At 71.4% G+C, this 112,372-nt stretch carries 109 protein-coding genes, 1 pseudogene and 2 riboswitches (2 of these 112 cut by a window edge); of the genes and pseudogenes, 62 read left to right on the forward strand and 48 right to left on the reverse strand.

Annotated features, from left to right (window positions below; genetic code table 11):
* The 4 genes in view from ctaE to qcrB are tightly spaced (at most 14 nt apart) and all read left to right on the forward strand, a layout consistent with a single transcriptional unit that may run on beyond the window.
* Positions 1 to 583, forward strand: partial view of an aa3-type cytochrome oxidase subunit III gene (gene ctaE / locus ABT294_RS16185; protein ID WP_350806423.1) — the 3' portion only. 68 nt of this gene lie to the left of the window's left edge; 583 of the gene's 651 nt are visible here — the last part of the coding sequence; its start codon lies off the left edge, out of view; it ends in the stop codon at positions 581 to 583.
* 14 nt (positions 584 to 597) lie between these two features.
* Positions 598 to 1,407, forward strand: coding sequence for a cytochrome bc1 complex diheme cytochrome c subunit (gene qcrC, locus ABT294_RS16190; RefSeq protein ID WP_350806424.1), 810 nt, complete (start codon positions 598 to 600; stop codon positions 1,405 to 1,407).
* Positions 1,404 to 2,513, forward strand: coding sequence for a cytochrome bc1 complex Rieske iron-sulfur subunit (gene qcrA / locus ABT294_RS16195; protein ID WP_350806425.1), 1,110 nt, complete (start codon positions 1,404 to 1,406; stop codon positions 2,511 to 2,513). The genes qcrC and qcrA overlap by 4 nt, the downstream gene beginning before the upstream one ends.
* Complete coding sequence (gene qcrB / locus ABT294_RS16200; protein ID WP_350806426.1) at positions 2,510 to 4,159, forward strand: cytochrome bc1 complex cytochrome b subunit; 1,650 nt, start codon at positions 2,510 to 2,512, stop codon at positions 4,157 to 4,159. The genes qcrA and qcrB overlap by 4 nt, the downstream gene beginning before the upstream one ends.
* Positions 4,160 to 4,233: 74 nt before the next feature.
* Here the strand turns inward: qcrB and ABT294_RS16205 are convergent, their stop codons facing one another.
* Positions 4,234 to 4,521 carry an Lrp/AsnC family transcriptional regulator gene (locus ABT294_RS16205; RefSeq protein WP_350806427.1) on the reverse strand — a complete coding sequence of 96 codons (288 nt, stop codon included), beginning with the start codon at positions 4,519 to 4,521 and terminating at the stop codon, positions 4,234 to 4,236.
* Between the two features lie 9 nt (positions 4,522 to 4,530).
* Positions 4,531 to 6,231, reverse strand: a complete 1,701-nt coding sequence (locus ABT294_RS16210) for a DEDD exonuclease domain-containing protein (RefSeq protein ID WP_350806428.1) — start codon at positions 6,229 to 6,231, stop codon at positions 4,531 to 4,533.
* 322 nt (positions 6,232 to 6,553) lie between these two features.
* Here ABT294_RS16210 and ABT294_RS16215 point away from each other — a divergent pair, with 322 nt between their 5' ends.
* From ABT294_RS16215 to ABT294_RS16225, 3 genes are all read left to right on the forward strand, one after another.
* Positions 6,554 to 8,056, forward strand: coding sequence for a serine/threonine-protein kinase (locus tag ABT294_RS16215; protein WP_350806429.1), 1,503 nt, complete (start codon positions 6,554 to 6,556; stop codon positions 8,054 to 8,056).
* Complete coding sequence (locus tag ABT294_RS16220) at positions 8,046 to 9,515, forward strand: serine/threonine-protein kinase (RefSeq protein WP_350806430.1); 1,470 nt, start codon at positions 8,046 to 8,048, stop codon at positions 9,513 to 9,515. Before ABT294_RS16215 ends, ABT294_RS16220 begins: the two co-directional genes overlap by 11 nt.
* 74 nt (positions 9,516 to 9,589) lie before the next feature.
* Positions 9,590 to 11,110: a hypothetical protein gene (locus ABT294_RS16225; protein ID WP_350806432.1), complete on the forward strand. Its 1,521-nt coding sequence runs from the start codon at positions 9,590 to 9,592 to the stop codon at positions 11,108 to 11,110.
* Between the two features lie 4 nt (positions 11,111 to 11,114).
* Here ABT294_RS16225 and ABT294_RS16230 read toward each other — a convergent pair whose 3' ends face one another.
* A complete protein-coding gene (locus ABT294_RS16230) occupies positions 11,115 to 11,423 on the reverse strand; it encodes a LysR substrate-binding domain-containing protein (protein WP_350806664.1) in 309 nt (102 codons plus the stop codon).
* Positions 11,423 to 11,716 carry a type 2 periplasmic-binding domain-containing protein gene (locus tag ABT294_RS16235; RefSeq protein WP_350806434.1) on the reverse strand — a complete coding sequence of 98 codons (294 nt, stop codon included), beginning with the start codon at positions 11,714 to 11,716 and terminating at the stop codon, positions 11,423 to 11,425. Before ABT294_RS16235 ends, ABT294_RS16230 begins: the two co-directional genes overlap by 1 nt.
* Before the next feature lie 55 nt (positions 11,717 to 11,771).
* Between ABT294_RS16235 and ABT294_RS16240 the strand changes: the two genes are divergently transcribed.
* A complete protein-coding gene (locus tag ABT294_RS16240; protein WP_350806435.1) occupies positions 11,772 to 13,037 on the forward strand; it encodes a pyridoxal-phosphate dependent enzyme in 1,266 nt (421 codons plus the stop codon).
* Between the two features lie 31 nt (positions 13,038 to 13,068).
* On the forward strand, positions 13,069 to 14,037 hold the full coding sequence (locus ABT294_RS16245; RefSeq protein ID WP_350806437.1) for a M20/M25/M40 family metallo-hydrolase: 969 nt from the start codon (positions 13,069 to 13,071) through the stop codon (positions 14,035 to 14,037).
* 147 nt (positions 14,038 to 14,184) lie between these two features.
* Here ABT294_RS16245 and ABT294_RS16250 read toward each other — a convergent pair whose 3' ends face one another.
* From ABT294_RS16250 to ABT294_RS16260, 3 genes are read right to left on the reverse strand one after another with little or no spacing between them, the layout of a single operon-like run.
* The gene (locus tag ABT294_RS16250) at positions 14,185 to 15,738 is read right to left on the reverse strand and encodes a PH domain-containing protein (RefSeq protein WP_350806438.1); all 1,554 of its coding nucleotides are present in this window, start codon (positions 15,736 to 15,738) and stop codon (positions 14,185 to 14,187) included.
* Positions 15,735 to 16,226, reverse strand: coding sequence for a PH domain-containing protein (locus tag ABT294_RS16255; protein WP_350806439.1), 492 nt, complete (start codon positions 16,224 to 16,226; stop codon positions 15,735 to 15,737). Before ABT294_RS16255 ends, ABT294_RS16250 begins: the two co-directional genes overlap by 4 nt.
* Positions 16,223 to 16,450, reverse strand: coding sequence for a hypothetical protein (locus tag ABT294_RS16260; RefSeq protein WP_350806440.1), 228 nt, complete (start codon positions 16,448 to 16,450; stop codon positions 16,223 to 16,225). Before ABT294_RS16260 ends, ABT294_RS16255 begins: the two co-directional genes overlap by 4 nt.
* Before the next feature lie 109 nt (positions 16,451 to 16,559).
* On the opposite strand from ABT294_RS16260, the gene ABT294_RS16265 reads away from it, so the two are divergent.
* Complete coding sequence (locus ABT294_RS16265; RefSeq protein ID WP_350806441.1) at positions 16,560 to 17,789, forward strand: sensor histidine kinase; 1,230 nt, start codon at positions 16,560 to 16,562, stop codon at positions 17,787 to 17,789.
* Positions 17,786 to 18,436 (forward strand): response regulator, encoded by a 651-nt coding sequence (locus ABT294_RS16270; RefSeq protein WP_350806442.1) that lies wholly within the window; start codon positions 17,786 to 17,788, stop codon positions 18,434 to 18,436. Before ABT294_RS16265 ends, ABT294_RS16270 begins: the two co-directional genes overlap by 4 nt.
* On the opposite strand, the gene ABT294_RS16275 is transcribed toward ABT294_RS16270, so the two are convergent.
* Positions 18,426 to 19,526 (reverse strand): phosphotransferase family protein, encoded by a 1,101-nt coding sequence (locus ABT294_RS16275; RefSeq protein ID WP_350806445.1) that lies wholly within the window; start codon positions 19,524 to 19,526, stop codon positions 18,426 to 18,428. The genes ABT294_RS16270 and ABT294_RS16275 overlap by 11 nt on opposite strands.
* A gap of 143 nt (positions 19,527 to 19,669) precedes the next feature.
* Here ABT294_RS16275 and ABT294_RS16280 point away from each other — a divergent pair, with 143 nt between their 5' ends.
* Positions 19,670 to 20,992 carry an NYN domain-containing protein gene (locus tag ABT294_RS16280; protein ID WP_350806446.1) on the forward strand — a complete coding sequence of 441 codons (1,323 nt, stop codon included), beginning with the start codon at positions 19,670 to 19,672 and terminating at the stop codon, positions 20,990 to 20,992.
* Between the two features lie 132 nt (positions 20,993 to 21,124).
* Positions 21,125 to 22,045, forward strand: coding sequence for a C40 family peptidase (locus ABT294_RS16285; protein ID WP_350806447.1), 921 nt, complete (start codon positions 21,125 to 21,127; stop codon positions 22,043 to 22,045).
* Positions 22,046 to 22,061: 16 nt separating this feature from the next.
* On the opposite strand, the gene ABT294_RS16290 is transcribed toward ABT294_RS16285, so the two are convergent.
* Complete coding sequence (locus tag ABT294_RS16290; protein ID WP_350806449.1) at positions 22,062 to 23,270, reverse strand: cytochrome P450; 1,209 nt, start codon at positions 23,268 to 23,270, stop codon at positions 22,062 to 22,064.
* A 257-nt stretch (positions 23,271 to 23,527) separates the two neighbouring features.
* Here ABT294_RS16290 and ABT294_RS16295 point away from each other — a divergent pair, with 257 nt between their 5' ends.
* The 5 genes from ABT294_RS16295 to ABT294_RS16315 all read left to right on the forward strand — a co-directional run bounded on the left by ABT294_RS16295 (position 23,528) and on the right by ABT294_RS16315 (position 29,110).
* A complete protein-coding gene (locus ABT294_RS16295) occupies positions 23,528 to 24,316 on the forward strand; it encodes a GbsR/MarR family transcriptional regulator (protein WP_350806451.1) in 789 nt (262 codons plus the stop codon).
* Positions 24,317 to 24,578: 262 nt separating this feature from the next.
* Positions 24,579 to 24,739: riboswitch (cyclic di-AMP (ydaO/yuaA leader) on the forward strand.
* Between the two features lie 52 nt (positions 24,740 to 24,791).
* Positions 24,792 to 25,313: a C40 family peptidase gene (locus ABT294_RS16300; RefSeq protein WP_350806452.1), complete on the forward strand. Its 522-nt coding sequence runs from the start codon at positions 24,792 to 24,794 to the stop codon at positions 25,311 to 25,313.
* Between the two features lie 356 nt (positions 25,314 to 25,669).
* A complete protein-coding gene (locus tag ABT294_RS16305) occupies positions 25,670 to 26,476 on the forward strand; it encodes a gluzincin family metallopeptidase (protein WP_350806454.1) in 807 nt (268 codons plus the stop codon).
* Between the two features lie 10 nt (positions 26,477 to 26,486).
* Positions 26,487 to 28,028 carry a M48 family metallopeptidase gene (locus ABT294_RS16310; protein WP_350806455.1) on the forward strand — a complete coding sequence of 514 codons (1,542 nt, stop codon included), beginning with the start codon at positions 26,487 to 26,489 and terminating at the stop codon, positions 28,026 to 28,028.
* The gene (locus ABT294_RS16315) at positions 28,025 to 29,110 is read left to right on the forward strand and encodes a glycosyltransferase family 4 protein (RefSeq protein ID WP_350806456.1); all 1,086 of its coding nucleotides are present in this window, start codon (positions 28,025 to 28,027) and stop codon (positions 29,108 to 29,110) included. The genes ABT294_RS16310 and ABT294_RS16315 overlap by 4 nt, the downstream gene beginning before the upstream one ends.
* 20 nt (positions 29,111 to 29,130) lie before the next feature.
* On the opposite strand, the gene ABT294_RS16320 is transcribed toward ABT294_RS16315, so the two are convergent.
* Genes ABT294_RS16320 through ABT294_RS16330 form a run of 3 tightly spaced genes read right to left on the reverse strand, consistent with a single transcriptional unit; the run spans position 29,131 to position 32,197 of the window.
* Positions 29,131 to 30,048, reverse strand: a complete 918-nt coding sequence (locus tag ABT294_RS16320; protein ID WP_350806457.1) for a carbohydrate ABC transporter permease — start codon at positions 30,046 to 30,048, stop codon at positions 29,131 to 29,133.
* Complete coding sequence (locus tag ABT294_RS16325; protein ID WP_350806459.1) at positions 30,045 to 30,917, reverse strand: carbohydrate ABC transporter permease; 873 nt, start codon at positions 30,915 to 30,917, stop codon at positions 30,045 to 30,047. Before ABT294_RS16325 ends, ABT294_RS16320 begins: the two co-directional genes overlap by 4 nt.
* Complete coding sequence (locus ABT294_RS16330) at positions 30,917 to 32,197, reverse strand: ABC transporter substrate-binding protein (RefSeq protein ID WP_350806460.1); 1,281 nt, start codon at positions 32,195 to 32,197, stop codon at positions 30,917 to 30,919. The genes ABT294_RS16325 and ABT294_RS16330 overlap by 1 nt, the downstream gene beginning before the upstream one ends.
* A gap of 308 nt (positions 32,198 to 32,505) precedes the next feature.
* Here ABT294_RS16330 and ABT294_RS16335 point away from each other — a divergent pair, with 308 nt between their 5' ends.
* The 4 genes from ABT294_RS16335 (at position 32,506) to ABT294_RS16350 (ending at position 36,611) form a co-directional block, all read left to right on the forward strand.
* A complete protein-coding gene (locus ABT294_RS16335) occupies positions 32,506 to 33,282 on the forward strand; it encodes a DeoR/GlpR family DNA-binding transcription regulator (RefSeq protein WP_350806461.1) in 777 nt (258 codons plus the stop codon).
* Between the two features lie 217 nt (positions 33,283 to 33,499).
* Positions 33,500 to 34,783, forward strand: a complete 1,284-nt coding sequence (locus ABT294_RS16340; RefSeq protein WP_350806463.1) for an ABC transporter substrate-binding protein — start codon at positions 33,500 to 33,502, stop codon at positions 34,781 to 34,783.
* Positions 34,784 to 34,911: 128 nt separating this feature from the next.
* Positions 34,912 to 35,784 carry a carbohydrate ABC transporter permease gene (locus ABT294_RS16345; RefSeq protein ID WP_350806464.1) on the forward strand — a complete coding sequence of 291 codons (873 nt, stop codon included), beginning with the start codon at positions 34,912 to 34,914 and terminating at the stop codon, positions 35,782 to 35,784.
* On the forward strand, positions 35,781 to 36,611 hold the full coding sequence (locus ABT294_RS16350) for a carbohydrate ABC transporter permease (RefSeq protein WP_350806465.1): 831 nt from the start codon (positions 35,781 to 35,783) through the stop codon (positions 36,609 to 36,611). The genes ABT294_RS16345 and ABT294_RS16350 overlap by 4 nt, the downstream gene beginning before the upstream one ends.
* An 81-nt stretch (positions 36,612 to 36,692) precedes the next feature.
* On the opposite strand, the gene ABT294_RS16355 is transcribed toward ABT294_RS16350, so the two are convergent.
* The gene (locus tag ABT294_RS16355) at positions 36,693 to 37,043 is read right to left on the reverse strand and encodes a hypothetical protein (protein WP_350806466.1); all 351 of its coding nucleotides are present in this window, start codon (positions 37,041 to 37,043) and stop codon (positions 36,693 to 36,695) included.
* 241 nt (positions 37,044 to 37,284) lie between these two features.
* Positions 37,285 to 39,078, reverse strand: a complete 1,794-nt coding sequence (locus ABT294_RS16360) for an AMP-dependent synthetase/ligase (protein WP_350806467.1) — start codon at positions 39,076 to 39,078, stop codon at positions 37,285 to 37,287.
* A gap of 125 nt (positions 39,079 to 39,203) precedes the next feature.
* Between ABT294_RS16360 and ABT294_RS16365 the strand changes: the two genes are divergently transcribed.
* From ABT294_RS16365 to ABT294_RS16395, 7 genes are all read left to right on the forward strand, one after another.
* Positions 39,204 to 39,971 carry a metallophosphoesterase family protein gene (locus tag ABT294_RS16365; protein ID WP_350806468.1) on the forward strand — a complete coding sequence of 256 codons (768 nt, stop codon included), beginning with the start codon at positions 39,204 to 39,206 and terminating at the stop codon, positions 39,969 to 39,971.
* A 68-nt stretch (positions 39,972 to 40,039) separates the two neighbouring features.
* Positions 40,040 to 40,477, forward strand: coding sequence for an SRPBCC family protein (locus ABT294_RS16370; RefSeq protein WP_350806469.1), 438 nt, complete (start codon positions 40,040 to 40,042; stop codon positions 40,475 to 40,477).
* 1 nt (position 40,478) lies between these two features.
* On the forward strand, positions 40,479 to 41,636 hold the full coding sequence (locus ABT294_RS16375; RefSeq protein WP_350806470.1) for an ArsA family ATPase: 1,158 nt from the start codon (positions 40,479 to 40,481) through the stop codon (positions 41,634 to 41,636).
* Entirely contained in the window at positions 41,629 to 42,027 is a 399-nt protein-coding gene (locus ABT294_RS16380; RefSeq protein WP_350806471.1) for a hypothetical protein, read from the forward strand. The genes ABT294_RS16375 and ABT294_RS16380 overlap by 8 nt, the downstream gene beginning before the upstream one ends.
* Before the next feature lie 14 nt (positions 42,028 to 42,041).
* Positions 42,042 to 42,974: an ROK family glucokinase gene (locus ABT294_RS16385; RefSeq protein WP_350806472.1), complete on the forward strand. Its 933-nt coding sequence runs from the start codon at positions 42,042 to 42,044 to the stop codon at positions 42,972 to 42,974.
* 134 nt (positions 42,975 to 43,108) lie between these two features.
* The gene (locus ABT294_RS16390) at positions 43,109 to 43,777 is read left to right on the forward strand and encodes an endonuclease/exonuclease/phosphatase family protein (protein WP_350806666.1); all 669 of its coding nucleotides are present in this window, start codon (positions 43,109 to 43,111) and stop codon (positions 43,775 to 43,777) included.
* Positions 43,778 to 43,814: 37 nt separating this feature from the next.
* The gene (locus ABT294_RS16395) at positions 43,815 to 44,927 is read left to right on the forward strand and encodes a hypothetical protein (RefSeq protein WP_350806473.1); all 1,113 of its coding nucleotides are present in this window, start codon (positions 43,815 to 43,817) and stop codon (positions 44,925 to 44,927) included.
* Here the strand turns inward: ABT294_RS16395 and ABT294_RS16400 are convergent.
* Both ABT294_RS16400 and ABT294_RS16405 read right to left on the reverse strand, forming a co-directional pair.
* A complete protein-coding gene (locus ABT294_RS16400; protein ID WP_350806474.1) occupies positions 44,924 to 45,400 on the reverse strand; it encodes a hypothetical protein in 477 nt (158 codons plus the stop codon). The two genes, ABT294_RS16395 and ABT294_RS16400, sit on opposite strands and share 4 nt — an antisense overlap.
* 46 nt (positions 45,401 to 45,446) lie before the next feature.
* The gene (locus ABT294_RS16405) at positions 45,447 to 46,205 is read right to left on the reverse strand and encodes an alpha/beta hydrolase (protein WP_350806476.1); all 759 of its coding nucleotides are present in this window, start codon (positions 46,203 to 46,205) and stop codon (positions 45,447 to 45,449) included.
* A 148-nt stretch (positions 46,206 to 46,353) separates the two neighbouring features.
* Here ABT294_RS16405 and ABT294_RS16410 point away from each other — a divergent pair, with 148 nt between their 5' ends.
* Entirely contained in the window at positions 46,354 to 47,058 is a 705-nt protein-coding gene (locus ABT294_RS16410) for a lysophospholipid acyltransferase family protein (protein WP_350806478.1), read from the forward strand.
* Here ABT294_RS16410 and ABT294_RS16415 read toward each other — a convergent pair whose 3' ends face one another.
* Positions 47,059 to 47,514: a MarR family winged helix-turn-helix transcriptional regulator gene (locus tag ABT294_RS16415; protein WP_350806480.1), complete on the reverse strand. Its 456-nt coding sequence runs from the start codon at positions 47,512 to 47,514 to the stop codon at positions 47,059 to 47,061.
* 81 nt (positions 47,515 to 47,595) lie between these two features.
* Here ABT294_RS16415 and ABT294_RS16420 point away from each other — a divergent pair, with 81 nt between their 5' ends.
* On the forward strand, positions 47,596 to 48,021 hold the full coding sequence (locus ABT294_RS16420) for a DoxX family protein (RefSeq protein ID WP_350806482.1): 426 nt from the start codon (positions 47,596 to 47,598) through the stop codon (positions 48,019 to 48,021).
* A gap of 10 nt (positions 48,022 to 48,031) precedes the next feature.
* On the opposite strand, the gene ABT294_RS16425 is transcribed toward ABT294_RS16420, so the two are convergent.
* A complete protein-coding gene (locus ABT294_RS16425; protein ID WP_350806483.1) occupies positions 48,032 to 48,724 on the reverse strand; it encodes a LysR substrate-binding domain-containing protein in 693 nt (230 codons plus the stop codon).
* Between ABT294_RS16425 and ABT294_RS16430 the strand changes: the two genes are divergently transcribed.
* Entirely contained in the window at positions 48,680 to 49,048 is a 369-nt protein-coding gene (locus ABT294_RS16430) for a hypothetical protein (RefSeq protein ID WP_350806484.1), read from the forward strand. The genes ABT294_RS16425 and ABT294_RS16430 overlap by 45 nt on opposite strands.
* On the opposite strand, the gene mmuM is transcribed toward ABT294_RS16430, so the two are convergent.
* The 3 genes from mmuM to ABT294_RS16445 form a co-directional block, all read right to left on the reverse strand.
* The gene (gene mmuM / locus ABT294_RS16435; protein ID WP_502912058.1) at positions 49,020 to 49,871 is read right to left on the reverse strand and encodes a homocysteine S-methyltransferase; all 852 of its coding nucleotides are present in this window, start codon (positions 49,869 to 49,871) and stop codon (positions 49,020 to 49,022) included. The two genes, ABT294_RS16430 and mmuM, sit on opposite strands and share 29 nt — an antisense overlap.
* Positions 49,872 to 50,279: 408 nt before the next feature.
* Entirely contained in the window at positions 50,280 to 52,598 is a 2,319-nt protein-coding gene (locus ABT294_RS16440; protein WP_350806487.1) for a VIT domain-containing protein, read from the reverse strand.
* The gene (locus ABT294_RS16445; protein WP_350806488.1) at positions 52,595 to 53,284 is read right to left on the reverse strand and encodes a helix-turn-helix domain-containing protein; all 690 of its coding nucleotides are present in this window, start codon (positions 53,282 to 53,284) and stop codon (positions 52,595 to 52,597) included. Before ABT294_RS16445 ends, ABT294_RS16440 begins: the two co-directional genes overlap by 4 nt.
* Positions 53,285 to 53,395: 111 nt before the next feature.
* Between ABT294_RS16445 and ABT294_RS16450 the strand changes: the two genes are divergently transcribed.
* The 4 genes from ABT294_RS16450 to ABT294_RS16465 all read left to right on the forward strand — a co-directional run bounded on the left by ABT294_RS16450 (position 53,396) and on the right by ABT294_RS16465 (position 56,487).
* On the forward strand, positions 53,396 to 53,863 hold the full coding sequence (locus tag ABT294_RS16450) for a Dps family protein (protein ID WP_350806489.1): 468 nt from the start codon (positions 53,396 to 53,398) through the stop codon (positions 53,861 to 53,863).
* A gap of 92 nt (positions 53,864 to 53,955) precedes the next feature.
* On the forward strand, positions 53,956 to 54,612 hold the full coding sequence (locus tag ABT294_RS16455) for a TIGR04282 family arsenosugar biosynthesis glycosyltransferase (RefSeq protein ID WP_350806490.1): 657 nt from the start codon (positions 53,956 to 53,958) through the stop codon (positions 54,610 to 54,612).
* Entirely contained in the window at positions 54,609 to 55,220 is a 612-nt protein-coding gene (locus ABT294_RS16460) for a class I SAM-dependent methyltransferase (protein ID WP_350806492.1), read from the forward strand. Before ABT294_RS16455 ends, ABT294_RS16460 begins: the two co-directional genes overlap by 4 nt.
* 244 nt (positions 55,221 to 55,464) lie before the next feature.
* Positions 55,465 to 56,487: an alkaline phosphatase PhoX gene (locus tag ABT294_RS16465; protein ID WP_350806493.1), complete on the forward strand. Its 1,023-nt coding sequence runs from the start codon at positions 55,465 to 55,467 to the stop codon at positions 56,485 to 56,487.
* An 18-nt stretch (positions 56,488 to 56,505) separates the two neighbouring features.
* Here the strand turns inward: ABT294_RS16465 and ABT294_RS16470 are convergent, their stop codons facing one another.
* Positions 56,506 to 57,099, reverse strand: a complete 594-nt coding sequence (locus ABT294_RS16470) for a TetR/AcrR family transcriptional regulator (RefSeq protein ID WP_350806495.1) — start codon at positions 57,097 to 57,099, stop codon at positions 56,506 to 56,508.
* 94 nt (positions 57,100 to 57,193) lie between these two features.
* On the opposite strand from ABT294_RS16470, the gene ABT294_RS16475 reads away from it, so the two are divergent.
* Complete coding sequence (locus ABT294_RS16475) at positions 57,194 to 59,368, forward strand: MMPL family transporter (RefSeq protein WP_350806497.1); 2,175 nt, start codon at positions 57,194 to 57,196, stop codon at positions 59,366 to 59,368.
* On the opposite strand, the gene ABT294_RS16480 is transcribed toward ABT294_RS16475, so the two are convergent.
* A complete protein-coding gene (locus tag ABT294_RS16480) occupies positions 59,337 to 60,248 on the reverse strand; it encodes a bifunctional helix-turn-helix transcriptional regulator/GNAT family N-acetyltransferase (RefSeq protein ID WP_350806498.1) in 912 nt (303 codons plus the stop codon). The two genes, ABT294_RS16475 and ABT294_RS16480, sit on opposite strands and share 32 nt — an antisense overlap.
* 31 nt (positions 60,249 to 60,279) lie before the next feature.
* Between ABT294_RS16480 and ABT294_RS16485 the strand changes: the two genes are divergently transcribed.
* Together ABT294_RS16485 and ABT294_RS16490 are read left to right on the forward strand one after the other, a co-directional pair.
* On the forward strand, positions 60,280 to 61,185 hold the full coding sequence (locus ABT294_RS16485) for a lactonase family protein (RefSeq protein ID WP_350806500.1): 906 nt from the start codon (positions 60,280 to 60,282) through the stop codon (positions 61,183 to 61,185).
* Between the two features lie 53 nt (positions 61,186 to 61,238).
* A complete protein-coding gene (locus ABT294_RS16490; protein WP_350806502.1) occupies positions 61,239 to 62,684 on the forward strand; it encodes a N,N-dimethylformamidase beta subunit family domain-containing protein in 1,446 nt (481 codons plus the stop codon).
* On the opposite strand, the gene ABT294_RS16495 is transcribed toward ABT294_RS16490, so the two are convergent.
* The gene (locus ABT294_RS16495; RefSeq protein WP_350806503.1) at positions 62,635 to 63,363 is read right to left on the reverse strand and encodes a Clp protease N-terminal domain-containing protein; all 729 of its coding nucleotides are present in this window, start codon (positions 63,361 to 63,363) and stop codon (positions 62,635 to 62,637) included. The genes ABT294_RS16490 and ABT294_RS16495 overlap by 50 nt on opposite strands.
* A gap of 368 nt (positions 63,364 to 63,731) precedes the next feature.
* Between ABT294_RS16495 and ABT294_RS16500 the strand changes: the two genes are divergently transcribed.
* Positions 63,732 to 65,015: an FAD-dependent monooxygenase gene (locus ABT294_RS16500; protein ID WP_350806506.1), complete on the forward strand. Its 1,284-nt coding sequence runs from the start codon at positions 63,732 to 63,734 to the stop codon at positions 65,013 to 65,015.
* Positions 65,016 to 65,432: 417 nt separating this feature from the next.
* Positions 65,433 to 65,756, forward strand: a pseudogene (locus ABT294_RS16505) (undecaprenyl diphosphate synthase family protein); the annotation flags it as partial.
* A gap of 208 nt (positions 65,757 to 65,964) precedes the next feature.
* On the opposite strand, the gene hemE reads toward ABT294_RS16505, so the two are convergent.
* Together hemE and ABT294_RS16515 are read right to left on the reverse strand one after the other, a co-directional pair.
* Positions 65,965 to 67,197, reverse strand: coding sequence for a uroporphyrinogen decarboxylase (gene hemE, locus ABT294_RS16510; RefSeq protein ID WP_350806507.1), 1,233 nt, complete (start codon positions 67,195 to 67,197; stop codon positions 65,965 to 65,967).
* A gap of 639 nt (positions 67,198 to 67,836) precedes the next feature.
* Complete coding sequence (locus ABT294_RS16515) at positions 67,837 to 69,294, reverse strand: FGGY family carbohydrate kinase (protein WP_350806508.1); 1,458 nt, start codon at positions 69,292 to 69,294, stop codon at positions 67,837 to 67,839.
* Between the two features lie 100 nt (positions 69,295 to 69,394).
* Here ABT294_RS16515 and ABT294_RS16520 point away from each other — a divergent pair, with 100 nt between their 5' ends.
* On the forward strand, positions 69,395 to 70,420 hold the full coding sequence (locus ABT294_RS16520) for a 6-phosphofructokinase (RefSeq protein ID WP_350806509.1): 1,026 nt from the start codon (positions 69,395 to 69,397) through the stop codon (positions 70,418 to 70,420).
* 137 nt (positions 70,421 to 70,557) lie between these two features.
* Here ABT294_RS16520 and ABT294_RS16525 read toward each other — a convergent pair whose 3' ends face one another.
* Positions 70,558 to 71,412 (reverse strand): MHYT domain-containing protein, encoded by an 855-nt coding sequence (locus ABT294_RS16525; RefSeq protein WP_350806510.1) that lies wholly within the window; start codon positions 71,410 to 71,412, stop codon positions 70,558 to 70,560.
* A gap of 275 nt (positions 71,413 to 71,687) precedes the next feature.
* Between ABT294_RS16525 and thiI the strand changes: the two genes are divergently transcribed.
* Positions 71,688 to 72,884 (forward strand): tRNA uracil 4-sulfurtransferase ThiI, encoded by a 1,197-nt coding sequence (gene thiI, locus ABT294_RS16530; RefSeq protein WP_350806511.1) that lies wholly within the window; start codon positions 71,688 to 71,690, stop codon positions 72,882 to 72,884.
* A 79-nt stretch (positions 72,885 to 72,963) separates the two neighbouring features.
* Here thiI and aroF read toward each other — a convergent pair whose 3' ends face one another.
* A complete protein-coding gene (gene aroF / locus ABT294_RS16535) occupies positions 72,964 to 73,995 on the reverse strand; it encodes a 3-deoxy-7-phosphoheptulonate synthase (RefSeq protein WP_350806512.1) in 1,032 nt (343 codons plus the stop codon).
* A 235-nt stretch (positions 73,996 to 74,230) separates the two neighbouring features.
* On the opposite strand from aroF, the gene ABT294_RS16540 reads away from it, so the two are divergent.
* The 4 genes from ABT294_RS16540 (at position 74,231) to ABT294_RS16555 (ending at position 77,030) form a co-directional block, all read left to right on the forward strand.
* The gene (locus ABT294_RS16540; RefSeq protein ID WP_350806513.1) at positions 74,231 to 74,827 is read left to right on the forward strand and encodes a sulfite oxidase-like oxidoreductase; all 597 of its coding nucleotides are present in this window, start codon (positions 74,231 to 74,233) and stop codon (positions 74,825 to 74,827) included.
* Between the two features lie 123 nt (positions 74,828 to 74,950).
* A complete protein-coding gene (locus ABT294_RS16545; protein WP_350806514.1) occupies positions 74,951 to 75,070 on the forward strand; it encodes a helix-turn-helix domain-containing protein in 120 nt (39 codons plus the stop codon).
* Positions 75,064 to 76,224, forward strand: a complete 1,161-nt coding sequence (locus tag ABT294_RS16550) for a sensor histidine kinase (RefSeq protein ID WP_350806515.1) — start codon at positions 75,064 to 75,066, stop codon at positions 76,222 to 76,224. The genes ABT294_RS16545 and ABT294_RS16550 overlap by 7 nt, the downstream gene beginning before the upstream one ends.
* A 65-nt stretch (positions 76,225 to 76,289) precedes the next feature.
* Positions 76,290 to 77,030 carry a LytR/AlgR family response regulator transcription factor gene (locus ABT294_RS16555; protein ID WP_350806517.1) on the forward strand — a complete coding sequence of 247 codons (741 nt, stop codon included), beginning with the start codon at positions 76,290 to 76,292 and terminating at the stop codon, positions 77,028 to 77,030.
* 606 nt (positions 77,031 to 77,636) lie between these two features.
* Here the strand turns inward: ABT294_RS16555 and ABT294_RS16560 are convergent.
* Genes ABT294_RS16560 through ureA form a run of 4 tightly spaced genes read right to left on the reverse strand, consistent with a single transcriptional unit; the run spans position 77,637 to position 82,745 of the window.
* The gene (locus ABT294_RS16560; protein WP_350806518.1) at positions 77,637 to 79,259 is read right to left on the reverse strand and encodes an amidohydrolase; all 1,623 of its coding nucleotides are present in this window, start codon (positions 79,257 to 79,259) and stop codon (positions 77,637 to 77,639) included.
* Positions 79,259 to 80,542: an MFS transporter gene (locus ABT294_RS16565; RefSeq protein WP_350806520.1), complete on the reverse strand. Its 1,284-nt coding sequence runs from the start codon at positions 80,540 to 80,542 to the stop codon at positions 79,259 to 79,261. Before ABT294_RS16565 ends, ABT294_RS16560 begins: the two co-directional genes overlap by 1 nt.
* Before the next feature lie 8 nt (positions 80,543 to 80,550).
* On the reverse strand, positions 80,551 to 82,185 hold the full coding sequence (locus ABT294_RS16570; RefSeq protein ID WP_350806522.1) for an urease subunit alpha: 1,635 nt from the start codon (positions 82,183 to 82,185) through the stop codon (positions 80,551 to 80,553).
* A complete protein-coding gene (ureA, locus tag ABT294_RS16575; RefSeq protein WP_350806523.1) occupies positions 82,182 to 82,745 on the reverse strand; it encodes an urease subunit gamma in 564 nt (187 codons plus the stop codon). The genes ABT294_RS16570 and ureA overlap by 4 nt, the downstream gene beginning before the upstream one ends.
* Positions 82,746 to 82,833: 88 nt before the next feature.
* On the opposite strand from ureA, the gene ABT294_RS16580 reads away from it, so the two are divergent.
* Positions 82,834 to 84,177: a PucR family transcriptional regulator gene (locus ABT294_RS16580; RefSeq protein ID WP_350806524.1), complete on the forward strand. Its 1,344-nt coding sequence runs from the start codon at positions 82,834 to 82,836 to the stop codon at positions 84,175 to 84,177.
* Positions 84,178 to 84,338: 161 nt separating this feature from the next.
* On the opposite strand, the gene ABT294_RS16585 is transcribed toward ABT294_RS16580, so the two are convergent.
* A complete protein-coding gene (locus ABT294_RS16585) occupies positions 84,339 to 85,184 on the reverse strand; it encodes a deoxyribonuclease IV (RefSeq protein ID WP_350806526.1) in 846 nt (281 codons plus the stop codon).
* Positions 85,185 to 85,431: 247 nt separating this feature from the next.
* Between ABT294_RS16585 and uraD the strand changes: the two genes are divergently transcribed.
* The 6 genes from uraD (at position 85,432) to ABT294_RS16615 (ending at position 89,946) form a co-directional block, all read left to right on the forward strand.
* Positions 85,432 to 85,935, forward strand: a complete 504-nt coding sequence (gene uraD / locus ABT294_RS16590; protein ID WP_350806527.1) for a 2-oxo-4-hydroxy-4-carboxy-5-ureidoimidazoline decarboxylase — start codon at positions 85,432 to 85,434, stop codon at positions 85,933 to 85,935.
* A complete protein-coding gene (gene uraH, locus ABT294_RS16595) occupies positions 85,932 to 86,231 on the forward strand; it encodes a hydroxyisourate hydrolase (RefSeq protein WP_350806528.1) in 300 nt (99 codons plus the stop codon). Before uraD ends, uraH begins: the two co-directional genes overlap by 4 nt.
* A gap of 2 nt (positions 86,232 to 86,233) precedes the next feature.
* The gene (pucL, locus tag ABT294_RS16600; RefSeq protein ID WP_350806529.1) at positions 86,234 to 87,109 is read left to right on the forward strand and encodes a factor-independent urate hydroxylase; all 876 of its coding nucleotides are present in this window, start codon (positions 86,234 to 86,236) and stop codon (positions 87,107 to 87,109) included.
* A 4-nt stretch (positions 87,110 to 87,113) separates the two neighbouring features.
* A complete protein-coding gene (locus ABT294_RS16605) occupies positions 87,114 to 87,974 on the forward strand; it encodes an FAD binding domain-containing protein (protein ID WP_350806530.1) in 861 nt (286 codons plus the stop codon).
* Complete coding sequence (locus tag ABT294_RS16610) at positions 87,974 to 88,447, forward strand: (2Fe-2S)-binding protein (RefSeq protein WP_350806531.1); 474 nt, start codon at positions 87,974 to 87,976, stop codon at positions 88,445 to 88,447. The genes ABT294_RS16605 and ABT294_RS16610 overlap by 1 nt, the downstream gene beginning before the upstream one ends.
* 101 nt (positions 88,448 to 88,548) lie before the next feature.
* Positions 88,549 to 89,946, forward strand: coding sequence for an 8-oxoguanine deaminase (locus tag ABT294_RS16615; RefSeq protein WP_502912059.1), 1,398 nt, complete (start codon positions 88,549 to 88,551; stop codon positions 89,944 to 89,946).
* 127 nt (positions 89,947 to 90,073) lie between these two features.
* Here the strand turns inward: ABT294_RS16615 and ABT294_RS16620 are convergent, their stop codons facing one another.
* Entirely contained in the window at positions 90,074 to 91,222 is a 1,149-nt protein-coding gene (locus tag ABT294_RS16620; RefSeq protein ID WP_350806532.1) for a winged helix DNA-binding domain-containing protein, read from the reverse strand.
* Between the two features lie 223 nt (positions 91,223 to 91,445).
* Between ABT294_RS16620 and ABT294_RS16625 the strand changes: the two genes are divergently transcribed.
* The 3 genes from ABT294_RS16625 (at position 91,446) to alc (ending at position 95,024) form a co-directional block, all read left to right on the forward strand.
* Positions 91,446 to 92,645 carry a glycerate kinase gene (locus ABT294_RS16625; RefSeq protein WP_350806534.1) on the forward strand — a complete coding sequence of 400 codons (1,200 nt, stop codon included), beginning with the start codon at positions 91,446 to 91,448 and terminating at the stop codon, positions 92,643 to 92,645.
* A gap of 65 nt (positions 92,646 to 92,710) precedes the next feature.
* A complete protein-coding gene (gene allB / locus ABT294_RS16630; protein WP_350806535.1) occupies positions 92,711 to 94,033 on the forward strand; it encodes an allantoinase AllB in 1,323 nt (440 codons plus the stop codon).
* Between the two features lie 46 nt (positions 94,034 to 94,079).
* The gene (alc, locus tag ABT294_RS16635; protein ID WP_350806536.1) at positions 94,080 to 95,024 is read left to right on the forward strand and encodes an allantoicase; all 945 of its coding nucleotides are present in this window, start codon (positions 94,080 to 94,082) and stop codon (positions 95,022 to 95,024) included.
* A gap of 45 nt (positions 95,025 to 95,069) precedes the next feature.
* Here alc and pknB read toward each other — a convergent pair whose 3' ends face one another.
* From pknB to ABT294_RS16655, 4 genes are all read right to left on the reverse strand, one after another.
* A complete protein-coding gene (gene pknB / locus ABT294_RS16640; RefSeq protein WP_350806537.1) occupies positions 95,070 to 96,986 on the reverse strand; it encodes a Stk1 family PASTA domain-containing Ser/Thr kinase in 1,917 nt (638 codons plus the stop codon).
* Between the two features lie 247 nt (positions 96,987 to 97,233).
* Positions 97,234 to 97,989 carry a thiazole synthase gene (locus ABT294_RS16645; protein WP_350806538.1) on the reverse strand — a complete coding sequence of 252 codons (756 nt, stop codon included), beginning with the start codon at positions 97,987 to 97,989 and terminating at the stop codon, positions 97,234 to 97,236.
* Entirely contained in the window at positions 97,982 to 98,182 is a 201-nt protein-coding gene (thiS, locus tag ABT294_RS16650; RefSeq protein ID WP_350806539.1) for a sulfur carrier protein ThiS, read from the reverse strand. The genes ABT294_RS16645 and thiS overlap by 8 nt, the downstream gene beginning before the upstream one ends.
* Positions 98,179 to 99,420 carry an FAD-dependent oxidoreductase gene (locus ABT294_RS16655; protein ID WP_350806540.1) on the reverse strand — a complete coding sequence of 414 codons (1,242 nt, stop codon included), beginning with the start codon at positions 99,418 to 99,420 and terminating at the stop codon, positions 98,179 to 98,181. The genes thiS and ABT294_RS16655 overlap by 4 nt, the downstream gene beginning before the upstream one ends.
* Positions 99,410 to 99,526, reverse strand: a riboswitch (TPP riboswitch). Its footprint overlaps the gene before it by 11 nt.
* Positions 99,527 to 99,578: 52 nt before the next feature.
* Here ABT294_RS16655 and ABT294_RS16660 point away from each other — a divergent pair.
* From ABT294_RS16660 to thiE, 3 genes are read left to right on the forward strand one after another with little or no spacing between them, the layout of a single operon-like run.
* Entirely contained in the window at positions 99,579 to 100,748 is a 1,170-nt protein-coding gene (locus ABT294_RS16660; protein ID WP_350806542.1) for an NAD(P)/FAD-dependent oxidoreductase, read from the forward strand.
* 30 nt (positions 100,749 to 100,778) lie between these two features.
* Positions 100,779 to 101,153: an Rv2175c family DNA-binding protein gene (locus ABT294_RS16665; RefSeq protein WP_350806543.1), complete on the forward strand. Its 375-nt coding sequence runs from the start codon at positions 100,779 to 100,781 to the stop codon at positions 101,151 to 101,153.
* Positions 101,131 to 101,766, forward strand: coding sequence for a thiamine phosphate synthase (gene thiE / locus ABT294_RS16670; protein WP_350806544.1), 636 nt, complete (start codon positions 101,131 to 101,133; stop codon positions 101,764 to 101,766). The genes ABT294_RS16665 and thiE overlap by 23 nt, the downstream gene beginning before the upstream one ends.
* A 175-nt stretch (positions 101,767 to 101,941) precedes the next feature.
* Here thiE and ABT294_RS16675 read toward each other — a convergent pair whose 3' ends face one another.
* On the reverse strand, positions 101,942 to 103,009 hold the full coding sequence (locus tag ABT294_RS16675; protein WP_350806545.1) for a polyprenyl synthetase family protein: 1,068 nt from the start codon (positions 103,007 to 103,009) through the stop codon (positions 101,942 to 101,944).
* Between the two features lie 90 nt (positions 103,010 to 103,099).
* Between ABT294_RS16675 and metF the strand changes: the two genes are divergently transcribed.
* The gene (gene metF, locus ABT294_RS16680) at positions 103,100 to 104,020 is read left to right on the forward strand and encodes a methylenetetrahydrofolate reductase [NAD(P)H] (RefSeq protein WP_350806546.1); all 921 of its coding nucleotides are present in this window, start codon (positions 103,100 to 103,102) and stop codon (positions 104,018 to 104,020) included.
* A gap of 304 nt (positions 104,021 to 104,324) precedes the next feature.
* Here the strand turns inward: metF and ABT294_RS16685 are convergent, their stop codons facing one another.
* Together ABT294_RS16685 and ABT294_RS16690 are read right to left on the reverse strand one after the other, a co-directional pair.
* A complete protein-coding gene (locus tag ABT294_RS16685; RefSeq protein ID WP_350806548.1) occupies positions 104,325 to 104,888 on the reverse strand; it encodes a GNAT family N-acetyltransferase in 564 nt (187 codons plus the stop codon).
* A gap of 10 nt (positions 104,889 to 104,898) precedes the next feature.
* Positions 104,899 to 105,375, reverse strand: coding sequence for a YbaK/EbsC family protein (locus ABT294_RS16690; RefSeq protein WP_350806549.1), 477 nt, complete (start codon positions 105,373 to 105,375; stop codon positions 104,899 to 104,901).
* Between the two features lie 98 nt (positions 105,376 to 105,473).
* Here ABT294_RS16690 and ABT294_RS16695 point away from each other — a divergent pair, with 98 nt between their 5' ends.
* Positions 105,474 to 106,292 carry a L,D-transpeptidase family protein gene (locus ABT294_RS16695; protein WP_350806550.1) on the forward strand — a complete coding sequence of 273 codons (819 nt, stop codon included), beginning with the start codon at positions 105,474 to 105,476 and terminating at the stop codon, positions 106,290 to 106,292.
* Here the strand turns inward: ABT294_RS16695 and ABT294_RS16700 are convergent.
* The 7 genes in view from ABT294_RS16700 to ABT294_RS16730 are tightly spaced (at most 16 nt apart) and all read right to left on the reverse strand, a layout consistent with a single transcriptional unit that may run on beyond the window.
* Positions 106,289 to 107,164, reverse strand: a complete 876-nt coding sequence (locus ABT294_RS16700; RefSeq protein WP_350806551.1) for an aldo/keto reductase — start codon at positions 107,162 to 107,164, stop codon at positions 106,289 to 106,291. The genes ABT294_RS16695 and ABT294_RS16700 overlap by 4 nt on opposite strands.
* Positions 107,161 to 107,460, reverse strand: a complete 300-nt coding sequence (locus tag ABT294_RS16705; RefSeq protein WP_350806552.1) for a cupin domain-containing protein — start codon at positions 107,458 to 107,460, stop codon at positions 107,161 to 107,163. Before ABT294_RS16705 ends, ABT294_RS16700 begins: the two co-directional genes overlap by 4 nt.
* On the reverse strand, positions 107,453 to 108,445 hold the full coding sequence (locus tag ABT294_RS16710; RefSeq protein ID WP_350806553.1) for an aldo/keto reductase: 993 nt from the start codon (positions 108,443 to 108,445) through the stop codon (positions 107,453 to 107,455). The genes ABT294_RS16705 and ABT294_RS16710 overlap by 8 nt, the downstream gene beginning before the upstream one ends.
* 3 nt (positions 108,446 to 108,448) lie before the next feature.
* Positions 108,449 to 109,342, reverse strand: coding sequence for a carbohydrate ABC transporter permease (locus ABT294_RS16715; RefSeq protein WP_350806554.1), 894 nt, complete (start codon positions 109,340 to 109,342; stop codon positions 108,449 to 108,451).
* Positions 109,343 to 109,352: 10 nt separating this feature from the next.
* Positions 109,353 to 110,267, reverse strand: a complete 915-nt coding sequence (locus ABT294_RS16720) for a carbohydrate ABC transporter permease (protein ID WP_350806555.1) — start codon at positions 110,265 to 110,267, stop codon at positions 109,353 to 109,355.
* Complete coding sequence (locus tag ABT294_RS16725; RefSeq protein WP_350806556.1) at positions 110,264 to 111,691, reverse strand: ABC transporter substrate-binding protein; 1,428 nt, start codon at positions 111,689 to 111,691, stop codon at positions 110,264 to 110,266. The genes ABT294_RS16720 and ABT294_RS16725 overlap by 4 nt, the downstream gene beginning before the upstream one ends.
* A gap of 16 nt (positions 111,692 to 111,707) precedes the next feature.
* Positions 111,708 to 112,372: the 3' portion of an alpha-L-fucosidase gene (locus ABT294_RS16730; RefSeq protein WP_350806557.1), read on the reverse strand. Its footprint extends 643 nt past the window's final position; only the last 665 of its 1,308 coding nucleotides appear in the window; its start codon lies beyond the right edge, outside the window — the gene reads right to left on this strand; it ends in the stop codon at positions 111,708 to 111,710.

Raw genomic sequence — 112,372 nt, forward strand, 5'->3', positions numbered from 1 at the left:
GGTCAGTGTCGGGACGATCGTCTGGCTGTCCTCCGAGCTCATGTTCTTCGCGGCGCTGTTCGCGATGTACTTCACCATCCGGTCGGTGAGCGAGGGTCAGGGCCTCGAGTGGGGTCCCTCGCTCCTTCCCGCGGGCGTCAACGCCGAGGAAGGCGCTCACCTGAACATCCCGTTCGCGACGGTCAACACGACCATCCTGGTTCTGTCCAGTGTGACGTGCCAGATGGGCGTGTGGGCCGCGGAGAAGGGGCAGGTCGGCAAGCTCCGCTTCTGGTACTTCGTCAGCTTCCTGATGGGCGCGATCTTCGTCGCCGGTCAGCTGTACGAGTACGGCGAGCTGGCGTCGGAGGGCGCGACCCTGTCCGCTAACGCCTACACCTCGGTGTTCTACCTGACGACGGGCTTCCACGGCCTGCACGTGACCGGTGGCCTGATCGCGTTCCTGTTCATGCTGGGACGCACGTACGCCGCGAAGCGCTTCACGCATGAGCAGGCCACCAGCGCGATCGTCGTGTCCTACTACTGGCACTTCGTCGACGTCGTCTGGATCGGTCTTTTCGCGACCATCTACATCATTCGTTAAGGAACGGGATCTCTGTGACTAGGATCACCGCTTGGCGGCGGCATCCCCTCGCGAGATATGCCGTCCTGATTTTGGCGCTGGCGCTGGTCGGGATGGTATATGCCGCCTTTGTCCAGGCGAGTAGGCCTGCCGACGCGGCGCTCGCGTCTGGCAAGCTCGACGACGTCGCACAGGGAAAGAGTCTGTTCGAGGTCCACTGCGCGAGCTGCCACGGCCTCAACGCGCAGGGCACCACGACGGCCCCCACACTCGTGGGCGTCGGCGCCGCGGCCGTCGACTTCCAGGTGAGCACCGGCCGCATGCCGGCGGCCGACCCGGGCGCGCAGGCTCCCCGCAAGCCGGTTCCCCACTGGGTCAACGAGGACACCATCCGCCAGCTCGGCGCGTACGTGCAGTCGCTCGGCGGCGGCCCGCAGCGGCCGTCCAAGGAGCAGGTCGACCCCGCCCTCGGCGACGCCGGCAAGGGCGGCGAGCTGTTCCGCGCGAACTGCATCCAGTGCCACAACTGGGCGGGCTCGGGCGGCGCGCTGACGCGCGGCAAGTACGCCCCCAACCTGAACCAGGCCTCCCCCGAGCAGATCTACGAGGCGATGGTCACCGGCCCGCAGGCGATGCCGGTCTTCAACGACTCGACGATCACGCCCGAAGAGAAGCGCAGCATGATCGCCTACATCACCCAGGTCCGTGAGCAGAAGGACCCCGGAGGCTTCGGCCTGGGCCGCATCGGCCCCGTCACCGAAGGTCTCGTAGCTTGGGTCGTCGGCATCTCCGCACTGGCCCTGGCCGCCATCTGGATCACCGCGAAGAAGCGACAGAAGTCATGACAGACAACGAGCACGAGATCGAGCAGCCGGACGAACGCGTCCCCAAGCGCGTCATCGGCACCCCCGCGCCGGGCACCTCGATGGTCGGCGCCGACGAACGGGTAGTCGAGACCGAGGTACCCGGCGTCACGCCGCAGGACGAGCAGAAGGCGCGCAAGGCCGAGAAGATCGTGGCGCTCTGCTTCACGATCACGTTCCTCGCCGCCATCGCGTTCATCATCTCGTACGTGGTGTTCCAGGTCGGCAGCCCGGAGGCGACGGGAGTCTCCACTCTCGCGCTGGGCGGCACGCTGACCCTGGCGCTGCTGGGGCTGGCCGTCGGCATCGTGATCTGGGTCCGCCAGATCATGCCGAAGTACTCCCTCATCCAGGAGCGCCACGTCATGGCCTCCGACGAGGAGAGCCGCAAGGTCGTCGCCGAGACCTTCCTGCAGGGCGCCAACGAGAGCGGCTTCGTCAAGCGCAAGCTGCTGCGCCGCACCCTGCTGCTGGCGGCGGCGCCGCTGGGCCTGGTGCCGCTGGTGCTGCTGCGCGACCTCGACAACAGCAAGATGCCCGGCGCCGCCTTCAACAAGACGCTGCGCCACACCGTCTGGGGTGAGAAGACCAAGGACGGCAAGCCACGCCGGCTCGTCGTCGAGGGAACCGGCCAGCCGATCCGCGCGGCCGACTTCAACTCGCCCGGCGGCATCCTGTCGGTCGTGCCCGACGGTTACCAGCACGACATGAACGCCCTCGCCAAGGCCACGCTGATCCTGATCAAGTTCCGTCCGGAAGACCTCAAGTCCGGTGTGAACAAGAACTGGACGCACGACGGAATCGTGGCCTACTCCAAGATCTGCACGCACGTGGGCTGCCCCGCGGCCCTGTACGAGCAGACCACCCACCACATCCTCTGCCCGTGCCACCAGTCGACGTTCGACGCCGCCGACGGCGCGAAGGTGATCTTCGGCCCGGCCGCCCGGCCGCTGCCGCAGCTGCCGATCACCGTCGACCAGGATGGGTACCTCGTCGCCCAGCGCGACTTCAACGTCCCGGTCGGCCCCAGCTACTGGGAGCGCGGCGACGCCGAGGCCGAGGCCAGGTCCAAGGGAGGCAACGCATGAGCGACCTGAGAACGGTCCCCAACGCGGTCGCCGGCCCGTCCAGCTTCCTTGACGAGCGCATCGGGGCGGCCAACTTCCTCAAGCGGAACATGAGGAAGATCTTCCCCGACCACTGGTCGTTCCTGCTGGGCGAGATCGCCCTCTACTCGTTCATCCTCCTGCTGCTGACCGGTACGTTCCTGACGTTCTGGTTCAAGCCGAGCATGGCCGAGATCGCCTACGACGGCTCCTACGCGCCGCTCAAGGGCGTCATGATGTCCCAGGCGTACGCGTCGTCGCTGGAGATCAGCTTCGACGTCCGCGGTGGTCTGCTGATCAGGCAGATGCACCACTGGGCGGCCCTGCTGTTCGTGTCGGGCATGATGGTGCACATGCTCCGGGTGTTCTTCACCGGTGCCTACCGCAAGCCGCGCGAGCTCAACTGGATCATCGGTGTCCTGCTGCTGACGCTGGCGCTGGCCGAGGGCCTGACCGGCTACTCCCTCCCCGACGACCTGCTCTCCGGCGCGGGTCTGCGGATCACCGAGGGTGTCGCGATCTCGTTGCCGCTGGTCGGTACCTACATCACCTTCTTCCTGTTCGGCGGGGAGTATCCGGGTGAGGATGTCATCTCCCGGTTCTATTCGCTGCACATCCTGCTCATCCCGGGCATCCTGCTGGCGTTGATCTCCGCCCACATGGTGCTCATGTGGGTGCAGAAGCACACCCAGATGCCCGGCAAGAACCGGAGCAACCAGAACGTGGTGGGCGCGCCGTTCTATCCGGCCTTCATGGCCAAGGCGGGCGCGTACACGCTGTTCACGTTCGCGGTGGTCGCCGGGCTCGCGACGTTCGCTCAGATCAACCCGATCTGGTTGTTCGGCCCGTACACACCGGCCGACATCTCCGCAGGTTCGCAGCCCGACTTCTACATGGGCTTCCTCGAAGGCTCGCTGCGGATCATGCCGTCGTGGGAGATCAACCTGTTCGGCACGTCCCACGCGGGCACGCTGCCGTTGAGCGTGATCATCCCGGCGCTGGTGCCGATGGGCATCATCATGACGGGCCTGGCGTTGTACCCGTTCCTGGAACGCTGGATCACCGGCGACCATCGCGAGCACCACGTCGCCGACCGTCCGCGCAACAACCCGCACCGCACCGCGATCGGCATGTCGGCCATCACGTTCTACGGTGTGCTCTGGGTGCTGGGCGCCAACGACGAGATCTCGGCGAACTTCCACATCAGCCTCAACGTGACCACCTACGCGGGTCGCGTGCTGATCTTCGTCGCGCCGGCGCTCGCGTACGTGATCACCTACCGGATGTGCCTGGGGCTGCAGCGGTCCGACTCCGCGATGGTCTCGCACGGCGTGGAGTCCGGTGTGATCAAGCGGTTGCCGCACGGCGAGTTCATCGAGGTGCACACGCCGGCGTCGGAGGACGTCGAGGCGCACATGCGGGGCAAGGAGCCGGTGCTGATGCTGCCGGTCTCCGAAGACCGCGCGGGTATCCCGCCCAAGGGGATGCGCGGCCCGCTGGGCAGGCTGCGCGCCCGCATGTCCAAGACGTACGGCGGGGAGAAGATCCCCCTCGACGAGCCGCACGGCCACGAGGAGGAGCACGCCGCGATCGGTTCGGGCGGCGACGACCGCTCGCTGTCGCACTAGGCACGCAACCAGAAGGGGCCCGGACGAACGTCCGGGCCCCTTCTGCGTGACCGTGGCAACCGCGGCGCAGGGCGTCAGTCGGATTCGGCGAAGCCGATCGAGAAGGCGGCGTCGAGATCGTGCTTGGAGTAGGTGCGGAAGGCGATGTGCGTCTCGGTGTGCAGCACGCCCGGGACCTTGTTGAGGCGCCCGGGTATGACCTCGGCGACCTGCTCGTAGGCGGCGACCCGCACCATCGCCAGCAGGTCGTACTCGCCGGTGATGGAGTAGACCTCGCTGACCCCGTCGATCTCGGCGATCGTCTCAGCGACCTCCGGGATGCGGTCAACCTCGGCGTTGATGTGAACGATAGCCGTGACCATGCCCCAACTCTATCGGGGCTGCTCGAGGCCCCGGTAGGCAAGGTCGATGCGGGCCTTGTGCCGGGCCGCGCCGCGGGCGGGCAGGCTCCACTCGCCGTCGACCTCCACCAGCCGCACCCCCGGCGACTCCAGCCAGCGCAGGATGCACTCGGTCTCTTCCGCGCTGGCCGCGTGGACGGGCCCCGGGCCCGGGATGACGGTCTCGGCCAGGGAGACCAGCGACTCGACGAACGGGGTGGGATGCGCGCCGCGCGGCATCACGCCCGCCGCGCTCAGCCTGCCGTAGCGGATGACGTGGATGTCCCAGCCGCCGTCGAAGGCGGGGCTGGCGGCGACGAGCTGGGGGATGCGGGTGATGGCGGTCAGGCGCTGCATGCGCGCGGCGGCCCGGACGAAGGCCGCGAGCCGGTCGCGATCGACGGACGCCTCCTCGTAACGCTGCTCGACCGACAGCCGCTCCATGCGCGCCGACACGGCCGAGAAGACGAGCGAGGCGTCGAGGGTCATCGCCCGGCGGGCACTCTCGACGTGCAGGGAGTAGTCGGCCGGGGACTCACGGCCCTCGCACGGGGCGCCGCAGCGGCCCATCTCATGCAGGACGCAGGCCGAGCGGCGGGTGCGGAGCGTGACCGGCTGGGTGCACTGCCGCAGCGGCACCGCCTCGTGCAGGGCGGTGCGGGCGTCGTCAGCCGAGCGGGCGCTGGAGAACGGCCCCAGGTAGGACGCGCCGTCGTCCTTCAGCTCGCGCACGATCGACAGGCGCGGGAACGCCTCGTTGGTGAGCTTGAGCCAGACGACCTTCTCGGGAAAGCGGGACCTGCGGTTGTAACGGGGTTTGGCGCCGCCGATCAGGCGCAGCTCCCTGACCTCGGCCTCCAGCGCGGTGGAGCAGACGATGTGCCGGACCCGCTCGGCGATGCCGATCATCTCGCGGATGCGCGGCCTGGTCTCGCTGGCGGTGAAGTAGGAGCGGACGCGGTTGCGCAGGTTGGTGCTCTTGCCGATGTAGAGGACCTCGCCGCGTTCGTCCTCGAACAGGTAGACGCCGGGGGAGTGCGGGACGTGCTCGGCCAGGTGGCGCTTGGCCTGCTGCTCGGGCGTGGGGGCGCGGACGAACGACTTGAGCTCCTCCAGCGTGTGGACCTGGAACGAGCCCGCCCGCTCGATCAGCCCGTGGAGCACGTGCACCGTGGCCCTGGCGTCCTGAAGGGCGCGGTGGCACGGCTCGGCCGGGCTGCGGAAGAACCGGGCCAGCGTGGCGAGCTTGCTGTTCGGTGTCTCGTCGCGGGTCAGCACCCGGCGTGCCAGATCGACGGTGTCGACGACCGGGTTGCCGGGCGGCGGGTAGCCGTTGGCGGCGCAGGCGGCCTTGATGAAGCGGGTGTCGAAACCGGCGTTGTGCGCGACCAGCGTGGTGCCGCGGATGAACTCCAGGAAGCTCGGCAGCACCGACTCGATGCGCGGCGCGGCCACCACCATCGCGTCGGTGATGCCGGTCAGCACGGAGATGAACGGCGGGATCGGCCCCCCGGGGTCGACCAGGGTGGAGAACTCGCCCAGGACCTCGCCCGCGCGCACCTTCACCGCGCCGATCTCGGTGATCATGTGCTCGGCGGGCGAGCCGCCCGTCGTCTCGAGGTCGAACACGACGAACGTGACCTCGCTCAGCGGGGTGCCGAGCTCGTCGAGAGTTCCTTGAACGGGATCCACGAACCAAGACCATAGAAGGGGCGACCGACAGTTATCCGGTGGGGGCTCCCCGGGAGCCGGCGGCGGCGATTCTGCGGCTCTCGTCCCCGCCGTGCCCGCGGGAGCCGGGGAGCCGCGCACAGTGCGGATCATGCGGCCCTCCTCAGGAGTGCCGGGCGAACGCGGGTGGCGATCATGCGGCCCTCCTCAGGAGCGCCCGGTGAACGCGGGTGGCGATCTCGCCGCCCTCCTCCTCGCCGTCCCCGCAGGCGACGGTCAAAGAGGTTGGCTTACCCCGCGAGCGAATAACTACTCGTCTAGATCCTTAGTTAGTCTTCCCTTTATGTCCGGGGGAAGACTTGCCAACCGCTACGTTCTGCTGCGCCCGCTCGGCAGCGGCGGGATGGGAAGAGTGTGGCTGGCCAAGGACGAGATGCTTGACCGCGAGGTCGCGGTCAAGGAGCTGACGCTGCCCGAGGGCGTCCCTCCCCGGGAGCGGGCCGAGCTGGTCACCAGGGCCGTGCGCGAGGCGCAGGCGACCGCCGGGCTGCGTCACCCCGGCATCGTGGCGCTGCACGACGTCGTCGTCGAGTACGACCGGCCCTGGCTGGTCATGGAGCTGCTGCGGGGCCGCACGCTCGCCGACGCGGTGCGCGCGCAGGGGCCGATGCCGCAGCAGCAGGTCGCCCGCGTCGGCGCGGACGTCCTCGACGCGCTGGCCGCCGCGCACGCCCAGGGCCTGCAGCACCGGGACGTCAAGCCGGGCAACGTGTTCCTCACCGACACGGGCCGGGTGGTGCTGACCGACTTCGGCATCGCCAGGCAGGAGGGCCAGGCGACGCTGACCCAGCAGGGCCTGATGATCGGCTCTCCCGGCTACATCGCGCCCGAACGGCTCGAAGGCGACCCCGGCGGCCCGGCCAGCGACCTGTGGTCCCTGGGCGCGACCCTGTTCTCCGCCGCCGAGGGGCGTCCCGCCTACGACGGCTCGCCCGGCGACCGGATCACGGCCACGCTGACACGGCCGCTGCCCGTCGGGCGTGGCCCGCTCGGCCCGCTGGTGGCCGCCATGATGGCCCGTCACCCGGCCGCCCGTCCCACCGTCCAGGCCGCCGCGCAGGCGCTCAGGCAGGTCGCGGAGGGCCGGCCCGCCCAGCTCCCGGTCGACCAGGACCTCACCGCGCCCGGCAGGGTGCCGCGGCGCGGCAGGGCCGCCGTCTGGATCGCCTCCGCCTCGGCGCTCGCGGTGGCACTCGCCGCGACCGCCTTCTTCCTGCTGAGAACCCCGGGCGACGCGACGCCGACCGCCTTCACCGTCCCGATGGACGTGTGCAAGCTGCTCACCCAGCAGGAGGTCGGCCAGTTGCTGCGCACCCAGCAGCCGCCCAAGCCCCAGCCCAGCTCCGACGAGCTCGGCCCCAAGTGCAGCTGGCCGATCCAGAACACGGGCGTCGGCGTGCAACTGCAGAAGGACTCCGACACGCCCGACCCGTGGTCGATGACGTCCCAGGGCGCCCACACCCTCTTCGACAACCAGAAGCGCTACTGGGCCAAGTACGACACGATCGACTGGACCTGGCCGGAGATCGGCGCGAAGGGCCGGAACAAGGCGAGCCGCACCCCGGTCCGGGCGCTCGGCGGCCTCGGGGAGGAGGCGTTCGCGTTCGAGCTCTCGGCGTCGCAGGGCGGCCGGATCCACTCGGCCTACGTCTACTACCGGCTGGCCAACCTGGTGGTGAGCGTCGAGTACACCACGCTCGCCAACAAGCCGACCGACGAGGACGTCAAGCAGTCGGTGCTGGCGGCCGCGCGGGCGGCGGAACAGGCGCTGCGCCGTGCGGGATGACCACCAGTACCTGCTGGCAGGCCGTTACCGGCTGGTGGAACCGCTCGGCCAGGGCGGCGCCGGCACGGTGTGGCGAGCCCTGGACGAGACGCTGAACCGGGAGGTGGCGGTCAAGCAGGTGCGGGTGCCGTCCGGGCTGACGCCGCACGAGCGCGCCGAGTTCGCCGGCCGGGCCATCCACGAGGCCAGGTCGGCGGGGCGGCTGCGCGACCCCGCCATCGTGCTGGTCCACGACGTGGTGCTCGACGGCGACCAGCCGTGGATCATCATGGACCTCGTCACCGGCCGCTCCCTCGACAAGGTCATCAAGGAGCACGGCCCGCTCCCGCCCGACTTCGTCGCGCGCGTCGGCCTGCGGGTGCTGTCGGCGCTGGACGTGGCGCACGCGCACGGCATCCTGCACCAGGACGTCAAACCGGCCAACATCCTGCTCGACGCCGACGGCTCGGCCATGCTCACCGACTTCGGCATCGCGGCCCCGATGGACGGCCAGGGCGACCGGTACGGCGGCGCGGGCTCGCCCGGCTACATGGCCCCCGAGCGGCTCAACGGGCAGGCCACGGGCCCCGCCTCCGACCTGTGGTCGCTGGGCGCGAGCCTCTACACGGCGGTCGAGGGACGTCCCCCGTTCGAGCGCGAGCTGGCCGCGGCGGTGGCGGCGGCGGTGCTGCTGCACGAGCCGCCGTTCCCCGCCAGAGCGGGCCGCGACCTCGGCGGCCTGCTGATGGCGATGCTGGCCAAGAACCCGGCGTCCCGTCCCACGGCCGCGCAGGTCCGCGAGGCGTTGAGCGGCGGCTCGCGGCCGTCCCACCCAGAAGGGCCGTCCCGCCCGGAACGGCCGCCCCGCCGCCGCCGGTGGTGGCTGGTGCCCGCCGTGCTGGCCGCCGTCGTGCTGCTCGGCGCGGGCGGCTGGTACGGCCTGGGCGTCCCGAAGGGCGACGACGACATGGGCAGCTACGCGTCGGCGCCCGACCCGTGCGGGCTGCTGACCGACGTCCAGGCCGCCGACCTGCTGAAGGCGAAGGCCCAGCGCGCGCAGACGAGGGCGGGCGAGTGCCAGTGGCAGGTGCGCGACGGTTCCGAGGTCGTCTGGTCGATCACCGTCCGCACCCGGGTGGAGCGGCCGAACGGCGGCTACAGCGGCCCCGCCGCGGCCGGGCTGCGCTACACCAGCGAGCGTGGCAACCGGGCAGCCGCCAAGGGCACGGTCTTCCGCAAGGCCACCGGTGGGGTCAGCGACGTCCAGGGCATCGGCGAGGCGGCGTTCGTCCAGGACACCTTCGTGCTGGCCATGAACTCCGCGAAGTCCGGCGACACCGACAGCACGGTGCTGTTCCGCAGCAGCAACCTGATCGGTGAGGTGATCCTGCACCACGACGACGTCGCCCCCGGCACCCCGGCCGATCGGCAGACCGCGCTGAAGGCCGCCAGGCTGGTGTCGGCCGCGTTGAAACCGTGAGGCGCTGCAAGCGGTTTGCAACCGTTGTCACTAGCATGTCTCCCCGCAAGTCAGGCAAACCCCAGGAGTAACTCGTGCACCCCGGTAACGAGTACGAGCCGCCGACCACCCCCTACCCGATGCCGCACGGCCAGTACAAGCCGCCGACGATGACACCGCCGACCATGCCGGTGTCGCCGCCCCCGCCCCCGAAACGGCGCGGGTGGATCCTGCCGGTGGTGGCCGCGCTGGTCGTCGTGCTGGTCGGCGGCGGCGCGGGCGCCTACCTGCTGCTCGGCAGACGTGCGGCGGAGAGCCCCGCTCCCACCCCCGGACGCTCGTCCCAGAGCGTGGCGGTGGCGGGCGCGCCCGCGACGATGGACGCGTGCTCCATGGTCCCCAAACAGGAGACCGAGCGCCTGGTGCCCGACGCGACCGTGGCCAAGGACTCCAGAGACACCGAGTACGCGGTCACCTTCTCCTGCGGCTGGAACAACCAGCGCATCTCGTTCGGCGAGTACTGGCGCAGCCGCGAGATCGAGGTCAAGATCGCGCAGCACCGGGGCGACGGCGCCAAGACCGGCAGGGCCATGGCGCAGGGCTCGTACGAGGTCGACTACGGCGGCGCGAAGTACAGCGAGACCGCCAAGCCGACCCTCGAGAAGGGCGAGAAGGAGTACATCTCGCCGGTCAAGGACGTATCCGGCGTGGGCGACGGCGCGTTCGCCCAGTACACCTGGCGCCGCTCCGGCAGCATGCTCTGGTACGCCTTCGGGCAGGCGCAGGCGCGCGTCGACGACGTCACGATCGAGGTCAAGTACCAGGCGGGGCAGCAGCGCAAGGACGCCAAGATCCTTACCAACGACTCCGCGCAGGCGGTCACCGAGGAGAACGCGATCCGCGAGGCGAGCATGCTGATCGGGCACGTCGCCAAGGGCGTGGCCGCGTGGAAGGCGCAGCACCCGAACGCGCTCGCCCAGCCCGACAAGGCCCAGACCACCGCGCCGACCGCCACGCCGACGCCCTCGCCGACCAACCTGGCCGTCTTCCCGCCCGCCTGCCAGGCCATGACGCAGCTCGCCACCGAGCTGGTGCCCAACCCGACACCCAGGGCGCGGGGCGTCGAGGCCGGCAACGACGCACAGACCGAATGCCGCTGGCTCAACCTGGACGTTCCGGGTGACGGCGGGGTCAAGAAGATCCGCAGCGTCGTGATCACCACACACCGGTTCACCAACCGGGCCGGAGCCGAGGACAAGCCCGCCGCGCAGGCGTTCTACGTCGGGGAGCGCGGCCGGGCCGGTGCCACGGCCGACTCGTCCATGGGCGGCATCACGTGGAGCAAACTCAGCGACGTCACGGGGCTGGGGGAGGCGGCCTACAGCCAGTACGTGCAGTTCAAGCACGGGGACGTGTTCAACGCCAGCGGCAGCGTCGTGGTGCGGCAGGGGCCGCTGGTGATCCAGGTCGACTACGCCGGGGCCCAGCGGCCCAAGGACGAGCCCGCCAACTCGTCCAAGGTCACGCTCATGCCCGACGACGAGGCGCGCGGCGGCGCGTTGCGGGTGGCCAAGGCGTACCTGGCGGAACTGGCCAAGAAGCCGATCGGCAGCTGACCCGTCACGGCGAGGGCTTGAGCGTGACGGCCGCCTGCCGGCAGGCGCGGATGGCGGGGTGCCCACCCCGTCCACGGCGGACGGCGGTGAACAGCCGGCGCGTTCGATGGCCGTGGGGCAGCGGACGCACGGCGACCGCCGGTGGGCGCCCGCTCCACACGAGGTCGGGCAGGAACGCGGCGGCGTGCCCCTGCTCGACGAGCCGCAGGTGGAGCAGAAGGTCGGTGGACTCGAAACGGATGTCGGGTTCGAACCCGGCGGTGCGGCACAGGGTCATCGCCCAGTGACGGGCGGCCGTTCCCTCGGGGTCCATCACCCACGGATGGTCAGCCAGCGCCGTAGGGCCGCCTCCGCGTCGTGCGGTCGCGTCGCCTTCGCGTCCGCGGGCTGTGGGCGGGCGAGCCGCAGCGGGTCGTCGCAGAGGTCCTCCTGTTCCAGTTCGGCGGGCCTGGGGTTGGGGTTGCCCGGGTACTCCTCGGCGATGACCAGGTCGAAGTCGCGGGCGAGCAGGGCGGGCAGGGTCTGCTCCGCCTCCGCCCGCTCCAGCCGTTCGAGGACCGCTTCGGTGTGGTCGACGAGGATCTCGGCCTGCGGGGTGAGCCGCACGCGCCGCCGGAAACATTCGCTGGACCGATGAGAGTCTGGCAGGCACGGTGGATCTGTGTCCTCCTCGCCAGCGGCTTCGCCTTCCAACCAGACTCGGGTTCCGCAGGTCGCGTCGGAGTCGGGGCGTCCGGGGTTCGCGCGGCCCGCCGCGCGGGCGTGGACCTGTGCGCCCGCGCCGGCGCAGGTGCGGGACTTCCACACCGGGCTGCCCGGCTACGCGCCCACCCCGCTGGCCGAACTGCCCGCTCTCGCCGCGGAGCTCGGTGTCGGGCGGGTGTTCGTCAAGGACGAGTCCCGCCGCCTGGGCCTGCCCGCGTTCAAGGCGTTGGGCGCGTCCTGGGCGATCCACCAGGTGCTCTCCCGGCGGACGGACGACGGCCCCGTACGGCTGGTCACCGCCACCGACGGCAATCACGGCCGTGCCGTGGCCCGCATGGCGCGGCTGCTCGGGCAGCACGCCCAGGTCTTCGTTCCCCGGGACGGTGTCCACCCGGCCGCGGTGGCCGCCATCGAGGCCGAGGGGGCGGAGGTCGTCCAGGTCGCGGGGAGCTACGACGACGCGGTCCTCCTGGCCGCCGACGCCGCCGACGCCGCCGACGGGCCGGGAGCGGTGCTCGTCCAGGACACCGCCTGGCCTGGATACGAGGAGATTCCCGGCTGGATCGTCGAGGGCTACTCCACGCTGTTCGCCGAGCTCGACGCGCAGCTGAGCGGCGCGGGGGCCGGGTCGCCGGGGCTGGTGGTCGTCCCGGCGGGGGTGGGCTCTCTCGCCCAGGCCGCCATCACCCACTACCGCAGCCGACATGCCGGTCCTGTCGGTGTCGGTTCCGGCGGATCCGCCGGGCCCGTTGAGGCTGGCGTGGCGTTGCTCACGGTGGAACCGGACAGCGCGGCCTGCGTCCTGGCGAGCCTGCTCAGCGGGGAGCCGGTCAGCGTGGCGACCGGGGCCACGATCATGGCCGGACTGAACTGCGGCACCCCGTCCAGCCTCGCCTGGCCCTACCTGCGCGACGGTCTGGACGCCGCCGTCGCGGTCACCGACGTCGACAGCGCCCGCGCGGCCCGCGACCTCGCCGCCCTCGGCGTCTGCGCCGGCCCCTGCGGCGCCGCCGCACTGGCAGGCGCCCGCGCGGCCCTGACCGGCGAGCACCGTTCGGCCAGCCGGGCGGCCCCGGCCGACGGGTCCGGACGTTGCGCGGGTCCGGCTGCCGGCCTTCGGCAGGCTCTGGGGGTCGGGCCGGGCTCGACCGTCGTCCTGTTGTGCACCGAGGGCGCGGACGCCAACCCCGCGACCCTGCTCCGCCTCGCAGACCGGGACTGATCGCCCGTCTCAGCAGCCCACCAGGAAGCACATGACACCGAACAGCCCGGATCCGGTCGAGCTCCTCGCGGAGCTCATCGCCATCGACTCCGTGAACCCCGACCTCGTGCCAGGCGGCGCGGGCGAGGGCGACATCGCCGACCACTGCGGCGCCTGGCTCGCCGGACGCGGGCTCGAGGTGCACCGCCTGGAGAGACGCCCGGGGCGGCCCTCGCTCGTCGCGGTCGCCCGCGGCACGGGCGGCGGACGCTCGCTGATGCTGAACGGCCACCTCGACACCGTCGGCCTGGCCGGCTACGACGGCGACCCGCTGCGCCCGGTGATCCGCGACGGCAGGATCTTCGGCCGGGGCGCCTTCGACATGAAGAGCGGCCTCGCCGCCATGATGGCCGCCGCGGTCCGTGCCACCCGTCGGGGGCCGTTGCGCGGCGACGTCGTCCTCACGTGCGTCGCCGACGAGGAGCACGCCAGCTTCGGCACCGAGGAGGTGCTGGAGTCCTTCACCGCCGACGCGGCGATCGTCACCGAGCCCAGCCATCTCGAGGTGACCGTCGCGCACAAGGGCTTCGCCTGGTTCGAGGTGCACATCGAGGGCCGTGCCGCCCACGGGTCGCGTCCCGAGCTGGGCGTCGACGCGATCGCCAAGGCCGGCCACTTCCTCGTCGCCCTCGAGGACTGGGGCCGTCGCCTCGCGGCAGGCGAACCGCATCCGCTGCTCGGGACCGGCACCGTGCACGCCTCCGTCATCCGGGGCGGCGAGGAGCCCTCGACCTACCCGGCGCACTGCCGGATCACCGTCGAGCGCCGCACGGTGCCGGGCGAGAACGCCGACACCGTCGAGGCCGAGCTCGCCGCCGTCCTCGACCGCGCCGGCGTCCCCTGCCTGCTCTTCGGCGTGGACGGCGGAGGAGCCCACGCGGCCACCGAATGGGCCGACCTCGCCTCCTTGCGCCGCCTCACCGGCATCCTCACCGACACCATCGCGGACTTCTGCGCCTGACCTTGCCTGACGCCCCCTGGGCTAGCGATTAACAAGCTGCAACTCATCTGCAAGTGGGACAAATAGCCTTGAGTCCACAAGCACTTGAACCGCGCGATCCGTTTGCCCAGTACAGGGGCATGGGCAAGCCGGAGGGGAATCCGCGGCTCACTGCTTGCGGAGGAAAGGCCCGAGGAGATCGGGCACGGCCTCGGCGGCGAGGTCGAGGCCGTCGGCCCGGCCCACGTCCACGACGTCGTAGTGGCCGTCGCCGGCGGCGGTCGTCGCGGAGACCGTCAGCAGGCCGGCTCGTCGCTGGAAGAACGACTGGGTGATCGTCCAGCCGACGATGCCGGCCCGGTCGAGCGCCACCGTGCGCCGCCGTACCGCGCCCCTCCTCGTGATCAGGTGCCGCTCGGCGAGGGCGTGGCCCAGGCTGCGGTACGAACCGGCCGCGAGCCAGAGCGCCACCGGCAGCGCCACCACCGGGGCCGCCCACGTCCAGGGGGACGCCCACAGGGGCAGCCACACGGACGCCACGCCCGCCGCCGCGGCCAGCGACGCCACCGTGACCAGCGCGCGTACCACCCGCCTCCGCCTGGCCGCCCTCGGATGCGGCACCAGCCCCCCGCCGAACGGGCCCGCCTCCGGAGGCGGCAGGAGCCTTCCGTCTGAGGCGCCCGCGAGGCGGGCCGCCAGGCGCTCGGCGAGGTCGCGGGGGAGCGGCGGGGTGAGGGCCGCCACATCCTCGGTCTCGTTCTCCTCCGCCTTGCCGAGCCCGGTCGCCACGGCCTTGACGCGGGCGCCGCCGCCCAGCCGCAGCAGCAGCGGCTCCGACAGCTCCACGCCGCGCAGCCGCCGCTCCTCCAGCGTCAGCGAGCGGGTGGTCAGCAGGCCGCGGCGCAGCCTGAGCCTGCCGGGCTCGCGCTCCAGCCGGTAGCGTCCCCACGCCTCGGCGAACAGCAGCACCGCGCCGAGCAGGCCGATCACGACGTTCGCCAGGAAGAGCAGCGGCACCGTGAGCCACGGCCGCCCCGTCACCCACTCCCACGCGCCGGACGCCGTGCCGGTGCTGAACAGGTTCACGCCGAACGCGTCGACCAGCTTGTACAGCCCGCCGAGCACCAGCGCGCCGCCCGCGAACGACCACACCGTCAGGGGCGCGTACCTGATCCACGACCACCGCAGCTCGGCCAGCGGGCCCTCCGGCTCCTCCTGCGCGGCCGTCCGGAGCAGGATGTGGCGAAGCCGCTCGGCTTCGTGGCCGGTCAGCGGGTCGAGCGTGAGCTCGGTGCGGTCGGTGGCGTGCTCGCCGGTGCCGACCTTGACGACGGTGAGGCCGAAGACCCGGCGCACCGGATCGGCCCGCAGGTCCACGCTGCGCACCCGGTCGCGCGGGATCGACAGATGCTGCCGCACGGCGATGCCCGAGCGCAGTTCCACCCGGTCGTCGGTGAGCCGCCAGCGGGTCGTGCGCAGCCGCATCTCGTCGTACGCCAGGGCCGCCGCGACGATCAGCACGGCGGCGCCCGCGCACGCGGCGGCGATGGCGGCGAGCGGCCAGTGCAGCCCGTACAGCAGCTTGGCCAGGACGACGACTGCGGGCGCGACGATGGCCAGCGACAACACCGCCGAGGCGGCCAGGCTCCGCCGGGACAGGCTCCGCCAGCTCAGGTCGTCCAAGTCGGGCTGGGGGATCGTCGTGGGCCCTGGCCGGTTCACGTCGCGTCTCCAGGGGTGGCCTGCGTGATCGCGGTCAGCCGTTCGGCCAGCTCGGCGGCCAGCTCGTGGTCGAGCGCCTCGATCCTGATCGCGCCCGCCGCCGAGGCCGTGGTCACGGTGACGTCGGCGAGCCCGAACAGGCGTTGCACCGGCCCCCGCGCGGTGTCGACCGTCTGGATGCGCGACATCGGCGCGACCCGCCAGGTGTGGGTCAGCCAGCCCTTGCGCGTGTAGACGGCGTCGCCGGTGACCTCCCAGCGTTCCACCCGGTAGTACGCGCGCGGCACGACGAAGGCGAGCACCAGGCAGGCCGCGGCGAACGCGCCCACCACGCCCGCCAGCCAGGCGGGACGGTCGGTGAACAGCAGGAAGGCCGCCACGGCCGCGGCGGCCAACGGCACGGCGAGAATCAGGGACTGGACGGTCCACCAGGCGATCGCCCGCGGGTCGGCCTGGTTGCGCGGCGGGCGCAGTGCGCTCGTGCTCACGTCCGGTCCGCCGCCTTCCTCGCCGAACTGGACGCGGCCGCCAGCGCCACCCCGAGGACGCCGATCACGATGGCCGCGAAGACCTCGTAGCCGTCGAGGAACGGCAGGCTGTTCACCAGCAGGAGGTCGTGGGCCCAGCGCCACCAGCCGAACACGGTGTTGAGCAGCCCGCCGAGCCCCTGAATGATCAGCAGCCAGGCGAACACGTGGAAAAGTCCCTTCATGCGTCCAGGTTCGTGCCTGGCCGGTTCGAGCCGCGTCGGCCGGAGGTCTCGTCCCCCATCTACTTTGGTCGCTGTTCGGGACCCTTCCGGAACGTTAACCTCGGGAAACGTGACGGAATACCGATGGGTGCTGCCCTCCGTGCTGCTGGGCGACGGCAGCGACGGGCGCCCGGCGAAGCGTTCGACGCGCGACTGGATCGTCGACACCGTCATGTTCCTCGCCGCCTGCGGCCTCACCTATCTGAGCCTGTCCGACCTCGCCGGTGACCCGAGGCCGCTGCAGATGATCGAGCAGGTCGCGGGCGCGCTGTCGTGCGCCGCGGTGTGGCTGCGCCGCAGGTGGCCGTTCGGGCTGGCCCTGGTCACCACCGTGGTGTCGTCGTTCCTGATGCTGGTGGGCGGGGCAGCGGTGGTGGGGCTGTTCACGGTGGCCGTGCACCGGCCGTTCAAGTTCTCCGGCCCGATCGTCCTGCTCAGCCTCGTCACGCTGGTGCCCTACGTCATGCTCAGGCCCGACAGAGAGCTCGGCTTCTGGGGGGCGATCGTCCTCGGCGTCGCCATCGTGCTGACCGTGTTCGCCTGGGGCGTCGTGGTGCGGGCCAGGCGGCAGCTCGTCTGGTCGCTCAGGCAGCGCGCCGACATCGCGGCCGAGGAGGCCAAGCGGCTGGAACGCGAGCGCATCGCCAGGGAGATGCACGACGTGCTCGCGCACCGCCTCTCGATGCTCAGCCTGCACGCGGGGGCGCTGGAGTTCCGGCCCGACGCCTCGTCCGGCGAGATCGCCAGGGCCGCCGGGGCGATCAGGGACAGCGCGCACCAGGCGCTGCAGGACCTGCGGGAGGTGATCGGCGTGCTGCGCCACCCGGGCGCCGACCCCGACAGCCCCGTCCCCGACCGGCCGCAGCCCACGCTGGGCGACCTGCCCGCGCTGGTCGAGGAGTGCGGGCACGCGGGCATGGACGTGACGCTCTCCACGCCCGGCTTCGACGTCCCGCTCGCCACGTCCGCCGGCGGGGAACGGCGACCTGCGGCCGACCCGGACGTGCCGCAGGGCCTCGGCAGAAACGTCTACCGGATCGTCCAGGAGGCGCTGACGAACGCGCGCAAGCACGCCGGCGGCGCTCCCGTCACCGTCACCGTGACGGGCGGCCAGGACGACGGCGTCACGGTCGAGGTGCGCAACCCCCTCGGGGGCCGCCAGCCCATGCGGCTGCCCGGGGCGGGGGCCGGGCTCATCGGGCTGAACGAGCGAGCCGAGCTGGCAGGCGGCCGGCTGCAGCACGGCAAGACCGCCGAGGGCGACTTCCTCCTGCGAGCCTGGCTACCGTGGACCCCATGACGATCAAGCTGCTCATCGTTGACGACGACGCCCTGGTGCGGGCCGGGCTCTCCATGATCCTGGCGGGGACGGGCGACATCGAGATCGTCGCGGAGGCCGGCGACGGGGCCGAGGTACCGCCGCTGGTCGCCGAGCACCGTCCGGACGTGGTGCTGATGGACATCCGGATGCCCGGCGTCGACGGCCTCACCGCCACCGAGCTGCTGCGGGCCGCCCAGTCGCCGCCCGAGGTGGTGGTGCTGACCACCTTCCACGCCGACGCCCAGGTGCTGCGGGCGCTGCGGGCCGGGGCGGCGGGCTTCCTGCTGAAGGACATCCCGCCCGGCGAGCTGGTCGAGGCGATCAGGAAGGTGGCCGCAGGCGAGCCGATCCTGTCGCCCGTCGTGACCCGCCAGCTCATCACGCACGTCTCCGACGGCGGTCCCGAGCGCCGCGCCGACCGGGCCCGCACGCTGCTCGGACGGCTCAGCGAGCGCGAGCGTGAGGTGGCGGTGGCCGTCGGGCAGGGCAAGTCCAACGCGGAGATCGGGCGCGAGCTGTTCATGAGCGTCGCCACCGTCAAGGCGCACGTCTCGCGCGTCCTCACCAAGCTGGAGCTGAACAACCGGGTGCAGATCGCGCTGCTGGTCTACGACGCTAGCCTCTGAGCAGCTCCTCGATGGTGGCCCGGTGCAGCACCAGGTCGTCGGGGTCGCCGGGCATGGCCTGCTCGCCGAAGTGGATCCGGCGCCGCCACACCCTGGCCATGATGACGCCGTGCCTGAGGGCGGCGTACATCTCGTAGAAGCCCATGTCGCGGGGCTCATAGCCGGTTAGATCACGATATGTACGGCAGACGTCGTCTCGGCGCATAAAGTCCGGCAAGCCGGGAAGACCCAGGGACTCTGTGATGTTCTGGAAGAAACGGTGCAGAAAGATCATCCAAGCGAGGTCGAGCTCGCGCGGCCCCAGCGCCGCCATCTCCCAGTCGAGGACCGCCACCGGCCTGAAGTCCCGGTAGATCACGTTGCCGATGCGCGCGTCCCCCCAGGAGAGGACGTCGGGGCCCGGGTCGTCCGGCCAGTGCGCCTCCAGCCAGTCGAAGGCCCGCTCCAGCAGCGGGACCCGCAGGCTGCCGTGAGCCCACTCGTAGTAGGCGCGCTGCTCGTCCACGTGCGCGCGCAGCCCGCTCGCGCTTCCGCCGCCCGCCCCGGCACGGTTCGGCCCTCCCGGGGTCAGCACGGCGAGGTCGTCGCCGGTGAAGGGGGCGTCGTGCAGGGCGGCCAGGACGCCTACCGTGGCGTCCTGGAGCCTGCGCCGGTCCTGCGGGCGGGCGTCGCGCAGCCAGCCTTCGAAGGTGTACGGCGTGAGGTCCTGCGGCACGTCCCCGTCCTCGCGCTCCATGACGAAGAACGGAGAGCCCAGCGGGCCTGGGTCGGGCTCCAGCCAGAGCGCCCGAGGAACGGGAACTCCAGCTTTCTCCCTGGCCAGGCGCATGATCTCGAACTGGGCCCGCAGGTCGTAGGACGGGAAGATGGGTACCGCCTCCGCCGCTGGTGCGAGCCTGGCGACGCAGCGTGTGCGCTCGCGCCCCCACGAGGCGGTGAAGAAGAGCGTCTCGCTGGACAGGCCGTTCCCCGACGGACGCGACAGCTCCGAGACCGTGACGGGGGAGCCGACCTGGCCCCGGAGCCAGGCGGACACCCGGTCCCGCAGTTCTTCCAGGTCACGGGTGGAGGTGCGGATCTGCTCCGTCACGATAGGCCTCCTGGGCGAGCGTCGGTCCCGGCTCAGTCGTACCTCGCCAACCAAGCGCTTGTCCATATCGGGGCGGCCGTCACGGGCCGGTACGCGACAGCCGTACCCTTGTGTGAAAGGGCATGTCACGAAGGGACAGTGGGATGAGTTCAGCGGGTGAAGGCCTGTCTCGCCCGCTTCCCGAGCAGGTGCGGCTGAACGTCGTCGACCTGGCGGCTCAGGTCCTCGGCTCGATGCCTGCTGTCTCCGTCCCGCCGCCGCTGCGCGGCATCGCCAAGTTCGACCCGCGCAAAAGAGCCAAACTCGGCAGCGCGCCCATCGCGGCGCAGCTCGAGAACGACAAGAAGTTCCGCGAGGTCGTCGCCGAGTCGGTGGCGGCCGGGTGGCCGGAGCTGGTCGCCGCGCTGGCCGAGGGCAACGTCCCGCCGGCGGCCGACCCCGTTCTCGTGGCGGCCGCCGCCTACCTCACGCGCCCGCCCGGCTGGGCGGACATGGTCGACTCCGCCAGGGCCGACCTGGAGCAGTCGGCCGTCGCGGCCGAGGGCTCCGAGCGCGAGGAGGCCGTCACCCGGCTGCGCGAGCAACTAGCCGCGCAGAAGAGCGCCGCCAAGGAGGAGGCCGACCGGCTCCGCGAGCAGCTCAGGGCGGCCCGTGCCGAGAACTCCGACCTGCGCCGCAAGCTCCACGACGCCCGAGAGCGCGCCAAGGGCGCGGTGCGCCGCGCCGAGGAGATGGAGCACGTCGCCGATGAGGCGAGGTCCGCGGCCTCGGCGGCGGGCAGCGCGGGGGAGTCGGAGCTGCGCCGCCTGCGTGAGCGGCTGGCCGACGCCGAGAAGCAGCTCGAAGCCTCGCGCAGGGCCGCCCGCGAGGGCCGGAGCATCGAGGACGCCCGCGTCAGGGTCCTGCTCGACGCGTTGCAGGACGCCTCGGCTGGGCTGCGCAGGGAGCTGGCGCTGCCCACCACGATCAGCAGGCCGGCCGACTCGGTCGCCGCGGTGGCTCCCGGCACGCCGGGCGTGCGCGGCGTGCCTGCCCGCGCCCTGGCGGACGACGATCCGCAGCTCCTCGACCAGCTCCTGGCGCTGCCGCAGGTTCACCTGATCATCGACGGCTACAACGTGACCAAGACCGGTTACGGCACGCTCACGCTCGCCGACCAGCGCAACCGGCTGATGACCGGCCTGGGCGGGCTCGTCGCGCAGACCAGGGTCGAGGTGACCGTGGTCTTCGACGGCGCCGAGCTGAACGCGCCCGTCCAGGTGGTGGCGCCGCGCGGCGTGCGGGTGCTGTTCAGCGCGCCCGACGAGATCGCCGACGACCTGATCCGCCAGCTCGTCCGCGCCGAGCCGCTGGGCCGGGCCATCGCCGTCGTGTCGTCGGACCGGGAGGTGGCGGAGTCCGTGCGGCGCATGGGAGCCAGACCGGTTCCGTCAGGTCTGCTGCTGCGCCGCCTCGGTAGGGCCTAGATTACAAATCTGCGGAACAGGTGAGACCTCACCGGCCACTTCTGTACTATTTCGCCCCAGATCTGATCTCTGGGAGGCGACGCTGTGAGGTTTGGCCGGGTGCCGGTGGCCGCGGGTCTTGTGGCCGGGCTGATGCTTACACCAACGGGTGAGGCACTGGCTGAGCCGAGACCGACCCTGCGGCAAGCCCAGGCGAAGCTCGACAAGCTGAACGACCGGGCCGACAAGGTCGTCGACCGGTACAACGCGGCGAACGAGAAGTACAAGGACGCCAAGAAGCTCTACACCAAGCTGAACGACAGCTACAAGCGCAAGCTGGCGACCGTGGCGGACCTGCGCGCGCAGGTGGTCTCGATGGCGATCGACAACTACCAGCTGGGCAGCGACATGTTGTCCTGGCCCTCCATGCTGGGAGCCGACAATCCGTCGGGCATGCTCAACGGGCTGGTGCTGGCCGGGCGGATCACGCAGGCCCGCGCCGAGACGCTGGTGGCCTTCGACCGGGAGAACCGCAGCCTCAAGTCCGACCGCGACAACGCGCAGAACGCGCTCTCGGCCGCCGACGACAAGCGGGACGGGGTCGAGAAGGAACGCACCGAGATCCTCGCCCTCATCAAGCAGCAGAAGAAGCTGCTCAAGAAGCTCGGCGCGTACCGTACCGGCGACCCGAACAGCACCGGTCTGAAGTACACGGGCCCCGCCTCGGGCAACGCCGCCGCCGTCCTCCGCTTCGCCTACGCCCAGATCGGCAAGCCGTACGTGTTCGGCGCCACCGGGCCCGGCGGCTGGGACTGCTCCGGCCTCACCCAGGCGGCGTGGCGGGCCGCGGGCGTCTCCCTCCCGCGCACCACCTGGTCGCAGTGGGCCTGGGGCGCCGCCCGCAAGGTCTCCGTGAACGACCTCCAGCCCGGCGACCTGATCTTCAGCAACGGGCTCGGCCACGTCGGCATCTACGCGGGCAACGGCAAGATGGTCCACGCCCCCCAGACCGGTGACGTGGTCAAGATCTCTCCGCTCACGGGCCGCAGCCTCGTGGGCGCGATCCGTCCGTAGCCGGCCCGTCCGCGGGTTACGCCGCGTCCCAGGTGACCGGGAGCCGGTGCACGCCGTAGATGTCGGAGTTGGTGCGCAGCGGCACGTCCTCGGGCGGGACAGCCAGGCGCAGCGTCGGGAACCGGGCGACCAGGGCGGGGAAGGCGACCCGCATCTGGACGCGGGCCAGCTGCTGGCCGAGGCACTGGTGGACGCCGTGGCCGAAGGACACGTGCCCGGCGGGCTGCCGGCGCAGGTCGAGGGTGTCGGGGTCGGCGAACCTGGCCGGGTCGCGGTTGGCGGCCTGGATGGAGACGGTGACGGACTCGCCGGCCCTGATCAGGTGGCCGTCCAGCTCGACGTCTGCCACCGCCGTCCGCACGCCGGTGTGGGGGATGCTCAGGTAGCGCAGCAGCTCCTCGACGGCCTGGTCGGTGCGGCCGGGGTCGGCGCGCAGGGCGGCGAGCTGGTCCGGGTGGCTCAGCAGGGCGAAGGTGCCCAGCGCGAGCATGTTGGCCGTGGTGTCGAGGCCGGCGCCCAGCAGCAGGGCTCCGATGTTGGTGAGCTCCTCGTCGGTGAGGTCGTCGGTGGTCAGGTCGCTGAGCAGGTCGTCGGTGGGCTGGGCGCGCTTGGCCAGCACCAGCTGGTGCAGGTAGCCCTGCAGGGCGGTCACGGCGGCGTACTGCGCCTCCGGTGTGGCGTCGTGGTCGTTCAGCGCCGCCGCGTGCCGCTGGAACATCTCGTGGTCGGCGTAGGGGACGCCGAGCAGCTCGCAGATCATCAGCGCGGGGATGGGCTGCGCGTACGCCTCCACCAGGTCCACCGGCGGGCCGTGCCGTTCCATGGCGTCCAGGTGCTCGGCGGTGATCTGCTCGACCCGCGCGGTCAGCAGGTTCATCCGGCGGACGGTGAACCTGCCGGTGAGCAGCTTGCGATAGCGGGTGTGCTCGGGCGGGTCCATCCCGATGAATATGCCGGGCGGGGCGGGCGGGGCCTGCCCGGCGTAGGCCGCTCCGGGCACCGGGGAGCGCATGAGGTCATGCCGTGAGCTGAAGCGGGTGTCGGCCGTCACGGCGCGGGCCAGGGCGTGGCTGGTCACCAGCCAGCCCACGTGCCCGTCGGGGTAGGTCATCCGGCTCAACGGCCGCTGCTCGCGCAGCCGCCCCAGCTCCTCGGGGGGATCGAACGGGCGGCCCGCGGGACGCGTCACGGGCAACCCCGCCAGGACGGGGAGGGATTCGGTCATCTCTGCTCCTTCTGGACCGGCTGGTCATCGAGATAGTACGTGTTCGACTGCTAGCAAAAGCTACGTTGCATTCAATGAATCTGTCAATCAGTGATTCGCCGATTTCCCTGTCTGGCCAGCTAAATAGAGTAGAGAATTGCAATGGACTTGAAGGTGAATGCAACGTCTCCCGTGTCTTTAGTTGCAATGAGGTGTGCACAAACGCAATACTGTCGCCCGGTGTGTCGAGCGGAAGAGCAAACGGGAGGCGAGTGCGGATGCCGGGAGGCAGGCTGACCTACGAGGACCGTCAGAGCATCGCCGCGGGGCTCGCCGAAAGGCTCGGGTACGCCGAGATCGCCAGGCGCCTCGGGCGGCCGACGTCCACGATCAGCCGGGAGGTGGCGCGCAACGGCGGGCCCGGCGGCTACCGGGCCGACCGGGCGCACCAGGCGACCGAAGGGCGCGCCCGCCGGCGCAGGCGGGCCCCGTCACCGGCGCCGCAGGTCGCCACCGGCGGATACGGGCGCGACCCGGAAGCGGTGCGCGACCTCGAGGAGGGCCTCACGGCGCTGCTGGTCCAGACCGGGGTCCCGCGGACGACGGCCAGGGTGCTCACCTGCCTGTACACCACCGACTCCGGCAGCCTCACCGCCGCCGAACTGGTCCAGCGGCTGCGGGTCAGCCCGGCGTCGATCTCCATGGCCGTCGGCTACCTCGAGGAGCAGGCGCTGCTCAGGCGCGAACGCGACCCCGGGCGGCGGCGCGAGCGGTACGTCATCGACGACGACGTCTGGTATCGAGCCTTTCTGGCGAGCGCCCAGATGACCGTCATGCTGGCCGACGCCGCCCGGGGCGGAGCCGACGTCCTCGGTGCCGCCACGCCCGCCGGCGCCCGGCTGGGGGACATGGGCCGGTTCCTCGGGTACCTCGGCGACGACATGGTCCAGACGGCCGAGCGCTGGTGGCAGATCTTCGTGGCACACCGGACGGCGGGCCGCCGGTACGGCGGGGCGGGTGACCCTTGCCACGTGACGGATGTGACAAGAGTTACAGATGGGACCTGACTCGAACCTGTGTCGTCAACTGTGAGCAGGGTCACATTTGAGTAACGACGGCCTGGCTTCCAGCAGGCATTCGTCCCCTTACTGACACCTTTATCTGATCTTTACAGGCTGACTCGGACTTTGCCAGCTCCAGAACTTTCGGCGTAGCTTCTGGCCGTCGCGGTGCCAAGCCATGGCGCCGCGAATCGACATCGGTCCCCCCGATGTGGACGAGATAGTCATCCGCTGGCCCGCCGCCACTCCCACCGAGCACGACACCCGGCGGTGAGGCCTGCCGAATCCGTGCAGCCAGGAGGCACGGAGCCGGGGACCCAGCGATCCCGTTCCCCAGGGATCAGGGGTGAATCGGCGCGTTACGCGCCGTAGGGCGACTTCCAGGCCCGAATCCGTCAGCTAACCCGGTAGGCGTTCGTGGAAGATCCAAGGAGAAATCCTGTCTACCCACCCGCATAACCCCCGTCTGTCCCGTTTTGCCGTGAGTGGCGTTGCGCTCACGATGTCCGTGGCGGCTGGAGGGCTGATCCTCCATGCCCCGGCGGCGCAGGCGGCGACGACGAGCGAAAGGGCCGGCACTTCCACGACCGCGGCGGCGAAGACCGTCGGGACCGCGAAGACGGCCACGGTTTCTCGGCAGATGGCGAAGGCCCGCAAGGCCGTCGCCGTGGCCAAGGAGCAGGTCGGTGACCCCTACCGGTTCGGCGGCACCGGGCCTGGCTCGTTCGACTGCTCCGGACTCGTCCAGTACGCCTGGAAGAAGGCCGGAGTGAAGATCCCGCGCGTGACGAACAGCCAGTTCGCGCGCATCAAGAAGAAGATCTCCTGGAAGAGTCTCAAGCCGGGCGATCTGATGTTCTTCCGCGGGCTCGGACACGTCGGCATGTACGTCGGCCATGGCAAGATGATCCACTCGCCGAGGACCGGCGAATCGGTGCGTATCGACAAGCTCGGCGGCTGGCGCAAGGCGTCGTTCGTCGGCGCGGTACGTCCCGGCCTGTGACCGATCACGAAACGCCCCGCCCCTGCCAGGGGCGGGGCTTTCGCGTGCCGTCATCCGGCAGGCCGCCTTCCACCGTGGCGCTCCGCGGCCTTGCGGGCGGTGCCAGGTTTCGCGCCCGCGGCAGGCCGCGTTCCGCTGTGGCGCTCCGCGGCTTTGCGGGCGGTGCCAGGTTTCGCGCCTGCGGCAGGCCGCGTTCCGCTGTGGCGCTCCGCGGCTTTGCGGGTGGTGTCCGGTTTCGCGCCTGCGGCAGCACGGTCTTGACGATTGGGGGCCTGCGTTCCCCGCGCTGTGACCTGCGGCCTCGCGGCCGTCTCCGGTCGGCCGGGCCGCTACGATCTGGCATGGTGTCCGTGCAGGTGAGCCGTCGAGCCGCGCTGGCGGGGGTGGTGCTCCTCGCGGCGGCCTCGGCCAGCGCGCCGCCGGGCGGCCCGCTCGCGCATGACGGGCTCCGAGATCTCTGGCCTGACGGAGCCCGGACCGTGCGCGGCGCCCGATCGCTGGTCGTGGGGCATCACGCCGACGCCGGGCTGCTCCGTGACCTGGCACGCAGGGCCGACGCGGCGGGGGAGCGGGTCTCGGCCGTCCTGGGCGGCCAGGTGCGCCCGCTGGTGCTCGTCCCCGACTCCACCGCCGACGGCGCCCGCCTGGCGGGGCTGACAGGGGTGGCCGGGCTCGACGGGCTGGCCGCCGTCGCCGACGACGGCCGGGTGATCGTGCTGCCCACCGCGTTCGCCCGGCTCACCCCCACCGGCCGGGACGTCGTCCTCACCCACGAGCTGACGCACGTCGCCGCGGGCACCGACCACCTGCCCACCTGGCTGTACGAGGGCTTCGCCGACTACGTGGGCTACCGCGACGCGGGCCTCGCCGTCCCGGTGGCCGCGGCCGAGCTGGCCGCAGAGGTCCGGGCCGGGCGGCTGCCGCGCGAGCTCCCCGGGCCCGCCGCGTTCGCGGCGCGTGAGCCGGGACGGCTGGCGCGCGCGTACCAGGAGGCGTGGCTGGCGTGTCGCTTCCTGGCCGGACGGTTCGGCGAGAGGACCCTGGTGAGGCTCTACCGTGATGCCCAGAGCCGCGGCGTCGACGCGGCTCTGGCGGCGCTCGGCCTCTCGGTCGAGACACTGACGGCACGGTGGCGCGACTACGTGCGGGACGAGCTGGCGTAAGGGGACGCAGATGGACGATCGTCAGGACGTGAACGACATGCCCGACGCGGGCCCGCCCAGATCCGCCGCCCAAGGCCGGCAGGCCGCTTCAGCCGCCTCCGAACTGGGCGCTCCAGCCGACTCCGGAACGCCCGGCCCGGCTGACACCGAACCGGGTATCCCAGCCGACCCCGTCCCGGATCCCCCGGACGGCACCGAGGCCGGGGGCACCGAGTCCGGCGGCGCCGAATCTGGCGACACCGAGTCCGGGGGCAGGGAGAGCGGCGGGCGGCCGGGGGAGCCGGAGACTGAGGAGTGGCTGGACCGGCGTGCGCGGCGGCAGGCCGGGGGCGCGTTGATGGTGCTCGGGGCCGCCATCCTGGCGGTGGCGGCGTTCAGCACGCCCTGGCGGGTGCTGCCGCCCGGGGCGCCGGACGTCCCGCCAGACCCCGCGAGAGACTTCACCGCCGCGCAGATCGCCAGGGCCGACGCCTTCGACGCCGCCACCGCCATCCCCGGCTATCTCTCGCTGGCGCTCACCGTCGTCTTCGCGGGCCTGCTCGTCGTCACCCCGTTCGGCGCCAGGGTGCTGGGCCGGCTGCGTGGCCCCTGGTGGCTGCGGGTGATCGAGGGCGTGCTGCTGCTGACCGCGATCAGGGAGGCCCTGCGGTGGCCGCTCGGCATGTGGGTCGAGACACGGCTGCGCGCCTACGGCCTGTCGACGCAGGACTGGGCCGGCTGGACGGCCGACAGGCTGAAGAACCTCGCCGTCAACGTGGTGCTGCTGTCGATCATGCTGGTGGTGCTGGTGGCGCTGGCCCGCAGGTTCAGGCGGTGGTGGCTGCCGGCCGCCGTCGGCGCGTTCCTGTTCACGGTGGCCGCCTCGTTCGTCTACCCGGTGGTGTTCGAGCCGCTGTTCAACGACTTCCACGCCATGCCCGCCGGCCCGCTGAGGACGAACCTGCTCGCCATGGCCGAGCGCGACCACGTCCCGGTCGAGGACGTGCTGGTCGCCGACGCCTCCCGGCGCACGACCGCGCTCAACGCCTACGTGTCGGGCTTCGGCGCCACCCGTCGCATCGTCGTCTACGACACGCTGCTCCAGGCTCCCCAGCCCCAGGTGGAGCTGGTGGTGGCGCACGAGCTCGGGCACGCCAAGCGCGGCGACGTCCTGACCGGCACGCTGATCGGCGGGCTGGCCGCCGCGTTCGGCTCGATCCTGCTGTACGTGGTGTTCGGCGCGGTACGCCGGCGCACCGGGGTCGTCTCGGTCGCCGACCCGCGGGCGGTGGGCGTCCTCATGGGCCTGATGAGCCTGGGCACCCTGCTGTCGGGCCCGGCCCAGAACGTCGTCAGCCGCCACATCGAGGCCCGCGCCGACGTGCACGCCCTCGACCTGACCCGCGACCCCGTCACCTTCGCCGCCATGCAGAAGCGCCTGGCCGTGACCAACATCTCGGACGTTTCTCCCAATCTCTTCGACTACCTGATGTACGCCTCGCACCCCACCGCTCCCGAGCGCATCGCCATCGCCCGGTCCTGGGCACGGCTGAACGGCGTCGGCGAGCCGTGACCGGGGTGGTGTTCGTCACCAACGACTTCCCGCCCAGGCCCGGTGGCATCCAGTCGTTCGTGCACGGCCTGGCGCTGCGCACCCCCGGCGTGGCCGTCTACGCCCCTGCCTGGCGGGGGGCCGCGGAGTTCGACCGGCGCCAGCCGTACCGGATCGTCCGGCACCCCACCTCGCTGATGCTGCCCACGCCCGAGGTCGCGCGGACCGCGGCCAGGCTGGTCGCCGAGGAGGGCGCGCGGACGGTGGTGTTCGGCGCGGCGGCCCCCCTCGGCCTGCTCGCGCCGAAGCTGCGCGCGGCCGGGGCGCGGCGCGTGGTGATGCTGACCCACGGCCACGAGGCGTCGTGGGCGAGCGCCCCGCTGTTCCGCGCCGCGCTGCGCAGGATCGGCGAGCATGCGGACGTGGTCACCTACCTGGGCGAGTACACCCGCACCCGGTTGGCCGCGGCGATCCCGCCCGGGAAGCTGGTACGGCTGGCGCCCGGCGTCGACACCGGCCAGTTCCATCCCGGGGCCGCCAGGGCCGAGCTGGGCCTGGACGGCAGGCCGGTCGTGGCGTGCGTGTCCAGGCTGGTGCCGCGCAAGGGCCAGGACCAGCTCATCAGGGCCTGGCCGCGGGTGCTGCGCGCGGTGCCCGGCGCGGTGCTGCTGATCGTGGGCGGCGGCCCGTACCGGAAGACGCTCGTCCGGCTCGCGCGGGGGCAGGAGTCGATCCGCTTCACCGGAACCGTCCCTGCGGCGTGCCTGCCGGGCTACTACGCCGCCGCCGACGTGTTCGCCATGCCGTGCCGCACCAGGCTGCGCGGCGTGGACGTCGAAGGGCTCGGCATCGTGTTCCTGGAGGCGTCCGCGACCGGCCTGCCGGTGGTGGCGGGGGCCTCGGGCGGCGCGCCCGAGGCCGTGCGGCAGGGCGAGACGGGCCTCGTGGTCGACGGAGCCGACGCGGACGAGATCGCCGCCGCCCTGATCGACCTGCTCCAGGACCCCGGCCGCGCCAGGAAGATGGGCGAGGCGGGCCGCGACTGGATCGTCCGCGAGTGGACCTGGGACGAGGTCGCCGCCCGCTTCCGCGCCCTGCTCTGAGCCGTGTTCGACCTTTCTGCTCAGCCCTTCGTCGCGCCGAGCGTCAGCCCGGCGACGAACTGTTTGTGCAGCATCTGGAAGACGATCAGCGTCGGCAGCGCCACCAGCACGGACCCGGCCGCCAGCAGGTTGTAGTCGGTGAAGAACTGGCCGCGCAGGTTGTTCAGCGCCGAGGTGACGGGCAGCTTGTCGCCCGACGACATCAGCACCAGCGCCCACAGGAAGTCGTTGTACATCCAGGTGAACTGCAGCGTGGACAGCGCCGCCAGCACCGGACGGCACAGCGGCAGCGTCAGCTGCCAGTACCGCCGCCACACGCCGGCCCCGTCCACCAGCGCCGCCTCGGTGATCTCCTCGGGGATCGTGCGCATGAAGTTGGCCATCACGAACACGCAGAACCCGAACTGGAAGGCCACGTGGATGAGGATCAACCCCAGGTAGGAGTCGTAGAGCGACTGCGAGTCCGACAGCCACGACGGCAGCGGGATCAGCGTGTACAGCGTGTAGAGCGGGGTGATCAGCACCTGCGGCGGCAGCAGGTTGCCCGCGGTGAACACGATCAGCAGCACCTTGCGGCCGGGGATGCGCAGGCGGGCGATCGCGAACGCCGTGAACGAGGCGAGCATGAGGGTGATCAGCATGCCGGGCACCACGATGATCAGCGTGTTCAGGTAGTAGCGGGGCAGCTCCGCCTGGCTCCACGCCTGCCCGTAGTAGTCGAGCGTCAGGTGCTCGGGCAGCGAGAAGTAGCCGAGCCTGGCGGTCTCGTCGTACGGCCTGAGCGAGGCGTACACGGCCAGCGCGAGCGGCAGCAGCCAGCCCAGCGCCACCAGCGTGAGAAAGGCGTACAGCAGGACGCGCAGCGGGCGCACCGGGCGGCGCGGGGACCCGCGCCGCCGCTGGACGGGGTCGGTGGCGACGGGCGCGGTGAGCGTCATCGTTCCTCCCTGAAGAGCTGCGACAGGTACGTGACGATGAACCCGATCGAGATCGCCAGCAGGATGACCGCGATCGCCGAGCCGAACCCGATCCTGCTCGCCTCGCCCACGATGTTCTCGGTGACCAGCACCGACAGCAGTTCCAGGCCGTTCCTGCCCTTGTTGATGGCGTAGACGATGTCGAACGCCCGCAGCGCCTCGATCACCGTGATGACCAGCACGATCACGTTGACCGGCCGCAGCGTCGGGAACACCACGCGGAAGAACGACTGGGCCTCGCTGGCCCCGTCGATCGCCGCGGCCTCCTTCAGCGCCGGGTCCACCGCCTTCAGCCCCGCCAGATAGATGATCATCACGTAGCCGACATGCCGCCACGCGGCCGCGACCATGACCACCCAGATGTTGATCGACGGGTCGCCGAGCCAGTCGACGCTCAGCCCGGTCACCGCGTTCAGCACGCCGTAGTCGGAGGAGTACACGAGCTGCGCGATGAACCCCACCACGGCCAGCGACAGCACGACGGGCATGTACAGCGCGCTCTGGTACACCCGCGACAGGCGCAGCCGCCGGTCGAGCAGCACCGCGCAGAACAGCCCGAACGGGGTCGCGATCAGCCCGAGGAAGCCGAGCCAGAGCAGGTTGTTGCGGACCGCCGACCAGAACGGCGGGTACTCGCCGGCCAGGTCGGCGTAGTTCTGCCCGCCCACCCACCTGATCGGCCCGATGCCGTTCCAGTCGGTGCCGGACAGCGCGACCGAGGCCAGCGTGGGCCCCCAGATGAGGCCCACGTTGACGATGACGGCCACCCCCAGACCGATGACCAGGATGGTCACGTCGCGGCCGGAGTAGCGACGGGTCTTGACTGCCATCAGCGGAAGATGTTCGCCTTCTGCTTCTCGATGCTCGACAGCAGCGAGTCGATCTCGGCGGGCTTGGCGACGAACGACTGCAGCGACGGGATCATCACCGTGGAGGCGAAGTCGGGCCGGGTGTCGCGGTCGAGGAACTGCGCGATGTGCGTGGCCTTGCTGACCAGCTCGGCGCCGCGTTTCTGCAGCGCGCTGTAGCCGCTGGTGTCAGCCTTGGAGCTGGCGGCCAGCGTGCCGGGGTCCAGCTTGGTGGCGACGTTCTGCGAGGACGCCTGCGCCAGGTGCTTGAGCAGCGCTTTCGCGCCGTCCACGTTCTTGGCCTTGGCCGAGATCATGTAGCCGTCGATGGGCGCGTCGATCGAGTCCGTGCCGAAGGCGGGGTTGATCTCGGGGAAGGTGAAGAAGTCGAGGTCGTCGCGCTCGTTCTCCGGGAACTGCTGGGCGACGAACATGCCGAGCAGGTACATGCCGGTCTTCTTCTGCTGGAGCGACTGCCCGGCCTCCTGCCAGGTACGGCCCAGCGCCGCGGGCTGGTGGTACTCCATCAGCCCGCGCCAGGTGTCGAAGACCTGCTTGACCTTGGGGTCGGTCCACGACTCCTTGCCCGCCATGAGCGAGATGTGGAAGTCGTAGCCGTTGGTCCGCATGTTCAGGATGTCGAACGTGCCCATCGCGGGCCAGCCGTCCTTGTCGGCGAACGCGATCGGGATCAGCCCGTCGGCCTTCATCTTCTTGGCCAGGGCGGTGAACTCGTCCAGCGTCTTGGGCGGTTGGTAGCCCTTCTCCTGCCAGACGCTCTTGCGGTAGAAGACCGCCCACGGGTAGTAGGTGAACGGGACGAAGTACTGCTTGCCGTCGATGCCGGTGGAGGCGGCCTTGAAGGCGGGCGTGTAGTCGCCGCCGATCTCCCGCCACACGTCCGAGACGTCGGTGGCCAGGCCCTGCTCGGCGAAGAACTGCATGCGGTAGCCCGCGAACCAGGTGAACACGTCGTCGGGCGTGCCCTTGAGGTAGCGGTTGATGTTCTCCTGGAACGTGTTGTGGTCCACGGTGTTGATCTTCACCTGGGCCTGGGTGAAGGCCTTGGCCACGGTGTCGAGGGACTTCTTCGGGATCTCGTCGGAGGCGTTGGAGCCCAGCGTGACGGTCCCGAGGCCGCTGGACGAGCTGCCGGGCGCGGGCTTGTCCGAGCTGCACGCAGCCAGGACGGCAGGGACTCCGAACGCGGCTGCCGTCCCCAGGAGCAGGTTTCGGCGGGAGATGCGCTGGCGTGGGGTCATGGTGGTTCCTCCTTGACCGGACCCTCAGATTCCCCCGAGTTCGCTCACTTTCCTTCACTGAAAAGCACGCATTTCGCCCTGTCAACGCACGCTTTCGCGACGATGGCACGAGCTCTCCGCGAAGCCTCTCAAGTAAAGAAGGTTTATTACCAAAAAGGGACCATGAACCGCCACGATCGGGCAAGACCCATCAGTGTCACGAATGCATTTCGACATGTTTCCCCACGCTCGGACTTGAACTCCCGAGAGCGCGTGTCATGATTCGAACCGAACGGGTATGTCGGAACCTGTTTGGGTCTGGTGATGCGATGCTCGCCCCGCAGCGGCAGCAGGCGATCCTGGAACTCGTCCGGCTCAATGGCGGCGTCCGGGTCGTCGAGCTGGTACGCGCCTTCGGCGTCTCCGACATCACGATCCGCCGTGACCTGGAGGCGCTCGCCGAGCGCGGCCTGCTGGCCAAGGTGCACGGCGGCGCCACCGTTGTCGGCTCCACCGGCATCGGCTCCACCGACGAGCCCGGCTTCACCGCCAAGTCCGGCCACCAGCAGGAGGAGAAGCGGGCCATCGCGCGCCGCGCCGCGAGCATGGTCCGGCCCGGCACCGCCGTGGCCCTGTCGGCGGGCACCACGACCTGGACCCTCGCGCACCAGCTCGTGACCATCCCCGGCCTGACCGTGGTGACCAACTCGGTGCGGATCGCCGACGTCTTCCAGCGCGCGGGCCGGCCGGACCAGACGGTCGTCCTCACCGGGGGCGTCCGCACCCCGTCGGACGCGCTCGTCGGCCCGGTGGCGGTGGCCGCGATCCGGCTGCTCAACGTGGACGTGCTCTTCCTCGGCGTGCACGGAATGACCGCCAGGGCCGGGTTCACCACCCCCAACATGATGGAGGCGGAGACCGACCGCGCCCTGGTGGAGGCCGCCGGCAGGCTCGTCGTCCCGGCCGACCACACCAAGTGGGGGACGGTCGGGATCAGCACCATCGCCAGGTTCGCCGAAGCGGACGTCGTCATCTCCGACGCCGGGCTCCCCGAATCGGCCCGCCAGGCGCTGGCGGAGCACGTCGGCGAACTGGTCATCGCCTGACGAACCCTGCTCGGGCGGGCCGGCCGGTGATCCTACCTTTGGGTGCGCCGAGGTGTCGGTTGGAGCGCGATCGCCGGGCATGCCTTGACAATTGTGACGCAGGCCACATAGAAGTGATCCTACCTATCGCGGGATTGCACGCCTACATTGCCGGTATGCGTCGCGGCACACCCCCGTAATGATCGGATGAGTTGGGTCCCCCAGGAAGGGTGGCACGGTGAACAAGGTGTTCGCGGCGGGTGCGATGACACTCGCCGTCGCTCTGGGGCTCAGCGCCTGCTCCAGCACGTCCGGCGGAGGCCAACCCTCGTCGGCGTCCGGAATGCAGAAGGTCTCCTTCCTGGTCTTCCCGTCGCCGAACCTGCCCGAGTCGTACTGGAAGGCCCAGGTCGACCTGGTGACGAAGGCCAACCCGGACCTGGAGGTCGAACTGGTCGCGGCGCCTTCGGAGTCGGAGCGCAACGACTACGCCAAGCAGCTCGCGGCCTCCGGCCAGCTTCCCGACGTGCAGATCGGCATGCAGGACCTGATCGCCCTGGAACCCAGCCTGGCGACCTGGACGGACGCGGAACTGAAGGACTTCCTCTGCCCCGCCTGCGGCGCCGTCAACGGCAAGATCCTCCAGTTGCCGACCAACACGCAGACGATCCCGAACGTCTACTACAACAAGAAGCTCTTCCAGCAGGCCGGGATCGCCGAGCCGCCGAAGACCTACGCCGAGCTGCTGGCCGACGCCGAGAAGCTCAAGGCCAAGGGCATCACCCCGTTCGTCAGCGGCGGCGTGTTCGTCACGTCCCAGCCCTGGACCGCCATCCTGGCCACCGACCTGTACGCCAAGACGCCCGACTGGATGACCAGACGCCGCAAGGGCGAGGTGAAGTTCGCGGGCGACCCGGCCATGAAGGCCGCCACCCAGAAGTTCGCCGACCTCGCCGCCAAGGGCTACCTCGACAAGCGGCAGATCGGCCAGGACTACCCCAAGACCCAGGAGGCGTTCCTCGGCGGCAAGGGCGCGATGTACCCGATGGGCAGCTGGTTCGCCGCGGCGGCCGACCAGTCGCCCATGAAGGACGACATCGGCGTCTTTCCCTGGCCGAGCGACGACGGCAGCCTGCACATGCCGACCTTCACCGGCGGCGGCCTGTCCGTCAGCGCCACCGCCAAGAACCCGGCGGCCGCCAAGAAGTTCGCGCTGGCCTTCCAGCTGACCAAGGAGAACCTGGACGCTTCGGTCAAGGCCGACGCGCTCTTCCCCGCCATCAAGGGCTACACCCCGCCGTCCGACACGGGCCCGGTCTTCAAGGCCGTCTACGACCTGTGGCAGAAGGCGCTCAGCGAGAAGGCCACCGTCCCGGCCTTCAGCTGGGAGGCGGGCGATGTGGGGATGCTGCCCGGCATGCAGGGCAAGTTCTGGTCCACCGCCCAGGACCTGGTCAGCGGTAAGAAGACGGTCGACCAGGCGCTGTCGTTCCTCGACACCGAGTGGGAGAAGACCGGCTGACAGGGCAGGCGGCCCCGCCCCCCGACAGAGGAGGACTCTGGCTTTCGATGGCCGTTGACACCACCCGTCGCAGTCCCGGCCGCGCCGGAAGCCCGGCGCGCGGGCGCCGATCCGGCCCCAGGCGCCCCGTGGGGCCGGGACTGTGGCACTTCCTGACCTTCGCCGCGCCCGGCACTCTCATCTACCTCTGCCTGGTGCTGCTGCCCATCGCGCTGAGCTTCGGCTACAGCCTCACCAACCAGGCGCTGCTCAGGCCGCACACGCAGTTCGTCGGGCTGCGCAACTACCAGCTGCTGCTCCAGGACGACACGTTCCTGCAGTCGCTGAAGGTCACCACGATCCTCTCGCTGATCGTGGTCGTCGTCCCGAACGTGCTCGGCGTGGCCATCGCCGTCCTGCTCGACCGCCGCGGCTGGCTCTACAACGCGCTGCGCAGCGTCTTCTTCACTCCGATGGTGATCAGTTCGGTGGTCATCAGCGTCATCTGGACGCGCATCCTGGCCGACGACGGACCCGTCAACCAGGCGCTGCGGGCGCTCGGCGTGAGCGAGCCGCCCGGCTGGCTGTCGGACCCCGACATCGCGCTCTACTCGCTGTCGTCGATCGTCTGCTGGCAGATGCTCGGCTTCTGCGTCGTCGTCTACCTCGCCGGGCTCCAGGGCGTGCCCCAGGAGCTGGCCGAGGCCGCGGCGATCGACGGCGCGGGAGCGGTGCGGCGGTTCTGGAACGTCACCTGGCCGCTGCTGGCCCCCGCGCTGACCATCAACACGGTGGTGTTGCTGATCTCCGCCTTCAAGATCTTCGACCATGTCAAGGTCATCACGAACGGCGGGCCCGGCACCGGCACCACGGCGAGCGTGGCGTTCGTCGTGCTCCAGGAGGGCTTCGTGGAGAACCGCACCGGCTACGCCTCGGCCGAGGCGGTCGTCATGCTGATCATCATCGCGGCGCTGTCGGTGGTCTCGCTGCGGATCCTGCAGCGCAGGGAGGTGCAACTGTGACCCGGTCGACCGTGCCCTGGCTGCGCCCGCTGGCCGCGCTGGCCGTCGGCGCGCTGTTCTTCATTCCGCTCTACATCGCGCTGATCAACGTCTTCAAGGAGAGCAGGCAGGTCGCGAGCGGCGCCATGTCCCTGCCGATCCCGCCCACCTTCGACAACCTGTCGCGCGTCCTGACCAGCCCCGACAGCCTGTTCTGGTCGTCCCTGCGCACCAGCGTGCTGGTCACCGGGCTGTCGATCATCATCCTGACGCTGCTGTCGGCCATGCTCGGCCACTACCTCGCCAGGCACTCCGGCTGGTGGTCGAAGGCCATCATGGTGCTGCTGCTGTGCGGGCTGATGATCCCGCCGCAGGTGATCCTGATCCCGATCACGCAGGTGCTGAAGGCGCTCGGGCTGATGTCGACGCTCCAGGGGCTGGTGCTGTTCAACGTCGGCTACTACGTCCCGTTCGGGGTCTTCGTCTTCTCCGGGTTCATGAAGGGCGTGCCCCGTGAGCTGGAGGAGGCCGCGGCCATCGACGGGGCCACCCGCTGGCAGACGTTCTGGCGCATCGTGTTCCCGCTGCTGCGGCCCGCCACGGCCAGCGTGCTGATCTTCCTCGGCGTGTGGATCTGGAACGACTTCCTCAACCCGCTCATCATCTACGGGCCGCGCGAGGGCACCACGATCATGACAGGCATCTACAAGTCGCTCGGGCAGTACGCGGCGGACTTCGGCGGGATGTTCGCGCTGATGTTCCTGGCCACGCTGCCCATCCTGATCTTCTACCTGCTGTTGCAGAAGCAGTTCGTCAAGGGCCTGACGGGCGGCGCGACCAAGGGCTGACGCGGCGGGAGACCCCGCGTCCGGGCCCGGACGCGCCTCCGGCGTGGTGCGGACGCGCCGCACCACGCCGGAGGCGGGTCGCTAGTTGCAGTCGAACTTGCGCTGGATGGAGACGAGGATGTCCATCATGTCGGACTGAGTCCGCTGCATCGTCTTCATGCCCTCTTGTAGAGACCTCTGGCCCTTCTCCAGGTCGGTGACCTTGTCGTCCAGAGAGGCGACGTCGCTCTTCAGCATGGTGACGTCGCTCTTCAGCATGGTGACGTCGTGCTGCAAGGAGGTGACCTTGCCGTCGAGGACCTTCACGCGGTCGCCCACGCCGTTGATCCGCTCGGTGAGCTGCTGGCCGAGTTCCATCTGATCGGCACGAATCTGAATCATCTCCTTCTCGATCGCAGTGGTGAACTTGATGCCTGCGTCCTTGATGGTCAAGGGGCCCTCCCCTACCGTTGTCGGTAGGGACCGGGGATGTTAGGGATCTCCGGTCCCGTTTCTTTGCCCGCAGAGTAGCTGAGAGATTCCCGCCGCGATAGGCGTTTCTCGGTGCTGTTCTGGCTTATGGGGGACCGGTGAATCCGCTGGTCAGGATATGTCCGTACATGTCCGCACCCTGCTGGCGGCCAGCCGCCCACGACGCCCTGGCCGGCCTCGTGGCCGCGACGGAGTCCGCGGGTCAGGCGGTCGGGTCGTAGAGGGCGTCCACGTCCTTGGCGAAGTCGCGCATGACGATGTCGCGCTTGATCTTGAGGGTCGGGGTCAGGTGGCCGCTCTCCTCGGTGATGTCCGCGTCCAGGATCGTGAACTTCTTGATCTGCTCAGGCCGCGAGACCATCGCGTTGGCCCGGTCGACCGCGCCCTGCACCTCCGCCAGGATCCGCGGGTCCGTGCGCAGCTCCGCGAGCGTGGCCGAGGCCAGGCCGTTGGCCGGCTGCCAGTGCTCGAGGGCCTCGTGGTCCAGGGTGATCAGGGCGGCCACGAAGGGACGGTTGTCGCCGACGACCATGGCCTGGGAGATCAGCGGGTGAGCCCGCAGGGAGTCCTCCATCGGGCCCGGGGCGACGTTCTTGCCCGCCGCCGTCACCAGGATCTCCTTCTTGCGGCCGGTGATGCGCAGGTAGCCGTCGGAGTCCAGCTCGCCGACGTCGCCCGTGTGGAACCACCCGTCGTCGTCGATCACGTCGGACGTCGCCTGGTCGTTGTTCCAGTAGCCGTCGAAGATGTGGCGGCCCTTGACCAGGATCTCGCCGTCGTCGTCGATGCGCACGGTCACGCCCGGCAGCGGCTTCCCGACCGTGCCGATCTTGTTGCCTCCGGGCATGTTGACCGTGCTGGGGGCGGAGGTCTCGGTCAGGCCGTAGCCCTCGAACACCTCGATGCCGACACCCCTGAAGAAGTGCCCGAGCCGTTCGCCCAGCGCGGAGCCGCCGCAGATCGCGGCTGACAGCCTGCCGCCGGTGGCCGCGCGGAGTTTGCCGTACACGAGCCTGTCGAACAGCGCCCGCTGCAGCCGCAGGCCCAGGGGCGCGCCGCCGGAGCTCTCCGCCTTGCTCCACGCGACCGCCACGTCGACCGAGCGGGCGAAGATCTTGCCCTTGCCGCCCGCGATGGCCTTCTGCTCGGCGCCGTTGTAGACCTTCTCGAAGACGCGCGGGACGCCCAGCAGGAACGTCGGCCTGAAGTCCTGCAGGTCGGGAGCGACGTTCTTCATGTTCGGGGTGTGCGCGAGGATCGCTCCCGCCTCCACCAGCGCCACCTGGATCAGGCGGGCGAGGATGTGCGCGAGCGGCAGGAACAGCAGCGCCGCCGGCTCGTCGGTGGCGAAGATCGACTCCATCGGCCCCGACACCGCGTTCCTGGCGTTGAACAGCAGGTTGTCGTGGGTGATACGGCAGCCCTTCGGCCTGCCGGTGGTGCCCGAGGTGTAGACGACCGTGGCCAGGTCGGCGGACGTGACCCCGGCGCGGCGCTCCAGCACCTCGGAGTCGTCGAGCTCGGAACCGTCGAGCGGGCCGTCGAGGGACAGGGCCGACTCGACCCGCCAGACCGACTTCAGCTCGGGCGCGGCCGCGCGGACCGTCTCCTCGTGCGTGTCGAGCTCGACGAAGGCCGCCTTCGCGCCGCTGTCGGACAGGATCCACCTGACCTGCTCGACCGAGGACGTCTCGTAGATCGGCACCGAGACCGCGCCGACCGACCAGATCGCGTAGTCGATCAGGGTCCACTCGTAGCGCGTGCGCGACATCAGCGCGACCCTGTCGCCGTGCTCGACACCCGCCGCGATCAGCCCCTTGGCGAGCGCGACCACCTGGTCGCGGAACTCGCTCGCGGTGACGGCCGCCCAGCCCTCGCCCACCTTGCGCCGCAGGGCGATGGCGCCGGGCTCCTGCTCGCCCCGCCTGAAGACCGTGTCGGGCAGGCTCGCGGAGACAGGCACATCCACCAGCACGGGGACGTTGTACTCGCGCACGGATCAACTCCTCTTCTGGGACGGCCTGGACGTTACCGCGTTAAGTTACGCGCCGGTAGCCTCGTCATTGATGCGTTATGAAGGGCTTTCGTCACGCTAGCAGCCACAGTCATAGGATTTCCCCCATGAAGGTCCATGTAGTCAGCGACGTGCACGGCAGGGCCGACGCGCTGGCCAGGGCCGGAGACGGCGCCGACGCGCTGATCTGCCTCGGCGACCTGATCCTCTTCATCGACTACGACGACCACGCGCAGGGCATCTTCCCCGACCTGTTCGGCGCGGAGAAGGCCGCCGAGTTCATCGCCCTGCGCACCGCCAAACGCTTCGACGAGGCCAGGGCCATGTCGGCCGCGCTGTGGGCCGCCCTCGACGGCGACCCACGCGAGCACATCGAGCGGAACGTCCGCAAGCAGTACGCCGACCTGTTCGCGGCCATGCCCGCCCCCGCCTACCTCACCTACGGCAACGTGGACCTCCCGCGCCTGTGGCCCGACTACCTGCGCGAAGGCCACCGGGTGCTCGACGGGGAGACGGTGGAGATCGGCGGGCTGCGGTTCGGGTTCGTCGGCGGCGGCCTCAGGACCGACTACCGCACGCCGAACGAGATCAGCGACGAGGAGTACGCCGCCAAGGTGGAGGCGGTCGGCGAGGTGGACGTGCTCTGCTGCCACATCCCGCCCGCGGTGCCCGAGTTGCTCTACGACGTCGTCGCCAGGCGCTTCGAGCGCGGCAGCGAGGCCACCCTGGAGGCGATCAGGCGCACGCAGCCGCGCTACGCGCTCTTCGGCCACGTCCACCAGCCGCTCCACCAGCGCACCCGCATCGGACGGACCGAGTGCGTGAACGTCGGCCACTTCCGCGGAAAGGGCGTTCCGTTCGTCCTCGAATGGTGACCTGACCGAACGGCGGGCCGAGTCCAGCGGTACGCCGCAAGTAGCGGATTCTGCATTACGGTGGTCGCATGGCTGATCGCACCACTTCGAGCATCACCATCGACGCCGATCGGGCCGCCGTGATGGCGGTCATCGCCGACTTCGACTCCTACCCCGAATGGGCCGGCCAGGTGAAGAACGCCGAGGTCGTCATCGCCGGCTCCGACGGCAGGCCGGAGGCGGTGCGGTTCGTCCTCGACGCCGGCGTGATCAGCGACACCTACACGCTCGGCTACACCTGGCAGGACGACCAGAGCGTCACCTGGCAGGTGAGCGAGCCGGGCCGGATGGTCTCCGAGCTCATGGGCAGTTACCGGCTCTCCGACACGGGCAGGGGCATCGAGGTGACGTACGAGCTGTCCGTCGACCTCAAGGTGCCGATGATCGGCATGATCAAGCGCAAGGCGGAGAAAGTGATCGTGGACACCGCGCTCAAGGGCCTCAAGAAGCGCGTCGAAGGGCGCTGAGTTGAACCCGCGGGTTCTGCTCTTCACGGGCAAGGGCGGCGTCGGCAAGACCACGGCGGCCGCGGCGACCGCCACGCTCGCGGCCAGTCGCGGCCTGAAGACACTCGTCGTGTCCACCGACACCGCGCACTCGCTGGCCGACGCGCTCGGCGTCGAGCCCGGAGAGGTCGCGCCGGGGCTCCACCTGCACCAGGTCGACACCCAGAAGACGCTGGAGCGCCACTGGGGCGAGCTGCAGCAGTACGCCAAGGGGCTGCTCGCCGAGCTGGGCCTGGACGAGGTCACGTCCGAGGAGATCACCATCCTGCCCGGGGCCGAGGAGGTGATCGCGCTCCTGGAGCTGCGCGAGCACGCCCAGGCGGGAAGCTGGGACGTCATCGTCGTCGACTGCGCGCCCACCGCCGAGACGCTGCGGCTGCTCGCGCTGCCCGAGGCGCTCGACTGGCACATGACCAGGCTGATGCCCGTCGGCCGCAAGATCATGAAGCTGGTGTCGCCGTTCGTCAGGAGCGTCGCCAGGGTCACCGCGCCCGGCGAGGAGGTCATGAGCGCCGGCGAGCGCTTCCACCGCGGCCTGCTGGAGGTGCGCGAGCTGCTCACCGGCGAGCACGCCTCGGTGCGGCTGGTGCTCACGCCGGAGTCCGTCGTGCTCGCCGAGGCCAGGCGCACGCTGACATCACTGAACCTGTACGGCTACCGCGTCGACGCCGTCATCGCCAACCGGGTCTTCCCCGGCGAGGGCGCCGACGAGTGGCGCGCCCAGTGGGTGGCGGCCCAGTCGAGACTGCTGGCCGAGGCCGAGGAGTCGTTCGCGCCGCTGCCCGTCCACATCGTGCCGTACCTGCCCGCCGAGCCGGTGGGCAAGGACGCGCTGGCCGCCGTCGGCGAGGCGTTGTACGGCGACACCGACCCGTTCGCCGCTCCCACGGTCGAGCCGCCGCTGCGGCTGTCGGCCGACGAGCTGACCCTCGACCTGCCCGGAGCCGACCGGAGCGAGGTCGACCTGGCCCGCAAGGGCGACGAGCTGATCGTCACGGCCGGGCCGTACCGGCGGATCATCGCGCTGCCGGCGGCTCTCGCCCGCAGGAAGACCAACGGCGCGGCGCTCCGCGACGGCGTCCTCCGGGTACGGTTCAGCTCAGGAGGGCCAGATGACTGAGACGAATGACAAGGACCCGATCGGCACCGTCGCCGACGAGGCGCGCAAGCTGTTCGACGCGATCCAGGATCGCGCCACCCGCCAGGTCGGCAAGACCGTGATCAGCTCGTTCACGGGCGGCGGTGGCGGGCGCAAGGAGCGTGACGTCTGGGACGAGGCGGTGTCCGAGCCCGAGCACGACGAGTACATCTGCCGCGCCTGCCCGGTCTGCCGGGCCATCGCGGCGCAGCGCGAGTCCGGCTCCGACGTGGCCGGGCACCTGGTGGCGGCGGGCGGAGAGCTGTTCGCCGCGGTCCGCGGCGCCTTCGACGCGCTGAGCAAGCCACCAGCCCCCCGCAGGCCGCAGGACGATCGCGGCCGCGAGAATGTGGAACACATAGACCTCGGATAGGGGGATTCTGGGAGATGCTCACGATCGGTGTGGACATCGGCGGTACCAAGGTCGCCGCGGGTGTGGTCGACGACGAGGGCGAGATCGTCGAGCACACGCTCAAGCCCACGCCCGCCGATCGGCCCGACCTGGTCGCCGAGACGGTGGCGGAGGTCGTGCGCGAGCTCGCCAAGGGCAGGGAGATCGAGGCCGTCGGCGTCGGCGCGGCCGGCTTCGTCGACGAGACCCGGTCGATCGTGCGCTTCGCTCCCAACCTCGCCTGGCGCGAGGAACCGCTGCAGAAGAAGATCGGCGAACTCGTCGGCCTGCCCGTGATCGTGGAGAACGACGCCAACGCGATGGCCTGGGGCGAGACCAGGTTCGGCGCCGGACGCGGGCAGACCCACGTCGTCTGCATCACGATCGGCACCGGCATCGGCGGCGGCCTGGTCTTCGACGGCTCCCTGTACAGGGGGCGGTGGGGGATGGGCGCCGAGCTCGGCCACATGCAGGTCGTGCCCGAGGGGCGGCTGTGCGGGTGCCGCCAGCGCGGCTGCTGGGAGCAGTACGCCAGCGGCAACGCCCTGGTGGCCGACGCCAGAGAGATCGTCGCCGCGCAGCCGGAACGGGCCGAGATCCTTCTCGGGCTGGCAGACGGCAAGATCGAGGGCGAGGAGGTGACCGAGGCCGCCCGGCTGGGCGACGACGCCTCGCTCGCCGCGTTCTCCAACCTCGCCGACTGGCTCGGCCAGGGCATGGCCGACCTGGCCGCCATCCTCGACCCCAGCTGCTTCATCGTGGGCGGCGGCGTGTCCCGTGCGTCCGACCTCTTCCTCGACCAGGCCCGCGAGACGTTCGAGAGGTGCCTGACCGGGCGCGGGCACCGGCCCGTCGCCGAGGTGCGGCTGGCCGAGCTGGGCGCCTCCGCGGGCGTCGTGGGCGCCGGCGACCTGGCGAGGCGGCGCTGACCGAACCAGCCGGCACCCGGCCTGGTGAGGCGGCGTCCGAACAGGCTCGCACCCGGCCGGGTGATGCGGCGACCGAACAGGCCCGTACCCGGCCCGGTGACGCGGCGGCGACCGTCCGGATCGGCACCTATAACCTGCACGGCCTGCGTGACGACGTGCCCGCGCTGGTGCGCGTCGTCACCGCGATGCGTCCCGACGTGCTGTGCGTGCAGGAGGCGCCCCGTTTCGTCAACTGGCGCGCCAGGCGGCGCGCGCTGGCCGAGGCGTGCGGGCTGCGGGTGGCGGCCGGGGGCAGGCTCGGCGGGGTTGCCGTCCTGACCGGGCCGCGCGCCGAGGTGCTGCGCGCCGAGAGCCGGGTGCTGCGGGTCTTCGCCGGGCTGGAGGTGCGCGCGCTGGCGCTGGCCGTCGTCCAGGTCGAGGGGGCGCGGCTGGCCGTCGGCTCGATCCACCTCGACCTGCACGCCGCCGCCAGGCTGCGCCACGTGTCCGAGGCCGTGGCCTTCGCCGAACGGACGGCCGCACGGGCCGGCGCGGCCCTCGTGATCGGCGGCGACGTCAACGAGCAGGCGGACCAGCCCGCCTGGCGCTACCTCACCGGCCGGCTCGCCGACTGCTACCGGGCCGCGCCGAAGGGCGCCGGGCTCACCTTCTCCTCCACAAAGCCCCAGAGACGCATCGACGGCCTGTTCGCCGGCCCCGGCCCGCGCCTGCTGTCCTGCGGCGAAGTGGACGCCGCACAGGACGACCTGACCCGGGCGAGCGACCATCTCCCGGTCATCGCAGAGTTCCGAGTTGGCACCTAAAGGAAGATCGGGGGCGCCGAGCCCGTAGCATTTGCTCATGACCCGTCGCTCTCAGCGGCGTGCGCTCTCCTTGATTCTGGCGACGTCCGTGGCCTTGCCGCAGGTCACGCCCGCCGCGCATGCCGATCCTCGCCCCGCCTCGATCGAGGCGTGGCAGCAGTCGACGAGCGTGCGCCTCGACGCCGATGGCTCACTCTCGGACGTTCTCGCGCTCTCCTCCGGTGACATCTGGGCCGTGGGCCAGCAGGAGATCTGGGACGTCTGGAAGAACCGCGGCACGATCCGCCACTGGAACGGAACGAGCTGGTCCGAGATCGCGATCCGCGACGCCACGGGCGCGGGCAGCCTGCGCGGCGTGGCCGCCGCCGGGCCGTCGGACGTGTGGGCGGTCGGCGACGGCCACGACGGCCTGCCGTACCTGGCGCACGGCGACACGGGCGGCTTCGACCGGGTCCGGGCGCAGGGGCTGCGGGCGGGCGACTGGCTCGGTGGCATCGACGCCAGGCCCGGCAAGGTCGTGGCCGTCGGCAGCCGCGAGCGCAAGGGGCTCATCGTGACCGGGCAGGGCGGCCAGTGGACCGTCCAGCGGCTCGACGAGAAGGGCGCGCTCTACGCGGTGTCCAGCGGGTTCGCCGTCGGCGACACCGGCACCACCCCACTCGTCATGCACTACTCGGGCACCTCGTGGAAGGCCATGGAGCTGCCCGACATCCCGGGCGGCTACCTGCGTGACGTGCAGGTCGACAGCGCCAAGCGGGCGATGGCCGTCGGCGGCGTCTACCACGGCCCGGGGCAGGTCGAGCCGCTCGTCCTGACGTGGAACGGCAAGAGCTGGAAGCGCCAGAAGCTGCCCGCCACCGACGCGCGCCTGTACGGCGTGACCGGCGACGGCAAGGGCCGCTACTGGATCTCCGGCTACGACCCGGCCCGCGCGGCCGAGCCCTACATGCTGCGGTGCGAGAAGGACGACTGCGAGATCATCAGGGGCGGCGCGGCGCGAGGCAGGAACAGCGTGCGGCTGCAGGCCGTCGCCTACCTCGCGGGCAAGGGCGCGGTGTGGGCGGTCGGGCACGCGATCGACGCGGCCGACCGCTACACGGACGTGGTCGAGTCCTTCGGGCCGAAAGCCGGCCAGCCGCGCGACTCCTAGAGCACGGCCCCGTCGTCCCAGCCCGAGTCGTTGGGCGGGCCGTCGCCCATGCGCACGACCAGCGCCACGAACCCGCCGATGAACGCCGCCACCGCGGCGAACAGCGCCCACCCCTCCATCTGCCAGCTGGCCATCGCCGCGATCAGCAGGTAGGCGGGGCCGCCGAACAGCGCGACCCAGGCGAGCTTGGTCGGCAGGTCGAGCTTGGGGAGCGGGGGCGGCGGGGGCGGTTCGAAGTGCCCTTCGTCGTCGTCCGGCTCCCTGTCGTCGAGGGAGTCGTCCAACGGGTCGGCCAAGGGGGCGGGCAGGCGATCGAGGTCCTCCTCGGGAGGGCGGACCACCCGGCGGGTGGGCTCGGGCGAGACGTTCTCGCTGTCGGGCCATGGCTGGTCAGCCGAGTCGCGCTCGGCCGTGTCGTTGAAGGACGCGACGATCTGCCGCCAGACCTCGTCCTCGTCACTCTGGGGCGTCACCTAGATGGGCCTCTCCGCAGCGATCGCGACTTCCCCCTGGGTGCGATCAGTCCCTCTGCAAGGGTACCGAGGCATGCGTCCTGATGAAGTCGAGGCTCCCTGCAAAGATCCTGTCGGCATCGTTGTCCAGCGTCGCAACATGGTAGCTATCAGCGAGTTCCTCGATCGTGGCATGGGGGACCTTCTGACGGATGATCTGCACGCTTGCCGGTTTCACCACGTGGTCGTCCGTGCTGTGGAAGACCAGCAGCGGCTGGACGAGCCTGCCCAGGTCGGCCTGGACGAGCGACCACAGCCCCGGCAGTGAGGCGGCCGCCTTCACCGGGGTGCGATCGTAGGCGAGCTCGGTCACGCCCGGCTTCTTCACGTCGTTCGCCACGCCGGGCACCGACGGAAGGAACCACTTGAGCACCGGGGCCAGCCGCATCAACGGCACGTCGTTCGCGATCGACGGGTTGACCAGCACCGCACCCCTGATCGCTGGGCCGTGCACCTCGGCCAGCCGCAGCGCCAGGCAGCCGCCGAGCGACAGCCCCGCCACGAACACGTCCGTGCAGCGGCCCTGGAGGTCCTCGAACGCCTTCTCCACCTCGGCGTACCAGTCCTCCCAGCGGGTGCGGTTCATCTCCTGCCAGGTGGTGCCGTGGCCGGGCTGACGGGGCAGCGAGACGGTCACGTCGTGCGCGGCCAGATACTCGCCCCAGGGCCGCATCGACTGCGGTGTGCCCGTGAACCCATGGCACAGCAGCACGCCGACCTGGCCTGCGTCGTGGTGGTAGGGCTCTGCGCCTGGCATGAGCGGCATAACAGCTCCTCCGTGGAATTTCATCCCGGAACTGCCCGATCGTCGCACGGTTCAGGGTGATTGTGCGAGCGCTGATGTAGGAGCATGGGAATCGGGATGCGAAGATGACTCTGCTTGCGGACAAAAGTTCTCGGGAAGAGGTGGCTGGGTGTTCTACTGGGTGGTCAAGGCCATCTTGGGGCCGTTCCTCCACATCGTCTTCCGGCCATGGGCGGAAGGCACCGAGAACGTGCCCAGGCAGGGGTCGGTCATCCTGGCCGGTAACCACCTGTCGTTCGCCGACCACTTCTTCGGTCCGCTCCACCTCCGTCGCAAGGTCATCTCGCTCGGCAAGTCCGACTACTTCACCGGGCGCGGGATCAAAGGCTTCTTCACCCGCCTGTTCTTCAGCGGCGTCGGCACCGTGCCCATCGACCGTTCGGGCGGCAAGGCCAGCGAGGCGGCCCTGCGCACGGGCCTGCGCGTGCTGCGTGAGGGCAACATCCTGGGTATCTACCCCGAGGGCACCCGCTCACCCGACGGGCGGCTCTACAAGGGCAAGACCGGCGTCGCCCGGCTGGCCCTGGAGTCGCGGGCCCCGGTGATCCCGTGGGCCATGGTCGACACCTTCGAGATGATGCCGCCCGGCCATCCCCTTCCCAAGCTCGGTATCCGGCCCGGCGTCCGGTTCGGCAAGCCGCTCGACTTCTCCCGGTACTACGGCATGGAGGACGACCGGCTGGTGCTGCGGGCCGTGACCGACGAGATCATGTACGCGCTGATGGAGCTGTCGGGCCAGGAGTACGTCGACAAGTACGCGGCCAGCGCCAAGGTCGAGATGGAGCGCGCCGCCCGCGCCGCCGCGAAGGCCTGATCACCGCCGCAGGGCCTGCTCCGTCCGGCGCATGGCGGTGGTCATCGTCTCCAGCTCGTCGCGGGTGAGCCGGTCGATCAGGTAGGCCCGCACGACCTCGAGGTGGCCGGGGGCCACCCGTTCCAGGCAGCGCATCCCGTCGTCGGTGAGGACGGCCAGCACGCCGCGGTCGTCCGACGGGCAGGTGGCGCGTTCCACCAGGCCCGCCTTCTCCAGCTGGGTGATCTGGTACGTCAGCGCGCTCTTGGACACCACCACGCCCTTGGCCAGCTCCGTCATGCGCATCTGGCGGCCAGGGGCGTCGGCGAGCCGCACCAGGATCTCGTACTGCGGATGGGTCAGCCCCGCCGCGGCCTTGAGCTGCTCCTCGATGCGCCGTTCGAGGAGGTGGGAGGTGGACAGGAAGGCGCGCCAGGCCGCCATCTCCGTCGCGTCGAGCCACCGGGTCTGCGTCACCGCCCCAGTGTACTGATTGTTCAGATTTGAACATTCCGGTTAGAGTGACGGTTCAAATCTGAACCACTTGAAGGAGTTCACATGCTCGACCAGGCCCGATCCGTCGCTCTCCTCCTCGCCCGGGTGGCCGTCGGCGTTGTCTTCCTCGTGCACGGTTACCAGAAGTTCGCGACGACGGGGATCGCGGGCGTCACCAAGATGTTCGAGTCGATGGGCATTCCGCTGGCGGGCGTCGCGGCCCCCGTGGTCGCGGTCGTGGAGGTGGCCGGCGGGCTGGCGCTGATCCTCGGCGCCGCCCTGCCGATCGCCGGCGTCCTGCTGGCTCTGGACATGCTGGGCGCCATCCTGTTCGTGCACGGCGCGAACGGGTTCGGCGCCGACAAGGGCGGCTACGAGTTCGTCCTGACGCTCGCGGCGGCGTCGCTGGCCGTCGGCTTCACCGGGGGCGGCGCGCTGGCGCTCGACAACCTGTGGAGCCGCCGCCGCCCGGCCGTGTCCGTCGCCTAGAATCTGTCGCCTAGCGCGACTCCAGGCGTTCGAAGACCTCGCGCACCCGGCCGCGGAGCCAGGCGTGCGCGGGGTCGTCGTCGTTGCGGGGGTGCCACGCCATCGACAGCGTCATCTCCGGCAGCTCGAACGGGATGGGGAACGTCACCAGCCCCAGCGCCTCGACCAGCGGCCGGGTCAGCCGCTCCGGCGTCATCCCGACCAGGTCCGACTCCCTGACCGCCAGCAGCGACGCGCCGAACGTCGGCACTGATCCGGAGACCCTGCGGCTCAGCCCCATCCCGGCGAGCACCTCGTCGACCGGCCCCGACGTGCGGCCCCTGCGGGAGGCGATGACGTGCTCGGCCGCCGCCAGCCGCGCCGCCGTGACCGGGGCGCCCAGGAGCGGGTGGCCGGGGCGCACCACGCCGATCGCGCGGTCCGTCAGCAGCGGCTCCACCCGCGTCTCCGGAGCGGGATCGGCGATCACCGTCACCTCCAGGTCGGCCGTCCCCTCGCGCAGTGCCCGCTCGTCGCCGTGCCCCTCCGGCAGGAAGTGCAACGTCACCCCCGGCGGCGCCTCCTTCAGCAGCGCCAGGCTCACGGCGGTGACCACCGCGTCGCTGGCCAGGATGACGAACCCGCGCAACACCGCGCCCGGCAGGTCGAGGTCGGCGTGGTGGCCCAGCTGCGCCAGGTCCAGCTCGCCCGGCGGCGCGAACACCTGCCTGGCCGCCGCGAGCTGCTCACGGCGGCGTCGGTGGCGCTGATCGCCGGCATCATCGAGGGCCCTGAGTCAGGCTGGGGGAGCACGCCCGTGCTCTCCCACGAGATCATGGCGTCGCTGCCGCGCGAGCGCGCCGGGCTCGGCTCCGGGCTCAACAGCGCCACCCGGGAGCTCGGCAGCGCCGTCGGAGTGGCCGTGATGGGCACCGTGACGGCCACACACGGGATGGGCGCCGGCTACCGCGCCGTGGCCGCGGTCGTGCTGGCAGGGGCGCTGCTCGTCGCGCGGTGGCTCAGGACAGATGCGCGTGCACCTGCCTGATGTGCTCGGGAGTGGTACGGCAGCAGCCGCCGATCATGGACGCGCCCGCCTCCTGCCACTCCTTGGCCGCTTGGCCGTACTCCACCGGGTCGGCCAGGCCGAGCCAGCGGCGGTTCACCGCGTCCCAGCTCTCGCCCGAGTTCGGGTAGACGACGACCGGCAGGCCGCCCGCCAGCCGCGCGATCAGGCCGGGGATGTGCCGCGGCGCGGTGCAGTTGACGCCGACCGCCACCACCTGCGGGTTGCCCGTGAACAGGGCCGCCGCCTGGACGATCGGGGTGCCGTCGTTCAGCCGCTCGGCGTCGCGGCAGGAGAAGCTCACCCACGCCTTCACCGACGGGGTCTCGGCGATCAGGCGGGCCAGCGCCCGCGCCTCCGCATACGACGGGATGGTCTCGCAGGCCAGCAGGTCGGCCCCGGCCGAGCCGAGGATCTCCCAGCGGGGGCGGTGCCAGTCGAGCAGGGCGTCTTCGTCGAGGTCGTAGTCGCCGGTGTACTCGGCGCCGTTCGCCAGGAACGCGCCGTACGGGCCGACGGAGGCGGCCACCAGGCCGCCGCCCGCCTCGTCGCGGGCCTGCGCCGCCAGCTCGACCGAGAGCCTGATCAGCCGCTCGGCGCCGGCCACGTCCAGCCCTCTGGTCACGAACCCCTGGAGCGTGGCCTGGTAGCTGGCGGTGGTGGCCACGGTCGCCCCGGCGGCGAAGTAGTCGGCGTGGACGCGCCGGATCAGGGCCGGGTCTTCCAGCAGCAGCCGGGCGGACCACAACTCGTCGCTCAGGTCGGCGCCGAGCGTCTCGAGATGGGTGGACAGGCCGCCGTCCATGACGATTGTGCTCACCCATCCAGCTTATGGGCCCGCCGTGCCCCGCCGGACCCGCCGCCCGCGTGTGTCCGGGGTGAATTACCGGATTACCTTTCCCGTATGGCACGGAACGGCATTATCGGCGCGGGTCGAATATCGGTCGCGTAAAGCGCTGAGCGGCTCAGACAGCTCTCTCTTTGCCCTGTGTGACCGGGCGGTCGCGGGCGATGGGATGCGATCACGCCGTGGCGATACGCGGTGTTCATCATGGGTGCCTGAGAGTGAAAATAGGCGGCCAATACGTGAGTGGCCATGACGGAAACGCGCCGTGAAATCCGGACAGATGGCTATTCGCATTTTCTGGCCGACGCCGTTCACCCGGCTCCCGCCGCCGAGATCAGGCGGCAGGAGCCGGAACGTGGCGCAGGGTCAGGTGCGCTTCCAGAACGGGCGGCGGGCCTCCGGGGCGCCGGGCGCGCTCGCGGTTCCCGTCAGTGCGGTGAGGACCTCGATGGCGTGCAGCCGCAGCGCCTCCGCGTCCGCGCCCGGCTGGTCGGCCGCCTCCAGCTCGCGGGCCAGGGCGGAGAGCTCCGCGTGGCCGCCCAGGAAGGACGACAGCGCCGACAGGCGGGAGCCGAGGTCGGCCAGGTAGAGCGGGTCGGGAGCGCGCAGCGCACGGAGCCGGTCGAGCTCCGCCACCAGCTGGGACCTGACCGCTTCCAGGCCGCGCCGAGGCGGCCGGGAGGCGGCGGGCGTGGCGAACAGCGGGCCGCGAGGACCGATCGATCCGCCCGCGGAGCCACCCTCGGGGCCGCCCGCCAGCGGGCCGCTCGCGGCCGGGCCGGCGAGGCCCGCGTCCATGGCGGCGCCGAAGCCGGGTGACCTGGAGCGGAACGCGGCCATGGGCGCCGCCTGCGCCATGAAGCCCGGCGCCATCGGCGGGTTCGCGGGCAGCTCCCAGCCGCTCGGCGGCTCCACCGGCTGGATGACGCGGTGCTCGGGCTCGCCCTCGGCGACCTGCCTGGTGTCCACCGCGACGTACGCGGTGAAGCGGCACAGCACGCCGAACTCCAGCGAGGTCCGCACGATCTGGGACTCCAGCTCGTGCTCGCCCATGGCGTACCGGTCCTCCAGCTCGCGCAGGTGGGCGCGGGCCCAGACGGCGCGGATCGCCGGACTGTCTACGACCGTGCCGGTGACCTGCTGCTCCCACGGCGTTCCCGCCGAGGCCAGGCCGCGGACCGTCACCGCCGAACCGTCGCGGTAACGGCCGTGGACCCGCAGCGGGACGCCCGGGAACAGCGACCCCAGGTGGGTGACCGTGCCGGGCTCGACGTCCAGCCCCTTCAGCGACAGGTCCGTGACCAGCGGGGCGCCGATGCGGCGGTGGATCTGCTCCATGGCCGCGTCCAGCCGGTCCTCGGACTCGACCAGCTCGCAGCGGCCCGCGCCCAGCCCCGCCAGCCTGCCGAGGAAGCCGGCGTTCACCGCCCGGTCGATGCCGACGGCGTGGACGCGCATCGCCGACAGCGCGCCCCCCGCCTGCTCCAGGATCTGGTCCTCGTTGCCCACCTGCCCGTCGGTGACCAGCACCAGGACGCGATCCCTGGACGAGTCGCCGAGCAGCCCGACGGCCTGGCGGAGCGGCTCCAGGAGCTCGGTGCCGCCACGGGCGTCCACCCTGGCCAGGTGCTCGACCGCCTGGTAGCGGTTGCGGTCGGTGGCCTCCCGCAGGCCGTCGTCGAAGGGCTGCTCCACCACCGAGTCGAAGGTCAGCACCGCGAAACGGTCGTGCTCGGTCAGCGTGTCGACGATCCGCGCGGCCGCCCGGCGGGCGGCGACCATCTTCCAGCCGCCCATGCTGCCCGACCGGTCCAGCAGCAGTACCAGGTCGCGCGGCGTGCGCCGCGACTCCAGCGCCGGCGGCACCACCGTCAGCGCGAACGTGCCGCGCCCGTCGAGCTGGAGCGACGTGGACGCGTCGAACGACATCCGCAGGATGAAGTCACGGTCCAGCCGCTCACCGGGACGCAGCCGTACGGTGTTCCCCTCCTCCTCCACCACGTGCAGGCTGGAGGCCAGCTCGCGCAGGTCGAGCCCGGCGGGGTCCACCGTCGCCGACAGCGAGAGCCGCACCGGGTCGGGGAAGCCGGGCAGCAGCACCGGGGGAGTGACGCGCGAGGCGTCGGGCACCGCGTCGGTGTCGGGCGCGACGCCGCCACCGGCCGGAGGCCCGTCGATCGGGCTGCCGGGGATGTACCGCGGCGCGACGACCAGCGGGAACCGGAACGTCGCGGCTCCGTCCTCGTACGGGAGCGGCTGGCTCAACGTCAGCCGTACCGAGACGCGCTCGCCGGGCAGCAGGTTGCCCACCCGGATCGTGAACACGTCCGGGCGGTCCTCCTCGGCGATCGCGGCGCGCCTGCCCTCACGCAGGGCCTGGTCGTAGTCGGCCCTGGCCTGGCCGCGCTCCTTGAGCACGCCGTCGATCACCCGGTCGTCGGCCTCCATCCGGAAGGCCGTCACGGCCGCCCTGTCGGGCAGTGGGAAGACGTAGGTGGCCTCCAGCGTGACGTCGAACGGGTTGCGGAAGCCCTGCGTCACCTCGACCCCGGCGATCAGCCCGGAGATGTCGGCCTTGACGTCGACGCTCTCCAGTGGCAGGTTGCCGCGCTCGGTCCGCAGCGCCCCGAACCCCGAGTCGGGCACCGGCAGGCACCGGGCCGGCTCGAGCGAAGTGATCTTCATACCAGCTTCCTCTCTACGAGCACCGCGACCAGCGGCGCCGCCGCGGCGAGCACCGCCTGGACGTCGTCATCGGATGGGGAGCGCCCGGCGCCGTCAACGACGATCCGTACCCCGTCGCCGAGCCGGACGCCCCAGACCGCACCGGCTCCGCCGCCCGCCTCGGGCGCCCGGTCCACCAGGGCGCGCGGCTCCCGGCCGTCCGTGCCGCCGGTGAGGGCCCCCGTCTGCGGCCCCGCCTGCGCCAGGGGGACGTCTTCATGGGGGACCGTCAGCGCTCCGGCGCGGCGTGCAGGCCGCTCGGCCCAGAACCGTTCGCGGGGGGCCTCGCCGGGAGCGGACGGGACGGTGGGCGGTGCGGCGCTCCCGGTGCGGGCAGGGGCCAGGTGGGCGGCGTCTTCGAGCATTGCGTCCGTCGCGCCGGTGAGGGCGGCCTGGATGTCGGCGATCGAGTGCCCCGCCGCCTGCAGGCGCTTGACGGCCACCAGCTGCAACAGGTGGCGCCTGCCGTACTGGGCGACCCTGCCCCGCCTGGCCAGTGGCGGGTCGACGAGGCCGATCGTGGTGTACCACCTGATCAGGCGCTCTCCCGGCACCTCACGGACCCGGCCGTTGACCGGCTGCGCGTGCGCGCGCAGCGCCTCGGCGGCGCGTCGCGCCAGCTCGCCGATGGTCCAGGTCTTGCTCATACCTTCACAATGACACTGTCATTATTGCAGTGTCAACCGGAAGAATCCGGGCAGAGAGGGGCGTTGTCCCAAGGGGACAGTGAGGTCAGAACGACGGGGAGGTACGACATCATGGCTACGATCACCGGCCCGCTTTCCGGCGACGCCAAGAAGACCGTCACGGAGGCTCTGCAGGGCGCCCTGGTGGATCTCATAGACCTCTCACTCGCGAGCAAGCAGGCGCACTGGAACCTGATCGGCGCGCACTTCCGCCCGATCCACCTGCAGCTCGACGAGGTGGTCGCGCTGGCGCGCGAGCACGCCGACACGGTCGCCGAGCGGGCCGTCGCGCTGGGCATCAACCCCGACGGCCGGTCCAGCACCGTCGCCAAGTCGACCAGGCTTCCGCAGCCCGAGTACGGCTGGATCGAGGACGGCAAGGTCGTCGCGCGCATGACCGACACCCTCGACGGCATCGGCAAGCGGATGCGCGAACGCGTGCGGGCGACCGAAGAGCCCGACCCTGTCACCCAGGACATCCTCATCGCCGTCTCGCAGGACGTCGACAAGCAGCGCTGGATGTTCCAGGCCCAGCTCTGAACCGCCCGGAAGCCTGCCACGTCCTGGGCGGCTCGTCGGCGTAAGCAGGACGTAAGAGGTGATCGCCTCTTGGCGATCTAGCGTGCGTGGGTATGACCGACCGCGCGCAGCTCGTCGTGCTCGCCAAGCGCCCAGTCCCCGGCAGGGTGAAGACCCGGCTGACCCCGCCCTACACGCCGTCCGAGGCGGCCGAGCTGGCAGCCGCGGCCCTCGACGACACCCTGCGCGCCGTCGCGGCGACCCCGGCCGCCGACCGGGTGCTCGCCCTCGACGACGTCCGGCAGGGCCCATGGGACGGGCGCGCGCGGGGGTTCGGGGTGGTTCCGCAGCGGGGGGACGGGCTGGACGAGCGGCTGGCGTGGGCGTTCGAGGACGTCCACCGGCGGCGGCCCGTCCCTGTGGTGCTCGTCGGGATGGACACGCCGCAACTCACCCCCGCTCTGCTCCAGCGGGCGGCCGTCGCGCTGCGCGGGTACGACGCCGTGTTCGGGCCCGCCACCGACGGCGGCTTCTGGCTGCTCGGGCTGCGGCGGCCCGATCCCGCACTGCTCCTGGGCGTCCCCATGTCCAGCCCCGGCACCGGACGCGCCCAGCTGGGGCGGCTGCGCGAGGCCGGCCTGGACGTGGCCGTCCTGCCGTCCCTGACCGACGTGGACGACGCCGCCGACGCCCGCCTGGTCGCCGGGCTGGCACCCGGCACCCGCTTCGCCGCCACGCTGGCCCGGCTCGGCGCGGGAGCGGCCGGGTGATCGGCCCGCTCTACGCGCGCTCGCTCGACGGGGCCGCGATCGAGGTCGAGTACGCCGACGGACGCCGCCACCCCCTGGACGCCACCCGCTGGCTGGAGCCGATCGACGGCGACGAGGCGATGCTGGCGCGGTGCACGCGGCCCACGCTCGACGTCGGCTCAGGCCCCGGGCGGCTCACGGTCGCACTCACCCGGCGGGGCGTGGCCGCGCTGGGCATCGACATCACCCCGCACGCCGTGCGGCTGACCCGCCGCGCGGGCGGCCTGGCCCTGTGCCGGGACGTCTTCGACCGGGTGCCCGGCAGCGGCCGCTGGTCCACGGTGCTGCTGGCCGACGGCAACATCGGGATCGGCGGCGACCCCGCCGCCCTGCTGCGGCGGATGCGTGAACTGGTCAGGACGGGAGGCGAGGTGGTCGCGGAGGTCGCCCCGCCCGACACGCCCAGCGCCGTCGACCGCGTCCGGCTGCGCCACGGCGCCGCGACCGGCGCCTGGTTCCCCTGGGCGACGGTCTCCCTCACGGACCTTCCCGCGCTGGGGAGCTCGACCGGTTTCATGATCACCCACCGCGAGGAGTCGGCGGGCCGCTGGTTCGCCGCCCTCCGCTGAACGCGGTCACGTCCGAGCGCGATCACATCGCCGCCCCCGCGCCGCCCCTGGAAACGCCCTGGATACGCGGCTCGACACCGCCGGACGGCGTCGGCGGGCCGGTCGCCTCGATGGGCGCCGCTGGTCGGTGTGCGGTGGTTGGGAGGGGCTGGTGGCCGCGGGTTTGCGCAGAGTTTGATCTCTCGAGTCCCTGCCATTCATGTCGGTGCGGTCGACTAGCGTGGCCACTAGAGGGAGGCCCACGATGTCCCACAAGACTCTTCTCCGCACGGGCCCGCTCTGGGAGGGCGCGGAGAGCCCGTACGGCCCGATCCAGCCGCCGGGCGCCGACGGTCTGGCCCTGCCCGGAGGCTTCACCGGCAGGGTGGTGGCGCGCTCCGGTCGCAAGGTGGCCGGGCTCACCTGGCACGCCGCCCCCGACGGTGGCGCCTGTTTCCCCGACGGCCCCGGCTGGATCTACGTGTCCAACTCGGAGCTGCCGCTGCTCGGCGGAGCGGCCGCGCTGCGCTTCCGGGCCGACGGCTCGGTGGGCGACGCCTACCGCATCCTGTCGGGCACCGATCTGAACTGCGCGGGAGGCGCCACCCCGTGGCACAGCTGGCTGTCGTGCGAGCTGGGGCATCGGGGCCGCGTCTTCGAGTGCGACCCGTACGGCGTCCGCGCCGCCCGCCCCCGCCTGGCGATGGGGCGGTTCAAGCACGAGGCCGCGGCCTGCGACCCCGACCGCGAGGTCGTCTACCTCACCGAGGGCGAGCCCGACGGCTGCTTCTACCGCTTCAGGCCCAGCGACTGGGGCGACCTCACCGAGGGGACCCTCGAGGTGCTGTGCGTCTCCGGCGCCTGGCGGCCGGTGCCGTCGCCGGCGGCGCTGCTCAAGGCGTCCCGGCACCAGGTCGAGGACGCCCGCCACTTCGACGGCGGCGACGCCTGCCACTACGCCGGCGGGGTCTGCTACTTCACCACCAAGGGCGACGGCGTCCTGTGGGCCTACGACGCGGAGGCGTCCACGCTCGACCGCGTGTACGACGGCGTCCGGGCGATCACCGCCGCCCCTTCGGGCGACCTGTACGTGGCCCGCGAGACGACGGAGATCCACGTCATCTCCCCCGACCGGTCGGTGACGCCGTTCTGCGTGCTCGACGGGCACGCGGGCGCCGAGCTCACCGGCCTGGCGTTCTCGCCCGACGGCGGTCGGCTGTACTTCTCCGCCAAGCGCGGGCGCAGCGACGGCGACACCTTCGAGGTCGCGGGCCCGTTCCGCCCCTAGCGCGTCGGGGCGTGCGGGTCAGCTCAGGTAGCGCAGCAGCATGACCTTCAGCTCCGCCACCAGGTCGGCGGCCTGGTCCGGCTGGGCGGTGGAGACGAGCGGCATGACGGCCTTGACCGCCGCCACCGACATGGTCGCCAGCAGGAGGGCCCGGTCCGGGGTCAGTGCGGGGGTGCGGCGGCGGAGCATCCCGGCCATCTGCCCTGCGATGGCGTCGTGCAGGCGTCCGGCCGCCGCGCTCAGCCTGTCGCTCGTCGCCGAGCCGTACAGCAGGGCCCAGTAGGCGGGCGCCCGCGTCTTGAACGCCACGCTCTCGTCCACCAGCCGCCCGATCAGCGTCTCCAGCGGCACCTCGGGCGTGACGGACGCCAGCCGCGCGGCCCAGAACTCCTGCCGGTCGTCGGTGTAGCGGGTCACCAGCCCGTCGAGGATCTCCTCCTTGTTGCGGAAGAACTGGTACAGCGACCCGGGTGAGAGCCCGGCGCGGGCGGCCACCTGGTTGGTCGTCATCTCCGGGTAGCCGATCTCGGCGATCACCAGCTCGGCCGCGTCGAGGATCTCGGCCATCCGTTTCAGGCCACGCGCCTGCCGCCGTACCACGCGCTCAGTCATGAGGCACCTCGTTGACAAATACGAGCATTTACTTGTATTTCTGGATCGAAGGTGGAAACACGAGTAGTTTACCGAGTTTTGTCGGGGAGAGCCTATGGAGACCGTGGTGACGCGCAGGCCGCCGTCGCGTGAGCAGGCCGGGCCGCCGTTGCGCAGGCTGGGCCGCGTCCTGGTGCGGCGGCGCAGGTGGGTCCTCACGCTGGCGCTGCTGGCGCTGGTCGTCGCCGGGGCGCTGGCCGCCGGAGCGGTGCCGAGGCTGTCGCTGGCCAGGTTCGAGGCCCCGGGCTCGGAGTCCGACCGGGCGCAGGCCGAGCTGGCCGCGCGCTTCCACACCGGCAGCCCGGACATGATCTTCCTGGTGACCGCGAAGGCCGGGACGGTCGACGACCCGCGGGTCGCGGCGGCGGGCGCGGAGCTGACCGCGCGGGTCGCCCGGCAGGAGGGGGTGGCGGAGGCCGCGTCCTACTGGACCCGCGGCAGGCCCGCCACGCTACGCAGCGAGGACGGCAGGCACGCGCTGATCGTGGTCCGCATCCCCGGGGACGCCGACCACGTGCGGGCCCGGATCCTGCCCCGGCTCGTGCCCGAGATCACCAAGGGCGACGAGCTGCTCCAGGTGCGGGCCGGGGGAGGGGAGGAGGTGTTCAGGGAGACCGTGCCGCTGGCCAGGCAGGACTTCGTCCGGGCCGAGCTGGTGATCTTCCCGCTGGCGTTCGTGCTGCTCTGGCTCTACCTGCGCCGGGCGGTGGCCGCGCTGGTGCCGATCCTGGCCGGGGTGTTCGCCATGGTGGTGGGGCTGGCGCTGCTCCGAGGCGTCCTGATGTTCGCCGATATTTCGACGTTCGCCCTGAATTTGACGCTGGCCATGGGGCTGGGGCTGGGCATCGACTACTGCCTGTTCGTGCTCGCCCGGTTCCGCGAGGAGACGCGCCTGGGACACGACAGGGCGGCGGCGGTGGCCGGAGCCGTCGAGCACGCCGGGCGGACGGTGCTCTTCAGCGGCCTCACCGTGGCCGCCTCCCTGGCCGTGCTGTTCGCGCTGCCCTTCGACTTCCTGCGCTCGTTCGCGTACGCGGGCATCGCGGTGGTGATCGGCGGGCTGGTGGCGGCGGTGCTCGTGCTGCCCGCCGTGCTGGCCTCCATCGGCGGCACGACGCTGCCGAAGCGGGAGCGGCCCGAGCGGGAGGGCGGCTTCTGGCACGGGCTGGCCGCCCGCGTGATGCGCAGGCCGCTGGTGTTCGGCGGGGTCGCGGCGGTGGTCCTGCTCCTGCTCGCCTCGCCCTTCCTCAGCCTGCGGTTCGGGACGGCCGACGACCGGATCCTGCCGCCGGAGGCGTCCTCCCGGCAGACCCAGGAGGTCATCCGCCAGAGCTTCCCCGCCGAGGAGACCGACGCGATCCAGGTCGTCTCCGAAGGGGCCGCGGGCGACGTGAGCGGCTACGCGGCCGAGCTGTCGCGCCTGCCGGGCGTCACCCAGGTCGACTCCGCCGCCGGCTCGTACGCGCGGGGCGTCCGGATCGGCGACGGCGACCCCGCCAGGTTCACCGGCGCCGGGGGAACGTGGCTGTCGGTCGTGCCGTCGGCCGAGCTGCTGGCCGGCGACCCCGTCCAGCTCGTGGAGGCCGTCCGCCAGGTCGGGGCGCCGTTCGAGACGCTGGTCGGCGGGTACCCGGCCGAGCTGGCCGACTACCGCGCCTCGGTGGTGGACCGGCTGCCCCTGCTGCTCGGCCTGATGCCGGCCGTGACGTTCGCCGTGCTGCTGCTCATGACGCGCAGCCTGGTCGTGCCGCTCAAGGCGACCGTGCTGAACCTGCTCAGCCTGGGCGTCATGTTCGGCGCCATCGTCTGGGTCTTCCAGCAGGGGCACCTGTCGGGCCTGCTCGGCTTCACCCCCACCGGGACGCTCGACCCGAGCATCCCCATCCTCATGCTCTGCGTCGCGTACGGCCTGTCGATGGACTACGAGGTGTTCCTGCTGTCGCGCGTCAAGGAGGAGTACGACCGCACCGGCGACACCGAGGAAGCCGTCGCGACGGGGCTGCAGCGGTCGGCGCCGCTGATCACCGCCGCGGGCGGCATCCTGGCGCTCTCCTTCGCCGCCTACGCCACCGCGCGGGTGACGTTCGTGCAGATGCTCGGCGTCGGCATGGCCGTGGCGGTGCTGGTGGACGCGACCGTGATCAGGGCCGTGCTCGTGCCCAGCCTGATGCGCCTGGCCGGGCCGCTGAACTGGTGGCCTAGACGGCGCGGGCCCAGACCTCGTCGGTGATCTCGACCCCGTTCTCCACGCCCCTCTGCTCCGACTCCATCACGAACCCGGCCGCCTTGTAGATGCGCCGCGCGCTCACCAGACAGCTGCGCGTCCACAGCTCGATCCGCTTGTAGCCGCCGGCCCTGGCGTGGCGCACGCACTCCTCGACCAGCCGGCGGCCGATGCCGAGCCCCCTGGCGGACGGCTCGACCAGCAGGATGCGCAGCTTGGCGGTGGTCTCGTCCTGGTGCTGCAGGAACACGCAGCCGGCGCGCTCGCCGCCGACCTCGGCGACCCACCCCGCGTCGCGTGCCAGGTCGAGCTCGCCGACGAGCCGCGCGACGAGCTGCTCGAACTCGATGCCCCAGCCCTGCTCGCGGCTGTAGAGCTCGGCGTGCCGGAAGACGACCCAGCCGAGGTCGCCGACGCGCGGCGGCCGGATGACGTACGGCTCGCGCCGGTCGGCCTCGCCGAGCACGCTCCTGATCGTCGTCATGCTGCTGACCAGCCGCTGCTGGGCCTCGTCCGCGAGCCCGTCGAGGAGCCGTCCGACCTCCTCGGCGGAGCTGGCGTCGAGCCCGGTGTAGGCGACCATGCCCGCCTCGCTCAGCCGCACCACCTGCTTGCGGGCGTCGGCCGCCGAGCGCTCCCTGGAGACCAGGCCGTCGGCCTCGAAGCGGCTCAGGATCCGGCTCAGGTAGCCGGCGTCGAGGTCGAGCAGGACGCGCAGGTCGCCGGTCTCCATCGGCCCCGCCTGCGCCAGCTCGAACAGCACCCGCGCCTCGGTCAGCGAGTAGGGGGAGTCGTGCAGGCCGGCCTGAAGGACCCCGATGAACTTGGTATAGAACCGGTTGAAGGCCTTGACCTCGGAGACCCTTGCCTCTGTCAACGAATTCATTGCCACAGTCAAGCATGAGAGGATGCCTCCTGTGAAGCACCCCCTCTACATCGGCGGATACGGCCCCGGCATCCTCACCGCCGGCGGCGAGCTGACCCGCGTCGCGTCCCCCTCGTTCCTGACCGCCCACCCCTCCCTGCCCGTGCTCTACGCGGCCGGCGAACTGGCCCGCGGCTGGCTGACCGCGTTCACCACGCAAGGCGGGCTCGCGCCGCTGGACGAGCGCTCCAGCGAGGGCGACAGCCCCTGCCACGTGGCGGTCGACCCGTCGGGCACCCTGCTGGCGGCCGCCAACTACGGCGACGGCACCGTCAGCCTGCACCGCCTCGACTCGCGCGGCGCGTTCACCGGCGAGCCGATCGTGCTGCGCCACGAGGGCTCGGGGCCGGTCGCCGACCGCCAGGAAGGCCCGCACGCCCACCAGGCCGTCTTCCACGACGGCCTGCTGCACGTCTCCGACCTGGGCACCGACGAGATCCGCCGCTACACCCTCGACGGCGAGCCGCTGCCGCCGCTGAAGCTGCCGCCCGGCACGGGCCCGCGCCACTTCGCCTTCTCCGGCTCCCGGCTGTATGTCGCGGGCGAGCTCGACGGCACCGTCACCGCCATCGACGGCGACGAGCTCGTGAGCGCCCCCGCCTCACGGGCCGGGGGCGTGAACCACCCCTCGCACCTGGAGCTCGCCGGCGACCTCGTGTACGTGGCCAACCGCGGCCCCAACACCGTGTCCGTGCTGCGCGCCGACGACCTCCAGCCGGTCGCGGAGGTGCCGTCGGGCGGCGACTGGCCCCGCCACTTCGCCATCGACGGCGACCGCATGTACGTGGCCAACCAGGAGTCCGACGCCGTCGCCGTGTTCGCGCTCGACGACGGGGTGCCCCGGCCCACCGGCGAGGTGATCGAGGTGGAACGCCCGGCCTGCGTGCTGGTCGGGTAATCAGTCGGTTAAGCCGGGGGCGCGGGGCGTCCGAGTCGGTGACGATGGCGGCTGTGCGCAAGACCCTCGCCGTCGTGGCCCTGCTGTTCACCGCGTGCAGCACCGCCCTGGCGCTGCTGCTGTCCGCCTGCTCCGGCCCGGCGGCGCCCCCAGTGAATCTGCCCGCCAAGCCGTCCGCCGCGCCTTCAGCGGCCCCGCCCCAGGCCGTCCCGTCGGAGCCGGGCGCGCGGCAGGAGGCGTGGCGGATCACCAAGGAGGGCGGCGAGCACGAGATCGAGGGGTTCGCCGACCAGGTCAGCGTGCTGCCGGGGCAGCGGTTCCGGCTGCGCGTCTCCACCACCGCGCCGCGCTTCACCGTCCATGTCTTCCGGATGGGGGTGAATCCCACCGAGGTGTGGGAGTCCGGGAAGATTCCAGGGGTGCGGCAGGAGCCGCCGAAGACGGTCCAGGGCATGGTGACGGCCGCCCACTGGAAGCCGTCGCTCACGGTCGAGACCACCGGCTGGCGGGAGGGCGCGTACCTGGTGCGGCTCGACGCGTCCACTGGAGGGCAGCGGTACGTCCCGATCACCGTGCGCTCGGCGTCCACGCAGGGGCGGGTGGTGCTCGTCAACGCGGTCACCACCTGGCAGGCCTACAACTCGTGGGGAGGTCGGAGCCTCTACACCGGGCCCGGCGGGTTCGACGACCGCTCGCGGAAGGTCACCTTCGACCGTCCGTACGACACCTCGGGCGCGCGGCTCTTCCTCGACTTCGAGAAGGACGCCATCGAGGTGGCCGAGCGTAGCGGGGTGCCCCTCGCCTACCTGACGAGCCTCGACCTGCGGCCGGGAGCCCTGGACGGCGCCCGCGCGGTGGTGTCGCTCGGGCACGACGAGTACTGGTCGCCCGCCATGCGCGCCGCCGTCACCCGGGCCCGCGACCAGGGGGTGAACCTGGCCTTCCTCGGCGCCAACGCCGTCTACTGGCGGATCGGCCTCTACGGCCGGATGGTCGCGTGCGACAAGGAGACCCAGTGCCCGCTGTGGCGGGACTCGAACCCGGAGAGCTCGCTGGTCGGGCAGATGTACGACTGCTTCCCGGCCGAGGCCGCCTACCTGGTGCGCCGGCCCGGGCACTGGATCTTCCGCGGGACGCACGGCAGGCGCTTCCCCGGCCTCGCGGGAGTGGAGACCGACAGGGTGGCGAAGGGGTCTCCCGAGCACGTCAGCGTGCTGGCCAGCTCGCCGGTCAACTGCGGCGGGCGGGCGACCGTCACCGACACCACCTACTACACCGCGCCCAGCGGGGCGGGGGTGTTCGCCTCCGGCACGATGCGCTGGGTGTGCGGAATGCGCGGAAAGCGGTGCGGCCACGGCGTGACCGACGCGGCCGCCGCCTTCACCCGCCGCGCCACGAGGAACATCCTGACGCGGTTCGCCAAGGGGCCGGTCCGGCCGCCTCAGCGGGTCAGTCCTTGCCCTCGCGAGCCTGAAGGATCGCGTGGAGCATGCTCTTGATCTCGCGTTCCGCGGGCTCCTTGGTGACGCCCAGCCCCGCCAGGGCGTCCGCGACCGGGCTGTCGTCCAGTGAGAGCACGGCGAGCAGCAGGTGCTCGGTGCCGACGAAGTTGTGCCCGAGCCGCAGCGCCTCGCGCAGCGTCAGCTCCAGCACCTTCCGGCTCTGCGCGGCGAACGGCAGGAGGTTGGGCACCGACTCGCTCGGCGGGCCGAGCGTGGCGGTGACGGCGGTCCTGACCGACTCGAGCGGCGCGCCGAGCGTCACCATGGTCTTGGCGGCCAGCGCCTCGGGCTCGTGCAGCAGCCCGAGCACGAGGTGGCCGACGCCGATGTGGTCGTGCCCGGAGCCGCGGGCCTCCTCCTGCGACTGCACCACCACATTGCGGGCCCGCTGGGTGTAGCGGGTGTAGGTGCTCAGGTCGTCGGCGAGCGAGCCGCCCTCCTTGGGGACGAACCGCTTCTGGGCCGCCTGCTTGGTCACGCCCATGCTGCGTCCGATGTCGGTCCAGGAGGCGCCCGCGTGCCTGGCCCGGTCGACGAAGTGGCCGATCAGGTGGTCGGCCACCTCGCCCAGGTGCTCGCCCAGGGTCACCGCGTCGGACAGCTCGCCCAGCGGGTCGCCGTCGTGGCGGCTCCTGATCGCGTTGATGAGGTCGTCGAGGCGTACGTGTGATTCCATGCGTCAACCATAGGTTGACGAATCGGGATCGTCAACCTTGCGTTGACGATTTGAGACTGCCAGGGATAGTTGTCACATCCCAGCGATGCCTAGCTGACGGCCTGGTTCGCCCGGTTTGCACCAGTCTGGGCTGATGTGGGCGTCATCGGAGTTGGCGTTTCTCATCAATGTCTGCCGAGGCCGAGGCGATCATGACCATGCCCGTCGCACGCACATGCCGAGTTCAGGGTGCTTGCGGGAGCGTGGACGCGATTTCGGTCGTGCCGATGAGTTTTGTGCGGATCCGTGGTCGATACGGCTGGACACACCGACTGCGGTGGGCCTGTGCTGGGAACGTTCAGCGCGGGAGGAAGCACATGGAGGCAGTGATGAACGTCGACGACTCCAAGCAGGAGCACATCATCCGGACTGGCGAGCAGGGGACGCGGGTGAGCGGTCCCAGGGTGTTGGTGGCGGGGGCGAGCATCGCGGGACCCGCGCTGGCCCACTGGCTGCGCCGGCGGGGGGCCGAGGTGACCGTGGTGGAGCGGGCTCCCGAGCTGCGTCCCGGCGGGCAGGCGGTGGACGCGCGCGGGGTCGCCAAGGAGGTCATCGGGCGCATGGGGCTGGACGCGGCGGTGCGCGCGGCGTGCACCGACACCGCCGGCGCGCACACCGTGGACGCGGACGGGCAAGTGCTGGAGACCTTCCGTGCCGACGACGACGGTGGCGACGGGTTCATCGCGGATATCGAGATCCTGCGCGGGGACCTGTCCCAGGTGCTCTACGACGACACCCGGGACGGTGTCGAGTACGTCTTCGGTGACCGGATCGCCGAGCTCAGCCAGGACGCGGACGGGGTTGACGTGGTCTTCGCTGGCGGCGACCGGCGGCGCTTTGACCTGGTGATCGGGGCCGACGGGCTGCACTCGCAGTTGCGAGCGATGGTCTTCGGGCCGCGCGAGCACTTCATCCGCCATCTCGGGCTCGTGCTGGCCTTCTACAGCGTGCCCAACGAGTTCGGAGTGGACCGCTGGATGATCGACTATCAGGAGGCCGGACGGTCCGCCGGCCTGCGGCCCATCCCGGACGCCACCCGGGCGATGGCCATGTTCTCCTTCCCCGCGGCCGACTTCGACGTCGATTACCGCGACGTCGCGGCGCAGAAGCGCCTGCTGTGCGAGCGGATGGACGGTTTCGGCTGGTTGACCCAGCGCATCCTCGCGCACGTGGACGACACCCCGGACTTCTATCTGGACCAGGTCGCTCAGGTGGTGATGGACCGCTGGTCGAGCGGACGGGTGGGACTGCTCGGGGACGCGGCGTTCAGCGCGTCGCCGATGTCCGGGGCGGGCACCGGGCTGGCTCTGGTCGGCGCCTACCTGCTGGCCGGAGAGCTGGCCGCCGCCGGGTGGGACCCGGAGGCCGGGTTCGCCGGCTACGAGGCTCGGATGCGCTCGTTCGTGGAGGCCAACCAGGAGATCGGCCGGTTGCACGTACACAGCCTCGAGGTCCCGGGGCCGGACGCCGAGCCGAGCCCCGATTTCGCCAGCGACTGGTTCACCGAACTGGTCGAGCGTGCGATCAACGGCGTCGAGCTGCCCGACTACGCAGGGGTGCCGGACTCCGGGGCGTCGGCCGGACTACCGATGATCTCGTCGGCCAAGCCGTAGGTTTCACATAACGTGTCGAGAGGGACCACGCTTCGGTAGGACACCGCCGGACGATTTCCGCTCATGCCGCGTAGTGCGCGTTGGAGCGCCCGTTCGGCGGCCACGCCACGTTCCGATGAGGCGGTGTTGACTCGGAAACTGACAAGATCGATGAGATTCCACCGCGCGGGGTCTCAGCGCTTCTGTCACTTGCCTGGTCAGCGCTCACCGGAACTGACAAGACCATTGGGACATCGACCCTGTGACGTCCAAGCCCATTGATCCCCAGCTGGATTGCTCGCCCGTCTTGTCGCAAGGCAGTTGTCGGTGCGCAGCTCGCCGACATGGCTCCCTGACACGATGGATGAGAACGGACAGTGGCTCAGGGACGGCCGGCCCGGGAGCCTGCCGGGCGTGGCTCACCCGAGATAAGCCCCAATCGGCTACGGCGGGCGCCAGGAGGTGCTCGACGCGATCCGCGCACTGCTATACGAGCAGGCAGACGGCGGCGGCACGCTCGCCGGGCTCGCCGGGTCCCTGACCACCGACGACATCGCCCGGCACCTGTACACAGCCGGGCAGCCCGACCCCGACCTCGTCATCCGCACCAGCGGTGAGCAGCGCGTGTCCACCTTCCTGCGCTGGCAGACCGTGCACTCCGAGCTGTACTTCTGCGACGCCTACTGGCCCGCGTTCCGCGAGATCGACTTCCTGCGGGCGCCTCGCAGCTACGCCGCCAGGCAAAGCCGGCGCGGAGCCTGACGCCGCAGTCCCTGCTCCAGCGCCCTCCGGAACTCTCCCCGCCCGAGCCGGCTAGCGTTCGTGACCGCACCAAGGCGGCCGGCTACCTGCACATTCTGGCCGCGCTGACGCGGCCTGGGTGCACCTGGTGCCTCGCACCAGATGGCCGGGATTGCCGGCACCAGCGGTTGCGCCCAAATGAGGGTTGTCGCCAGTTCCACGAAGCGGTCTACTCGCTGGGCGGCCGGTGCCCCGTGTGATGACCCAGCGGGTGCGGCGGGACGGGCGTGGTCCAGGAGCGCACCTGCTCGGCAAGGGCGGCGACATTCTCCGGGGGCGTGGTCTTGATGATGCCGTGTCCCAGGTTGAACACGAACGGCCCCCCGCTCAGGGCACGCAGGATGCGGTCTGTCTCGGCGTTGAGTGCCGGGCCGCCGGCGGCCAGGAGCTGGGGGTCGAGGTTGCCCTGCACGCAGCGGCCGAGGCCGCGCTGTAGATTTTGCGCGGCCCAGTCAAGGGGGACCGTGACGTCCAGGCTGATGCAGTCCGCGCCGGTCGCCTCGGCGAAGCCGTCGTAGGCGAGCCCGGCGCCCCGGGGGAAGGCGATGACGGGAACGCCCGGATACTTGTCCTTCAGCGCTGCGATGATGGCGGCGACTGGCTTGACGCACCAGCGTTCGAAGAGGGCGTCGGGGAGGATCCCGGCCCAGGTGTCGAACAACTGGACCGCTTCCGCGCCCGCCTCGATCTGGCGGCCCAGGAACTGGATGACAGCAGTCGTGAGCACGTCGATCAGGGGCTGGAACCCCTCCGGGTCGCTCAGGGCCCACTGCTTGACGACGGCGTGCTCTGACGAGCCGCCGCCGCGTCCTTCGACCATGTAGGTGGCGATGGTCCACGGCGCGCCGGCATACCCGATCAGTGTCACCTCGGGAGGCAGGGCACGGGTGAGCTGCCTGACCGTCTCGTAGACCGGGGCCAGTTCCTCATGGAGACGGGAAACGCCCAGGAAGTCGGCTATGTCCGCTGCCGAGCGGACGGGAGGCGTCAGTACCGGCCCGTCGCCGGCGCGGTAGTCCAAGGTCTGGCCGAGCGCGGCGGCAACCTGCGGAAGGTCCGCGAAGACAATGGCGGCATCGAGCGGGAAACGGCGGATCGGCTGCAGGGTGACCTCGACAGCGTGCTCGGGCGAGTTGCAGAGCCCGACCATGCCGCCGGCGGTCTCGCGGACCTGGTGGTACTCGGGCAGGTAGCGTCCGGCCTGCCGCATCAGCCAGATCGGCGGCCGCTCGGTACGCTCTCCCGCGAGCGCGCGCAGGAGCAGCTTCCTGGGCCGGGCGCTGCCAGACGTCGGCTTCGGACTGACTTCTTCCTGTGTGCCGAGATCCACGTAGATGGCGGTTCCCAGGTGTGGTTGGCGGCTGGGTAGGACGTGCGGGGGCCCGGCATTCGTGGGAGCCATGGGGGCAGTGGAAGACGAACAGTCCCTTGAAGCCGGTGGCCGAGTCTCCGCCGAGGTGATCGCCGTTGATCTCCGAGAGCGGTAGGTCCGGCTCTCGCGGTCGGCGGCCGAGGATCCACAGCTCTGGGCCTAACTGAGGGTGCTGCGTCCGGGGCAGCGGCTGTCCGGCCTTGTGGCCGCTATCGAACGTCTGAGATCGACTTGCAGCGACGTCGGCTCGCCCCTCGCGCCGCCAAGCCACCGAGAAGACCTGTCGTTGTCCAGTTCACGGAGGATGCGCTTCGTGCTTTCCATGGTCGGCTTCACGAGCGCGATCGCGATAGTGGGGCTCGGATCGGCGCGGGCGGCGGCCAGAGCGTCCTCCACCCGAAGGAGTTCACCGCGCTCGTGCCAGGCCAGCGCCGCTGGTCCCGAGGCGTAGCGGTCGGTGAGTGACCGTCTCCGGCGTGAAGAACGGCAGCGCGGCCACCTCGTGCCCGGCGAACTCCGCCACCACCGCAGCCGGCAACCCCGGAATAGGGCCACTCCAGCTCCTCGCCCCAGTCCTCACGCAGCGGCAAGGGCAGCATCATGTCCCGCAGCAGCGTCGCAACGTCGATCGAGGAATCCGAGACCAGCGTCACGGATACTCGGTGATGGTTACCGCTGGGAGGCCAGGCTCACCGCTGCCCGCCAGCGCTCGTAGGCGGCGTCGTCGCGCTCGCCCGGCTCGAACCGGCGATCCAGCTGCCACGTCTTGCGCAGCTCGTCGGCCGAGGCCCAGACGCCCGAGCCGAGCCCCGCCAGGAACGCCGCCCCCAGCGCGGTCGTCTCCTGGATCACCGGACGCTCCACGACCGTGCCCAGTTGGTCCGCCTGGAGCTGCATGAGCAGGTTGTTGCCGCTGCCCCCGCCGTCGGCCTTGAGCACCGGCGCCGAGTCGCCCGTCATCGCCTCCACCACGTCCCGCACCTCGAACGCGATCGCCTCCAGCGTCGCCCTGACCAGGTGTGCCCGCGTCGTGCCGCGGGTGATGCCGGTGATCAGCCCGCGCGCCTCCGGATCCCAGTACGGCGCCCCCAGGCCGGTCAGCGCCGGGACGAACACCACGCCGCCGCTGTCGGGCACCGTGCGCGCCACCGCCTCGGACTCGGGCGCGGTCCCGATCAGGCCCAGCCCGTCGCGCAGCCACTGCACCGCCGCGCCGGTGACGAAGACCGAGCCCTCCAGCGCGTAGGTCAGCTCACCCGCCGGGGTCTGCCAGGCGACCGTGGTCAGCAGCCCGGCCTCCGAGCGGACGATCTCGCCACCGGTGTTGGTCAGGATGAAGGAGCCCGTCCCGTAGGTGCATTTGACGTCGCCGACGCCGAAGCAGGTCTGCCCGAACAGCGCCGCCTGCTGGTCGCCCGCCACGCCGCTGATCGGCAGGTCGAGCCCGAGGAAGGCGCCGGGGTCCGTCCGGCCGAGCGGCCCGTAGTTCGGGACGATCTCCGGCAGCGCCCCCACCGGGACGCCGAACAGCTCGCACAGCTCCTCCTCCCAGCCGCCGGAGTCCAGCCCGTACAGCAGCGTCCGCGAGGCGTTGGACGGGTCCGTCACGTGCCGCGCCCCGGCCGTGAGCCGGGCGATGAGGTACGAGTCCACGGTCCCGACCACCACGTCGCCCGACCGCACCTCGTCCCACGCCCGGGGGTCGTGCTCGGCGAGCCAGGTCAGCTTGGTGGCCGTGAAGTACGGGTCCAGGCGCAGCCCCGTCAGCTCGGAGACGCGCGGCTCGTGGCCCTGCGAGCGCAGCCGCTCGCAGATGCCCGCGGTGCGGCGGTCCTGCCAGACGACGGCGCGGCGCGGCGCGGCCAGCGTGTGCCGGCCCCACAGCACCGCCGTCTCGCGCTGGTTGGTGATCCCGACGCAGCCGGGCGTGGACGCGGCCCCGGCCAGCGCGGCGGCGCAGGCGGCCAGCGTGGCCTGCCAGATGTCCTCCGGGTTGTGCTCGACCCAGCCGGGCTCGGGGAAGTGCTGGGCGAACTCCTGATAGCCCCGCGACTCGATCCGCCCGTCCTCGGTCACCACGAGCGCGGTGACTCCCGTCGTTCCGGCGTCGATGGCCAACACACTCACTGAATCGCCCCTCGCTCCGCTCGCGTTTGGTCTAGACCACTGCCCGCGCGGGCGGGCACAATGCGATTCTGGTCGTGAAGCCCATCGGGAGGAACCCGCCATGCGTATTGGAGTACTCACCGGGGGTGGCGACTGCCCCGGTCTGAACGCTGTCATCAGGGCTGTGGTCCGCAAGGGGGTGAGCGCCTACGGGCACGAGTTCGTCGGATTCCGTGACGGCTGGCGCGGCCCGCTCGAAGGCGACACGATGCCGCTGGACATCCAGGCCGTGCGGGGGATCCTGCCACGAGGCGGCACGATCCTCGGCTCGTCGCGCACCAACCCGATCAAGATCGAGGGCGGCGTCGACCGCATCAAGGAGAACCTGGCGGCCACCGGCGTCGACGCGCTGATCGCCATCGGCGGCGAGGACACCCTCGGCGTCGCCAAGCAGCTCTTCGACCGCGGCGTGAAGGTCGTCGGCGTGCCCAAGACGATCGACAACGACCTGTCGGGCACCGACTACACCTTCGGCTTCGACACCGCCGTCAACATCGCCACGGAGGCCATCGACCGCCTGCACACCACCGCCGAGTCGCACCACCGGGCGCTCATCTGCGAGGTCATGGGCAGGCACGCGGGCTGGATCGCGCTGCACGCCGGCATGGCGGGGGGCGCGAACGTCATCCTCATCCCGGAGAAGCCGTTCGACATCGACCGCGTCTGCGAGTACGTCGAGTCGCGCTTCCGCACCCGCTACTCGCCGATCCTGGTGGTCGCCGAGGGCGCCCACCCGATCGAGGGCCAGATGGCGCTGCAGGCGGGCGAGCTCGACGCGTTCGGGCACGTCCGGCTCGGCGGCATCGGCGAGGTGCTGGCCAAGGAGATCGAGAAGCGTACCGGCAAGGAGGCCCGCACCACCGTGCTCGGCCACATCCAGCGCGGCGGCACCCCGACCGCGTTCGACCGGGTGCTCGCCACCAGGTTCGGCTTGCAGGCGATCGACGCGGCGCACGAGGGCGACTACGGCACGATGGTCGCGCTACGCGGCACCGACATCGTCCGCGTCGGCCTGGACGAGGCGACGGCCGAGCTCAAGACGGTGCCAGTGGAGCGCTACGCCGAGGCTGAGGTCTTCTTCGGCTGACGTTAAGTGACTTGCAAGTGGCGGGCCGTACCTTCGTGAAGGGCGGGTCACCGCCACGAACCCCCTCAGGGTACGGCTTGCGCCGCGGAGAGTAGGCGGCCCACCACGCGTCGCAAGTCGTACCCAGGGGGTTTCGCCTATCTCCGCCGGCCTCTCACCGGCATCCGCTGCTGCTGAACCGGTGGGGCGGGGTAGGTGAGCTGCTGCTCCTCGGTCGCGCGCCTGCGCATCTCCAGCCTGGCCACCAACTCGGCGTCCTCGTGCAGTTCCTGCTCCGACGGCGACAGGATCACCATGAGCAGCATGGTCAGCGTGATCAGGCTGATCACGGTCATCAGCGGGACGAGGAAGTCCAGCGCGTCGGCCCCCGCCACGACCCCGGGCTCGGGGTCGACCGTGACCATCATGGCGGCCATGCCGGTGTAGTGCATGCCGGAGACGGCCACGCCCATGACGAGCGCCGCCCCGGTGATCCAGATGGTCTTCTTGACGCGCAGCGTGAACCAGAGCGCGGCGGTGGCGGCCACGATGGCGATGACCACCGACAGGGCCACGTACAGCCGGTCGTAGGCGACGTGCGCGGACATGTTCATCGCGTACATGCCGAGGTAGTGCATGCTGGCCACGCCGAGGCCCGTGAGGACGCCGCCGCCGAGCAGGGCGGGCACCCGGCCCTTGCCGTAGGAGACCAGGAACAACCCGGTGCCGACCACCACGATGGCGACGGCGGCGGAGGCGGCCGTCAGCGGCACGTCGTACTTGATCGGCGTGCCGTCGACCGCGAAGCCCATCATGGCGATGAAGTGCATGACCCAGATGCCCGTGCCGCCGATGGAGATGGCCCCGCCGATCAGCCACCGCATCCGGGAGGCGCCCCGCGAGGCGTGTGCCTGGGCGGTGAGCCGTAGTCCGAGCATCGACCCTATGCACGACATCAGGTATGCGAGGGCCGGTGTGAGGGGGCCCTGGGTGAAGTGGTTAACAACGGACATATAACGACAATCCTTGCATTAGGGGTCCCCGGATTGTGCCAGGAGGCCTGTCCCATATGCATGGATATCTCGACTATCTGTCAACCTGTCAGTAGGCAACGTGAGAGGTGCTCACAGATGGCGGTCAGATGGCCCCCACCCCGCCACGGGAACGTCCGCAAGGGGGTGGAGCTGGTGCGACAGGCGCTCGAGCGACCGCCCGGCGCGGACTAAACTCGATGGGTCGCGGCGTTGGCCTGACCGCGTGCATTCCCCATACTTCCGGAGGTTCCACCATGACGATGTCTGCCCTGGGCGAGCCGTGCGTGCTGCTCAAGCTGGGCGAGATCGTTCTCAAGGGCAAGAACCGCGAGGTGTTCGAGCGCCGGCTGATCAGCAACATCCGCGAGGCGCTCCAGGACGTCGGCGTCAAGGTCGACGTGCGCAAGCGGCACGGCGTCATCGCCATCTTCCTGCCCGAGGGGGCCGGGGTCGAGCAGGCCGACGCCGTGGCCCAGCGGGTCGCCGACGTCCCCGGGCTGGTCTGGATCCACCGCGCCTGGCGCGTCGCCAAGGACCCCGACGCCGTGCTCAAGGCCGGCCTGGAGCTCGTGGGCGAGCGCGAGGAGACCAAGAGGGGCGCGCGGTTCGCGGTTCGCTCACGCCGCCGCGACAAGCGCTTCCCGCTGCGCTCCAACGAGCTCGACCGGCTCGTCGGCGGAGCCATCAACGACGAGTACGGCCTGCCGGTCGACCTGCGCAACCCCGAGCTGACCCTGTTCATCGAGGTCGACAGGGACGAGGTGTTCGTCTTCACCGGCGGCATCCCCGGCCAGGGCGGCCTGCCGGTCGGCAGCAGCGGGCGGGCCCTGGTGCTCATGTCCGGCGGCATCGACTCGCCGGTGGCGGCGTACCGGATGATGAAGCGCGGGCTGCACGTGGACTTCCTGCACTTCTCCGGCATCCCGTTCACCACCTCCGAGTCGATCTACAAGGCGTACGCGCTGGTGCGCAAGCTCGACCGGTTCCAGGGGCGCTCGCGGCTGTGGGTGGTGCCGTTCGGCAAGGCCCAGCAGTCGATCCGCACGTCCGGCCAGGACCGCCTGGCGGTGATCGCGCAGCGGCGGCTCATGCTGAAGACGGCCGAGGAGGTCGCGCACCGCATCAAGGCGGGCGCGCTGATCACGGGCGACGCGCTCGGCCAGGTCTCCTCGCAGACCCTGGCCAACATCACCGCCCAGGACAACGCGGTCGACCTGCCGATCCTGCGCCCGCTGGTGGGCTGGGACAAGACCGAGATCATGGCCGAGGCCAGGCGCATCGGCACGCTGGAGATCTCCGAGCTGCCCGACGAGGACTGCTGCAGCCTGCTCGCTCCCAAGCGCGCCGAGACCAGGGCCAAGATCGCGGACCTGAAGCAGATCGAGAAGCGGCTCGACGCCGAGGAACTGGTGGTCCAGCTCGCCGACTCGATCCAGGAGTACAAGCTCTGACCGCGGGGCCCCCGAGCAGGCTGCTCGGGGGCGGTGCGGTTCTCGTGGATGGCCGGCGCGGCGGCGGGAGAGAGAGCGGTCAGGCGGTGACCGCGGCGGCGGCGCGCTTGCCGAGCAGCGGCGGGAAGTCGTTCATGACCTGGGCCAGCTCGCCCAGGTCCGAGCCGATCAGCGCCTGCGGGCCGTCGCACAGCGCCTGCTCGGGGTGCGGGTGCACGTCGATGATGACGCCGTCGGCGCCGACGCCGATGGCCGCCCGGGTCAGCGGCAGCACCAGGTCACGCCGCCCGCCCGAGTGCGACGGGTCGACGATCACCGGCAGGTGTGACAGCCGCTGCGCCACCGGCACCGCCGACACGTCCAGCGTGTTGCGGGTGGCGGTCTCGAACGTCCTGATGCCGCGCTCGCAGAGCACGATGTCGAGGTTGCCGCGCTGCGCGATGTACTCGGCGGCCATCAGCCACTCCTCGATCGTCGCGTTCATGCCGCGCTTGAGCATGACCGGCCTGCCCGCCGCGCCGACCGCCTGCAGCAGCGCGAAGTTCTGCGCGTTGCGGGTGCCCACCTGGAGCATGTCGGCGTAGGACGCCACCAGCTCGACGTCGTGCGCGTCGACGACCTCGGTCACGATCGGCAGGCCCGTCTCCTCGCGCACGTCGGCCAGGATGCGCAGCCCCTTCTCGCCCAGCCCCTGGAAGGCGTACGGCGACGTGCGCGGCTTGTAGGCGCCGCCGCGCAGCAGCGTCGCGCCCGCCGCCTGCGCCATCCTGGCCGCCTCCAGCGTCTGCTGCGGCGTCTCCACCGCGCACGGACCGGCGATCAGCGTGACGGTGTCGGGGCCGATCGGCACACCGCCCACGTGCACGGTGGACCGATCCGGATGGTTCTCCCTGCTCACCAGCTTGTACGGGGTGGACACGCGCATCACCTCGCGCACCCCGCTCATGCCCCGCAGGTTCGCCGCGTCGAGTTGTGTCACGTCGCCCACCAGCCCGACGATCGTGCGCTGCACGCCCTTGCTCACGAACGCCTCCACTCCGGCCGCCTGGACGACCGCGACGATGGACGCGACGTCGTCTCCGGTGGCTTCCGGCCCCATCACGATGACCATGTGTCTCTCCCTTGGAAAACACAGAAGGCCCCGGGTCCTCCTGGACCCGGGGCCTTCTGTTCGCCTGTCTGCTAGCGCAGCGTCAGATGGCGAACGGAGTCGGGTCCGTCGCCATACCAAAAGCTGATCGCGGTGCGCATAGACCGCAATACTACCGCACTCGACCCGGGCGCACCCCGGCGCGACCGCGATGGCAGGATGGCCCAAGACCACGAGACCAGCGAGGGGAGTGATCGTGGAGGAGTCGCGCCTGCCTCCAGGCCAGTACGTGCCGCGCGGCCGACCCGTGATCCACTACGGCAGGGTGCCCCAGTTCAAGCCGGAGAGCTGGGACTTCCGCATCTTCGGGGCGACCGCCTCGGGCGAGGAGCGCAGTTTCAGCTGGCCCGAGTTCGAACAGCTGCCCCGCACCGACGTCCTGGCCGACTTCCACTGCGTCACCAAGTTCTCCCTGATGGGCAACGAGTGGCGCGGGGTGAGCCCGTCCGTGCTGCTCGCCGCCGTGCCGCCCGACGCGGGCGTCCGCCACGTGATGATCTGGGCCGAGTACGGCTACAGCGCCAACCTGCGGATGTCCGACCTCGTCGCGCCCACCACGCTGTTCGCGACCGGACTCGACGACAAACCGCTCAGCCCCGACCGCGGCTTCCCGCTGCGCATCGTGGTGCCCCACCTGTACGCGTGGAAGAGCGTCAAGTGGGTGCGCGGCATCGAGTACCTGATCGAGGACCGCCGCGGATTCTGGGAGGAGCGCGGCTACCACAACGTGGCCGACCCCTGGCGCGAACAGCGCTACTCCTACCAGGAGGAACCCGGAGAAGGCCCGGAGTAGCCCGAACGGCTCGCGCCGGCACAAGGCTACGGAAGAACACGGGGTTTGGCAGGCGAAAACGCCACGCCAACCAGTTCTGATATCGTTGGGTAGCCATCCGTGAACGTACGGTAATTTGATCGCGTGCAGTTGCGGTTCTCCCTCCTGATCGACCCCACCCCTGCCCAGCGGTTCGCGCTGGCACGGCCGTTCGGCTGCGCGCGTGCGTTGTTCGACGACGCGCTGCGGCCGCCCGCATGCTGACCACCGCATGGGTGGCCCTCTCCTGCCTGACCTTCGTCCTCGGCTACGTCCTCGCCCGGCGGCGCCCGGAACCGCCGGAAGGCGGCCCGGAGGCGGAAGCACCGGAAGGCGGCTGGAAGGGCGAGGCCACGTACGCCACGCTGCACATCGCCGCGCTGGCGGCCCCCGCGCTGCGCGCCGGGCTGCACCGCGAGTCCGCGCGCAAGGCCGTCCGGCACCTGCACGCCCTGCTCGGCACCTACGCGGTGGCGATCACCTCCACCGACGCCGCGCTCGCCTGGGACGGCCCCTGCACCGACGAGGTGCTCAGCCACGCCCGCGCCGTGCTCGGGTCCGGGCGGGCGCAGGTGTTCGCGGGCGAGCCGTATGACGCCGTCGTGGTGCCGCTCACCGTCGACGGCAAGATCGTGGGAACGCTGGCCGCCTTCGACGCGGAGCTGAGCGCGGCGCTGGTGCGCACCGTCACCGAGGTGGGCCGCTGGGTGTCGGGCCAGCTCGAACTGGCCGAGCTCGACTCGTCGCGGCGGCGGGCGCTGGAGGCCGAGATGCGGGCGCTGCGGGCGCAGATCTCGCCGCACTTCGTCTACAACGCGCTGACCACGATCGCGTCGTTCGTCCGCACCGATCCGGCGCGGGCCCGCGAGCTGCTGCTGGACTTCGCCGACTTCGCCCGGTACGCGCTGCGCAGGGCGCACGACTTCACCACCCTGGCCGACGAGCTGACCTGCGTCGACCGCTACCTGCTGCTCGAACGGGCCCGCTTCGGCGACAAGCTGCGCTTCAGCGTGCAGGTGGCCCCTGAGGTGCTGCCGCTGCCCGTGCCGTTCCTCTGCCTGCAACCGCTGGTGGAGAACGCGATCAAGCACGGCATGGGCGGCAGGGGCGGCGGCGAGGTGCGGGTGGTGGCCCGCGACGCCGGCCCCGAGGCGCACATCACGGTCGAGGACGACGGCACCGGGATGGACCCCGAGCACGCCAGACGGATGCTCGACGACGACCCCAGGCGGGAGGGCGGCGGCATCGGCCTGGCCAACGTGGACGTCCGGATGCGGCAGATCTACGGCGAGGGCTACGGGCTCGTGGTGGAGACGGCGCTCGGGGCGGGCACCAGGGTCCGGCTGCGCGTGCCGAAGGCGAGACTCAGCACTTCGTAGTCAAATCTTTACGGAACGTTGCCATGTCGCTTGTGGCCCCGGCGTGCATGCGGCAACGTGGACGCATGCTTAGGGTTCTGGCTGTCGACGACGAGGTGCCCGCTCTGGAGGAGCTGGCGTATCTGCTGCGCCGCGACTCCAGGGTGGGGCACGTCACCACCGCGTCCGACGGTGTCGCGGCCCTGCAGGAGATGGTCCAGATGATCGGCGCGGGCGAGCGGCTCGACGGAGTGTTCCTCGACATCCGGATGCCCGGCCTCGACGGCCTCGACCTGGCCAGGCTGGTCGGCGGCTTCCCGAGCCCGCCCGGGCTGGTGTTCGTCACCGCGCACGACGACTGCGCGGTGCAGGCGTTCGAGCTGGAGGCCGTCGACTACCTGCTGAAACCGGTCAGGGCCGAGCGGCTGGCCGAGTCGGTGCGCAGGCTGGAGGCCGCCTCCGCGCCCCCGGCCGACCAGGTGCACGACGACGTGATCCCGGTGGAGCTGGGCGGGCGCACCAGGTTCGTGCCGCAGCAGGCGGTCTGGTTCGCCGAGGCGAAGGGTGACTACGTCCGGCTGCACACCGGCGATGGCAGCTACCTGGTCCGGGCGTCCCTGGCCGCGCTGGAGCGGCGCTGGGCGGAGGCGGGGTTCATCCGCGTGCACCGCAGCACGCTGGTCTCCGCGCGGCACGTCAGCGAGCTGAGGTTCGAGGGGGGTCGGGTGCTGCTGACGGTAGGCACCGAGACCCTGGCGGTCAGCAGGAGGCACAGCCGGCAGGTCCGTGAGCAGCTCGTGCACCAGCACCGGGGCGCGATCTCCTGATCGCCTGTCCGGGGCCGGTTTCGGTCTCGTTCCCTGCCGGTCGCCTTCGAACGGGCGGGTGTGAACGCGGGGGTGGCGGCTTCCTGCCCCCCGCGCCGAACGGCGTGCGGGCCGCCGGTTCGTCGTGATCGTGGCGATTTCCCTGGTCACACCCGGTCGAGTGACTTCGAGGGGCTGCGGGCGGCGACCTTGACACGCCTGCCGGAGGATCTTCGAGGCTCCGGAATCGGCCGCTCGTCGTGGCGTACCGACCGCTCGTCGCGTCAACACTCTCCGTACAGCGATGACTACAGACCGTTCGACGAGCTGACCGTTAACGGGGTTTCGCCCACAAGATCGCAACCGTAGTGTTTCCGCATCGGAAAGCCACCCGGCGCATTGGGGGGGACTGGGCCAGAAGGCTCATACGGGCCTGATGCGCCGGATCCACCGGTGACCCACGTGGTCACCGCGGTTGTCGGGCCCTCAACCGGGGGGTAGGGCCCGCCGGCCGGGTACGTGAAGGGGCGCCCGCTGTGGCCGCGAGTCCGGACCGCGATCCGGCCATACGGGGGCGGCCGGATCGCGCGAGCGGGCGCCTCTTCACGTCGTTCACCCCAGCAGAGTTCACCTCAGCAGGTCCGCCCGGTCGTGCACCACGGCGCCGCCGATCACGGTGGCGGTCACCGTCACGTCCTTGATGCGGGCAGGCGAGATGGCGAGCAGGTCGTCCGACAGGACCGCGAAGTCCGCCAGCTTGCCCCTGCTGAGCGTGCCCTTCAGGTGCTCCTCGTGCACGGCGTAGGCAGAGCCGAGCGTGTAGGCGCGCAGCGCCTGCACCACCGTGAGCGCCTCGTCCGGGTTGAACGGGGCGCCCGTGGCCGTCCGCTGGTTCACCAGGTCGTGGATGCCCAGCAGGGGAGCGCCCTCCACCACCGGGCAGTCGGAGCTGCCCGGCAGGACGATGCCCGCGTCCAGGAAGGAGCGCTGCCGGTAGCAGCCGCGCGAGCGCTCGGGGCCGAGCGCGGCCAGCATGCCGTCGCCGATCTCGGAGATGAACCGGCCCTGCGGGACGGGGATGACGCCGAGCTCGGCGATCCGGGCCACCTGGGCGTCGCTGGTGACCGCGCAGTGCTCGATGCGGTGCCTGGCGTCGGGGCGCGGCAGGCGCGCCTGGGCCTCGGCGTAGGCGTCGAGGACGACGTCGATCGCCGCGTCGCCGATGGCGTGCGTGGCGATCTGCCAGCCGGACGCGTGCGCCCGCAGGATGAACTCCCGCAGCGCGGACGCCTCCTCCTGCAGGAACCCCCTGTTGCCGGGGTCGCCCTCGTAGTCGCAGCACATGGCCGCGGTCCTGCCGATGAGCGAGCCGTCGGAGAAGACCTTGACCGGGCCGATGCGCAGCCGCTCGTCCCCCAGCCCGCTGCGGACGCCCAGGTCGAGCCCGAACTCCGGGCCGACCTCGTGCAGGCTGGGCGAGCCCGGCATCAGCGTGGCCCGCTGCGCGAGCAGGCCCTGCCGGATCGCGGACTGGAAGTCGGCCACGTCCCACGGGCCGTTGCCCGCGAGGCCGACGCCGACGCCCGGCTCGGTGAAGCTGGTCAGGCCCTCGGCGGCGGCGAGCGCGCTCGCCAGCGCGAGCCCCTCGACGAAGTCGGCGTGCCCGACCGGACGCAGCACCCGGTGGACGAGGTCCTGCGCCTGCTCGGCGAGCAGCCCGTCGGGGAGGCCGGCGGCGTCACGGCCGACCGAACCGCCGGGGACGTCCGGGACGTCCTCCAGGTGGGGGAAGCCCATCAGTGCGAACGCGGCCGTGCTGGCCACGCCCATGTGCCCGGAGGTGTGCTGGAGCCAGACCGGACGCCCGCCCGCCGTCCTGTCGAGCGCCTCCCGGGTGGGGTGGGCGCCTCCCAGCTTGTTCTGGTCGTACCCGGCGCCGCGCACCCACGCGCCCTCGGGCAGCGTGGCCGCCCGCTCCGCCACCCGCGCGTACAGCTCGTCCAGGGTGCCGACCCGCACGTCCAGTTCGCGCAGCCGCTGGCCGCGCATGCTCAGGTGATGGTGCGCGTCGTTGAACCCGGGGACGGCGGGCGCCTCGCCCAGGTCGATCACCACGTCCGCGGGGACGCCGTCGACCTCCTGGTCGAGACCGGCGATCCGGCCGTTCAGCACGCCCAGCCGGGTGGCCGACGGGCGGTCCGCGTCCAGGGTGGTGAACCGGCCGTTGACGAACAGGACGTCGAGACGCATCAGGCCTCCACGGAGACCGGTGCCTGCCGCCGGGCCGACAGCCGGTGCAGGCCCATGACGCAGGCCATGGTCAGCAGGATGACGACCAGGTACTGGACGACGACCGCCCAGATGGTCCCGGTCGAGCTGAGCAGCGCCTGGGCGATCAGGGGCGTGGTGCCGCCGATCAGCGCGCCGCACAGCTGGTAGGACAGTGAGATGCCGGTGTAACGGACCTTGGAGGGGAACGCCTCGGCCAGGAACCCGGCCAGCGCCGCGTACGACGAGCCGCTGAACACCACGCTCAGCGCCAGCCCGAGCGTCGCCAGCGCGGGTGAGCCGGTGCCGACCAGGAGGAACGTGATCGGTGTGCAGACGATCAGCGCGACGAACGCGATCAGCATGTAGCGGGCCGCGCCGAGCCGCTGGCCGAGCACCGCGCCGATCGGCTGGGTGACGAACTGGGTGACCGACACGATGAGCAGCACGTTCAGCATCGAGCCCTTGGTGATGCCGAGGTCCGTGGTGGCCCAGGACAGGATGAAGGTGTTGGTGAAGTAGGCCGAGGCGATGCCGACGCCGCTGGCCCCGATGCCGAGCAGCACCAGCGGCCACGAGGTGCGGAACACCTCCGCGACCGGCAGTTTCACGACCTCGCGCTGCTCCCGCATCCGGACGAACTCCGGCGACTCCTCTACCCGCAGCCGGATGACCAGGCCGATCACCAGCAGGACCGCCGACGCCAGGAACGGCAGCCGCCACCCGTACGACAGGAAGGCGTCCTCGGGGAGCAGGCTGACCAGCGCGAACATGCCGGTCGCGAGGATCGACCCGGCGGGCGAGCCCTGCTGGGCGAACGCGGCGTAGAAGATCCGCTTCGGGCCCGCATGCTCGGCCGCGATCAGCACCGCGCCGCCCCACTCACCGCCGACCGCGATGCCCTGGACGAGCCTGAGCGCCGCCAGCAGCACGGGCGCGAGCACGCCGACCGACGCGTACGTGGGCAGCACGCCGACCAGCGTGGTCGCGCCGCCCATCAGCAGCAGCGTCGCGACCAGGGTGCCCTTGCGGCCGATCCGGTCGCCCAGGTGGCCGAAGACGACGCCGCCCAGCGGCCTGGCCAGGAAGCCCACCCAGAACGTGGCGAAGGACGCCATCACTCCGGCGGCGGGGCTCGCCTCGGGGAAGAACAGCTTGCCGAAGACCAGCGCGGAGGCGGTGCCGTAGATGTAGAAGTCGTACCACTCGATGGAGGTGCCGACGAAGGAGGCGATGCCCGCGCCGCGGGCGTTGGTAGAGCTCATGGGGGGTCCTAGGCGAAGTGGTGGAGTTGGGCCAGCGGCACCTCGGTCGCGGGTGACAGGCTCACCTCGACGCCGTCCACGAGGACGGGGCCGGGCTCGCGCGGCACTCTGACCTGCGGTGTCGCAGTATTTCGGGACATGTCGGCTCGGGTGAGGCCGCGGGCGTGCCTGATGGCCGCGTACCGGAGCCCGTCGGGCAGTTCGTCGCGGGCGTTTTCGAGCGCGTCACCCGCGACGAAGATCCGCGACAGCAGGCTCGGCGCGTCCCCCAGCGCGCCGAAGTACGGGCGGTAGGCGCGCGGCTGGGTCAGCCGGGTCGAGCCGGAGCCGCTGCCGGACACCCCGTGGGCGACGAAGCCGCCCTTGATCACCAGCTCCGGCTTCGCGCCGAACCAGGCGGGATGCCACAGCACGATGTCGGCCAGCCGACCGGGAGTGAGCGAGCCGACCTCGTGCGCCAGGCCGTGCGCGACGGCCGGGTTCAGGGTCAGCTTGGCCAGGTAGCGCAGGATGCGCGCGTTGCCGTCCGCCTGGCCCCCGGGGTCGCGCAGCGCGTTGAGATGGGCGAGCTGCCAGGTGCGGCGGACCGTCTCGGCGACCCGGCCCATGCCCATCGAGTCGGAGTTGACGATGCTGATCGCGCCCAGATCGTGCAGGACGTTCTCCGCCGCGATGCCGTGCGCGCGGACCCGGCTCCTGGTCACCTCGACGTCGCTGCCGATGTGCTGGTTCTGCCGGTGCACGGTCATCGTCATCGGGAACAGCTCGCCGACCGTGTTCGTCGTGTACGGGATCGTCGGAGTGGTGGAGGACGGCAGGATGTGCGGCTCGCTGAGGATCTCCAGCAGGTCGGGGTGCCCGCCGCCGCCCTCCACGTGGTACGCGTGGACGGTGCGGCCGCGCGTCGCCGCGACCGTGTCGGCCAGGTAGCCCGACTCGTTCATCGAGTCCGAGTGCAGCGCCACCGGCAGGTCCGCGGCCTCGGCCACGTCCAGGCAGGTGTCGATGATGCGCGGCGTCGCCCCGAAGTCCTCGTGGATCTTGAAGCCGCCCGCGCCCGCCAGCACCGCCTCCTCCAGCAGCGTCCGCGAGCTGGACGACCCCCTGGCCAGGAACGCCACGTTCAGCGGGGTGCCGCGCCAGGCCGCCATCAGCGTGTGCAGGTTGCGAGCCGGGTTGACGCCGACGTCCCACACCCCGCCGAGCCCCATGCCCACCACGGTCGTCACACCGGACGCGAGCGCGGCCGGGGCGATCTCCGGCGAGGACAGGTGGACGTGCGAGTCGACGATGCCGGGCGTGGCGATCAGGCCCTCGCCGGGGACGATCGCGGTGTGCGAGTCGATGACCGCCCCCTCGACCGGGACGACCCTGCCGTCCTTCACCCCGATGTGCGTCTTGCGCACGCCGAGCACCGGGTCCATCAGCACCACCCCGGCGACCACCAGGTCCAGCGCCGACTCCCGGGCGCCGCGCGGGCTGGCGAGCAGCCCGTCGCGCAGCGTCTTGCCGCAGCCGCCCAGCAGCTCGTCCCCGTGCGGGACGTCGTCCCGCTCCACCTCGGCCCACAGGCAGGTGTCGCCGAGCCTGACCCGGTCACCGGTCGTGGGGCCGTAGATCGCGTTGTACGTCTCGCGCTTCACGAGGGGATGACCTCCACTTCGACGGTCTCGCCCGGACGGAACGCGGTCGCCGTGCCCGCGGGGATGCCGAGCCTGAGGCCGTCCGGGGGCCCGTCGAAGGTGAGGGCGGCGTTCACCTCGCTCAGCGGGAAGTGCGAGGAGACGAACACGGTGCGCTCGCCCTCGTTGGTGATCCGCAGCGTGCTCCGCTCGCGGCCGGCGTTGATCTCCACGTCGCCGGGCGCGAGCCGCACCGCCCCCGGGCCCTCGGCCGGTGGCGGGCCGATCGGCGCGTCCACCGCGACCAGCGCGGTGCCGTTCGGGAAGAGCGCCTCCACCTGGACGTGGGCGACGAGCGCGGGAACGCCGTCCATCACCTCGTCCGGGGTAAGGACCGCCTTCGCGGCGGCGATGACCTCCTCCAGGGAGGCGCCGTCCCACGCCAGTTCCAGGATCTCGTCGCAGATGAGCGCGATGGCCTCCGGCGCGTTCAGCCTGCGCCCGCGGGCGCGGCGGCGGCGGGCCAGCTCCGCGAGCGTGAAGATGGTGAGCCGCTCCTGCTCACGAGGCGTCAGATGCACGTGCTTCCTCCCTTTCGCTCACCGTAGGGCCAGGTCAGAGGGTTACCAACGGCGATACGGTGCGTAAATAGGACGTTAGATTGTGCATGTGACCAACGACGCGATCGCCAGGCTGGCGCTCCGGTGCCTGGCCGGCTACGAGGACCTCATCGACGACTGGCTCGTCCAGGTCATGGAGATCGAGCCGTACGCGCGCGGGCTGGTCAGCCCGGAGGAGGTGCGCGAAGGCGCCCGCGTGGGGTTCGCGCTGATCCTGCGGCACCTCGCGGAAGGCCGCGTCCCCCCGGAGCAGGCGCCGCACTCCGAGCGGATGGGGGAACGGCGGGCCGGCCAGGGAGTGCCGCTGGAGTCGCTGCTGGCGGCGGCCCGGCTGGACGCGCGCGTGCTGTGGCAGGGGCTCGTCGACCACGCGGGGCCCGAGGACGTCCCCGGCCTGTTGCAGGCCGCCAACCTGGTGTGGGAGGCGGTCGAACAGCACAACACCGGCCTCATGACCGGGTACCAGCGCGGGGTCCTGGAGATGGGCAGGCAGCGCGAGGACGAGCGCCGCACCTGGTTCGCCCGCCTCCTCGACAACGACGGCCGCAACCCGGACGTGGTGCGGGACGCCGGCCGGGTCCTCGGTTTCGACCCGGCGGCCACCTACGTGGCGGCGGTGGCCGACTCCTCGGCCGGGGCGGCCCTGCGCGCGGCAGCGGGGGCCATGGCTTCCCTGCGCCGTCACCGCCACGACTCGCCCATCGGGGGCATCCTCGTGGTCCAGCTCCCCGCCCGCTCACCGGACCCGGAACGGGCGGTGATCGACGCGCTGGCGGGAGTCCCCTGCGGGGTCTCACCCCAGGTGGCGGGCCTGTCGCAGGTGCCTCACGCGGTCCGCCTGGCGACGGCGACGGCCCGTGCCGCCCTCCCGTACCGCCCCCAGGGAGATGCCGACGGCCCGGAAACAGAGGACGGCGGGGGAGCGGGCGACGGCGGGGGAGCGGGCGGCGGCACGGCCCGCGACCGCACAGCGCCCGACCGCCCTGACTCCGTCGCTTCCACGCCCGGTTGTACCGCGCCCGACGGTTCAGCGCCCGCCGGTTCCACGGGCGGCGCGCCTTTCGCCGGGCCGATGCGGTTGGAGGACTGCTGGCTGGAGGTGTTCGTGGCGCAGAGCCCCGAACTGGCGGCGGAGCTGGCCGAGCGGGTGCTGGGGCCGCTGGCGGAGATCGGGCCGGTGGAGCGGGAGCGGCTGCTGGAGACGGTCAGGACGCACCTGACGGGAGACGGCGCGATCGCCGGGACCGCCGCCGCGCTCTACTGTCACCGCAACACGATCCAGCACCGCTTCGCTCGCTTCAGGCAGCTCACCGGCCGCGACATCCGCGCCCCGCAGGACGCCGCCATCGTCGCCCTCGCCCTACGCGCAGCCGCCCTCCATCCAGGGACGTGACGGCACCACAGCGAGGACGGCCGCCGACGGGGTGTTGGTGTGGTGGTGTGGCGGCCGGGTGCCGAGATGGCCGCCAGGGGGCTCCGTGGGTGCGTGGTGGTGTTGCGGCGCGGCGGCTGTGCGCGCTGCCCTGCGGCAGGGGCTGCACCCTTCGGTGGGGGTTACGGGGTTCCGTCGCGGAGCTTCTTCAGCAAGGTGATGTCCTCGCGGTGCTTTTCGCCCTTGCCCGGGGTTTCGATGCAGATGGGCACCCCGGCGACGGCGGGGTGGCGCATCAGGTCGGCGAACGGCCGGCTGCCGATGTGGCCCGCGCCGATGTTCTCGTGGCGGTCTCTCTTGGAGCCGCACGTGTCCTTGGAGTCGTTGGCGTGGACGAGCTTCAACCGCCCGGGAGCGATCTTGTGCAGCGCGTCGAGCGTCTCCTGGACCCCGCCCTCCGCCGCCAGGTCGTGGCCGGCCGAGAACGCGTGGCAGGTGTCGAGGCAGACGGTCGCCCGCGGATGCCAGTCGAGCGCCGCCAGGTACGGCTCCAGATCCTGGACGGTGGCGCAGAGCACCGCCCCCTGCCCCGCCATCGGTTCGAGCAGCAGGTCGGGCCCGCCGTCGGGGATCTCCTCGAGCAGCGGCAGCAGGTGCTCGTGGATCTGCCGCAGCGCGTCGTCGCGCGGTTGCGTGACCGCGGACCCGGTGTGCACCACGACCCCCTTGGCCCCGGTCTCGACGCCACGCCTGAGCGTGTGGCGGACCACGGCGACGGAGTTGGCGAGCGTCTCGGGGCTGGGCGAGCCGAAGTTGACCAGGTGGGGGACGTGGATGAAGGTGTCGACGCCCGACTCGGCCAGCTTGGCGTCCTCGTCGGGCTTGCCCACGGTGAGCGCCCACCCGCGCGGGTTGGTGACGAACACCTGGATCATCTCGGCGCCGATCTCGGCCATGTACTTGAGGCCGCCCGTTGCCAGGCCGCCCGCGACGAACACATGTCCGCCGATCAGGGATTTCAGGGTCATGATGGGTCTCAGTCTAGGGGGAGCGGACGACAATTCAGCGACGGCTCCCATCGGGTGAACCGACACGTCAAAGGCCGTCCGAAGACGCTCCGCGAGAGCCTCGGAGGGATCCGCCCCGCCGATCCGAGACGGCCCCGGACAGGGCGCGTAGGTTGGAGCATGACACGAAAAGTTCTGGCCAACCGCAGGACCGGTTGGGAGTTCTTGCGGATGGACCGGGCACGACGCCCATGTGTGTACTGCTGACATGCCCCACACGCTCGCCGACTTCAACGCGCGGGACCCTGCGTCCGCCGAGGAGGAGCTGCTCGCCTGCTGCGCCTCCCGCGTCTTCGCCAGGGCCGTCGCGTCGCGGCGCCCGTACCAGGACCTCGCCAGGCTGACGGCCGCCGCCGACTCCGCCGTGCGCGGCCTGAGCTGGCCGGACGTCCTGGAGGCGCTGAGCGCCCACCCCAGGATCGGGGAGCGCGCGGACGGCGACGGCCGGGAGGCGTCGTGGTCCCGCCAGGAGCAGTCGGGCGTGGAGGACGGCCTGCGCGCCGCGCTCGCCGAGGGCAACCGCGCCTACGAGGACCGCTTCGGCCACGTGTACCTGATCTGCGCCACCGGCCTGACGGGCGAGCAGCTGCTCGGCAGGCTCCGCGAGCGGCTGGCCAACGACGAGCTGACGGAGCGCGACACCGTCCGCGACCAACTGGCCAAGATCACCACGCTGCGGATGGCCAAGCTGGTGGGGGAGGCGGGCCGGTGAGCTTCTCGACGCACGTGCTGGACGCGGTCACGGGACGTCCCGCCGCCGGGGTCCAGGTACGGCTGGAGCACCAGGGCGGCGTGGTCGCCGAGGGCCGCACCGACGAGGACGGCCGGATCAAGGGCTGGAACCCGGGCGCGGGCGTCCACCGCGTCGTCTTCGACACCGGCGCCTACCTGAAGGACACCTTCTACCCCGAGGTCGTGATCACCTTCACCGTCACCGACCCGGCCGAGCACTACCACGTGCCGCTGCTCCTCAGCCCGTTCGCGTACTCCACCTACCGAGGGAGCTAACCGTGTCGGTCATTCTCGGCCCCAACCGCTACGGCAAGGCGGAGACCAGGCTGGTCCGCGTCGTCAGGGACGGCGACGTCCACCACCTCAAGGACGTCAACGTCAGCACCTCGCTCTCCGGCGACATGGAGGCCGTCCACCTGAGCGGCGACAACGCCGCCGTGCTGCCGACCGACACGCAGAAGAACATCGCCTACGCCTTCGCCAGGAAGCACGGCCTCGACCAGATCGAGGACTTCGCCCTCCTGCTGGCCAGGCACTACGTGGACGGGTACCCGCCGATCCACCACGCCAGGGTGGAGATCGACGAGTACGCCTGGGACCGCATCCCGGTCGCCGGCGGCGACCGGCACTCGTTCGTGCGCGGCAACGGTGAGGTGCGCACCTGCGTCGTCCACCACGACCGGGACGGCCGCACCACCGTCGTGTCGGGCCTGAAGGACCTGGTCGTGCTCAACTCGACCGGCTCGGAGTTCCACGGCTTCCTCGTGGACGAGTACACCACCCTCCAGCCGACCACCGACCGCGTCCTGGCCACGGCCGTCGCCGCCCGGTGGCGGCACGTGGACGAGACGTCCTCCTTCGGCAAGTCGTACGGCGAGGCGCGCAGGTGCCTGCTGGAGGCGTTCGCGCAGACGCACAGCCTCTCCCTCCAGCAGACGCTGTACGCCATGGGCGAGCGGGTGCTGAACACCTGCCCGGAGATCTGCGAGATCAGGCTCGCGATGCCGAACAAGCACCACTTCCTCGTGGACCTGTCGCCGTTCGGGCTGGACAACGAGAACGAGGTGTTCCACGTCGCGGACCGCCCGTACGGGCTCATCGAGGGCAGCGTGCTGCGCGACGACGCGCGTGACGCCGGATTCGCCTGGGAGTAGGACGATGGACTTCTTGCGCCCCACGACGTGGGAGGAAGCGCTGGCCGCCAAGGCGGAGCAGCCGGAGGCGGTGCCCATCCAGGGCGGCACCGACGTGATGGTCGAGATCAACTTCGACGTCCGCCGGCCACCCGCGCTGCTGGACCTCAACCAGGTGGCCGAGCTGCTGGAGTGGTCGCTGGAGGACGGCACGTACCGGGTGGGGGCGGCTGTCCCGTACACGCGGATCATCGAGGAGCTGGGCGGGCCGCTGCCGGGGCTCGCCCAGGCGTCCCGGACGGTCGGCTCGCCGCAGATCCGCAACCGCGGCTCCGTCGGCGGCAACCTGGGCGCGGCGTCACCGGCGGGCGACAGCCACCCGCCCCTGCTGGCCGCCGACGCCGTCATCGAGGTGGAGTCGCGGGCGCGTGGCGTCCGGATGATCCCGGCGTCCGGCTTCTACGTGGGTGTCAAGCGGTCGGCGCTCCAGCCGGACGAGCTGATCAGGGCGTTCCACCACAAGCCCGCGACCGGGCCGCAGTACTTCTCCAAGGTCGGCACCCGCAACGCCATGGTGATCGCGGTCTGCTCGTTCGCCGTCGCGCTGCACCCGGACGAGCGGCGTATCGGCACCGGCATCGGCTCCGCCGCGCCGACCCCGCGCCGCGCGGTGGAGGCCGAGGAGTTCCTGCGCGGCGAGCTCGACTGGGACGCCCCCCTCGACCCGGCGCTGCTGCGCCGCTTCGCCGAGCTGTGCTCCCAGGCCGCCTCGCCGATCGACGACGTGCGCGGCACCGCCGGATACCGCAGGCACGCCATCGGCGTGATGGCCCGCCGCACGCTCACCTGGGCGTGGAACGACTACCTCGGAAGGAGGGCCGCCTGATGCGCGTCACCTTCACCGTCAACGGCCGCGAGGAGTGCGTGGACGACGTGTGGGAGGGCGAGAGCCTCCTCTACGTGCTGCGCGAGCGGGTCGGCCTGCCGGGCTCGAAGAACGCCTGCGAGCAGGGTGAGTGCGGATCCTGCACGGTCTACCTGGACGGCACCCCCGTCTGCGCCTGCCTGGTCGCCGCCGGGCAGGCCGAGGGCCGGCAGGTGCGCACCGTGGAGGGGCTCGCCACCGGCGACGGCCTCGACCCGGTGCAGGAGGCGTTCGTCGAGTGCGGGGCCGTGCAGTGCGGCTTCTGCACGCCGGGCCTGATCGTGCAGGCGCACGACCTCATCGAGCGGGTGGACCGGCCGTCGGACGCGGAGATCCGCGAGGCGCTCGCGGGGAACCTGTGCCGGTGCACGGGCTACGAGAAGATCCTGGACGCGGTACGGCTGGCCGCCGAGCGAAAGGCGGCGACCCGGTGAGTGAGCAGGTGAGTGAGCAGGTGGGCGACGGGGCCGGTGCTCAGCCGGGGGACCTGGCGAGCGGCCGGGGACGTGGCGGGGCTCCCGGCCGGGTGGTGCTGATCGAGAACGCGTACCTCGCCCCGGTCGTCGGCCCAGAGATCAAATCCGGATATATCCGGATCGAGGGTGATCGGATAGCCGAGGTCGCGGCAGGCCCCGCGCCCGAGGCCCCCGGCGCGACCCGCATCGACGGCACCGGCTGCCTGGCCACCCCCGGCCTGGTCAACACCCACCACCACCTGTACCAGTGGGCCTCGCAGGGCCTCGCCCAGGACGCCACGCTCTTCGAGTGGCTGGTGGCGCTCTACCCGGTGTGGGCCGCCATGGACGCCGACGTCGTCAAGGGCGCGGCGACGGCCGGGCTCGGCCACCTGGCCCTGTCGGGTTGCACGACGTCCAGCGACCACCACTACGTCTTCCCCAAGGGCCGGGGGGACCTGTTCGCCGCCGAGATCGAGGCGGCGCGCGAGCTGGGCGTCCGCTTCCACCCGGCGCGCGGCTCGATGGACCGGGGACAGTCGCAGGGCGGCCTGCCACCGGACGTCGTCGTCGAGCGGCTCGACGAGATCCTCACCGCCACCGCCGATGCCGTCGACGCCTACCACGACCCGTCGTTCTCCTCGAAGCTGCGGGTCGCGGTCGCGCCGTGCTCGCCGTTCTCGGCGAGCGCCGAGCTGATGACCGAGGCCGCCGCCCTGGCCAGGTCCAAAGGAGTGCGGCTGCACACGCACCTGGCCGAGACGGTGGACGAGGAGGAGCACTGCCGGGCGCAGTTCGGCGCGCGTCCGACCGCCTACCTGGACAAGCTCGGCTGGCTCGGCCCGGACGTGTGGGTCGCGCACGCGGTGCACCTGAGCGACGCCGACATCGACAGGTTCGCCGCCACCGGCACCGGCACCGCGCACTGCCCCTCGTCCAACGGGCGGCTGGGCGCGGGGATCGCCCGGGTGTCGGAGATGCTGCGCCGGGGGGCCAACGTCGGGCTCGGCGTCGATGGCAGCGCGTCCGCCGAGCTGACGGCGCTCGCCGGGGAGATGCGGCAGGCGCTGCTGTCCCAGCGGGCCAGGTACGGGCCGACGGCGCTGACCGCCCGGCAGGCCCTGGAACTGGCCACGACGGGCGGCGCACGCAACCTCGGCCGCGAGGACGAGCTGGGCTCCCTCGAAGCGGGCAAACTGGCCGACATCGCGCTCTGGCGGATGGACGGGCCCTTCGCGGGCGCCGTCGCCGACCCGGTCTTCGCGCTGGTCCTCGCGTCCGGGCGGCCGCCCCTCGCGCGGCTGCTGGTCGGCGGCGAGACGATCGTCGAGGACGACGAGCTCAGAACCGTCGCGCAGGACGAAGCGGGACGCGCCGGAGCACGGGCACACCGACGCCTGCTGCGGCTGGCCGAACAGCACGGGGTGACCCGCGAACCCATCGCACCGGACCCCGAGCCGAAGCCCCCGACGCCATGAGCCCGCGGCTCGGCGAAGGCCGCGTGCTCCCATGAGGGCGGCCTCAGCTCTTGACGGCGCCGGTCAGCGCCTGGCCGATTTCTGTTCGGCCGGCGCCGCGGAACCGGCGGCACGGCCGGCTACGGGGCTAGGCCGACAGCTCCCGTTCCAGCGGGGTCCTGAAGCGGGGTGTCACCGTCACCCCGTCAAGCCAGGACGCGAGGCCCGCCACCTGCGCCTCGATGGCGGCTTTCGCGTCGGAGCCCACGTCCGCGAGCAGGCGCCACGCGATCTCGCCGTCGCGCCGCTGCGCCCAGCCGCCCACGACCTCGCCGTTCCACCACACCGTCGGCCCGACGTTGCCGCTCCGGTCGAACAGCTCGGCCCGGTGCGCCTGCGGCAGGTACCAGTCGCGCGCCTGCCAGCCCATCGGGGTCGGGTCGAGCGCGGGCAGCAGCGCGGCCCACGGCTCCGGCGGCGGGGGCTCGTCGAGGTCGCCGGGCAGGACGTAGCCGGTGCCCTCGTCCAGGGAGACCGCCACCGCGCCGACCGCGGCCAGCGCCCTGCGGACGTCGCCCAGCGTCCATCCCGTCCACCACTTGAGGTCGGCCTCCGTGCCGGGGCCGAACGCGGCCAGCCAGCGCCGCACCAGCTCGGCCTGCGCCTCGTGCGCGGTCAGCTCGGCCATCGCCGGGGCCACGCCCCAGCGGTGCTGCCCGCTGATCCACGAACCCGCCGGGCGGCCCCGCCGCACCACGAGGCCCTCCATCGCCATCACCGGCAGCAGCCGGGTGCCGACGCCGTGCACGGCCTCGTACGGCTTGCCGACCGCCACCCGCACCTGTTCGCGCAGCCGCGGCTCCAGCGCGCCCAGCTCGGCGGCCGTGGCCTCGCCCGCCTCCGCGAGCAGCCGGAGCACCGACGCCTCGACGTCCTTGAGCCACGGATCGCCCCAGCCGCCCTCGCCCAGCAGTTTCAGCAGCGACCTGCGCTCCTTCACGGCGATCGCGAACGTCGAGGAGTGGTGGACCACCGGAACCAGGGCGGCCGGGACCACGAAGACGGTGCGCCGCATGCCGGTCATCCGCACCAGCGTGCGGTCGTCGTAGAGCGCCCGCTCGACCGGCTCGGGGCCGGGCGCCTCCAGCCGCGCGCCCGCCGACAGGAACACCGTCGCCGGGTCGGTGGCGTGCAGCGCCACCATCGACTCCGCGGCCTCCTCCACGTTCGCCGCCTTCGCGGCGAGCCGATGCTGCACGCCCAGCCGGGACCGCCTCTGCCACGCCGAGATCCGCACGCCGCCCCTCTTTCCCTGGCCCCGCCCGCTTTCCGCGCGGGGGAGCCCAGCCGCCACACTCTCGCAGGGCGCAGCGTAGACGACGCCTCCGACAAGTTCCGCGGGAGCACCCGCCGCGAGGTCGAGGCGTTGGCGGGGGAGGTGTGATGATGGGTCGTCCCCGGCACGCCTTCCTGCCCGCTCGCACCGGGCAGGAAGGCGCGTCCGCCCATTGTTCATGATCGTGCAGGAGTTCGCAGTGGTTCAGCACGTCCTTGTCGCCCCCGACAAGTTCAAGGGTTCCCTCACGGCGGCCGAAGTGGCGTCCAGGGTGTCGGCGGGCCTCAGGGTTCCGACGGTCGAGCTGCCCGTCGCCGACGGCGGCGACGGCACCGTGGACGCGGTCGTGGCCTGCGGCTTCACCCGCGTCACCGTCGAGGTCACCGGCCCCACCGGGCTCCCCGTGGCGGCCTCCTACGCCTGGCGTCCCGCCGGCCTGCCCGCTGGCCCGTCCGGCAGCCCGACTGACAGCAGGGCGACCGCCGTCGTCGAGCTGGCCGAGGCGTCCGGGCTGCGCCGGCTGCCGGGTGGCCACGAGCCGCTCACCGCCACGAGCCGCGGCACCGGCGAGCTCATCGCCGACGCCGTCCGGCGGGGAGCCCAGCGGATCGTGCTGGGCCTGGGCGGCAGCGCCTCCACCGACGGGGGAGCGGGCATGGCCCAGGCACTGGGAGCCCGGCTGCTCGACGCCGACGGCGACGACCTCGGGCACGGCGGCGCCGAGCTTCGCCGCCTCGAGCGGATCGACCTGACCGGGTTCACCGATCTGTCCGGGGTCGAGTTCGTGGTGGCCAGCGACGTGGACAATCCGCTGCTCGGCCCGCACGGGGCGGCGGCCGTCTACGGCCCGCAGAAGGGGGCGACGCCGGAGGACGTCCGGGTCCTGGAAGCCGCCCTGTCGCGGTTCGCCGCCGTCGCCACCCAGACCCACGGGCTCCTCGGCGCGGTCGAGCACGACGACACGCCCCGCGCCATGGGCGTCGCCGGCGCCCCCGGTGCGGGGGCGGCCGGCGGCGTCGGCTTCGCCGCGCTGGCCTTCCTGCACGCGGAGATCCGCCCGGGCATCGACTACCTCCTGGACCTGCTCGGCTTCGGCGACCTCGTCAAGGACGCCCGCCTGGTGATCACCGGCGAGGGCTCGCTGGACGAGCAGACGCTGCGCGGCAAGGCTCCCGTCGGCGTCGCCCAGGCCGCCGCCAAGGCGGGAGTCCCGGTGGTGGCGGTCTGCGGGCGGCGCTCGCTGTCCGACGCCGAACTCGCCACCGCGGGCATCGAGGCCGCCTACGCCCTCACCGACCTGGAGCCGGACCCCGACCGGTGCATGGCGGAAGCCGGAGCCCTCCTGGAACGGCTGGCGGCCCGGATAGCCGCCGACCGGCTGTGAACCGGCGGGTGGTGCGGGGCGGCTGTCGCGGGTAATCACTGGTCGCGGGGAAGGGGAGGTGTCAGGTGAGCGGGACTGGTCAGGGGTACGACCTGGTGGTCCGGTCGCGCAGGACCGTCACGGCCGACGGCGAGCGGGCCGCGGCCGTCGCCGTGCGCGCGGGGAAGATCGCGGCGCTGCACGCGTACGCGGACGTCCTGGACGCGGCGGAGGACGTCGACCTCCGCGACCTCGCCCTCCTCCCCGGGCTGGTCGACACGCACGTGCACGTCAACGAGCCCGGACGGACCCACTGGGAGGGCTTCGCCTCGGCCACCAGGGCGGCCGCCGCGGGCGGGGTCACCACGATCGTCGACATGCCGCTGAACTCGATCCCGCCCACCGTCAGCGTGGAGGCGCTGGACGTGAAGGTGCGGGCCGCCGAGGGGCGCTGCCACGTGGACGTCGGGTTCTGGGGCGGCGCGATCCCCGGGAACGTCAAGGAGCTCCGGGCGCTGCACGACCGCGGGGTCCACGGCTTCAAGTGCTTCCTGTCGCCGTCCGGGGTGGACGAGTTCCCCGCGCTCACCCTGCCGGAGGTGCGGCAGGCGATGGAGGAGATCGCCGGGTTCGGCGGCCTCATGGTGGTCCACGCCGAGGACCCGGCGCTCCTTGGCGAGCCAACCGGCCCGACATATCCGGAATTTCTGGAATCGCGGCCGGGTGAGTCGGAACGCAGCGCGGTCGAGCAGGTGGTCCTGCTCGCCAGGCAGACCGGGGCCAGGGTGCACATCCTGCACGTCTCCAGCGCCGACTGCCTGGACGTGCTGGAAGCCGCCCAGGCCGACGGGCTCCCTGTGACCGCCGAGACCTGCCCCCACTACCTGGCGCTGACCGCCGAGCAGGTGCCCGACGGAGACACCGGCTACAAGTGCTGCCCGCCCATCCGCCCGGCCGCCAACCGCGACCGCCTCTGGGACGGCCTGGCCAGGGGCGTCCTGAGCTGCGTGGTCTCCGACCACTCGCCCTCGACGGCCGATCTCAAGGTGCCGGACTTCGCCGCCGCCTGGGGCGGCATCTCCTCCCTGCAACTCGGGTTGCCGATCATCTGGACGGAGGCGTCCCGCAGGGGCTTCGGCCTGGACGCGGTGGTCCGCTGGATGTCCACCCATCCGGCAGCGATCGCCGAAATATCCGGAAAGGGCGCGATAAAGCCGGGCAATGATGCCGACCTGGTGGCCTTCGACCCGTCCGCCGACAACCCCGTCGACGCCCACCGGCTCCACCACAAGAACCCCGTCACGCCCTACCACGGACGCACCCTCAAGGGCGCCGTTCACACCACCTGGCTACGAGGCGGCCCCACCGGCACCGTCCCGCACGGCGCCATCCTGCTCCGACACCACTAGCCGACGCCGTCCCGCCCTGCGCGCCTTCCCGATCGGAGAGCATCGGATGCCACGTTTCACCGACCTGCCCGACCTGGCGCTGCGCACCTTCGGCGGGTCGGTCGTCGCCGCCAGCGACGAGTCCTTCGCGGAGAAGGAGAACCTGATCCGTCCCGGACGTCCCGCGTTCCGGGCGGAGACGTTCGGGCACAAGGGGCAGGTCTACGACGGATGGGAGACCCGGCGTCGCCGCGAGCCCGGCCACGACTGGGCGATCGTCCGGCTCGGGCTGCCGGGCGTGGTGCGCGGGGTGGTCATCGACACGGCCTGGTTCACGGGCAACTACCCGCCGCACGCCGCTGTCGAGGCCGCCGAGGTCGGGGGCCATCCGTCGCCCGCCGAGCTGGAAGCCGCCCGCTGGACGGAGATCGTCCCGAGGAGCGGTCTGGAAGGTGACGCCGAGCACCACTTCGACGTGGCAGACAGCGCCCGGTACACCCACGTCCGGCTGAACATGTATCCCGACGGGGGGATCGCTCGGTTGCGGGTGCACGGCGAGGTCCGTCCGGACCTGTCCGTCTACGACGGCCTGAGCCTGGACCTGGCCGCGCTGCAGAACGGCGGGCTCGTCACCGCCTGCTCCAACGCGTTCTACTCCTCGCCCAACAACGCCCTCGCCCCCGGGCTGGCCCGCCACCAGGCGGAGGGCTGGGAGACCGCGCGCCGCCGCGAGGAGGGCAACGAGTGGCTGGTCATCCGCCTGGCCGGGCGCGGGCTCGTCAGGCTGGCCGAGATCGACACCACCAACCTGCTGTTCAACGCCCCCGGCTGGCTGTCGATGACCGGCCTCGACGGCGACCGGGAGACCGAACTGCTTCCCCGGACCCGGCTGCAGCCCGACACCCCGCACCGCTTCCGGCTCGCCCCCGCGGGCCCCGTGACGCACGTCCGAGTCGACATCTACCCGGACGGCGGCCTGGCCAGAGTGCGCCTGCACGGCCACCTGACCTGAGCCCGCGCGGCCGTGTGACCGCCCGGCCCGGGCGCGAACGGCCGGTCACTGCCAGAGGAACACCTGCGCGCCGGCGGGGCGTTCGCTGTTCGGGGTCGGGCGCTGGAAGTGGACCACGCCGTCGCCCACCAGCCTGCGCACCTGCACCTTGAAGCCGAGCTGCTCCAGTTCGCGCTTGGCGTCGTTGATGTTCTTGCCCATCACCGCGGGCACCAGCCGGACGTCCTGGTCGTCGCGGGCCTCGTTGTCGCCGCGGGTCCAGTACTCCCAGAAGTCGGTCTGGCAGCGAGCCACGGTGATCATCGCGGCCGCTCCCCGGTTGACCTCAGCCTTGGCCTTCGGCGACTGGGCGATGACCGTGCAGGGCTCGGCGTCGTCGTCGACCTCGTTGACCTGCACCTGGAAGCCCTGCTGCCCCAGGTAGGCGGCGGCCTCGTCCTTCGGCATGCCGCCGACGTCGGGCATCACCATGCCCGCGCTGACGTAGATGTTGACCCGGGTGCCTTCCTTGACCCTCTCGCCCACCTGCGGCGAGGTCCGGATCACCTTGTCGCGCTCGATCTGCTGGTCCGCCAGCCGCTTGACCTGGCCCACGGTCAGCCCCGCGTTGGCGACGGCGATGCGGGCGTCGGCCGCGGACATGCCCTCGACCTTCGGCACCACGATCCGCTTGGGGCCGAGTGAGGGCACCAGCGTGATCACCGCGCCGCTCTCGACCTCCTGCTTGGCGACCGGGTCGGTGCTCAGCACCAGGCCCTCGGCGACCTTCTCGTCGTACTGGCCCTGGGCCTCGCGCACCTGGAAGCCGAGCCCGGTGACGCTCTGCTTGGCCGCCGCCATGTTCTTGCCGACCAGGTCGGGGACGGCGACGTAGTCCGTCTGGGAGAAATACCAGCCCGTCAGCGCCACCGCCACCACCATCACGCCGGCGAGCACCACCAGGAACCAGTTCGGCCTGAACCCGGAGCTCTTGCGCGGCTCGGGCGTGAACTCGGAGCGCGGCTGGATCATCGTGTGCGCCGGCGTCACCGGCGGCCTGGTCTGCGGGTGGGAGTGCGCCCCGGACTGGGCGCCCGAGTGCGCGCCCGAGTGCGACAGCGGCGGGTTGGTCAGCCTGGGCAGCATCCGGTGCGCGTCGACGGCCGCCACCAGCATCGCCGTCGCGTCGGCCGGACGGTCCTGCGGCTCGCGGGCCGTGGCGTGGGTCACCAGCGTGTCGATCAGCGGCGGCACCTCGGGCATCAGCGACGACGGCGGCGGGACCGTGTCGTGGACGTGCCGGTAGGCCACCGACATCGGTGTCTCGCCGTCGTACGGCTGCTGGCCCGTGACCAGCTCGAACAGCATGATGCCCGCGGCGTAGACGTCGCTGCGCACGTCGGCGCCGCCGGTCGTCACCTGCTCGGGCGACATGTAGCCGATCGTGCCGATCATCACGCCCGTGCGGGTCTGGTTGGTGGCCTCGATCGCCCTGGCCAGACCGAAGTCCACGACCTTGACCCGGCCGTCGCCGGTCAGCAGGACGTTCTCCGGCTTCACGTCGCGGTGGACCATCCCGGCCTGGTGCGCGGCCCCCAGCGCGGCGAGCACCGGGATCATGATCTCCAGCGCCTCGCGGGCGGGCAGCCTGCCGCGCTCGCGCAGGATGTCGCGGAGCGTCTTGCCCGGCACGTACTCCATCGACAGGTAGACGACGTCGCCGTCGGTGCCCTGGTCGAAGACGTGCACCACGTTGGGGTGCGAGAGGCTGGCGACGGACTTCGCCTCGCCGATGAAGCGCCGCACGAACGCGGGGTCCGCGGCCAGCGAGCCGTGCATGACCTTCAGCGCGACCGTACGGTCAAGCCGTATGTCCAGCGCGAGGTAGACGGTCGCCATCCCGCCTCGGGCGATGCGGGACTCGATGCGGTAGCGCCCATCGATAAGTCGCCCGACCAAGGGGTCCGCCGTCGTCGTGTCCACCCCGCTGAGTTTACGGGCGTTTCGCCACTGGCAGGGCCTGACCACCCGAAACCGATGCCGAGCCGTGCCCCTTGGAACGCGCCCACCACCAAGGAAGCGGGACGTAACGATCCGTCCACCGCACCGACACCACCACCCCCGCCCGAAAGGACCCATGCGCGGGAACGAACGCCCGGCCGCGGCGGGGGTGACGCCCGCAAGAGCGGGGCGCCCTCTCCCGCCGGTGGGGCTGGAGGGGGAGCCAGGCTCAGGGGACGGTCGGGGAGGATGCCTCGGCGTAGCGGCGGCGGGGGATGCGGCCTGCCTGGTGGGCGAGCCGTCCGGCCTGGACGGCCGCCTTCATCGCCGCCGCCATCAGGTCGGGCCGCTGTGCCCTGGTGACCGCCGTCGCCAGGAGGACGGCGTCGCAGCCGAGCTCCATCGCCAGCGCCGCGTCGCTCGCCGTCCCGATGCCCGCGTCGAGGATCACCGGCACCGAGGCGGCCTCCACGATCAGCTCGATGTTGTGCGGGTTGCGGATGCCGAGCCCGGACCCGATGGGCGCGCCGAGCGGCATCACGGCCGCGCAGCCCGCCTGCTCCAGCCGCCGGGCGAGCGCGGGGTCGTCGCCGATGTACGGCAGCACCACGAACCCGTCGGACACGAGCCGCTCGGCAGCGTCGAACGTCTCGATCGGGTCGGGCAGCAGCGTCCGCTCGTCGGCGATGACCTCCAGCTTGACCCAGTTGGTGCCGAGCGCCTCGCGAGCCAGCCGGGCCGTCAGCACCGCCTCTCCGGCCGTGAAGCAGCCCGCCGTGTTCGGCAGCACCCTGATGCCGCGCTCGCGCAGCACGTCCAGGACGGAGCCGCGGGCCGACGGGTCCAGCCGCCGCATGGCGACCGTGGTCAGCTCGGTGCCGGACGCGACCAGCGCCTGGTCGAGCACCTCCAGCGAGGGCGCGCCGCCCGTCCCCATGATCAGCCGGGACGAGAACTTCTCCCCGCCGATGATCAGGTCATCCACCTTGCACCGCCGTGAGCACCTCGACGGTGTCGCGGTCGCCGAGCGCCGTCGTCTCCCAGGTGCTCCGCGTCACCACCTCACCGTTCACCGCGACGGCCACGCCGGTGGTGGCGGTCGTCAGGGTCTGGACGGCCTGCGCCACGGTGATGCCGTCGGGCACCTCCTGGGCGGCCCCATTGATCGTCACATTCATGAAATATCCCGATATCTCAGGGGTGAGCAGAGCTGCGCCAGCTCGCTCTCCTCGCCTTGCAGCATGGCCGCGGTGAGCGGAGCGAGCAGCACCCCGCCGCGGTGGTGGCCGGTGGCCAGATGCAGCCCCGGCGTCGCGCTCGGCCCGATCAGCGGCACGTTGTCAGGCGTGCCGGGACGCAGCCCGGCCACCATCTCGGCCACCTCCAGCTCGGTTACGCCGGGCACCAGCTCGCGGGCGTCGCGCAGCAGCTCGTACACGCCGCCCGCCGTCACCCGCCGGTCGAACCCGAGCTCCTCCTGCGTGGCTCCCACGACCAGCTCGCCGTCGCCCCGCGGCACCAGGTACACGGACGCGCCGTGCACGGTGCCGCGCACGCACCGCCCGAGCAGCGGCTGAGGGGACCGCAGCCGCATGATCTGCCCCTTGACCGGCCGGACGGGCACCTCGGCCAGCTCGGCACTCCACGCCCCTGCCGCCAGGACGACCCGCTCCGCCCGGATCTCCCCAGGCACGTCGCGGCCTCCCGGGATCTCCGTGGGCACGCCGTGGCCGGGCGGGGGCTGCGCTGGGACGTCGTGGCCGGGCGGGGCGAGCCGCACGCCTGTGACCGCGCCGCCCTCGCGGATCAACTCGGTGACGCGCGCCCGCACGAGAGGCACGCCCCGCCGCTCCAGCGCGACGAGCAGCGCGGCGGTCACGCGGCGCGGGTCCACCCACGCGTCGCCGGGGGCCAGCAGGCCGCCACGGACGGACGGCGCCAGCATCGGCTCCAGACGGCGGCACTCGCGCCCGGTGAGCCGCTCGACCGGCAGCCCCAGCTTCTCCATGAACGTGGCCAGCTCGTCGAGCGCGGCCAGGTCGTCAGCCCCGAACGCCACGTCGAGAGTCCCGTCGGACCGGAAATCCAACCCGCCGCCATCAGTGGGAGCCCTGCCGGCACGGGGGGCGGGCCCGCCTTCAGCGGGTGTCACGGGGGTGAGCCCGGTGGTCGGAAGGCCGGCGTCGGCGATGAGGTCGGCGGCGAAGGACGGCCACCTGCGCAGAGACGCCATCCCCAGCCGGAGCAGCGGCTCCTCGGTGTAGGTGACCTCGCTGACCGGCGCCAGCATGCCCGCCGCCGCGTGCGACGCGCCCGAGGCCGGAGCCGGGTCGACGACGGTCACCGGCCTGCCGGCGCGGGCCAGGCGCCAGGCCACCGACAGCCCGACGATCCCGCCACCCACCACGACCTGCATGTCCGCTCCCTTCGCCGGCATGATCCGGATCAGGTGTCTTGCGGTCGAAGGCCCGGTCAAGCCTTCCTCTCAGCCCGGTAACGGCCGGACTCCCGCGCGTCTTACGTCTTCAGCCTAAGGCCTCGGGGCCACGCGCCGGGACGGGCCCCGTTATGGTCATGAACGTGAGACATGTCGTGGTGGTGGGAGCGGGGCTGGCCGGGGTCCGCAGCGTCGAGGCGCTGCGCGGACGCGGGTTCGACGGCAGGATCACCCTGATCGGTCAGGAGCGGCACCGCCCCTACGACCGTCCGCCGCTGTCCAAGGCGGTGCTGCTCGGAACCGCCGACTCCAGCTTCGTCGACGCCGACCTCGACGCCCTGGGGGTGGACTTCTGGCCGGGCGTCTCGGCCAAGGCGCTGCGCGAGGGCGTCGTGGAGACCACCGAGGGCGAGCTGGGCTACGACCACCTCGTCATCGCCACCGGAGCCGAGCCGATCACGCTGCCCGGAGACGGACCGCAACACGTCCTGCGGACTCTCGACGACGCGCTCGAACTGCGCGCGAGGCTCGTCCGGGGAGCGCGGGTGGCGGTCATCGGCGCGGGCTGGATCGGCGCCGAGGTGGCGACGGCGGCCCGCCGCGCCGGCTGCGAGGTCACCGTGATCGAGGCCGGGTCGACCCCGCTCGTGCACGCCGTCGGCGCCGAGATCGGCGTCCGCACCCAGCCCTGGTACGAGGGCATCGACCTGCGGCTCGAGACGATGGTGGCGTCCGTCGACGAGGGCGGCGTCGAGCTGGTCGGCGGCGAGTTCGTCGACGCGCACGTGGTGGTCACCGGCATCGGGGTCCGCCCGGCGGTCGAGTGGCTCGCCGACGCCGACCTCGACCTGCACAACGGCGTCGTCACCGACGAGCGCCTGCGCACGTCCATGCCGGGCGTGCTGGCGGTGGGCGACTGCGCGGCCTGGTGGTCGCGCCGCTACGGGACGAGGCTGCGCGTCGAGCACTGGGACACCGCGCTCAACGCCCCCGAGGTGGCCGCGGCCACGATCCTGGGCGAGGAGGCGGTCTACGACCCGGTTCCGTACTTCTGGTCGGAGCAGTTCGGGCACATGGTCCAGTACGCCGGGCACCATCCGGCGGGCGAGCGCCTGCTCTACCGGGGCGAGGCCAGGGGCAAGTGGTCGGCCTGCTGGCTCACCGCCGACGACACCCTCGCCGCGGTGCTCGCCGTCGACCGCCCCCGGGACCTCGTCCAGGGACGCAGGATCATCGAGGGCGGCCACCGCCTCGACCCGGAACGCCTGGTAGATCCAGATGTCGCCCTACGGGATTGTGTTGTTTGAGCAAGCGCGCCATGTGGTAGTTGTGGGTTCGTGACGCTTTCTGTTGCACAGATCGACCGGGAGACCGAACAGCTCATCGACGAGTGGCTCACTCTCCCCGAAGTTGCCCAACGCCTGGACCTGTCCATGGGGCGGGCCAAGCAGCTCCTGAAGGACCACAAGCTCCTCGGCGTGAGGCGTGGTAGCGGCGGGCCCCAGGTGCCCGCGGTATTCATTGATGGAAAGGACGTGACGAAGGGCCTGCCCGGCACGCTGACCGTGCTGCAGGACGCCGGATACGACGACGTCGCATCGCTGCGCTGGCTCTTCACACCAGACGAATCACTTCCCGGTTCGCCCATCGAGGCGATCAAGGCCGGACGTCATACCGAGGTCAAGCGGCGTGCCCAAGCCCTCGCTTTCTGACGCGCGGCTCTACCTCTGCACCGACGGCCGCCGTGATCGCGGCGACCTCCCACAGTTCCTCGACGCGGTGCTGGCCGGTGGCGTCGACATCGTCCAGCTTCGGGAGAAGGGGCTGGAGGCGCGCGAGGAGCTCGCGCTCCTGGAGGTGTTCCGTGACGCCTGCGACCGGCACGGCCGGCTGCTGGCGGTCAACGACCGGGCCGACATCGCCGTCGCGGCCCGTCCCGACGTGCTCCATCTGGGGCAGGACGACCTTCCCGTGACCGTCGCGCGAGAGATACTCGGCGACGACATCCTCATCGGCAGGTCCACCCACTCCACCGCAGAGGCTTCCGCCGCCGCGGTGGAGGAGGGCGTCGACTATTTCTGCTGCGGCCCCATCTGGCCCACGCCCACCAAACCCGGCCGGCACGCGCCCGGCCCGCCGCTGCTCAGGCACGCGGCGGCGCTCGGCACGGACCGGCCGTGGTTCGGCATCGGCGGCATCGACCTGAACAATCTCGACGAGGTCATGTCGTACGGGGTCAGCCGGGTCGTGGTGGTGCGAGCCATCACCGACGCCGACGACCCGGGCGCGGCAGCGGCCGAGTTCGCCAAGCGCCTGGCCCGCTGAAACGGCCAGGCGCTCGCCACCGAGCGCCTGGCCACCGGAGACACCAGGCGCTCGGCACCAAGCGCCTGGTCCGCTCGCCACCGGGCGTCTGGCCACTGGAAACACCAGGCGCTCGGCACCAAGCGCCTGGCCCGCTCGCCGAAGGCCGCCCGCATGGCAGCGGGGGCCCGGTGGGTCAGGTGTTGCGTGAGGTCGCCGCGACGGCCAGCTCCGCCAGCGCGGCCCGGGCCTCGGCGGTGATCGGGGCCTGGTCGAGGGAGGCGAGCGCCTCGCCGAGGTAGTCGCCGATGAGGTCCTCGCACTCCTGGAGCGCGCCGGCGCCGTCGATGATGTCGCGCAGCGTCGTCACGCCCTGCTCGTCCAGGGCGGGGTCGCCGAGCAGGCGGCGCACCGTCTCGGCCGCCGCCGGGGAGGCCGCGGCCAGGGTGCGGGCCACCAGCATCGTCCGCTTGCCCTCGCGCAGGTCGTCGCCCGCGGGCTTGCCGGTCTGCGCGGGGTCGCCGAACACGCCCAGGATGTCGTCACGCAGCTGGAACGCGATGCCGACGCGGGTGCCGTATTTCTCGCACAGCTCGTCCATCCACGGCGCCCGCTCGCCCGCGGCCAGGGCCAGGCCCAGCCTGAGCGGCTGCTCCACGGAGTACTTGCCGCTCTTGAACAGCGCCACCCGCAGCGCCGACTCGAACGTGCCCTCGCCGTGCGCCTGCTCCAGCAGGTCGAGGTACTGGCCGCACATCAGCTCGGTGCGCATGTGGTCGTGGACGGGCTGCGCCGCCGCCAGTGACCGCGCCGGCAGGCCGCTGGTGCGCCACATCTCGCCCGACCAGATCAGCAGCAGGTTTCCCAGCAGGATCGCCGCGCCCTCGCCGAACTGCTCCGCCGACCCGTGCCAGCCGGACTTCTCGTGCAGCGTCTGGAAGCGCCGGTGCGCTGCCGGCATGCCCCTGCGCAGGTCGCTCTTGTCCATCACGTCGTCGTGCACCAGCGCGCTGGCCTGCAACAGCTCCAGCGACGCGGCGGCGGTGAAGATCTCGGGGACGTCGGTGCCGCCCGCGCCGCGCCATCCCCAGTAGCAGAACGCGGGACGCAGCCGTTTGCCGCCCGACAGCAGTTCGTGCGCGGCGGTCCGGAGCGGTTCGAGCTCCTCCTCCACAGGGGTGGGCAGCTGCCGTTCGACGAACTCCCTCAGCGAACGATCTACCTGTGCGCGCAGGGTGTCCATGCTCGCGGCGTCAGTGGTCATGCCCCTGAGCGTAGTAGCCGGGTGGAGAGACTCGAATCGCCAGGCAGGTGTGTGCCCGCTGGTTCCGGCTGGTCGCGGTAACCTGGGGCCATGGCGCTTGGTCGACCCTCCATCCTGCCCGATCGTGTTCCCACCGTCCGCGAGCTCCTCGCCTCAGGTGGCCGGTCGTTCTCCTTCGAGTTCTTCCCACCGAAGACCGACGAGGGGGAGCGGCAGCTGTGGCGGGCGATCCGCGAGCTGGAGTCGCTGCGTCCCACGTTCGTGTCGGTGACCTACGGGGCGGGCGGGTCCACCCGCGACCGCACCGTCGACATCGTCGAGCGGCTGGCCCACGACACCACGCTCACCCCGGTCGCGCACTTCACGGCGGTCGACCACTCGATCCGCGAGCTGCGCCACCTCGTGGGGCGCTTCGCCGACGCGGGGGTGCGCAACATCCTGGCCGTGCGGGGCGACCCTCCCGGTGACCCGGGCGCCGAGTGGATCAAGCACCCCGAGGGCGTGCTCTACGCCGAGCAGCTCGTGCGGCTGATCCGGCAGGCGGGCGACTTCTGTGTGGGGGTGGCGGCCTTCCCGTACAAGCATCCGCGCTCGCCGTCCGTCGAGTCCGACACCGAGTACTTCGTGCGCAAGTGCGAGGCCGGGGCCGACTACGCGATCACCCAGATGTTCTTCCAGGCCGACGACTACCTGCGGCTGCGCGACCGGGTGGCGGCCCGCGGGTGCGAGACGCCGATCATCCCGTGCGTCATGCCCGTCACCCAGATGAGCACGATCGCGCGCTCGGAGCAGCTCTCGGGGGCGCCGTTCCCGCCGGATGTCGCGGCCCGCTTCGAGGCGGTCGCCGACGACCCGGCCGCCGTCCGCGCGCTCGGCATCGACCACGGGGCCGAGCTGTGCCAGCGGCTGCTCGACGAGGGCGTGCCGGGCATCCACTTCATCACGTTCAACCGGTCGAGCGCGTCGCGCGAGGTGTTCCAGCGGCTCTCGACGGCGGCGCTGCCCGCCTGACCGCCTTGTGACGCTTTGACACCCCATCCTGTACGGCAGGCCACCTGGGCGCCTGCCGCCGTACGGGGCTGAGGGCCTCCAGGGAGACGGCCTCTGACCCGCACGTGGCCGGGTGCCGTTACGGCTCGTTCCTGGCCATCTGAGGGGTCGGCTCTCCCGGGGCTTCGGAGGGCCCGTCACCCGCCCGCAGGGGGATCGGGCGGGTGACGGGGCTGCGAGAAGTGGCCCTGGGTTGAACCTTGGTGACTTTCCGTAGTTGACATTGCCCTGGAGGGCTGCTGTCAAACTCCTGGTAATGGAGGCCTTACGGGAGAGGCAGGGGCCGGCCGACGATCGCGTAGCGCTCGAAGCCGCCAGGGAAGACGAACTGGGTCAGCAGGTCCGTGAAGCCCATGCTGGCGTACAGGTGGCGGGCGGCCGTGGGCTGATCGTGGGTCGACAGGACGGCCGAGCGCTCGCGGCGCCCCGCGCAGAGTGTGGTGATCATGGCTCGGCCGATGCCCTTGCCCTGGAAGTCGGGGTGCACGTGGACCTCGGCGAGCTCGAATGCGTGGCCGAGCCAGGCGTCGGCGGCCTCGGCTCCCGCCCGCTCGTCCAGCGCCCGGTAGACCACGTCGTGCCACCACTGGCCCGGAGCGCCCCGGAAGCCGTACGCGAAGCCCACGACTTTCGGCGCCGCGCCGCCCGCCGAATCGCGCAATTCGGCGAAATAGCACTGAAAGTGGGGATAAGTCCCGTGGTTACGCATGATGGTGGTGCGACCGTGGATCTGGTCCTCGGGCGGGCGCATGGCGGCGGCGTAGATGTCGATCACCGTGTCCAGGCGCTCGCCGAACTCGGCAGGTCCCGCGCCGCGAAACTCGATCACGCGTCGCACACTACTCGACGTCCACGGGGGTGCCACCGGTGATGCGGACCAGTTCGTCGAACGTGGTCGGGAAGACGGTGTGCGGGTGCCCGCCCGCCGCCCAGACCACCTCGTGCTTGCCCAGCCAGTTGTCGACCAGGGTCCGGACCGGAGCGGGATGCCCGACCGGGGCCACACCGCCGATCGGCTGGCCGGTGGCGGCCCTGACGAACTCCGGCGTCGCCCGCCGCACCGTTCGCACCCCCGCCGTGCGGGCGATCAGCTCGACGTCCACCCGGTGCGCGCCGCTCGTCAGGACGAGCAGGGGCTCCCCGTCGGCGTCGAAGATCAGGCTGTTGGCGATCGCGCCGACCTCGCAGCCCAGCTGGGCGGCGGCGGTGGCGGCGGTGGGGGCCTTCTCCGGCAGTACCACGATCTCTCCCGTGGCTCCGAGCTCCCTCAGCGCGGATTCAACAAGGACGGCATTGGCGGGCAACTTCTCTGACATGGCGACACTCTAAACAGATTGACCGCCCGATTACCTGGCCAATGGCAGTGGTATAGGGTCCTTTGATTCGATTGTTAATGTTACGAGAGGTGGTAGTGGTGGGTGCTCGACGGCTGCCCGTTGTGACTGCTCTCCTGACGGCCGGCGCCGTCGTCCTCACTGGAGTCGGCACCGCCGAAGCGAGTTCGGCCGCCGCACCGAGCACCTCAGCGGTCACGCTCCCGATCACGCCCGCCGTCACCGGCGCGCTCTCCGCCGCGCAGGCGCCCGTCGCGCCCAAGCAGCGGCTCAGGCTCGGCGCCAAGGGCAAGGCGGTCGTCTGGCTGCAGCAGCGGCTGAGGGAGCTGGGCTACCGTCCCGGCAAGGCCGACGGCAGGTACGGCGGGTCGACGCTCACCGCCCTGTGGGCCTTCCAGAAGGTCAACGGCATCACCCCGAGCAGCACGGTCGGCAAGGCCACCTGGGCCGCCCTCGAGACGCCCAGGGCGCCGAAGGTCCTGGTCAGGAACGGCCAGCCGACGCGCGCCGAGGTGAACCTGACCAAGCAGGTCATGGTGCTGTACGTGGGCGGTGAGGTGAAGCTGATCACGCACATCTCGTCGGGCAGCGGCGTCCCGTACTGCCAGACCTCGGTCTGGCAGGGCAAGAGCCGGCGGTTCTGCGGCTCGGCCCGCACGCCCACCGGCGACTACCGGACGACCTGGCGGACGTCCGGCTGGCACAAGTCGTACCTCGGCCAGCTCTACAACCCGATCTTCTTCAACGGCGGCATCGCGTTCCACGGCGCGCTGTCGGTGCCGCTGTACCCGGCCTCGCACGGGTGCGTGCGGATGCCGATGAACGTCGCCGTGGAACTGCCCGGACTGCTGGGCAAGGGCGTGCCGGTGCACGTCCGGGGCGGCTTCCGCCGGTCCTAGCGGTCCAGGGCGGCCCACAGGCCGTCCGGCACGGGGTGTTCCAGCGCCCGGAGGTCGGACGTGACCTGCGCCGGTTCGTGCGCGCCCACCAGGACGGAGTGGACCGCCGGGTGCCGCAGCGGGAACTGCAGGGCCGCGGCCGTCAGCGGCACCCCGTGCTCGTCGCACGCCTGAGCGATCCGCTTGACCTCGGGTGAGGCGTCCGGGGGCGGGGTGACCAGGTCGCCGCGGTGCAGCAGGCCGGCCGCGACGACCGGGACGGCGCGTTCCCGGCAGAGCGGCAGCAGCTCGTCGAAGGCCGAGCGCCGCAGCAGGGTGCACTGGTTGGCGGCCAGCAGCACGTCCGGGTCGGCGTGCCTGACGAAGTCCGCCAGCATGCGCGGCTGGTTCATGCCGACCCCGATGGCGCGCACGACGCCCTGCGAGCGCAGGTCCGCCAGGGCGGGGTAGGCCTCGTCCAGGGCCTGGGGCCAGTGGCGGTCGGGGTCGTGGACGAGGAGGATGTCGACGCGGTCCAGGCCGAGCCTGGCCAGGGACTCCTCGACGCTGCGCAGCACGCCGTCCCGGGTGAAGTCCCACTCGACGTGCCGGTCGTCGCTGACGGCGAAGATGCCGGGGCCGCCGGGCCCCGGACGGACCAGGCGGCCGACCTTGGTCGACAGGACGTACTCGGCTCGGGGACGGCCGCGCAGGGCCCGGCCCATCCGCTGCTCCGACAGGCCGAGGCCGTAGAAGGGGGCGGTGTCGAAGTACCGGACCCCGGCCTGCCAGGCCGTGTCGACGACCGCTTCGGCCTGCTCGTCCGAGATGGGGTGGAGGTAGTTGCCGAGCGGGCCGCCGCCGAGGCCCACGCGCGGCAGCGCCAGGGTCATGAGGCGGGCTCCAGATGGAGCCAGGTGGTCACCACCTCCGTGACGGCCTCCAGGTGGTGGTCCTCGCCCGCTTCGACGACGAGGACGTCACCGGCGGCGAAGGGGGAGGTCTCGCCGTCGATGTGGACGTGGCCGGACCCGGCGAGGATGAGGAAGATCTCGGGGGCGGGGTGGGTGTGCGGGCCCTGGTTGTGGCTGATGTGGCCGGAGGCCAGCGTCGAGACGCCGCCCGAGTCGACGCGGTACCCCGGCAGCGAGACCCCCGCTCCCCAGTCGGCCAGCGTGCTCCTACGCATGGACACCCGCCTCCTTGGCCGCCCGGTCGATGGCGGCCAGCTCGTCGTCGGTGAAGCCGAGCCGGTCCACGGCCGCGACGTTGGCTGCGAGCTGCTCCGGGCTCGACGCCCCCACCAGCACGGACGTGATCCGCGGGTCGCGCAGCGCCCACGCCAGGGCGAGCTGCGCCACGCTCTGCCCGCGCTCGGCCGCCAGCTCGCCCAGCCCGCGGACGAACGCCAGCACCTCGGGCGTGACCCGGTCCGGCGTGAGGAAGCGGCCCTCCGCCGCCCTGGAATCGGCCGGGATGCCGTCCAGGTAGCGGTCGGTGAGCAGGCCCTGAGCCAGCGGCGAGTACACCACGCAGCCGACGCCCTCCTGTTCGAGCACGCCGAGCAGACCGTCCTCGATGCGCCGGTTCAGCAGCGAGTACGGCGGCTGGTGCACCAGCAGCGGGGTGCCCAGCGCGCGCAGCAGCCCGGCCGCCTCCGCCGTGCGCTCCGGCGAGTAGTTGGAGACGCCCACGTACAGCGCCCGGCCCGAGCGGACCATGTGGTCGAGCGTGCCGACCTGCTCCTCCAGCGGGGTCCCGTCGTCGTGGTGCAGGTAGAAGATGTCCACGAAGTCGAGGCCGAGCCTGGCGAGCGAGCGGTCGAGGGTGGCCAGCAGGTGCTTGCGGGTGTTGCCCCCGCCGTAGGGGCCGTCCCACATGGGGTTGCCGCCCTTGGTGGTGACGACGATCTCGTCGCGCAGGCCGCGCAGGTCCTGGCGGTAGAGCGTGCCGAAGGTCGACTCCGCCGCGCCGAGCGGCGGGCCGTACCTGTCGGCCAGGTCGAAGTGGGTGATGCCCAGGTCCAGCGCCGTGCGCAGGATGGCCCGCCGGCCGTCGAGCGGCTTGCCGTCGCCGAAGTTGTGCCACAGGCCGAGCGACACCGCGGGCAGTTTGAGCCCGCTCCTGCCGCAGTTCCGGTACGGCTGGCGCGCGTACTTTCCAGTGGTGTCCAACGATTACCTTCCCGCGATGCCGGTGAGGGTGACGCCCCTGATGAACGTCTTCTGGGCGATGAAGAACAGGATGAGGATGGGGACCAGCGCGATGATGGCGACCGCCATCATCTGGTTGTACTGCGTCGCGTACTGGTCGGAGAACATGCCGAGGCCCAGCGGCAGCGTGAACTTCTCCGTGGTGCGCAGGTAGATGACCGGTTCCAGGTACTGGTTCCAGTTGCTCACGAAGGAGAACAGGCAGATGGCCGCGATCGCCGGCTTCGACAGCGGCAGCATGATCCTCCACAGGATCCGCAGCTCGGACGCGCCGTCGATCCTCGCCGCGTCGATGAGCTCCTGCGGGACCGTGGTGAAGAACTGGCGCAGCAGGAAGATGTAGAGGGCCACGCCGAAGAACTCGGGCACCACCAGCGGCAGGTACGTGTCCACCCAGCCGAGCTTGGAGAACAGGATGAACTTCGGCACCAGCGTGATCTCTCGGGGGATCATCATGGTGGCCAGCAGCCCCGCGAACATCACCCCGGCCAGGCGGGCCCGCATCCGGGCGAACGCGTACGCGGGCAGGATGCAGGAGATCAGGTTGCCGAGCATCGACAGCGCGGTGATCAGCACCGTGTTGAGCAGGAACCGGCTGAAGGGCAGCGATCCCGACCAGGCACGCGAGTAGTTCTCCCAGTGGTAGGAGTCGGGGAACCACTGGGGCGGAAAGGCCAGGTTGGCCTCGTCCGACTTCAGCGACGTGGTGAGCATCCACATGAACGGCAGCACGAAGATCGCCGTGGCGAAGCCGAGCAGCACGTAGGCGCCGGCCCGCCGGACCTTCCTGATCCGTTCCACCTGGTCGGAGGTGAGGTTGCGGTTGACCACGGGGGGCGCCTTGGTGGCTACGAGCATGGTCGGCACCTCACTTGTCGAACTCGTAGTGGACCCAGCGCCTGGCCAGGACGAACTGGATCAGGGTGACGGCGATGATGATGACGAACATCGCCCACGACAGGGCGGCCGCGTAGCCCATGTCGAAGTAGACGAAGGCGTTGCGGTAGATGTACAGGCCCAGCACCATCGAGGCGTTGGCCGGGCCGCCCTCGGTCATCACCAGGATCAGCACGTAGCCCTGGAGTGCGGCGATGAACCCGGTCACCAGGTTGAAGAAGATGACCGGCGACATCATCGGCACCGTCACGTGCCAGAACCGGCTCCACCAGCCCGCGCCGTCGATCTCGGCCGCCTCGTAGAGGGTCTTCGGGATGCCCTGCAGCCCGGCGAGGTAGATGACGATGGTGTTGCCTGCCCCCCACACGCTCATCAGCACCAGGCCCGGAATCACCCACTCCTGCGAGGCCAGCCAGCCGGGGCCCTGGATGCCGACCGAGGCCAGCAGCTTGTTGATCAGGCCGTAGTCGGGGTGCAGGATGTTCATCCAGAGCAGCGCGGTCGCCAGGCCCGACAGCACCGACGGCATGTACATCACCGTGCGGAACAGCCCCTGCAGGCGCAGCGGCTGGTTGAGCAGCAGCGCCAGCAGGAACGTGAACGTGACGCCGAGCGCGACCGACCCGAGGCCGTACTGGAAGGTGTGCTGGATCGACTCCCAGAAGTCCGCGTCGTTGAACATCCGCCGATAGTTGGCCAGCCCCACCCACGTGGGCGACTTCAGCAGGTTCCAGTCGGTGAAGCTGATCGCGATGGCGGCCAGGATGGGGCCCGCGGTGAACAGGACGAACCCGATCAGCCACGGCGAGACGAACAGGTGGAAGCGCCGCGCCTCGCGCCGGGCCAGGGTGTTCTGGCGGCGCCCGCCGACAGCGAGGGAGGTCATGCGATCTTGTTCTGGGCCAGAAGGGGGGTGACCTTGTCGGCGATCTCCTGGAGCGCCGTCTTGGCGTCGACCTTGCCGATCATGGCCCGCTCCCAGATGGGCTTGGCCGTGTCGACCACCTTCTTGGTCGCGGCCAGGTGCAGCACGCCGTCACTGGTGGCGTAGTCGGCCAGGATCTCCTTGACCAGTTCCGCCGTCTCCTTCGGGATGCCCAGGGCCTCGGCGTTGGGCAGCCACGCCGACTGGCGGGCGGGCGAGCTGATCCGGCGGAACTGGTAGCCGGACGCGGACAGGTACTCGTACATGTAGATCCAGGCAGCGTCCTTGTTCTTGGAGCCGGACGCCATCACCAGCGCGCTGCCCACGGCCGGGCTGAAGCGGCCCTTCGGGCCCTTGGGGATGTGTGTGGCGCCCCACTGGAACGCCTTCTGCTTGGCCAGCTCGGTCATCAGCCACGCGCCGTTGATGTGCATCGCGGCGTGCCCGGTCTTGAACGGCTCGACCTTCTGCAGGAGCTGCTGGTCGGCCAGGCTCGGCGTGACCTTGTCGTTGGTCAGCAGGTCCAGCCACCTGCTCATGGCCTCCACGCCCTCGGGCTGGTCGATGAGCACCCGCGACTCGTCGCTGCTGAGGAAGCGGGCGCCGAACGCCATGAGGAAGACGGTCGACAGGTCCGGCGAGATCGTGGGCGACGGCGACAGGCCGAAGACCTTCTCCACGCCGGAACCGCTCGTCATCTTCTTGGCGACCTCGATCAGCTTGTCGAAGTCCCAGTCCTTGTCCGGGTAGGCGATCCCGGCCTTGTCGAACAGGGTCTTGTTGAAGAAGAGCAGCTTGGGAGCCATGTCGGTGGGCAGGGCGTACAGCTTGCCGTCGCGCTTGAAGTAGGCCAGGCCGCTCTCCGGCAGGTCCTTCATCCCGAAGTCCGGCGTCTTGGCGATGTAGGAGTCCAGGGGGTCGATGATGCCGTTGGAGATGAAGTTCTGCGTCCAGGAGTAGTGGTTGTAGAGCACGTCGGGCAGGGTGCCGCCGGCGGCCTGCGCCATGTACTTGGTGAGGAAGTCGTCGACGGTCGCCGTGGTCTCGCGCTTGATCTCGATGTTCGGGTGCCGCTGCTTGAAGAAGAAGTCGAACTGGACGTTGCGCACCTCCGCCAGCACGTCGGCGGTCTGCGCGACCGTGAGGACGACCTTGGACGCCGGGTCCGGCACGTTCGTCTTCGGCCACGTCAGCGAGTTGTTGAGCTGCTCGGCCTCCGCGAACGGCCAGGAGTCGTTGCCCGGGCGGTTCGGGTCCAGCGTCTGCACGCCCGACTTGACCGGCGCGGCGGCCTGCTTCTGCCGGCGGGTGTCGCCCGCGCAGGCTGAGAGGACGGGCACGGCAGCGGCCGCCACCGCGAGGGCCAGCATCTGGCGACGGTTCATCTCCATGGGGGGCCTTTCAGAGGAAGAGCTCGATCACCGGCACGGCCACGTCCGGGCGCTGGACCGGGAGCTGCAGGGTGAGGGTGCCGGGCGGCAGCGTGCCCAGCTTGGTGTGCCCGCTGTCCTGGGCCGGGTCGGGGACCAGGGTGCGGATCTCCGAGGCGTCGTTGAGCAGCTGCGCGTAGCGGACCTTGCCCGCCAGCCCCGGCAGGTGCAGGTGCCGGTGCGGCCAGGCGAAGAGGTGGACGTAGAGCCGGTCGCCGCGTTGCGTGTAGCGGCAGTCCGGTGGCGCCTCGAAGGCGCTCGGCCCCGCGCCGTAGATGGAGCGGCCGTGCAGGCGCGTCCAGTCGCCGATGCCGCGCAGCGTCTCCAGCGCCCGGGGGTCGAAGGCGCCGCGCCCGTTCGGGCCGACGTTGAGCAGCAGGTTGCCGTCCTTGGAGACGGTGTCGACCAGCATGCGCACGAGCAGGTCGACGGGTTTGTAGTCGAGGTTGTCGCGGTCGTAGCCCCAGCTTCCGTTGAGCGTCTGGCACGCCTCCCACACCTGCGCGGGAGGGGAGGTGGGCTGGTACTGCTCGGGGGTGGTGAAGTCGCCGGGGATCTCCAGCCTGTCGTTGATCAGGATCCCTGGCTGCAGCCGGCGGACCAGCGCCGCGAGCTCCTCCGACCGCCAGTCGGCCG

The sequence above is a fragment of the Nonomuraea sp. NPDC000554 genome (assembly GCF_040300065.1).
Lineage (GTDB): Bacteria > Actinomycetota > Actinomycetes > Streptosporangiales > Streptosporangiaceae > Nonomuraea.

Bases quoted from the DNA above. Each gene is read 5' to 3' on its own strand.
- ABT294_RS16270 (WP_350806442.1), top strand. From the start codon at position 17,786: ATGACGATCAAGCTGCTCATCGTTGACGACGACGCCCTGGTGCGGGCC.
- ABT294_RS16610 (WP_350806531.1), top strand. From the start codon at position 87,974: ATGCGCGTCACCTTCACCGTCAACGGCCGCGAGGAGTGCGTGGACGAC.
- ABT294_RS16245 (WP_350806437.1), top strand. From the start codon at position 13,069: ATGACACCGAACAGCCCGGATCCGGTCGAGCTCCTCGCGGAGCTCATC.
- ABT294_RS16215 (WP_350806429.1), top strand. From the start codon at position 6,554: ATGTCCGGGGGAAGACTTGCCAACCGCTACGTTCTGCTGCGCCCGCTC.
- ABT294_RS16715 (WP_350806554.1), bottom strand. From the start codon at position 109,342: ATGCTCGTAGCCACCAAGGCGCCCCCCGTGGTCAACCGCAACCTCACC.
- qcrA (WP_350806425.1), top strand. From the start codon at position 1,404: ATGACAGACAACGAGCACGAGATCGAGCAGCCGGACGAACGCGTCCCC.
- ABT294_RS16465 (WP_350806493.1), top strand. From the start codon at position 55,465: ATGTCCCACAAGACTCTTCTCCGCACGGGCCCGCTCTGGGAGGGCGCG.
- alc (WP_350806536.1), top strand. From the start codon at position 94,080: ATGCCACGTTTCACCGACCTGCCCGACCTGGCGCTGCGCACCTTCGGC.
- ABT294_RS16560 (WP_350806518.1), bottom strand. From the start codon at position 79,259: ATGCGTCTCGACGTCCTGTTCGTCAACGGCCGGTTCACCACCCTGGAC.
- ABT294_RS16290 (WP_350806449.1), bottom strand. From the start codon at position 23,270: ATGACCGAATCCCTCCCCGTCCTGGCGGGGTTGCCCGTGACGCGTCCC.
- ABT294_RS16550 (WP_350806515.1), top strand. From the start codon at position 75,064: ATGCTGACCACCGCATGGGTGGCCCTCTCCTGCCTGACCTTCGTCCTC.
- ABT294_RS16705 (WP_350806552.1), bottom strand. From the start codon at position 107,460: ATGCGTAGGAGCACGCTGGCCGACTGGGGAGCGGGGGTCTCGCTGCCG.
- ABT294_RS16325 (WP_350806459.1), bottom strand. From the start codon at position 30,917: ATGGCAGTCAAGACCCGTCGCTACTCCGGCCGCGACGTGACCATCCTG.
- ABT294_RS16700 (WP_350806551.1), bottom strand. From the start codon at position 107,164: ATGACCCTGGCGCTGCCGCGCGTGGGCCTCGGCGGCGGCCCGCTCGGC.
- ABT294_RS16585 (WP_350806526.1), bottom strand. From the start codon at position 85,184: ATGACCCTGAAATCCCTGATCGGCGGACATGTGTTCGTCGCGGGCGGC.
- ABT294_RS16310 (WP_350806455.1), top strand. From the start codon at position 26,487: ATGGACGATCGTCAGGACGTGAACGACATGCCCGACGCGGGCCCGCCC.
- ABT294_RS16470 (WP_350806495.1), bottom strand. From the start codon at position 57,099: ATGACTGAGCGCGTGGTACGGCGGCAGGCGCGTGGCCTGAAACGGATG.
- ABT294_RS16395 (WP_350806473.1), top strand. From the start codon at position 43,815: ATGACCCGTCGCTCTCAGCGGCGTGCGCTCTCCTTGATTCTGGCGACG.
- ABT294_RS16500 (WP_350806506.1), top strand. From the start codon at position 63,732: ATGAACGTCGACGACTCCAAGCAGGAGCACATCATCCGGACTGGCGAG.
- ABT294_RS16555 (WP_350806517.1), top strand. From the start codon at position 76,290: ATGCTTAGGGTTCTGGCTGTCGACGACGAGGTGCCCGCTCTGGAGGAG.
- ABT294_RS16520 (WP_350806509.1), top strand. From the start codon at position 69,395: ATGCGTATTGGAGTACTCACCGGGGGTGGCGACTGCCCCGGTCTGAAC.
- ABT294_RS16295 (WP_350806451.1), top strand. From the start codon at position 23,528: ATGCCGGGAGGCAGGCTGACCTACGAGGACCGTCAGAGCATCGCCGCG.
- ABT294_RS16480 (WP_350806498.1), bottom strand. From the start codon at position 60,248: ATGAATTCGTTGACAGAGGCAAGGGTCTCCGAGGTCAAGGCCTTCAAC.
- ABT294_RS16675 (WP_350806545.1), bottom strand. From the start codon at position 103,009: ATGACCACTGACGCCGCGAGCATGGACACCCTGCGCGCACAGGTAGAT.
- ABT294_RS16720 (WP_350806555.1), bottom strand. From the start codon at position 110,267: ATGACCTCCCTCGCTGTCGGCGGGCGCCGCCAGAACACCCTGGCCCGG.
- ABT294_RS16365 (WP_350806468.1), top strand. From the start codon at position 39,204: ATGAAGGTCCATGTAGTCAGCGACGTGCACGGCAGGGCCGACGCGCTG.
- thiI (WP_350806511.1), top strand. From the start codon at position 71,688: ATGACGATGTCTGCCCTGGGCGAGCCGTGCGTGCTGCTCAAGCTGGGC.
- ABT294_RS16690 (WP_350806549.1), bottom strand. From the start codon at position 105,375: ATGTCAGAGAAGTTGCCCGCCAATGCCGTCCTTGTTGAATCCGCGCTG.
- ABT294_RS16320 (WP_350806457.1), bottom strand. From the start codon at position 30,048: ATGACGCTCACCGCGCCCGTCGCCACCGACCCCGTCCAGCGGCGGCGC.
- ABT294_RS16385 (WP_350806472.1), top strand. From the start codon at position 42,042: ATGCTCACGATCGGTGTGGACATCGGCGGTACCAAGGTCGCCGCGGGT.
- ABT294_RS16285 (WP_350806447.1), top strand. From the start codon at position 21,125: ATGCTTACACCAACGGGTGAGGCACTGGCTGAGCCGAGACCGACCCTG.
- ABT294_RS16455 (WP_350806490.1), top strand. From the start codon at position 53,956: ATGACCGACCGCGCGCAGCTCGTCGTGCTCGCCAAGCGCCCAGTCCCC.
- ABT294_RS16260 (WP_350806440.1), bottom strand. From the start codon at position 16,450: ATGAAGGGACTTTTCCACGTGTTCGCCTGGCTGCTGATCATTCAGGGG.
- ABT294_RS16525 (WP_350806510.1), bottom strand. From the start codon at position 71,412: ATGTCCGTTGTTAACCACTTCACCCAGGGCCCCCTCACACCGGCCCTC.
- ABT294_RS16280 (WP_350806446.1), top strand. From the start codon at position 19,670: ATGAGTTCAGCGGGTGAAGGCCTGTCTCGCCCGCTTCCCGAGCAGGTG.
- ABT294_RS16565 (WP_350806520.1), bottom strand. From the start codon at position 80,542: ATGAGCTCTACCAACGCCCGCGGCGCGGGCATCGCCTCCTTCGTCGGC.
- aroF (WP_350806512.1), bottom strand. From the start codon at position 73,995: ATGGTCATCGTGATGGGGCCGGAAGCCACCGGAGACGACGTCGCGTCC.
- ABT294_RS16205 (WP_350806427.1), bottom strand. From the start codon at position 4,521: ATGGTCACGGCTATCGTTCACATCAACGCCGAGGTTGACCGCATCCCG.
- ABT294_RS16725 (WP_350806556.1), bottom strand. From the start codon at position 111,691: ATGAACCGTCGCCAGATGCTGGCCCTCGCGGTGGCGGCCGCTGCCGTG.
- ABT294_RS16440 (WP_350806487.1), bottom strand. From the start codon at position 52,598: ATGAAGATCACTTCGCTCGAGCCGGCCCGGTGCCTGCCGGTGCCCGAC.
- ABT294_RS16445 (WP_350806488.1), bottom strand. From the start codon at position 53,284: ATGAGCAAGACCTGGACCATCGGCGAGCTGGCGCGACGCGCCGCCGAG.
- ABT294_RS16655 (WP_350806540.1), bottom strand. From the start codon at position 99,420: ATGCAGGTCGTGGTGGGTGGCGGGATCGTCGGGCTGTCGGTGGCCTGG.
- uraD (WP_350806527.1), top strand. From the start codon at position 85,432: ATGCCCCACACGCTCGCCGACTTCAACGCGCGGGACCCTGCGTCCGCC.
- ABT294_RS16495 (WP_350806503.1), bottom strand. From the start codon at position 63,363: ATGGAATCACACGTACGCCTCGACGACCTCATCAACGCGATCAGGAGC.
- metF (WP_350806546.1), top strand. From the start codon at position 103,100: ATGGCGCTTGGTCGACCCTCCATCCTGCCCGATCGTGTTCCCACCGTC.
- thiS (WP_350806539.1), bottom strand. From the start codon at position 98,182: ATGAATGTGACGATCAATGGGGCCGCCCAGGAGGTGCCCGACGGCATC.
- ABT294_RS16660 (WP_350806542.1), top strand. From the start codon at position 99,579: ATGAACGTGAGACATGTCGTGGTGGTGGGAGCGGGGCTGGCCGGGGTC.
- ABT294_RS16450 (WP_350806489.1), top strand. From the start codon at position 53,396: ATGGCTACGATCACCGGCCCGCTTTCCGGCGACGCCAAGAAGACCGTC.
- ABT294_RS16335 (WP_350806461.1), top strand. From the start codon at position 32,506: ATGCTCGCCCCGCAGCGGCAGCAGGCGATCCTGGAACTCGTCCGGCTC.
- ABT294_RS16605 (WP_350806530.1), top strand. From the start codon at position 87,114: ATGGACTTCTTGCGCCCCACGACGTGGGAGGAAGCGCTGGCCGCCAAG.
- hemE (WP_350806507.1), bottom strand. From the start codon at position 67,197: ATGGCTCCCACGAATGCCGGGCCCCCGCACGTCCTACCCAGCCGCCAA.
- qcrB (WP_350806426.1), top strand. From the start codon at position 2,510: ATGAGCGACCTGAGAACGGTCCCCAACGCGGTCGCCGGCCCGTCCAGC.
- ABT294_RS16230 (WP_350806664.1), bottom strand. From the start codon at position 11,423: ATGGACCCCGAGGGAACGGCCGCCCGTCACTGGGCGATGACCCTGTGC.
- ABT294_RS16475 (WP_350806497.1), top strand. From the start codon at position 57,194: ATGGAGACCGTGGTGACGCGCAGGCCGCCGTCGCGTGAGCAGGCCGGG.
- mmuM (WP_502912058.1), bottom strand. From the start codon at position 49,871: ATGGACGGCGGCCTGTCCACCCATCTCGAGACGCTCGGCGCCGACCTG.
- ABT294_RS16330 (WP_350806460.1), bottom strand. From the start codon at position 32,197: ATGACCCCACGCCAGCGCATCTCCCGCCGAAACCTGCTCCTGGGGACG.
- ABT294_RS16370 (WP_350806469.1), top strand. From the start codon at position 40,040: ATGGCTGATCGCACCACTTCGAGCATCACCATCGACGCCGATCGGGCC.
- ABT294_RS16405 (WP_350806476.1), bottom strand. From the start codon at position 46,205: ATGCCGCTCATGCCAGGCGCAGAGCCCTACCACCACGACGCAGGCCAG.
- ABT294_RS16380 (WP_350806471.1), top strand. From the start codon at position 41,629: ATGACTGAGACGAATGACAAGGACCCGATCGGCACCGTCGCCGACGAG.
- ABT294_RS16420 (WP_350806482.1), top strand. From the start codon at position 47,596: ATGCTCGACCAGGCCCGATCCGTCGCTCTCCTCCTCGCCCGGGTGGCC.